This window comes from Escherichia sp. E10V10, assembly GCF_004211985.1.
GTDB lineage: Bacteria > Pseudomonadota > Gammaproteobacteria > Enterobacterales > Enterobacteriaceae > Escherichia.
In genome coordinates this window covers 1-115,343 of sequence record NZ_RHJO01000005.1, presented here as the reverse complement: position 1 = coordinate 115,343, position 115,343 = coordinate 1, and the positions used below count along the sequence as shown (strand labels likewise).

General features: G+C 50.8%; 102 protein-coding genes and 1 riboswitch (1 of these 103 running past the window's edge). Of the genes, 51 read left to right on the top strand and 51 right to left on the bottom strand.

The window, feature by feature from the left end:
- The 3 genes from D9736_RS11490 to D9736_RS11480 all read right to left on the bottom strand — a co-directional run.
- Positions 1 to 1,607, bottom strand: partial view of a YadA-like family protein gene (locus tag D9736_RS11490; RefSeq protein WP_130258361.1) — the beginning only. 3,010 nt of this gene lie to the left of the window's left edge; 1,607 of the gene's 4,617 nt are visible here — the first part of the coding sequence; the start codon lies at positions 1,605 to 1,607; its stop codon lies beyond the left edge, outside the window.
- A gap of 43 nt (positions 1,608 to 1,650) precedes the next feature.
- On the bottom strand, positions 1,651 to 2,334 hold the full coding sequence (locus tag D9736_RS11485; RefSeq protein ID WP_130215202.1) for a DUF3251 domain-containing protein: 684 nt from the start codon (positions 2,332 to 2,334) through the stop codon (positions 1,651 to 1,653).
- 538 nt (positions 2,335 to 2,872) lie between these two features.
- Complete coding sequence (locus D9736_RS11480; protein WP_130258360.1) at positions 2,873 to 3,235, bottom strand: YibL family ribosome-associated protein; 363 nt, start codon at positions 3,233 to 3,235, stop codon at positions 2,873 to 2,875.
- Positions 3,236 to 3,503: 268 nt separating this feature from the next.
- Between D9736_RS11480 and yibT the strand changes: the two genes are divergently transcribed.
- Entirely contained in the window at positions 3,504 to 3,716 is a 213-nt protein-coding gene (gene yibT / locus D9736_RS11475) for a protein YibT (protein WP_130222543.1), read from the top strand.
- Between the two features lie 11 nt (positions 3,717 to 3,727).
- Here yibT and mtlR read toward each other — a convergent pair whose 3' ends face one another.
- The 3 genes from mtlR to mtlA all read right to left on the bottom strand — a co-directional run bounded on the left by mtlR (position 3,728) and on the right by mtlA (position 7,739).
- Positions 3,728 to 4,315 carry a mannitol operon repressor MtlR gene (mtlR, locus tag D9736_RS11470; protein WP_130215204.1) on the bottom strand — a complete coding sequence of 196 codons (588 nt, stop codon included), beginning with the start codon at positions 4,313 to 4,315 and terminating at the stop codon, positions 3,728 to 3,730.
- Complete coding sequence (gene mtlD / locus D9736_RS11465) at positions 4,315 to 5,460, bottom strand: mannitol-1-phosphate 5-dehydrogenase (protein WP_130206670.1); 1,146 nt, start codon at positions 5,458 to 5,460, stop codon at positions 4,315 to 4,317. The genes mtlR and mtlD overlap by 1 nt, the downstream gene beginning before the upstream one ends.
- 365 nt (positions 5,461 to 5,825) lie before the next feature.
- Complete coding sequence (gene mtlA, locus D9736_RS11460) at positions 5,826 to 7,739, bottom strand: PTS mannitol transporter subunit IICBA (protein ID WP_130222400.1); 1,914 nt, start codon at positions 7,737 to 7,739, stop codon at positions 5,826 to 5,828.
- 535 nt (positions 7,740 to 8,274) lie between these two features.
- Between mtlA and D9736_RS11455 the strand changes: the two genes are divergently transcribed.
- From D9736_RS11455 to aldB, 8 genes are all read left to right on the top strand, one after another.
- The gene (locus D9736_RS11455) at positions 8,275 to 8,637 is read left to right on the top strand and encodes a DUF3302 domain-containing protein (protein WP_130215208.1); all 363 of its coding nucleotides are present in this window, start codon (positions 8,275 to 8,277) and stop codon (positions 8,635 to 8,637) included.
- A 2-nt stretch (positions 8,638 to 8,639) separates the two neighbouring features.
- Positions 8,640 to 9,776, top strand: coding sequence for an HlyD family secretion protein (locus D9736_RS11450; RefSeq protein WP_000364939.1), 1,137 nt, complete (start codon positions 8,640 to 8,642; stop codon positions 9,774 to 9,776).
- A 70-nt stretch (positions 9,777 to 9,846) separates the two neighbouring features.
- The gene (locus D9736_RS11445; RefSeq protein ID WP_130258359.1) at positions 9,847 to 10,455 is read left to right on the top strand and encodes a glutathione S-transferase; all 609 of its coding nucleotides are present in this window, start codon (positions 9,847 to 9,849) and stop codon (positions 10,453 to 10,455) included.
- A 97-nt stretch (positions 10,456 to 10,552) separates the two neighbouring features.
- Positions 10,553 to 11,944 carry an L-seryl-tRNA(Sec) selenium transferase gene (gene selA / locus D9736_RS11440; protein ID WP_130206662.1) on the top strand — a complete coding sequence of 464 codons (1,392 nt, stop codon included), beginning with the start codon at positions 10,553 to 10,555 and terminating at the stop codon, positions 11,942 to 11,944.
- Positions 11,941 to 13,785 (top strand): selenocysteine-specific translation elongation factor, encoded by a 1,845-nt coding sequence (selB, locus tag D9736_RS11435; protein WP_130258358.1) that lies wholly within the window; start codon positions 11,941 to 11,943, stop codon positions 13,783 to 13,785. Before selA ends, selB begins: the two co-directional genes overlap by 4 nt.
- Positions 13,786 to 13,974: 189 nt before the next feature.
- The gene (gene yiaY, locus D9736_RS11430; protein WP_130215216.1) at positions 13,975 to 15,126 is read left to right on the top strand and encodes an L-threonine dehydrogenase; all 1,152 of its coding nucleotides are present in this window, start codon (positions 13,975 to 13,977) and stop codon (positions 15,124 to 15,126) included.
- Between the two features lie 119 nt (positions 15,127 to 15,245).
- Entirely contained in the window at positions 15,246 to 16,541 is a 1,296-nt protein-coding gene (locus D9736_RS11425; protein ID WP_130258357.1) for a Fic family protein, read from the top strand.
- Positions 16,542 to 16,648: 107 nt separating this feature from the next.
- Positions 16,649 to 18,187, top strand: a complete 1,539-nt coding sequence (gene aldB, locus D9736_RS11420) for an aldehyde dehydrogenase AldB (RefSeq protein WP_000183976.1) — start codon at positions 16,649 to 16,651, stop codon at positions 18,185 to 18,187.
- Between the two features lie 40 nt (positions 18,188 to 18,227).
- On the opposite strand, the gene D9736_RS11415 is transcribed toward aldB, so the two are convergent.
- Positions 18,228 to 19,307, bottom strand: a complete 1,080-nt coding sequence (locus D9736_RS11415; protein WP_205712923.1) for a type I restriction endonuclease — start codon at positions 19,305 to 19,307, stop codon at positions 18,228 to 18,230.
- 481 nt (positions 19,308 to 19,788) lie between these two features.
- Here D9736_RS11415 and D9736_RS11405 point away from each other — a divergent pair, with 481 nt between their 5' ends.
- Both D9736_RS11405 and D9736_RS11400 read left to right on the top strand, forming a co-directional pair.
- On the top strand, positions 19,789 to 19,974 hold the full coding sequence (locus D9736_RS11405; RefSeq protein WP_130258355.1) for a type II toxin-antitoxin system HicA family toxin: 186 nt from the start codon (positions 19,789 to 19,791) through the stop codon (positions 19,972 to 19,974).
- A 16-nt stretch (positions 19,975 to 19,990) separates the two neighbouring features.
- Positions 19,991 to 20,401 (top strand): type II toxin-antitoxin system HicB family antitoxin, encoded by a 411-nt coding sequence (locus D9736_RS11400; protein WP_130206650.1) that lies wholly within the window; start codon positions 19,991 to 19,993, stop codon positions 20,399 to 20,401.
- Here D9736_RS11400 and D9736_RS11395 read toward each other — a convergent pair.
- Positions 20,398 to 20,724 carry a hypothetical protein gene (locus D9736_RS11395; protein ID WP_130258354.1) on the bottom strand — a complete coding sequence of 109 codons (327 nt, stop codon included), beginning with the start codon at positions 20,722 to 20,724 and terminating at the stop codon, positions 20,398 to 20,400. The two genes, D9736_RS11400 and D9736_RS11395, sit on opposite strands and share 4 nt — an antisense overlap.
- A gap of 170 nt (positions 20,725 to 20,894) precedes the next feature.
- Here D9736_RS11395 and D9736_RS11390 point away from each other — a divergent pair, with 170 nt between their 5' ends.
- On the top strand, positions 20,895 to 21,218 hold the full coding sequence (locus tag D9736_RS11390) for a DUF3302 domain-containing protein (protein ID WP_130258353.1): 324 nt from the start codon (positions 20,895 to 20,897) through the stop codon (positions 21,216 to 21,218).
- Positions 21,219 to 21,223: 5 nt separating this feature from the next.
- Entirely contained in the window at positions 21,224 to 22,360 is a 1,137-nt protein-coding gene (locus D9736_RS11385) for an HlyD family secretion protein (protein ID WP_130258352.1), read from the top strand.
- Here the strand turns inward: D9736_RS11385 and D9736_RS11380 are convergent.
- Positions 22,357 to 23,331, bottom strand: coding sequence for a LysR family transcriptional regulator (locus D9736_RS11380; protein WP_130206642.1), 975 nt, complete (start codon positions 23,329 to 23,331; stop codon positions 22,357 to 22,359). The two genes, D9736_RS11385 and D9736_RS11380, sit on opposite strands and share 4 nt — an antisense overlap.
- A 124-nt stretch (positions 23,332 to 23,455) precedes the next feature.
- Between D9736_RS11380 and D9736_RS11375 the strand changes: the two genes are divergently transcribed.
- On the top strand, positions 23,456 to 24,196 hold the full coding sequence (locus D9736_RS11375; RefSeq protein ID WP_130258351.1) for a MipA/OmpV family protein: 741 nt from the start codon (positions 23,456 to 23,458) through the stop codon (positions 24,194 to 24,196).
- Between the two features lie 94 nt (positions 24,197 to 24,290).
- On the opposite strand, the gene rhaM is transcribed toward D9736_RS11375, so the two are convergent.
- The 5 genes from rhaM to rhaB all read right to left on the bottom strand — a co-directional run bounded on the left by rhaM (position 24,291) and on the right by rhaB (position 29,546).
- Positions 24,291 to 24,605: an L-rhamnose mutarotase gene (rhaM, locus tag D9736_RS11370; RefSeq protein WP_130258350.1), complete on the bottom strand. Its 315-nt coding sequence runs from the start codon at positions 24,603 to 24,605 to the stop codon at positions 24,291 to 24,293.
- Positions 24,602 to 25,750 carry a lactaldehyde reductase gene (gene fucO, locus D9736_RS11365; RefSeq protein ID WP_130215230.1) on the bottom strand — a complete coding sequence of 383 codons (1,149 nt, stop codon included), beginning with the start codon at positions 25,748 to 25,750 and terminating at the stop codon, positions 24,602 to 24,604. Before fucO ends, rhaM begins: the two co-directional genes overlap by 4 nt.
- A 71-nt stretch (positions 25,751 to 25,821) precedes the next feature.
- Positions 25,822 to 26,646, bottom strand: coding sequence for a rhamnulose-1-phosphate aldolase (gene rhaD, locus D9736_RS11360; protein WP_130215232.1), 825 nt, complete (start codon positions 26,644 to 26,646; stop codon positions 25,822 to 25,824).
- A 174-nt stretch (positions 26,647 to 26,820) separates the two neighbouring features.
- Positions 26,821 to 28,080, bottom strand: a complete 1,260-nt coding sequence (gene rhaA, locus D9736_RS11355; protein ID WP_130215234.1) for an L-rhamnose isomerase — start codon at positions 28,078 to 28,080, stop codon at positions 26,821 to 26,823.
- On the bottom strand, positions 28,077 to 29,546 hold the full coding sequence (gene rhaB / locus D9736_RS11350) for a rhamnulokinase (RefSeq protein WP_130215236.1): 1,470 nt from the start codon (positions 29,544 to 29,546) through the stop codon (positions 28,077 to 28,079). The genes rhaA and rhaB overlap by 4 nt, the downstream gene beginning before the upstream one ends.
- A 287-nt stretch (positions 29,547 to 29,833) precedes the next feature.
- On the opposite strand from rhaB, the gene rhaS reads away from it, so the two are divergent.
- Positions 29,834 to 30,670, top strand: coding sequence for an HTH-type transcriptional activator RhaS (rhaS, locus tag D9736_RS11340; RefSeq protein WP_130258349.1), 837 nt, complete (start codon positions 29,834 to 29,836; stop codon positions 30,668 to 30,670).
- Between the two features lie 72 nt (positions 30,671 to 30,742).
- Positions 30,743 to 31,591 carry an HTH-type transcriptional activator RhaR gene (rhaR, locus tag D9736_RS11335; RefSeq protein WP_130258348.1) on the top strand — a complete coding sequence of 283 codons (849 nt, stop codon included), beginning with the start codon at positions 30,743 to 30,745 and terminating at the stop codon, positions 31,589 to 31,591.
- Here rhaR and rhaT read toward each other — a convergent pair.
- Positions 31,588 to 32,622: an L-rhamnose/proton symporter RhaT gene (rhaT, locus tag D9736_RS11330; protein WP_130258347.1), complete on the bottom strand. Its 1,035-nt coding sequence runs from the start codon at positions 32,620 to 32,622 to the stop codon at positions 31,588 to 31,590. The two genes, rhaR and rhaT, sit on opposite strands and share 4 nt — an antisense overlap.
- Positions 32,623 to 32,907: 285 nt before the next feature.
- Here rhaT and sodA point away from each other — a divergent pair, with 285 nt between their 5' ends.
- The gene (gene sodA, locus D9736_RS11325; RefSeq protein ID WP_130215246.1) at positions 32,908 to 33,528 is read left to right on the top strand and encodes a superoxide dismutase [Mn]; all 621 of its coding nucleotides are present in this window, start codon (positions 32,908 to 32,910) and stop codon (positions 33,526 to 33,528) included.
- 259 nt (positions 33,529 to 33,787) lie between these two features.
- Complete coding sequence (kdgT, locus tag D9736_RS11320) at positions 33,788 to 34,771, top strand: 2-keto-3-deoxygluconate transporter (RefSeq protein ID WP_130215248.1); 984 nt, start codon at positions 33,788 to 33,790, stop codon at positions 34,769 to 34,771.
- Between the two features lie 55 nt (positions 34,772 to 34,826).
- Here the strand turns inward: kdgT and D9736_RS11315 are convergent, their stop codons facing one another.
- The gene (locus D9736_RS11315) at positions 34,827 to 35,717 is read right to left on the bottom strand and encodes a dihydrodipicolinate synthase family protein (protein WP_130258346.1); all 891 of its coding nucleotides are present in this window, start codon (positions 35,715 to 35,717) and stop codon (positions 34,827 to 34,829) included.
- A 153-nt stretch (positions 35,718 to 35,870) separates the two neighbouring features.
- Here D9736_RS11315 and yiiM point away from each other — a divergent pair, with 153 nt between their 5' ends.
- Complete coding sequence (yiiM, locus tag D9736_RS11310; RefSeq protein ID WP_130258345.1) at positions 35,871 to 36,545, top strand: 6-hydroxyaminopurine reductase; 675 nt, start codon at positions 35,871 to 35,873, stop codon at positions 36,543 to 36,545.
- Positions 36,546 to 36,759: 214 nt separating this feature from the next.
- Here the strand turns inward: yiiM and cpxA are convergent, their stop codons facing one another.
- Both cpxA and cpxR read right to left on the bottom strand, forming a co-directional pair.
- Positions 36,760 to 38,133: an envelope stress sensor histidine kinase CpxA gene (cpxA, locus tag D9736_RS11305; RefSeq protein ID WP_000580414.1), complete on the bottom strand. Its 1,374-nt coding sequence runs from the start codon at positions 38,131 to 38,133 to the stop codon at positions 36,760 to 36,762.
- Positions 38,130 to 38,828 (bottom strand): envelope stress response regulator transcription factor CpxR, encoded by a 699-nt coding sequence (cpxR, locus tag D9736_RS11300; protein WP_130206632.1) that lies wholly within the window; start codon positions 38,826 to 38,828, stop codon positions 38,130 to 38,132. Before cpxR ends, cpxA begins: the two co-directional genes overlap by 4 nt.
- Before the next feature lie 148 nt (positions 38,829 to 38,976).
- On the opposite strand from cpxR, the gene cpxP reads away from it, so the two are divergent.
- The 5 genes from cpxP to cdh all read left to right on the top strand — a co-directional run bounded on the left by cpxP (position 38,977) and on the right by cdh (position 43,831).
- On the top strand, positions 38,977 to 39,477 hold the full coding sequence (gene cpxP, locus D9736_RS11295) for a cell-envelope stress modulator CpxP (RefSeq protein ID WP_130206850.1): 501 nt from the start codon (positions 38,977 to 38,979) through the stop codon (positions 39,475 to 39,477).
- 148 nt (positions 39,478 to 39,625) lie between these two features.
- A complete protein-coding gene (fieF, locus tag D9736_RS11290) occupies positions 39,626 to 40,528 on the top strand; it encodes a CDF family cation-efflux transporter FieF (RefSeq protein WP_064530279.1) in 903 nt (300 codons plus the stop codon).
- Positions 40,529 to 40,708: 180 nt separating this feature from the next.
- Entirely contained in the window at positions 40,709 to 41,671 is a 963-nt protein-coding gene (pfkA, locus tag D9736_RS11285) for a 6-phosphofructokinase (RefSeq protein WP_032185626.1), read from the top strand.
- A 310-nt stretch (positions 41,672 to 41,981) separates the two neighbouring features.
- Positions 41,982 to 42,971 (top strand): sulfate/thiosulfate ABC transporter substrate-binding protein Sbp, encoded by a 990-nt coding sequence (gene sbp, locus D9736_RS11280; protein ID WP_130215254.1) that lies wholly within the window; start codon positions 41,982 to 41,984, stop codon positions 42,969 to 42,971.
- Between the two features lie 104 nt (positions 42,972 to 43,075).
- Positions 43,076 to 43,831, top strand: coding sequence for a CDP-diacylglycerol diphosphatase (gene cdh / locus D9736_RS11275; protein WP_130215256.1), 756 nt, complete (start codon positions 43,076 to 43,078; stop codon positions 43,829 to 43,831).
- A gap of 58 nt (positions 43,832 to 43,889) precedes the next feature.
- Here cdh and tpiA read toward each other — a convergent pair whose 3' ends face one another.
- Together tpiA and D9736_RS11265 are read right to left on the bottom strand one after the other, a co-directional pair.
- On the bottom strand, positions 43,890 to 44,657 hold the full coding sequence (gene tpiA / locus D9736_RS11270) for a triose-phosphate isomerase (protein ID WP_130206626.1): 768 nt from the start codon (positions 44,655 to 44,657) through the stop codon (positions 43,890 to 43,892).
- Positions 44,658 to 44,764: 107 nt separating this feature from the next.
- Positions 44,765 to 45,364 carry a YiiQ family protein gene (locus D9736_RS11265; protein ID WP_130206624.1) on the bottom strand — a complete coding sequence of 200 codons (600 nt, stop codon included), beginning with the start codon at positions 45,362 to 45,364 and terminating at the stop codon, positions 44,765 to 44,767.
- A 100-nt stretch (positions 45,365 to 45,464) separates the two neighbouring features.
- Here D9736_RS11265 and D9736_RS11260 point away from each other — a divergent pair, with 100 nt between their 5' ends.
- From D9736_RS11260 to uspD, 3 genes are all read left to right on the top strand, one after another.
- Positions 45,465 to 45,905, top strand: coding sequence for a DUF805 domain-containing protein (locus D9736_RS11260; protein WP_064530283.1), 441 nt, complete (start codon positions 45,465 to 45,467; stop codon positions 45,903 to 45,905).
- A 211-nt stretch (positions 45,906 to 46,116) separates the two neighbouring features.
- Positions 46,117 to 46,416, top strand: coding sequence for a DUF406 domain-containing protein (locus tag D9736_RS11255; protein ID WP_032204720.1), 300 nt, complete (start codon positions 46,117 to 46,119; stop codon positions 46,414 to 46,416).
- Between the two features lie 26 nt (positions 46,417 to 46,442).
- Positions 46,443 to 46,871 carry a universal stress protein UspD gene (uspD, locus tag D9736_RS11250; protein ID WP_130222376.1) on the top strand — a complete coding sequence of 143 codons (429 nt, stop codon included), beginning with the start codon at positions 46,443 to 46,445 and terminating at the stop codon, positions 46,869 to 46,871.
- A 4-nt stretch (positions 46,872 to 46,875) separates the two neighbouring features.
- On the opposite strand, the gene fpr is transcribed toward uspD, so the two are convergent.
- From fpr to glpF, 4 genes are all read right to left on the bottom strand, one after another.
- Complete coding sequence (gene fpr / locus D9736_RS11245; protein ID WP_130258344.1) at positions 46,876 to 47,622, bottom strand: ferredoxin--NADP(+) reductase; 747 nt, start codon at positions 47,620 to 47,622, stop codon at positions 46,876 to 46,878.
- A gap of 96 nt (positions 47,623 to 47,718) precedes the next feature.
- Positions 47,719 to 48,729, bottom strand: coding sequence for a class II fructose-bisphosphatase (gene glpX / locus D9736_RS11240; RefSeq protein WP_130206618.1), 1,011 nt, complete (start codon positions 48,727 to 48,729; stop codon positions 47,719 to 47,721).
- A gap of 198 nt (positions 48,730 to 48,927) precedes the next feature.
- The gene (glpK, locus tag D9736_RS11235; RefSeq protein ID WP_130206616.1) at positions 48,928 to 50,436 is read right to left on the bottom strand and encodes a glycerol kinase GlpK; all 1,509 of its coding nucleotides are present in this window, start codon (positions 50,434 to 50,436) and stop codon (positions 48,928 to 48,930) included.
- Between the two features lie 22 nt (positions 50,437 to 50,458).
- A complete protein-coding gene (glpF, locus tag D9736_RS11230) occupies positions 50,459 to 51,304 on the bottom strand; it encodes a glycerol uptake facilitator protein GlpF (RefSeq protein WP_130206614.1) in 846 nt (281 codons plus the stop codon).
- A 424-nt stretch (positions 51,305 to 51,728) separates the two neighbouring features.
- Here glpF and zapB point away from each other — a divergent pair, with 424 nt between their 5' ends.
- On the top strand, positions 51,729 to 51,974 hold the full coding sequence (zapB, locus tag D9736_RS11225; protein ID WP_001296623.1) for a septal ring assembly protein ZapB: 246 nt from the start codon (positions 51,729 to 51,731) through the stop codon (positions 51,972 to 51,974).
- A 250-nt stretch (positions 51,975 to 52,224) separates the two neighbouring features.
- Here zapB and D9736_RS11220 read toward each other — a convergent pair whose 3' ends face one another.
- The 8 genes from D9736_RS11220 to priA form a co-directional block, all read right to left on the bottom strand.
- Positions 52,225 to 52,899, bottom strand: a complete 675-nt coding sequence (locus D9736_RS11220; protein ID WP_130258343.1) for a hypothetical protein — start codon at positions 52,897 to 52,899, stop codon at positions 52,225 to 52,227.
- A 59-nt stretch (positions 52,900 to 52,958) separates the two neighbouring features.
- A complete protein-coding gene (rraA, locus tag D9736_RS11215) occupies positions 52,959 to 53,444 on the bottom strand; it encodes a ribonuclease E activity regulator RraA (RefSeq protein ID WP_000872908.1) in 486 nt (161 codons plus the stop codon).
- 92 nt (positions 53,445 to 53,536) lie between these two features.
- Positions 53,537 to 54,463 (bottom strand): 1,4-dihydroxy-2-naphthoate polyprenyltransferase, encoded by a 927-nt coding sequence (gene menA, locus D9736_RS11210; protein ID WP_130206608.1) that lies wholly within the window; start codon positions 54,461 to 54,463, stop codon positions 53,537 to 53,539.
- Positions 54,464 to 54,529: 66 nt separating this feature from the next.
- Positions 54,530 to 55,861 carry an HslU--HslV peptidase ATPase subunit gene (gene hslU, locus D9736_RS11205; protein WP_001293348.1) on the bottom strand — a complete coding sequence of 444 codons (1,332 nt, stop codon included), beginning with the start codon at positions 55,859 to 55,861 and terminating at the stop codon, positions 54,530 to 54,532.
- Between the two features lie 9 nt (positions 55,862 to 55,870).
- Positions 55,871 to 56,401, bottom strand: a complete 531-nt coding sequence (gene hslV, locus D9736_RS11200; RefSeq protein WP_000208242.1) for an ATP-dependent protease subunit HslV — start codon at positions 56,399 to 56,401, stop codon at positions 55,871 to 55,873.
- 92 nt (positions 56,402 to 56,493) lie between these two features.
- Positions 56,494 to 57,453, bottom strand: coding sequence for a cell division protein FtsN (ftsN, locus tag D9736_RS11195; RefSeq protein WP_130215266.1), 960 nt, complete (start codon positions 57,451 to 57,453; stop codon positions 56,494 to 56,496).
- Positions 57,454 to 57,544: 91 nt separating this feature from the next.
- A complete protein-coding gene (gene cytR / locus D9736_RS11190; protein WP_130215268.1) occupies positions 57,545 to 58,570 on the bottom strand; it encodes a DNA-binding transcriptional regulator CytR in 1,026 nt (341 codons plus the stop codon).
- Between the two features lie 155 nt (positions 58,571 to 58,725).
- Positions 58,726 to 60,924: a primosomal protein N' gene (gene priA / locus D9736_RS11185; RefSeq protein ID WP_130258342.1), complete on the bottom strand. Its 2,199-nt coding sequence runs from the start codon at positions 60,922 to 60,924 to the stop codon at positions 58,726 to 58,728.
- Positions 60,925 to 61,127: 203 nt separating this feature from the next.
- Between priA and rpmE the strand changes: the two genes are divergently transcribed.
- On the top strand, positions 61,128 to 61,340 hold the full coding sequence (gene rpmE / locus D9736_RS11180) for a 50S ribosomal protein L31 (RefSeq protein WP_000710769.1): 213 nt from the start codon (positions 61,128 to 61,130) through the stop codon (positions 61,338 to 61,340).
- An 81-nt stretch (positions 61,341 to 61,421) separates the two neighbouring features.
- Here the strand turns inward: rpmE and D9736_RS11175 are convergent, their stop codons facing one another.
- The 4 genes from D9736_RS11175 to D9736_RS11160 all read right to left on the bottom strand — a co-directional run bounded on the left by D9736_RS11175 (position 61,422) and on the right by D9736_RS11160 (position 66,365).
- The gene (locus D9736_RS11175) at positions 61,422 to 62,684 is read right to left on the bottom strand and encodes a sigma-54 dependent transcriptional regulator (RefSeq protein WP_130258341.1); all 1,263 of its coding nucleotides are present in this window, start codon (positions 62,682 to 62,684) and stop codon (positions 61,422 to 61,424) included.
- A gap of 2 nt (positions 62,685 to 62,686) precedes the next feature.
- Positions 62,687 to 64,654, bottom strand: coding sequence for an ATP-binding protein (locus tag D9736_RS11170; RefSeq protein WP_130258340.1), 1,968 nt, complete (start codon positions 64,652 to 64,654; stop codon positions 62,687 to 62,689).
- Positions 64,651 to 65,883 carry an ABC transporter substrate-binding protein gene (locus D9736_RS11165; RefSeq protein WP_130258339.1) on the bottom strand — a complete coding sequence of 411 codons (1,233 nt, stop codon included), beginning with the start codon at positions 65,881 to 65,883 and terminating at the stop codon, positions 64,651 to 64,653. The genes D9736_RS11170 and D9736_RS11165 overlap by 4 nt, the downstream gene beginning before the upstream one ends.
- Positions 65,884 to 66,023: 140 nt before the next feature.
- Entirely contained in the window at positions 66,024 to 66,365 is a 342-nt protein-coding gene (locus tag D9736_RS11160) for a hypothetical protein (protein ID WP_130258338.1), read from the bottom strand.
- Positions 66,366 to 66,754: 389 nt separating this feature from the next.
- On the opposite strand from D9736_RS11160, the gene D9736_RS11155 reads away from it, so the two are divergent.
- Entirely contained in the window at positions 66,755 to 68,140 is a 1,386-nt protein-coding gene (locus D9736_RS11155; protein ID WP_130206592.1) for an MFS transporter, read from the top strand.
- A gap of 164 nt (positions 68,141 to 68,304) precedes the next feature.
- On the opposite strand, the gene D9736_RS11150 is transcribed toward D9736_RS11155, so the two are convergent.
- Complete coding sequence (locus tag D9736_RS11150; RefSeq protein WP_130258337.1) at positions 68,305 to 68,913, bottom strand: YiiX family permuted papain-like enzyme; 609 nt, start codon at positions 68,911 to 68,913, stop codon at positions 68,305 to 68,307.
- Between the two features lie 185 nt (positions 68,914 to 69,098).
- Positions 69,099 to 69,416: a met regulon transcriptional regulator MetJ gene (gene metJ / locus D9736_RS11145; RefSeq protein ID WP_000852812.1), complete on the bottom strand. Its 318-nt coding sequence runs from the start codon at positions 69,414 to 69,416 to the stop codon at positions 69,099 to 69,101.
- A gap of 276 nt (positions 69,417 to 69,692) precedes the next feature.
- Here metJ and metB point away from each other — a divergent pair, with 276 nt between their 5' ends.
- Both metB and metL read left to right on the top strand, forming a co-directional pair.
- A complete protein-coding gene (gene metB, locus D9736_RS11140; RefSeq protein WP_130258336.1) occupies positions 69,693 to 70,853 on the top strand; it encodes a cystathionine gamma-synthase in 1,161 nt (386 codons plus the stop codon).
- A 2-nt stretch (positions 70,854 to 70,855) separates the two neighbouring features.
- Complete coding sequence (gene metL, locus D9736_RS11135) at positions 70,856 to 73,288, top strand: bifunctional aspartate kinase/homoserine dehydrogenase II (protein ID WP_107183224.1); 2,433 nt, start codon at positions 70,856 to 70,858, stop codon at positions 73,286 to 73,288.
- On the opposite strand, the gene D9736_RS11130 is transcribed toward metL, so the two are convergent.
- On the bottom strand, positions 73,252 to 74,382 hold the full coding sequence (locus D9736_RS11130; RefSeq protein WP_130258335.1) for a cytoplasmic protein: 1,131 nt from the start codon (positions 74,380 to 74,382) through the stop codon (positions 73,252 to 73,254). The two genes, metL and D9736_RS11130, sit on opposite strands and share 37 nt — an antisense overlap.
- A 132-nt stretch (positions 74,383 to 74,514) precedes the next feature.
- On the opposite strand from D9736_RS11130, the gene D9736_RS11125 reads away from it, so the two are divergent.
- Entirely contained in the window at positions 74,515 to 76,068 is a 1,554-nt protein-coding gene (locus D9736_RS11125; protein WP_130258334.1) for a bifunctional UDP-sugar hydrolase/5'-nucleotidase, read from the top strand.
- A gap of 73 nt (positions 76,069 to 76,141) precedes the next feature.
- Here D9736_RS11125 and malI read toward each other — a convergent pair whose 3' ends face one another.
- Together malI and D9736_RS11115 are read right to left on the bottom strand one after the other, a co-directional pair.
- Positions 76,142 to 77,158 carry a Mal regulon transcriptional regulator MalI gene (gene malI, locus D9736_RS11120; protein WP_130258333.1) on the bottom strand — a complete coding sequence of 339 codons (1,017 nt, stop codon included), beginning with the start codon at positions 77,156 to 77,158 and terminating at the stop codon, positions 76,142 to 76,144.
- A gap of 87 nt (positions 77,159 to 77,245) precedes the next feature.
- Positions 77,246 to 78,745 (bottom strand): PTS transporter subunit EIIC, encoded by a 1,500-nt coding sequence (locus D9736_RS11115; RefSeq protein WP_130258332.1) that lies wholly within the window; start codon positions 78,743 to 78,745, stop codon positions 77,246 to 77,248.
- 498 nt (positions 78,746 to 79,243) lie between these two features.
- Here D9736_RS11115 and metF point away from each other — a divergent pair, with 498 nt between their 5' ends.
- From metF to yijE, 3 genes are all read left to right on the top strand, one after another.
- Entirely contained in the window at positions 79,244 to 80,134 is an 891-nt protein-coding gene (gene metF, locus D9736_RS11105; RefSeq protein WP_130258331.1) for a methylenetetrahydrofolate reductase, read from the top strand.
- Between the two features lie 340 nt (positions 80,135 to 80,474).
- Positions 80,475 to 82,655 carry a catalase/peroxidase HPI gene (gene katG, locus D9736_RS11100; RefSeq protein WP_130258330.1) on the top strand — a complete coding sequence of 727 codons (2,181 nt, stop codon included), beginning with the start codon at positions 80,475 to 80,477 and terminating at the stop codon, positions 82,653 to 82,655.
- Between the two features lie 93 nt (positions 82,656 to 82,748).
- The gene (gene yijE, locus D9736_RS11095) at positions 82,749 to 83,654 is read left to right on the top strand and encodes a cystine transporter YijE (RefSeq protein WP_130258329.1); all 906 of its coding nucleotides are present in this window, start codon (positions 82,749 to 82,751) and stop codon (positions 83,652 to 83,654) included.
- A gap of 26 nt (positions 83,655 to 83,680) precedes the next feature.
- Here the strand turns inward: yijE and D9736_RS11090 are convergent, their stop codons facing one another.
- The 4 genes from D9736_RS11090 to ptsP all read right to left on the bottom strand — a co-directional run bounded on the left by D9736_RS11090 (position 83,681) and on the right by ptsP (position 88,863).
- Positions 83,681 to 84,298 carry a DUF1287 domain-containing protein gene (locus tag D9736_RS11090; protein WP_130215297.1) on the bottom strand — a complete coding sequence of 206 codons (618 nt, stop codon included), beginning with the start codon at positions 84,296 to 84,298 and terminating at the stop codon, positions 83,681 to 83,683.
- Positions 84,299 to 84,573: 275 nt separating this feature from the next.
- Entirely contained in the window at positions 84,574 to 85,677 is a 1,104-nt protein-coding gene (gene gldA, locus D9736_RS11085; protein WP_130222336.1) for a bifunctional L-1,2-propanediol dehydrogenase/glycerol dehydrogenase, read from the bottom strand.
- A 10-nt stretch (positions 85,678 to 85,687) separates the two neighbouring features.
- Entirely contained in the window at positions 85,688 to 86,350 is a 663-nt protein-coding gene (gene fsa / locus D9736_RS11080) for a fructose-6-phosphate aldolase (RefSeq protein ID WP_000424838.1), read from the bottom strand.
- An 11-nt stretch (positions 86,351 to 86,361) separates the two neighbouring features.
- Complete coding sequence (gene ptsP, locus D9736_RS11075; protein ID WP_130222334.1) at positions 86,362 to 88,863, bottom strand: phosphoenolpyruvate--protein phosphotransferase; 2,502 nt, start codon at positions 88,861 to 88,863, stop codon at positions 86,362 to 86,364.
- A 309-nt stretch (positions 88,864 to 89,172) separates the two neighbouring features.
- Here ptsP and D9736_RS11070 point away from each other — a divergent pair, with 309 nt between their 5' ends.
- Genes D9736_RS11070 through D9736_RS11050 form a run of 5 tightly spaced genes read left to right on the top strand, consistent with a single transcriptional unit; the run spans position 89,173 to position 94,122 of the window.
- On the top strand, positions 89,173 to 90,252 hold the full coding sequence (locus D9736_RS11070; RefSeq protein WP_130215303.1) for a PTS fructose transporter subunit EIIC: 1,080 nt from the start codon (positions 89,173 to 89,175) through the stop codon (positions 90,250 to 90,252).
- A 14-nt stretch (positions 90,253 to 90,266) separates the two neighbouring features.
- Positions 90,267 to 90,587, top strand: a complete 321-nt coding sequence (locus tag D9736_RS11065; RefSeq protein WP_130258328.1) for a PTS fructose-like transporter subunit IIB — start codon at positions 90,267 to 90,269, stop codon at positions 90,585 to 90,587.
- 50 nt (positions 90,588 to 90,637) lie between these two features.
- Positions 90,638 to 92,935, top strand: a complete 2,298-nt coding sequence (locus D9736_RS11060; RefSeq protein ID WP_130258327.1) for a formate C-acetyltransferase — start codon at positions 90,638 to 90,640, stop codon at positions 92,933 to 92,935.
- On the top strand, positions 92,901 to 93,779 hold the full coding sequence (locus D9736_RS11055; protein WP_000204107.1) for a [formate-C-acetyltransferase]-activating enzyme: 879 nt from the start codon (positions 92,901 to 92,903) through the stop codon (positions 93,777 to 93,779). The genes D9736_RS11060 and D9736_RS11055 overlap by 35 nt, the downstream gene beginning before the upstream one ends.
- Position 93,780: 1 nt before the next feature.
- Positions 93,781 to 94,122, top strand: a complete 342-nt coding sequence (locus tag D9736_RS11050) for a PTS fructose-like transporter subunit IIB (RefSeq protein WP_130206560.1) — start codon at positions 93,781 to 93,783, stop codon at positions 94,120 to 94,122.
- Here D9736_RS11050 and D9736_RS11045 read toward each other — a convergent pair.
- The 4 genes from D9736_RS11045 to argE all read right to left on the bottom strand — a co-directional run bounded on the left by D9736_RS11045 (position 94,109) and on the right by argE (position 101,242).
- On the bottom strand, positions 94,109 to 94,960 hold the full coding sequence (locus tag D9736_RS11045) for an AraC family transcriptional regulator (RefSeq protein ID WP_130258326.1): 852 nt from the start codon (positions 94,958 to 94,960) through the stop codon (positions 94,109 to 94,111). The genes D9736_RS11050 and D9736_RS11045 overlap by 14 nt on opposite strands.
- A gap of 214 nt (positions 94,961 to 95,174) precedes the next feature.
- Complete coding sequence (locus D9736_RS11040; protein ID WP_130222330.1) at positions 95,175 to 96,908, bottom strand: phosphoethanolamine transferase CptA; 1,734 nt, start codon at positions 96,906 to 96,908, stop codon at positions 95,175 to 95,177.
- A 180-nt stretch (positions 96,909 to 97,088) separates the two neighbouring features.
- A complete protein-coding gene (ppc, locus tag D9736_RS11035) occupies positions 97,089 to 99,740 on the bottom strand; it encodes a phosphoenolpyruvate carboxylase (protein WP_130258325.1) in 2,652 nt (883 codons plus the stop codon).
- Positions 99,741 to 100,090: 350 nt separating this feature from the next.
- Positions 100,091 to 101,242 (bottom strand): acetylornithine deacetylase, encoded by a 1,152-nt coding sequence (gene argE / locus D9736_RS11030; protein WP_130258324.1) that lies wholly within the window; start codon positions 101,240 to 101,242, stop codon positions 100,091 to 100,093.
- 153 nt (positions 101,243 to 101,395) lie between these two features.
- Here argE and argC point away from each other — a divergent pair, with 153 nt between their 5' ends.
- From argC to oxyR, 4 genes are all read left to right on the top strand, one after another.
- The gene (gene argC, locus D9736_RS11025) at positions 101,396 to 102,400 is read left to right on the top strand and encodes an N-acetyl-gamma-glutamyl-phosphate reductase (protein ID WP_130258323.1); all 1,005 of its coding nucleotides are present in this window, start codon (positions 101,396 to 101,398) and stop codon (positions 102,398 to 102,400) included.
- Between the two features lie 7 nt (positions 102,401 to 102,407).
- Positions 102,408 to 103,184 carry an acetylglutamate kinase gene (gene argB, locus D9736_RS11020; protein ID WP_130258322.1) on the top strand — a complete coding sequence of 259 codons (777 nt, stop codon included), beginning with the start codon at positions 102,408 to 102,410 and terminating at the stop codon, positions 103,182 to 103,184.
- Positions 103,185 to 103,244: 60 nt separating this feature from the next.
- Positions 103,245 to 104,618, top strand: coding sequence for an argininosuccinate lyase (argH, locus tag D9736_RS11015; RefSeq protein ID WP_047643719.1), 1,374 nt, complete (start codon positions 103,245 to 103,247; stop codon positions 104,616 to 104,618).
- A gap of 266 nt (positions 104,619 to 104,884) precedes the next feature.
- The gene (gene oxyR, locus D9736_RS11010) at positions 104,885 to 105,802 is read left to right on the top strand and encodes a DNA-binding transcriptional regulator OxyR (protein WP_130206544.1); all 918 of its coding nucleotides are present in this window, start codon (positions 104,885 to 104,887) and stop codon (positions 105,800 to 105,802) included.
- Here the strand turns inward: oxyR and sthA are convergent.
- Positions 105,785 to 107,185: a Si-specific NAD(P)(+) transhydrogenase gene (sthA, locus tag D9736_RS11005; protein WP_001120822.1), complete on the bottom strand. Its 1,401-nt coding sequence runs from the start codon at positions 107,183 to 107,185 to the stop codon at positions 105,785 to 105,787. The two genes, oxyR and sthA, sit on opposite strands and share 18 nt — an antisense overlap.
- Before the next feature lie 329 nt (positions 107,186 to 107,514).
- Here sthA and D9736_RS11000 point away from each other — a divergent pair, with 329 nt between their 5' ends.
- From D9736_RS11000 to D9736_RS10985, 4 genes are all read left to right on the top strand, one after another.
- Positions 107,515 to 108,681: a M20 aminoacylase family protein gene (locus D9736_RS11000; RefSeq protein ID WP_130258321.1), complete on the top strand. Its 1,167-nt coding sequence runs from the start codon at positions 107,515 to 107,517 to the stop codon at positions 108,679 to 108,681.
- Positions 108,682 to 108,723: 42 nt separating this feature from the next.
- Complete coding sequence (locus D9736_RS10995) at positions 108,724 to 110,040, top strand: citrate-proton symporter (protein WP_130215327.1); 1,317 nt, start codon at positions 108,724 to 108,726, stop codon at positions 110,038 to 110,040.
- Between the two features lie 103 nt (positions 110,041 to 110,143).
- A complete protein-coding gene (gene fabR / locus D9736_RS10990; protein WP_001309117.1) occupies positions 110,144 to 110,794 on the top strand; it encodes an HTH-type transcriptional repressor FabR in 651 nt (216 codons plus the stop codon).
- Positions 110,794 to 111,153 (top strand): YijD family membrane protein, encoded by a 360-nt coding sequence (locus D9736_RS10985; protein WP_000806411.1) that lies wholly within the window; start codon positions 110,794 to 110,796, stop codon positions 111,151 to 111,153. The genes fabR and D9736_RS10985 overlap by 1 nt, the downstream gene beginning before the upstream one ends.
- Positions 111,154 to 111,192: 39 nt before the next feature.
- Here the strand turns inward: D9736_RS10985 and trmA are convergent, their stop codons facing one another.
- Complete coding sequence (trmA, locus tag D9736_RS10980; RefSeq protein WP_000187026.1) at positions 111,193 to 112,293, bottom strand: tRNA (uridine(54)-C5)-methyltransferase TrmA; 1,101 nt, start codon at positions 112,291 to 112,293, stop codon at positions 111,193 to 111,195.
- A gap of 113 nt (positions 112,294 to 112,406) precedes the next feature.
- Positions 112,407 to 112,597: riboswitch (cobalamin riboswitch) on the top strand.
- Positions 112,598 to 112,661: 64 nt separating this feature from the next.
- Here trmA and btuB point away from each other — a divergent pair.
- Positions 112,662 to 114,506, top strand: a complete 1,845-nt coding sequence (gene btuB, locus D9736_RS10975; RefSeq protein ID WP_130215329.1) for a TonB-dependent vitamin B12 receptor BtuB — start codon at positions 112,662 to 112,664, stop codon at positions 114,504 to 114,506.
- Positions 114,451 to 115,308: a glutamate racemase gene (gene murI / locus D9736_RS10970; RefSeq protein ID WP_130206536.1), complete on the top strand. Its 858-nt coding sequence runs from the start codon at positions 114,451 to 114,453 to the stop codon at positions 115,306 to 115,308. Before btuB ends, murI begins: the two co-directional genes overlap by 56 nt.
- Positions 115,309 to 115,343: the final 35 nt, after the last annotated feature.

Here is a 115,343-nt window from a genome sequence, read left to right as displayed (position 1 = left end):
ATTTTGCTGACCGTACTTGGATCACCATGAGCCGCACTGAATGCGCCAGCATTGGAATCCCAGAGCAGAGAGTCTTGCTTCAGGTCATACAACTGCGAGCCGTTCACGGCCTCAAAGCTGTCTTCACTAATCAGACCATCAGCGACGTCAGTAATGACGCTTTGTGCCAGGGAGTTTTTCTTTGAGCCATCGGTATTAAAGGTGGTATGGCTGGCGCTGTATTTCTTGTTTTTTTCGTCCCAGTGTAACGTGTTATTATCGATGCCCTGGAGAGCCTCTCCCACGTTATTGTACTGGCCGCTTTGTAGATAATATGTGGGGGCTTTAAGCGTCCCGTCAGAGTTTATAACATTATTAGGATCAGCATGAAATCCTCCGAGTCTGTCAGAAACAGACTTACTGATGGCATAAAGTTGTGATCCGTTAATGGCATCGGTGCTGTCTTTATTGATGTCACCTTTACCCATATTGACTATTTTGCGCTCTGAACCGAGGCTACCTACAGATACAGTATTGTCTGCATCAGCTATGGAATTTGCACCAATGGCGACTGCGTTATCACCATTTGCGCTGGCGCCAACACCGAAAGCAAGGCTGCTTTTGCCCCCCGCGTTACTGTCGTTGCCCAGTGCAATGGCGTTCTCACCCGCTGAAGTGCTGCCACTGCCCAGTGCAATTGAACCAACTTTGGTTGCTCTGCTGTTTTGACCTATAGCGATGGAGTTGGTTTCTCCAGCACTGGCATTGTCTCCCAGCGCCAGGCTGGATTTCCCTGTCGCATCCGCGTTAAAGCCAACCGCCGTCGCATTTTCACCAGCTTCGCTGTCTGCACCAATTGCAATAGCGTTCGCTGCACTGGCAAGTGATAGTCTGCCTAATGCCAGGCTGTCTGTGCCTTTAGCTTCACTCTCACGACCTGCGGCAATCGCATCAACGCCTTCTGCACTGGCGTCTGCACCTATGGCGACACTATATTGTGCAGAACTGGAACTTTTGTAACCTAATGCAAGGCTTTTTTCGCCTGTCGCGGTGCTGTTAGTGCCGAATGCCGCCGCATAATGCTTACCGGATTCATTGTTGGCGAGATCGGCGGCCACACCGGCTACGCTGCCATGACCAAATGCCAATGACTCATCTCCGAATGCTTTTGCTGTGACCCCTACTGCCATAGAGTGGCCGCCACTTGCTTTGGCCGACGCCCCTATAGCTGTACTTCTGTCGCCACTGGCATTCGCCTTCACCCCCAACGCTGTTGACGCATCGCCGTCAGCAGAACTTCTGGCACCTATTGACGTACTATATTTACCCAAAGCGCTGGCAAGATTCCCTATAGCAGTCGATGCACCGTCGAGACCTGTGTGCTGGCTTGCTGTTGAGCCTTCCCCGATAGCCACCCATCCATTACCACTATTATGACCTGTTGGTACAACAGGAGTACCAGTTGCATTATCTGCATATGCAAATGGCGACAACAACCCACCCGCAACCACAGCAGAAATTAACAGCTTACTGCGCCCGGATTTCTTGCCACGGCTTTTTGCCGTTTCGCTGGCAACGCTGTAACTGCCCGTTGCCGGATTCCAGATAACTTTAAATATTTTGTTCATTATTGATGCTCTCTATTCCTTGATATAAGCGCAGAAGCTGCATTTATTTTTTGCTTTTTCGCTGCTGAGATGCAGCAGAGTGAAGGTCGTCGAACTGAAGATTTGCCATATTGATGACGAGTTTCAGGTATTTCAGATTATTGGGTGATACGCCTTTCAGCGTCAGGTTAATGTCTTGCCATTGACCTGGTAATAATTTCAGTGAGGAGTTCATTGAGGTGCTGAAAAGCAATTGTTGCCATTTGGCTAAGTTTTTAGTATCAGCAGGTTTTTCATTTCCCCACGTGGCATGAAAACCAATATTAGATACGGGAACGCTTAATAAGTTGACCAGTGAAATACGAATGATGCTGCCATTTTCCACGGCATCAATAGACAATATGCGTCCTGCTAAACCGACTGAGCCGTTATTTAAAATGAAGTATTGTGTTTGTGCTGGGTTAAATTCAGTGAAGATAAACTCATCCTGCTTGTCCTTGACTGATTTCACGACGCTGGCAAGCGTTTGGGTACTGGTTATGATGCTATTTTGTTGTTTTTCAAAAAGTTCAATTTTACTTTTATATTGTTCTTGCTGCTTTTTTAGCGCGTCTATTTGACTTTGTTGCAACGCTTGCTGTTTGGCAAACTGGTCGATTGAGTTTACTTTTTCAATATAGTCACACCCCGTTAATGCGCAGAGTGATGATATTGTTAACATGCTTAATAGTGCTTTTTTTATGCTCATAGGATGAATTCCTTTTCATAATCCTGATGCGTTGATGACTACGATATAATTATTTTTTATATGAATGATTTAATGTTTTACATTCACAATAAAAATATATGAGAGAATTTTTGAGTTAATGGGCATTGAGAATGTGTTATTAAATGTCAAATTGTTTAGGTTTGTCGATGATAATGAGTAAATCGTGCGAATTTTAATGATCGGTGTCAATTAATGTCAAATGGTTAACGGAGTAAAAGTGAGGAGGGTAAGACGTTAATATTTGTATGGTGGATGTTTTGGGAAAATAAATGTGATTCTTGTTGAGAAATATAAATAATTAAGCATTGATACATGAATAATCATATTTAATATTTATATATAGCGCTTTTATTACGCAACATATTTTCAGAATTTGACTTGCGACGCTTATGCAAGCAATCGGGCAACATGGAACATGCAATGGTAAGAATGTTTGGTATTTGAAACAGGCTCCTGCATATGCCAGCAAGAGCCTGTAGAAATGTGGGAACAGTGGTTACATGGCGCTGAAGGGAACTTAAAACGCCGTCTTTGAGAACCCTGTCATCTCTTCCAGGCCCATTTCACGGCCCAGTGCGGTCATTGGGTGCACAACCACCAGTCCGCGAACACTCTTCTTCAGCTTGCCCATATCAGCTTGTTCTTTTTTGGTAATCGCGCGCTGGAACGGCATCCTCATCAGCTTCTGTGCTTCTTTACTGAGTTTCTGGCTATGAACTTCGCGCAGACGCGCAATTTCAGCTTCCAGCGTGGTTTTCTCTTTTTCCAGCTCGGCATATTTGTCTGCGGCTTCAACCAGTGACAGGTCAGCCTGCTGGTGGCGGATGGCGTCCAGGCGATCGCTGAGACGTTTGATTTCGTTTTTTTCGACTTCTTTCATGTGATGGCTTCTGATAAAGATAAATTTATAGCCCCTAGTATGCGCGACGGGGTGCTTTGTTCACAACTGATGGTGTTGTAATAGTTTTGTTGGGCAACAAACTTTGTGTTCAGAAATTAAGTAATCTATTGATTAACAAAAATATATTGAGTTGTTAGGGGAGGGCGTTGTGGATTTCGCACGTTTTCCTTAATGTCATTCAGATCGGGATCTAAACTAAAATTGGCGGCCGCGCATTCCCGGCGCGGGGTAATACGGAGATATTATGATGGGCAAAATAGGCGAAAACGTTCCGCTTTTTATCGATAAAGCCGTAGATTTCATGGCATCAAGCCAGGCGTTTCGGGAGTATCTGAATAAACTTCCCCCGCGTAACGCGATTCCGTCCGATATACCTGAGGAAAGCGTGCCGTTATATCTCCAGCGTCTGGAATATTATCGCCGACTTTATCAGCCGAAGCAGGTAGAGGGGCAGCAGTAAGCGAGCATTGCTTACTTTTGAAAGGCTTTTTTTAAGCTGATTTTGGAAATCAGCTCTGTCAGTGAAAGGACCATTGTTGATCGCACAGCTTGTTGGTAACGCTGAACTTGCATCGCGTACAAACTGGAATCCGTTGGTTCAAATTGTGGCGGCGGAGGGATCGCCGCCACGCAGTGCAGCTCGCCAAATGGCCCAATAATTTCATCATCGGTAAAGGCGTACTCGTTACCGTCGTGATTCAGCTCTTCACGTAGCGCCATCAAGAGTTCCGCATCTTCATATTCGTTGCGGCTAATCACGCCAAGCCCATAAATCAGCTTTAAGCGCACGGAAAGGTCGCCCAGCGGACCATCGCCGTCGAGTAACGGTTCTACAGCATACTTCACCGCGTAATCGTCTTTGCGGAATACCTGAAGCACCAGAAGATTCACCGCCTCGGTCAGGAGATCAACGGCGGTGATCAAAAAGCTTCGCACGGTTTTGCCAGCATTCAGACGCTCAAGCACACGGTTTTCAAAGGCCTGGGTTTGTTCCATTGTTGCCTGCATATCTGACAATCTGTTGTTCAGGCGCAGGGTTTTCTGCGCCTGGTCTACCATTATTTTGCGTTATAAGCCGTGACTGCTTCGGCGACTACCTCGCTGTTAGCATCAAGCCCGGAAATTTGCGCCAGCGCTTCCTGCGGGCCTTTCTCGGTAATCAGCGCCGCCAGTTCCTGCGCCTGCGGATCATCTTCACTACGGAAGTGCATTGCAGCGGCGATACCTTCAATCAGGTTTTTGTGCGGCAAACCGTACTCCAGCGTACCCAACAGCGGTTTTACCAGACGATCGCCAGCGCTCAGTTTGCGCAGTGGCTGACGCCCTACACGCTCCACATCATCCTTCAGATACGGATTTTCAAAACGACCGAGGATTTTCTGGATGTACGCTGCATGTTTGTCAGCATCAAAGCCATAGCGCTTGATCAGCACAGCGCCGCTTTCTTCCATCGCACCTTTTACCACTGCACGGATTTTCTCGTCGAGAATCGCATCACGAATGGTCTGATGGCCCGCCAGTTTTCCGAGGTACGCGGTTATAGCATGACCGGTGTTCAGGGTGAAGAGTTTACGTTCGACAAATGCCATCAGGTTGTCTGTTAATTCCATACCTGGGATGTTCGGCAGTGTGCCTTTGAACTGGGTTTTATCGACAATCCATTCGCTGAAGGTTTCTACCGTGACTTCCAGCGGATCGTTAGTTGCAGAAGCGGAAGGCGGTACGATGCGGTCAACGGCTGAATCGACAAAGCCAACATGCTCTTCTACCCACGCTTTGGCGTCTTCCGGCAGGGCGTTCATCACATGGCCTTTCAGCTGCGTGGTGCCGCGTACCATGTTTTCACAGGCGATGATGTTCAGCGGGGATTCATTACCTTGTTCTTTACGTTTCACCAGCCCTTTAGCGATGGCAGGAGCTATACGTTCCAGCACGACCGGGCCAACGGCGGTAGTGACTAAATCAACCTGAGCAATCAGATCAACGACATCATCACCAATGCTGCTGACGGCATTTACACCGGAAACGGTATCCACCTGCTCGGTTTCGCCGACCACATGAACCTGATAGCTATGACGGGCATTCAGGGCATCAAGCACCACCTGATTTACATCGGCAAACGTCAGTTGGATACCCGCGTCTGCCAGCAGTTTACCGATAAAGCCACGACCGATATTACCTGCGCCAAAATGTAATGCTTTCATAGTATTAACCTTCATCAATGTTTTTACCCGAGAGGGCTGGGGTGAGGCATTTCCCTCACCCAAACCCTCTCCGTGAGGAGAGGGGCAGCGCCGGATGCGGCGTAAACGCCTTATCCGGCCTACAAGAACGTGCAAATTCAACAAACTGCGCTTTGTTTTGTAGGCCTGATAAGCGAAGCGCATCAGCCAATCAGCCCCACCTTCTCCATGCGGAGAGGGGGCAGCGCCGGATGCGGCGTAAACGCCTTATCCGGCCTACAAGAATGTGCAAATTCAACAAACTGCGCTTTGTTTTGTAGGCCTGATAAGCGAAGCGCATCAAGCAATCAGCCCCACCTTCTCCATGCGGAGAGGGTGGGATTGGATTACTTACGACCTGCCAGCAGTTCCAGCACTTCATCCACGCTGGTGGTGTGTGCCAGACGCTCAATGACGGACTCATCATCCAGTGCGTTGGTCAGGCTGGTGATAACCTGAATGTGCTCGTTGTTACGGGCTGCAATACCAATCACCAGACGGGCAATGTCATCTTCTTCTTCACCGAAGCGCACGCCTTCCGGGTACTGGCAGAACACCACGCCCGTTTTCAGCACGCGATCTTTCGCTTCAACCGTACCGTGCGGCACGGCGATAGACTCACCCAGATAAGTCGGGGTCAGTTTTTCACGGTCCAGCATCGCCTGTACGTATTCCGGCTCAACATAACCGCCTTTCACCAGCTGCTCGCCAGCAAAACGAATCGCTTCTTCTTTGGTTGCCGCTTTGCGACCGAGGAAGATGTTCTCTGCACCGAGCTTAAACAGGTTGGCGCTGGAATCGTCAAAGCTGTCTTTCAGGCTGTCTTTTACTTTCTCTTCGTTTTCAGTATGACGCTGGGCAGCAACCAGACGTTCAGTCAGGCTGGTGTACAGGCCGCTATCGAGGAAGTTAGTCAGCGAAATATGCTGTGCCTGCGGAACCTGGCGCATAGCGCGTTCGGTCAGATCACGGTGAGTGATGACCAGGTCCACATCCGGCGGCAGGTTGTTGATCGCGCTGTTGGTAACAGAAATCTGCGACAGACCTGCATCCTGAATTTTCTTACGCAGCACACCTGCGCCCATCGCACTGGAACCCATACCGGCGTCACAGGCAACGATGATTTTACGTACGTGGCTCAGGTCGTTAGTCACATCGCCAGCAGAGAGCGGAGACGCGCCTTTAGACTCAGCTTTCATTTCCTGAACGCGACGTGCTGCAGCTTCAATATCATCTTCTTCTTTTACTTTGCTGGTTTTCAGCAAAATAGCAGAGACAACGAAGGACACTGCCATCGCCGCACACACACCCGCGATGTTAGCGAAGTAAGCACCTTTTGGCGTCATCGCCAGTACCGCGAGGATAGAACCCGGAGATGCCGGAGAAACCAGACCACCGCCCAGAATAGTCAGCGTGAACACGCCAGTCATACCGCCGAGGATAACGGCCAGAATCAGACGCGGATTCATCAACACATACGGGAAGTAAATTTCGTGGATACCACCCAGGAAGTGGATGATTGCCGCACCGCCCGCAGACTGTTTAGCGCTACCACGACCAAAGAACATGTACGCCAGCAGCACGCCCATACCCGGACCCGGGTTAGCTTCAATCAGGAAGAAGATGGATTTGCCCAGTTCATGGGACTGCTGAATACCCAGCGGCGAGAAGATACCGTGGTTAATGGCGTTGTTGAGGAACAGGATTTTCGCTGGCTCAACAAAGATGGACGCCAGCGGCAGCATGTCATGGACAACCATGAAGTTAACGCCCGCAGCCAGCATTTTGGACAGGGCTTCAACCAGCGGACCAATCCCCATGAATGCCAGAATAGCGAGGATCATCCCCATGATACCGGCAGAGAAGTTGTTCACCAGCATCTCAAAACCGGATTTGATTTTACCGTCTACCCAGCGGTCGAAATGCTTAATGCACCAGCCACCCAGCGGACCTGCAATCATAGAACCGAGGAACATCGGCATATCTGCGCCGACGATAACGCCCATGGTGGTGATGGCACCGACTACGCCGCCACGTTCGCCGCCTACCAGCTTACCACCGGTATAACCGATCAGCAGCGGCAGGAGATAGGTGATCATCGGCCCGACCAGCTTCGCCAGCGTTTCGTTCGGTAACCACCCTGTTGGAATAAATAACGCGGTGATGATACCCCACGCGATAAACGCGCCGATATTCGGCATCACCATGTTGCTGAGGAAACGACCAAAGCTTTGCACTTTGATCTTAATATCGGATGACATAAAAACACCCCTTCTTATGTTTGCTGTCGCGCAGGCTGGAAGCCCGAGGTTTTTTGTTAATGTGGCGGCAGAGGTAGCCGGACCTTGTAGATACTGCGAAATCTGGCACTGAATCGGTTAACTGTCCAGTTGGTGGCCTTTTGTGTGATGTTGGTCACATAAATATAGGGGGTAGGGAGGTAATTGACGTGATGTTCATCACAAAACGCTTGTGTAAAAAAGCAACAAGACGGCGATTTTCGCTAAAAATGGCATTTAAATGTGAGTAACGTCACATTTTTGTTTTGACGGTTTGTTGAATCTTTGTGATCTAAATCACAAGATATTTTCTCACGGCGTTCACCTGATGTGATCTACAGCATGTTATGCCTTAGTCATAAAATCGTTATGTAACTAAGCAACTCATCGCTTCTTAAAATTATTCTTCGGTGTGATGGCGAGAATCGCAAACCCGGATTATTGTCAAATAATCAGCCCGACGCGTATCTGGCTGCCAGCCCATAACAACTCTGATAAGCGTGAATTCGAGGCAGCTATGTTTCTAAACTACTTCGCGTTGGGAGTGCTGATCTTCGTCTTTCTGGTGATTTTTTATGGAATCATCGCGATACATGACATCCCTTATCTGATTGCCAAAAAGCGCAACCATCCCCATGCCGATGCTATTCATACGGCGGGCTGGGTGAGCCTGTTTACTCTGCACGTTATCTGGCCGTTCCTGTGGATCTGGGCGACGCTCTACCAGCCAGAGCGCGGCTGGGGCATGCAGTCGCATACTACGCCGCAAGAGAGGGCGCCTGACCCGGACATCGCTGCGCTTTCTGACCGTATCTCCCGGCTGGAACATCAACTCGCCGCCGAGAAAAAACCTGACTACTCCACGTTTCCGGAGATCTAATCATGGATCTGTTGATTGTCTTAACTTACGTGGCGCTGGCGTGGGCGGTCTTTAAAATCTTCCGCATTCCGGTGAATCAGTGGACGCTGGCGACGGCGGCGCTCGGCGGTGTGTTTTTGGTGAGTGGTTTGATTTTATTGATGAATTATAACCATCCCTACACTTTTACGGCGCAAAAGGCGGTGATAGCTATCCCTATCACGCCACAGGTGACGGGGATCGTGACTGAAGTCACCGATAAAAATAATCAGCTTATTCAGAAGGGCGAGGTGCTTTTTAAGCTCGATCCGGTACGTTACCAGGCGCGAGTAGACAGACTTCAGGCTGATCTGATGACGGCGACGCATAACATCAAAACGCTGCGGGCGCAGCTCACTGAGGCGCAGGCTAACACCACTCAGGTTTCAGCGGAGCGCGATCGGCTGTTTAAAAATTATCAACGCTACCTGAAAGGCAGCCAGGCGGCAGTGAATCCGTTCTCGGAACGTGATATCGACGATGCGCGGCAGAATTTTCTCGCGCAGGATGCGTTAGTGAAAGGCTCGGTGGCGGAGCAGGCGCAGATCCAGAGCCAGCTCGACAGTATGGTCAACGGCGAGCAATCGCAGATTGTGAGCTTAAGAGCGCAACTTACTGAAGCAAAATATAACCTTGAGCAGACCGTCATTCGCGCGCCAAGCAATGGCTACGTTACTCAGGTACTGATCCGCCCAGGTACATACGCAGCTGCCTTGCCGTTGCGTCCGGTGATGGTTTTCATCCCCGAGCAAAAACGGCAAATTGTCGCCCAATTTCGGCAAAACTCGCTGTTACGTCTGAAACCCGGCGATGATGCGGAAGTAGTGTTTAACGCGCTACCTGGGCAGGTGTTCCACGGCAAACTGACCAGTATTTTACCTGTCGTGCCAGGCGGTTCGTATCAGGCGCAGGGGGTACTGCAATCATTAACGGTCGTGCCCGGCACGGACGGTGTGCTGGGAACCATTGAACTGGACCCTAACGATGATATCGATGCCTTACCCGACGGCATCTACGCCCAGGTGGCAGTTTACTCCGACCATTTCAGCCATGTTTCGGTGATGCGGAAGGTACTGCTAAGAATGACCAGTTGGATGCATTATCTTTATTTGGATCATTGAGACTTATATCACCTGTGTTTTGCGTGAGCCTGGGCCATACTGATATTTTTCCTCGCACAAAGGACTCGGCATGAAACTCGTCGGTAGCTACACCAGCCCGTTTGTACGCAAACTTTCTATTCTGTTGTTAGAAAAGGGCATAACTTTCGAATTTATTAATGAACTGCCCTATAGCGTGGACAATGGCGTGGCGCAATTTAACCCGTTAGGGAAAGTGCCGGTGCTGGTGACCGAAGAGGGCGAATGTTGGTTTGATTCGCCGATCATCGCTGAATATATTGAATTAATGAATGTCGCTCCGGCGATGTTGCCGCGCGATCCGCTGGAGTCGTTGCGAGTGCGCAAAATTGAGGCGCTGGCCGACGGCATTATGGATGCCGGGCTAGTGTCGGTGCGTGAACAGGCGCGTCCGGCGGCGCAGCAGTCTGAAGATGAATTGTTACGCCAGCGGGAGAAAATCAACCGCAGCCTGGATGTGCTGGAAGGATATCTGGTCGATGGCACGCTCAAAACTGATACAGTCAATCTGGCGACTATCGCCATTGCCTGTGCCGTCGGGTATCTCAATTTCCGCCGCGTTGCGCCGGGCTGGTGTGTGGACCGCCCACACTTAGTCAAACTGGTCGAGAATCTCTTTAGCCGCGAAAGCTTCGCTCGCACCGAACCGCCAAAGGCTTGATGCGCGATATGTCCTCCTGACCCATCTCACGTTACAATCCGTGGTTATGTTAAACGCCCTTCTCCGTGCGAGAGGGCCTTGATGAGCCTGGTTTCCTATGACAACCGAAACGCGTTCCCTCTATAGTCAACTTCCAGCTATCGATCGCTTATTGCGTGATAGCTCTTTCCTTTCTTTGCGTGATACTTATGGTCATACCCGTGTCGTGGAGTTGCTACGTCAAATGCTCGACGAAGCGCGGGAAATGATTCGTGACAGCCAGTCGCTGCCTGCATGGTGTGAAAACTGGGCGCAAGAGGTTGATGCTCGTCTGGCGAAAGAGGCGCAGAGCGCGCTGCGTCCGGTGATCAACCTGACGGGAACCGTGCTGCATACGAACCTTGGGCGGGCATTGCAGGCGGAAGCGGCGGTTGAGGCTGTTACGCAAGTTATGCGTTTGCCGGTGACGCTGGAATATGATCTGGATGACGCCGGACGCGGGCATCGCGATCGTGCGCTGGCGCAGTTGTTATGTCGCATCACCGGCGCAGAAGATGCCTGTATCGTCAATAATAATGCGGCGGCGGTGTTATTGATGTTGGCAGCAACTGCCAGTGGTAAAGAAGTGGTGGTTTCTCGCGGCGAACTGGTGGAGATTGGCGGCGCGTTTCGTATTCCTGACGTCATGCGCCAGGCGGGCTGCACCCTACACGAAGTGGGGACCACCAACCGCACGCACGCGAATGATTATCGTCAGGCAGTGAATGAAAATACCGCGCTGCTGATGAAGGTGCATACCAGTAATTACAGCATTCAAGGCTTCACCAAAGCGATAGACGAAGCGGAACTGGTGGCGCTCGGCAAAGAACTGGATGTTCCCGTGGTGACTGATTTAGGCAGTGGTTCGCTGGTGGATCTCAGTCAGTATGGTTTGCCAAAAGAGCCGATGCCGCAGGAGTTGATTGCGGCGGGCGTCAGTCTGGTGAGCTTCTCCGGCGACAAGCTGTTAGGCGGGCCGCAGGCAGGGATTATCGTTGGTAAAAAAGAGATGATCGCCCGCCTGCAAAGCCATCCACTGAAGCGTGCATTACGTGCAGATAAAATGACTCTCGCGGCGCTGGAAGCCACGTTGCGTCTTTATTTACACCCTGAAGCATTGAGTGAAAAATTACCGACCCTGCGTCTGCTTACTCGCAGCGCAGAGGTCATTCAAATCCAGGCACAACGTTTACAGGCACCCCTTGCCGCTCACTATGGCGCGGAGTTTGCGGTACAGGTTATGCCATGCCTTTCGCAGATTGGCAGTGGTTCGCTGCCGGTGGATCGTCTGCCGAGCGCGGCATTGACGTTTACGCCTCATGACGGACGCGGTAGCCACCTTGAGTCATTAGCTGCTCGCTGGCGTGAATTGCCGATTCCGGTGATTGGGCGCATTTACGACGGGCGTCTGTGGCTGGACCTACGCTGCCTCGAAGATGAGCAACGGTTTTTGGAGATGTTGTTGAAATGATTATTGCGACTGCCGGACACGTTGACCACGGCAAAACGACGTTATTACAGGCGATTACGGGCGTAAATGCCGACCGTCTGCCGGAAGAAAAGAAGCGTGGGATGACCATCGATCTCGGCTATGCCTACTGGCCGCAGCCAGATGGACGCGTGCCTGGTTTTATCGACGTTCCCGGCCATGAAAAGTTTCTTTCTAATATGCTGGCGGGCGTCGGAGGTATCGATCACGCGTTGCTGGTGGTGGCGTGCGATGACGGCGTGATGGCACAGACCCGTGAGCATCTGGCGATTTTGCAGCTTACCGGTAACCCGATGCTGACAGTGGCCCTGACTAAAGCCGATCGCGTGGACGAAGCGCGTGTTGATGAGGTTGAACGCCAGGTAAAGGAGGTGCTGCGGGAATACGGTTTTGCTGAGGCAAAACTGTTTATCACCGCAGCGACCGAAGGACGGGGAATTGATGCCCTGCGCGAACATCTGCTTCAGTTGCCAGAACGCGAACACGCCAGCCAACATAGTTTCCGACTCGCTATCGACCGCGCATTTACCGTAAAAGGTGCCGGGCTAGTAGTCACCGGTACGGCGTTAAGCGGGGAAGTGAAGGTAGGCGATTCACTATGGCTGACGGGTGTAAATAAACCGATGCGCGTGCGTGCGCTGCATGCGCAAAACCAGCCAACTGAAACCGCCCATGCCGGGCAGCGTATCGCGCTTAACATCGCTGGTGATGCGGAAAAAGAACAGATTAACCGTGGCGACTGGCTGCTTGCCGATGTGCCGCCAGAGCCGTTCACACGAGTGATTGTCGAGTTACAAACCCATACGCCGCTGACCCAGTGGCAGCCGCTGCATATTCACCACGCCGCCAGCCACGTTACGGGACGCGTTTCGCTGCTGGAAGATAACCTTGCCGAACTGGTGTTCGACACGCCGCTGTGGCTGGCGGATAACGATCGCCTGGTGCTGCGCGATATCTCTGCCCGCAACACGTTGGCGGGGGCGCGCGTGGTGATGCTTAACCCGCCGCGTCGGGGTAAACGTAAGCCGGAATATCTGCAATGGCTGGCGTCACTGGCACGCACACAAAGCGATGCCGACGCACTGACCGTTCATCTGGAGCGCGGTGCGGTTAACCTTGCCGATTTCGCCTGGGCGCGTCAGCTCAATGGTGAAGGGATGCGCGAATTACTGCAACAGCCGGGCTATATTCAGGCGGGTTACAGTTTGTTGAACGCTCCAGTTGCCGCCCGCTGGCAACGTAAAATTCTCGACACATTAGCAACTTATCATGAGCAACATCGCGATGAACCTGGTCCAGGACGCGAGCGTCTGCGGCGCATGGCGTTGCCGATGGAAGATGAAGCACTGGTGCTGTTGCTGATTGAAAAGATGCGCGAAAGCGGCGACATTCACAGCCATCATGGTTGGCTGCATCTGCCGGACCACAAAGCAGGATTTAGCGAAGAGCAGCAAGCAATCTGGCAAAAAGTGGAACCGCTGTTTGGCAACGAGCCGTGGTGGGTGCGTGATCTGGCAAAAGAGACGGGAACTGACGAACAGGCAATGCGCCTGACACTACGCCAGGCGGCGCAGCAGGGGATAATTACGGCGATCGTTAAAGATCGTTATTACCGTAACGATCGGATTGTCGAGTTTGCCAACATGATCCGCGATCTCGATCAGGAGTGTGGCTCGACCTGTGCGGCAGATTTCCGCGATCGCTTAGGTGTTGGTCGAAAACTGGCAATTCAAATTCTGGAATATTTTGACCGCATTGGTTTTACGCGTCGTCGGGGAAATGATCATTTATTGCGTGACGCATTATTATTTCCGCATAAATAAGATAATGATTAATTCATATTAAATACGAATTACTTTAAAAGTCTTATAAATTTTGAAAAAGCGCATTAGAACATGAGTCTAATGTGCTTTTTTTAATATACGATTCTAAAAAGAATAATATCGATCAACTTTTTAAATATAAATCCTCTGTAAGCTGCCCGCCCTTTTATCCTCGTTCTGGAGTGTGTTATGGCAGCTTCTACATTTTTTATTCCTTCTGTTAATGTCATTGGCGAAGATTCTTTAAAAGATGCGCTGAATATGATGGCGGAATATGGTTTTCGCCGTATATTAATTGTTACTGACAGTATGCTAGCGAAATTAGGTATGGCGGGAGAGGTACAAAAAGCCTTATATGACCGCAATATTTTTAGCATTATTTATGAGGGTACCCAACCTAATCCGACCACGAAGAATGTCGCAGAAGGTTTGAAAATGTTGAAGGAAAATAACTGCGACAGCGTGATCTCCTTAGGCGGCGGTTCTCCGCACGACTGCGCAAAAGGTATTGCACTGGTAGCCGCTAACGGTGGGGATATCCGTGATTATGAAGGCGTAGACCGCTCTGCAAAACCACAGTTGCCGATGATTGCCATTAATACCACGGCGGGTACAGCATCTGAAATGACCCGTTTTTGCATCATCACCGACGAAGTGCGACATATCAAAATGGCGATTGTGGATAAACACGTTACCCCGCTGCTTTCGGTTAATGATTCCTCGCTGATGATCGGTATGCCTAAGTCACTGACCGCAGCTACCGGGATGGATGCTCTCACTCATGCCATCGAAGCGTATGTGTCTATTGTGGCAACGCCAATTACGGATGCCTGCGCGCTGAAAGCAATGACCATGATTGCAGAAAATCTACCGTTAGCCGTCGAAGATGGCAGCAACGCTAAAGCGCGTGAAGCAATGGCTTATGCCCAGTTCCTCGCAGGTATGGCATTCAATAACGCTTCTCTGGGCTATGTTCATGCGATGGCGCATCAGTTAGGTGGCTTTTACGATCTGCCGCATGGCGTTTGTAATGCCATTCTGCTGCCGCACGTGCAGTTATATAACAGCAAAGTTGTTGCATCACGTTTGCGTGACTGCGCCGCGGCGATGGGCGTTAACGTCACAGGTAAAAATGATGCTGAAGGGGCAGAAGCCTGTATTAACGCGATTCGCGACCTGGCGAAGAAAGTGGATATCCCGGCAGGTCTGCGTGACCTGAACGTTAAAGAAGAAGATTTCCCGGAGCTGGCAAGCAATGCCCTGAAAGACGCTTGTGGCTTTACTAACCCGATTCAGGCAACTGAAGAAGAAATTGTGGCGATTTATCGCGCTGCAATGTAATCCCCATTCTCCTGCGGCTGGCGTGTTGTCAGTCGCTATCTCAAAATTTGCGATTTTTGAGATAGTTTCTTTAGTCTGCTATACACTATCTCAATATTGCGCTTTTTTGAGATAAGCAAATGGCTATCAAATCACCTCCCAGACTGATTCCTTTATCACACTTATCGGGTGAGGAACTCCAGGCCCACTTACGCTTTAACCGGGTTACCGATGAAAAAGGACGTTATCTGCCTTTTGATGAGTTGCAGTACCGCATCAAAAAAGGGGAAAACATTGAAGTGGCGTGGACGCTTACCCGACTGGCGCGCAACGCGGCGATCCAGCGAATCAATTATTGCAATGAAGCGGGTGAGCAGGCCGGATTCAACATTACGCCAGTGATTGCAGAAGCGTGCGAGCTTGTCGACAAACATGCCACCGCGCTGGCGCTGAAAGATCAGACTGAACGGTTACGCGGGGCGGGCGCCGAGTTAAGCCAGTTACGCCTGGAAGAGCCGATCACCAGTTCCCAACTGGAAGGTGCGAATACCACGACGCTGGTGGCGAGAAAAATGCTGGAAACAGGGCGGGCGCCGCGCACTGAAGACGAGCATATGATTGCGGGAAATGCCCGGCTGATGGCGGAAATTCCGCAATTACTGACAGAACAGCTTACACCTGCGCTTATACGTCAGTTACATGCTATTGGTATGGGAGGAATAAATGACGCGAAATATCGTCCGGGTGAATTTCGTGAAACAGATGATGTCGTGATCGCCGATTATGACGGCAATATTGTGCATCAACTGCCCGCTGCGGCATTGTTGCCGGAACGACTGGAAAAAGTTTGCCAGTGGTTAAACAGCCATGAAGGGTATATTCACCCGCTGGTCCGCGCCTGCATTCTGCATTTTATGCTGGCCCATGAGCATCCGTTTCGCGATGGCAACGGGCGCACCAGTCGGGCGCTGTTTTACTGGTATATGCTGAAATCGGGCTACGATGTCTTTAAATATATTTCCATCAGCCGTTTGCTTCATGTTGCACCAGTCAAATATGCCGCCAGCTACCAGTACACTGAATCAGATGGTATGGATCTGACTTATTTCCTTGAATATCAGGCGGGTGTCATTAAACGTGCTGTGCAAAACTGGCAGCAGCATATTGATGAAATTATGCAACGAAGCGCAAAACTTGACCGCCTATTGTTCAGTTCTGGTGTGCTTAGGCGACTGAATCCGCGTCAGGTGACGCTTCTGAATGTGATGCTCGCCAATCCGGGGAAAGAGTACACAGTTTCTGAAACCAGCGCGAGTCTGGGCGTCTCTGATAATACAGCGCGAACTGATTTACGGACGATTGTTAAAGAAGGATTTGCGCAAGAGAAGAAAATTAATGACCAGCAAGTAGTGTACGTCGCACATTACCCGCTGTAGTCCTTGCCAGTAAATTCGTGATAGCCGTCGTAAAGCTGTTACCGACTGGCGAAGATTTCGCCAGTCACGTCTACCCTTGTTATACCTCACACCGCAAGGAGACGATCATGACCAACAATCCCCCTTCAGCACAGATTAAGCCCGGCGAGTATGGTTTCCCCCTCAAGTTAAAAGCCCGCTATGACAACTTTATTGGCGGCGAGTGGGTCGCGCCCGCCGATGGCGAGTATTACCAGAACCTGACGCCGGTAACCGGGCAGTTGTTGTGCGAAGTGGCGTCTTCGGGCAAACGAGATATCGATCTGGCGCTGGATGCTGCGCATAAAGTGAAAGATAAATGGGCGCATACCTCGGTGCAGGATCGCGCAGCGATTCTGTTTAAGATTGCCGATCGGATGGAGCAGAACCTCGAGCTGTTAGCGACGGCTGAAACCTGGGATAACGGCAAACCCATTCGCGAAACCAGTGCTGCCGATGTGCCGCTGGCGATTGACCATTTCCGCTATTTCGCCTCGTGTATTCGGGCGCAGGAAGGCGGGATCAGTGAAGTTGATAGCGAAACCGTGGCTTATCACTTCCACGAACCGTTAGGTGTGGTGGGGCAGATTATCCCGTGGAACTTCCCGCTGCTGATGGCGAGCTGGAAAATGGCTCCCGCGCTGGCGGCGGGCAACTGCGTGGTGCTGAAACCCGCACGACTTACCCCGCTTTCTGTACTGCTGCTAATGGAAATCGTCGGTGATTTACTGCCGCCGGGCGTGGTGAACGTGGTCAACGGTGCGGGCGGCGAAATTGGCGAATATCTGGCGACCTCGAAACGCATCGCCAAAGTGGCGTTTACTGGCTCAACGGAAGTGGGTCAGCAGATTATGCAGTACGCCACGCAAAACATTATTCCAGTAACCCTGGAGCTGGGCGGCAAATCGCCAAATATCTTCTTTGCTGACGTGATGGATGAAGAAGATGCCTTTTTCGATAAGGCGCTGGAAGGCTTTGCATTGTTTGCTTTTAACCAGGGCGAAGTCTGTACCTGCCCAAGCCGTGCTTTAGTGCAGGAGTCTATCTACGAACGCTTCATGGAACGCGCCATCCGCCGTGTTGAAAGTATTCGTAGCGGTAACCCGCTCGACAGCGTGACGCAAATGGGCGCGCAGGTATCTCACGGGCAACTGGAAACCATCCTCAATTACATTGATATCGGTAAAAAAGAGGGCGCAGATGTGCTTACCGGCGGGCGGCGCAAGTTGCTGGAAGGCGAGCTGAAAGACGGTTACTACCTTGAACCGACTATCCTGTTTGGTCAGAACAATATGCGTGTTTTCCAGGAAGAAATATTTGGCCCGGTGCTGGCGGTAACCACCTTCAAAACGATGGATGAGGCGCTGGAGCTGGCGAACGACACGCAATATGGCCTGGGCGCAGGCGTCTGGAGTCGCAACGGCAATCTGGCCTATAAGATGGGGCGCGGCATTCAGGCCGGACGCGTGTGGACCAACTGTTATCATGCCTACCCGGCACACGCAGCGTTTGGCGGCTACAAACAGTCGGGCATCGGACGCGAAACCCATAAGATGATGCTGGAGCATTATCAGCAAACCAAGTGTCTGCTGGTGAGCTACTCGGATAAACCGTTGGGGCTGTTCTGATGTTTTAGGCAGGCAACATTAATTGTTGCCTGCCTATGTTTTAGTTGTATAAAGCGGCAGTCGCTTTTAACTCATCGCTGAAAGAATAAATATCATCGAGAGATTCAATAGGATGGCGGGTTTCGTTTTTCTCTAAGTCAAATAGGCCAATATATTTTTGATTTCGATTGAAATGTAATCTACAGAGTGGCTTTCGATTATTGTTATCTACAAGTATACCAAAATAGCTTTTTGTATCTCTGTGGACTATTCGTGGTGCATCAAGCACTACGCGAACTATAGCTTTAACAATATGAAATCCTTCAAGCTCCTCCATAGTAGTAGCAATATCGGTTTCTTCTTTATTAATACATTCTACTTCTTCATTGTGTGAATTCGAATCAATTACAGATAATGAACCACCACCTATTGCCGATTTCAATCTTTCGTTTATTTGAGAGTTAATATATTGATTGGCAGCTTTCTTTGTTAATTTTGCAAACGTATCTTTTACTTTTTGTGTTAACATACCTTCATAAATTCTTGCTGCAAAGAATTTTACAAAATCCTCTTCAGGATTATTCATTTGTGCATGGAGAACTTTTTTAATTAAACTAACATATTTTAATTCACCTGCAGCATTAATTATTGATTCCAAATCAAATGCTGATTTAGTAAGTTTCTTTATCTCGGGAACAACTGTTTCATCTAAGTCAAGTAGATCTATCTCAAGAAATGGTTTTTCATCCATTTTATTAGGCGCTTCTAAATCAGTAAAAAATTTATAAACTTGTCCATTGGTTAGAATAGATATTCTTGCATTTGTTACATGGAAGTATCGAAAAAGCTGTGAAGCGTGATTTATATTTAGAGGATCGCCGATTTTTTTGCATTCAATGAGAATCTGAACCTCACCACTTTTTAAGATCGCATAGTCAATCTTTTCACCTTTCTTCGTTCCAATATCGCATACAAACTCTGGGATAACTTCGGTAGGATCAAAGACATCATAACCTAACACATTGTTAATGAACGGCATTACGAAAGCATTTTTGGTAGCCTCCTCAGTTTCAATGACCCCGGCTTGTTGTTTTATTTTTGCGGATAATGAATTCAGCTTATCTATAAACTCCATAGACATTATAACTCCTTTTATATATTTAATAAAAATGCGTTTTATAAAAATATAGAAAATATTTATATATTAACGCGTTATCATTGGTCATACTTAATGTATAACACACAAAAAATAATGTTTGCACATTGTAAATACAATGGTGAAACAAGCTTGATAATTATCAAGAAAATAAAACAATGTCTGTTATTCTTTTATTGGTTATTTTAAACGTTCTATGAATACGAGTTGGAGCTATAGCAAGACTGGCTTCGATATCGCATGAATAATCTAATACAAGGTTTTTTAACGCCTAATACTATGAGTTATACGTAAATTGCGAGTCTCCTCGCATTTTTTCAACAAGTTACTGCACGTCGTTATTCTTCTTCCGAGCGACATTCCTGAATCAATTTTAGCCACCTGACGGCCTCTATAAATCGCGCTATCGTGATTGTTATCGCTAATTATATGTGTATCATGTGTATAATCATGGAAGGACAGGGATGTGAAAAGTGCAGACGTGATCGCCATCCTGAAACAGCATGGCTGGGAACATATTCGAACCCGTGGCAGTCATCATCAGTTTCGCCATCCTGTTCATCCGGGCCTGGTGACGGTCCCGCATCCTAAAAAAGATATTAAGCCAGGCACGCTGGCACAAATTGAGCGTCAGGCTGGTTTAACATTTTAAAATTTCAGGAGGCAATATGTTTTATCCCGCCTATATCCATAGCGATTCCGACGGTAGCGCCAGCGGTTTTTTCCCTGATGTTCCTGGCTGTTATTTTGCCGGGGATACGCTTGATGACGCTTTCCAGGATGCGCGAAGCGCACTGGTCGCACACTTTGAAACCTTGTGCGAGATGAATGAAGAGTTGCCTCTTCCTGGCTCCGTAGACGAACATCTGGCTCAGCAGGCGCAGGACTTTATTGGCGGGCAATGGTTGCTGGTGGATATCAATATGAATCAGTTCGAAGGTCGGGCTGAACGTATCAATATTACGATGCCGAAAAGGTTACTGAACAAGATTGATACCTACGTGCGCAATAACCCAGACTACGCCAACAGAAGTGCATTTCTGGCGGAAGCTGCCCGGCGTGTTTTGCCAGGAGTTTAATCTCGTGTTTCGATGGTGAGCGGGCGAACCAGGCTGTACAACCACAAACCAAAACAAGCGATAGTGCCAATCACCACGGTGAGGAACACACTGACTGACAGGCCTGCAAGCATTCCTGCGGGCAGGGCCAGCAGGCCGTGGATCACGGTGTCGTTCCATCTCACCTGGTCGTAGCCAAACATGCCTAAAACGCCGCAAACCAGGCCGTAAATCACCATTGGCGTTCCGAGACCAATCAATAATAAACGGTAGATAATTGAAGGTTTAATACGCTTAATCTGTACTGTGGATGTTTTACTGGAGTTATTCATTAGTTTAGACAATAGTTCCATTATTTCAATATGATAAGCCTCGACCTGTTTAAAAGCCAGGCAGCACATTTCAGAAAGTATATAAAAAACAATATGTCGTTATATAAATAAGGAAATTGCACTGCTTCATGGCATTTCATAATATGCGTTAATTGTTCTTTTTTATATTCTCTGAGGAAAATATGTTCCTGGATTATTTTGCACTGGGAGTGCTTATTTTTGTATTTCTGGTGATCTTCTATGGGATCATTATTTTACATGATATTCCCTACCTTATTGCCAAAAAACGTAATCATCCTCATGCCGACGCCATTCATGTTGCTGGTTGGGTGAGTCTTTTTACGCTGCACGTTATCTGGCCCTTTTTGTGGATTTGGGCCACGCTTTACCGCCCGGAGCGGGGATGGGGAATGCAAAGCCATGATTCATCCGTTATGCAATTGCAGCAGCGCATTGCCGGGCTGGAGAAACAGCTCGCCGACATGAAAGCTCCTTCTACCGAGTAATATTTATGGATTTACTGATTATTTTGACCTATGTGGCTTTCGCATGGGCAATGTTTAAGATTTTTAAAATCCCCGTGAATAAATGGACCATCCCTACAGCGGCACTGGGCGGCATATTTATTGTCAGCGGCTTAATTCTATTAATGAACTATAACCATCCATACACCTTTAAAGCGCAAAAAGCGGTTATTTCCATTCCTGTTGTCCCGCAGGTGACAGGCGTGGTGATTGAAGTGACGGATAAGAAAAATACGCTGATTAAAAAAGGCGAAGTGCTATTCCGACTGGACCCGACGCGTTATCAGGCACGGGTAGATCGGCTGATGGCGGATATCGTTACCGCAGAACATAAGCAGCGGGCATTAGGTGCAGAGTTAGATGAGATGGCGGCGAATACCCAGCAGGCAAAGGTCACGCGGGATAAATTCGCTAAAGAGTATCAGCGTTACGCACGCGGCAGTCAGGCAAAAGTAAATCCGTTTTCAGAACGGGATATCGATGTGGCGCGGCAAAATTATCTGGCGCAGGAAGCCTCAGTGAAGTCATCGGCAGCGGAACAAAAGCAGATCCAGAGCCAACTGGATAGCCTGGTGTTGGGGGAACATTCACAAATCGCCAGCCTGAAAGCGCAGCTTGCGGAAGCAAAATATAACCTTGAGCAGACGATAGTGCGTGCGCCGAGCGATGGTTACGTGACCCAGGTATTGATTCGTCCAGGAACGTATGCCGCGTCGCTGCCGCTGCGTCCGGTAATGGTGTTTATACCCGATCAGAAACGACAAATTGTGGCGCAGTTCCGCCAGAACTCCTTGCTGCGCCTGGCCCCCGGCGATGATGCGGAAGTGGTGTTTAATGCCCTGCCAGGTAAGGTATTCAGCGGTAAACTGGCAGCCATCAGTCCAGCTGTTCCCGGCGGGGCTTATCAGTCGACCGGCACCTTACAGTCGTTAAACACAGCGCCGGGTTCAGATGGCGTTATCGCGACTATTGAGCTGGATGAGCATACTGATTTGAGCGCTTTACCAGACGGTATTTACGCCCAGGTGGCGGTCTACTCTGATCATTTCAGCCATGTTTCGGTTATGCGCAAAGTGCTGTTACGCATGACCAGCTGGGTGCATTACCTTTATCTCGACCATTAATCTTTGTTTTCCGCCGCTTGTTCAGGTCGCAGTTGCTGCGACTGAGCAAGCTGGTGGCGAATTTCACGCAGCATTTCATCCAGCACATACTGGACCCGCCAGGGCTGGTATTCCCGTTTACGGAAGATAGCCACCAGATCCAGCCACCATTCATACGGTTGCTGAAAGCAGGGGATCAGCGTGCCGTCTTGCAGGTCGCTCTGCACACTTTTGTCTGGCGCAAACACAATCCCCAGGTGATTTCGCGCCAGCTCCAGCGCCGACTGAGTATTGTCGCAAACGTAATTTCCCTTAACACGATAATCACGTACTTCTTTACTTCCGGCGACGTTGAAGCGCCAGATATTCGCGTCATCGATCATCATCGAGTCGATCAAAATACAGGAGTGATGTTCAAGTTCGTCTGGTCGGCTAATGGGATGTTTCTCAAGATAAGTTTGGCTGGCATAGGCGGTTACTGCATATTGCGTAATAAAACTGGCAACCAGCGATTCATCTTTTGGCGGCGCGTAGCTGATTAAAACATCACAATCATCGGGAAATTCGACACCTTCATAAAAGGCGTTGCGCTCAAGATTGCAGGTTTTTAGCGATAAGGTGATTTCACCGATATCTTTAATTTTGTCGATAACGTGTTTGGATAAATAGGTAATAATGCCAGTTGGTGCGTAGATGGTAACCCGACCACGTTTCTCATGCTTATAATCTGCAATAAAATTATTAAGCTGCTCGTTTCTGTCGAGCATATCATTAATGTACGGTAATAGCGCGGTTCCAAAAGGCGTCAGCATCAATTGCCGTGTGGTTCTGTCAAAGACTTTTAAGCCCACTTTTGATTCAAAATCAGCAAGATATTTACTAACATTGGCCTGCGCGATGCCAAGTACGGTAGCCGCATGGCTGATATTTTCACTGGCAGCGATTACCGAGATAATTTTTAACTCCCGGTACTTGAGTTGTAATTTTGTCATCGCAACAGTCCAATTTATATATAATTTTATATATTACTATATAAATATGAATCTTGCACCGGAGAAATTGTAAGTATTACTATGCCGACTCTTTTTTATCTTAATTTAAAATGGAATGTCGGATATGTTAATTAACCGCAATATTGTGGCGTTATTTTTTATGCCTTTTATGGCAAGTGCAACTGCCACAGAATTATCTGTTGGTGCTGGCGCAGTTTATAATGAATCGCCTTATCGCGGTTATAATGAAAATACCAAAGCAATTCCGCTGATCAGTTATGAGGGCGATTCTTTTTATGTCCGCCAGACCACGTTAGGTTTTATTCTGTCGCAAAGTGAAAAAAATGAACTTAGCCTGACCGCATCCTGGATGCCGCTGGAATTTGATCCTGCCGATAATGACGACCATGCTATGCAACAACTCGATAAGCGTGACAGTACGGCAATGGCGGGAGTTGCCTGGTATCACCATGAGCGTTGGGGGACCGTGAAAGCTTCTGCGGCGGCTGATGTTCTGGATAACAGTAACGGTTGGGTAGGTGAGTTATCGTTATTCCACAAAATGCAGATAGGTCGCCTGTCGCTGACACCTGCTCTTGGCGTTCTCTATTATGACGAGAATTTCAGTGACTATTACTATGGCATTTCAGAGAGCGAGTCTCGTCGCAGCGGTCTGGCGAGTTATACCGCGCAAGATGCCTGGGTGCCATATGTCAGCCTGACGGCAAAATACCCCATCGGAGAACACGTCGTATTAATGGCGAGTGCCGGATACAGCGAGCTGCCGGAAGAGATTACCGACAGCCCGATGATTGATCGTAATGAGAGTTTTACCTTTGTCACCGGCGTGAGCTGGCGTTTTTAATTGACCCGGGAGATGTTGGATAAATTGCGTCAGCGAAATCTATATTAATCAATTGTCATCGCGGTGTCGGAGGGGGATCCGGCACCGCAGTGGATTATGCCATGTAAAAGACGTCTTTCAGCTCGCTACTGACCGGGCTGTTATCCGGATTAGCGGGCATCACGTCCTGCATATGCTTCCACCAACGTTGGCAGACTTCAGTGCTGGCAACCGCATTCCACCGTTCTTCAGATTCAATCTCTACCGTGGCAAACAGCAAATTACGCGTGCTGTCGAGATAGATGGCGTAGTTATGCGCGCCGTGGGATTTCAATATAGCTTCCAGTTCCGGCCAGATCGGGTTATGCCGACGCTGATACTCTTCGTGAGCGTCCGGGTTGACTTGCATAACAAAGGCTTTGCGGATCATAACGCCTCCAGATAAAGCTCACGCACTTCGTCGCGGCTGGCGGTACGTGGGTTACATGGTGCGCATGGGTCGGCCAGGGCTTTATCTAACCAGCCTTCGATATCCTTTTTGCTGATGCCAAGTTGACTAAATCCCGCAGGTATACCCACGCGATGGCTCAAGACTCGAATGGCATTAATTGCTTCCAGACTTGCCGCTTCATCACTCATCCCGCGCGTATCGACCCCCATCGCCTGGGCGATACGGGCAAAGCGTGCGATGGCATTCGGGCGGTTAAAGTTTTCGATTACTGGCAACAAGATGGCATTACACACCCCGTGTGGCAGGTTGTGGGTAGCACCGGGCTGATGCGCCAGTGCGTGAACCAGCCCCAGTCCCGCGCTGTTAAAAGCCATTCCCGCCAGATATTGCCCGAAAGCCATCTGTTCGCGAGCTTCCAGATTATGACCATCTTCTACCGCCTTCGGCAGCCACAGAGAAATCAGGCGGATAGCTTCCAGCGCGTTGGCATCAGTTAGCGGATGGGCGCCAACGGAAACATAGGCTTCTATGGCATGGGTTAGTGCGTCCATACCGGTGGCAGCGGTAACGGAGGCCGGGATCTCCAGCATTACACTGGCATCATCCACGGCGATATCAGGAATAATATTCGGATCGATGATGACTTCTTTCACTTGCCGCGCAGTGTCGATGATCACCGCATTGCTGGTCATCTCAGCAGCGGTTCCGGCAGTAGTATTGATCGCCACCAGCGGCACGCCTGGGTTTCTTACTTTGCCAATGCCAGAGTAAGCAGTAGAAGGGCCTGGATTAGCGGTAAGGATTTTTACGGCTTTTGCGGTATCAATCGGGCTACCGCCACCGAAAGCAATAATGTAATCACATGCGGCGTCCTGAAATGCAGCGTAGCCTTTTTGCACCAGTTCTTCGGTGGGGTTTGGAAAGACCTTATCAAATAGGTGGTAAGACATTTCGTGTTGATCCAGCGCGGTGAACAGACTGTTCAGCAATCCCAACTTAACCAGTTGCCCATCGGTAACGATCAGTGCTTTTCCCCACTGCTTATTCGCAACCAGGTTTACCATATCGCCAATTGCCCCAGCGCCATGCAGGCTGATTTTCGGTAATGCCAACATAAAACTCATGATTATTCTCCTTAAGAGCAAATCCTTCTGTTCGGCGGCATAACCCGCGCCGCCAGATGCGAAACGGGGTGTTAAAGCGCCAGTGCGCTTGCCAACGGAGTGACGCCGAAACGCTTGCCGAGGGCTATCAACTCTTCACGGCTGATGGTCTGTTTCATGCCGCCCATCGAATACACTTTCACCAATACTTCCGCCGATTTTTCTGCGGTATCGATCAGGCCAAACGCTTCGTCCAGCGTCGGACCGCAGCCGAAGACGCCGTGGAATGGCCACAAAACCAGTGAATGTTTTTGCATTTCCTGCGCGGTCGCCTGGCCAATTTCGTCCGTGCCGGGCACCATCCACGGCAAAATGCCAACGCCATCCGGGAATACCACCAGGCACTCGGTGCTGCCTTCCCACAGTTGGCGAGTGAAGACCGCCGTGTCGTTTTCCAGTACATAGGTGAGGGCGATCAGGTTGGTGGCATGGCAGTGCATGATCACCCGATCTTTACCGTTGGTGGCTTTAATGCGTTCGCAATGGGAGAGAAAGTGTGCCGGAAGTTCAGAAGTTGGGACGGCTTCGTGGGTTAGCCCCCAGAGAATATGGTAGCCCGCACCGTCGCTGTCGATTTTTACGACGCCTAAATTGGCGGCTGGATCGAGCTGGACGTTACGAAAGAATTTGCCGGAGCCGGTGACGATAAACGGCGTATTTGCCAGTAAAGGCATTGGTTGGCTTAATGGAATATAGCGCGGTTGTGGATGGAAGTTGTCATGATAAGGCGCGATATCGGCGTCATCCAGGCGCAGCGTCAGGTTGCCGCCGTTGCGCTCGTCCCAGCCTTTCAGCCAGGCGTCGGTGGTGGCTTTGATCATTCCCTGGACAAACCAGGACTGGGTAATGTTTTGCATGTTCTGTGTTCCTGTAAATTCGGTGTTGTCGGATGCACGACCTGTAAGCCGGATAAGGCACTCGTGCCGCATCTGGCAATCAATGCCTGATGCGACGCTGTCGCGTCTTATCAGACCTACAACTGTTGCTGACCCGTAAGCCGGATAAGGCACTTGTGCCGCATCCGGCAGTGTTTACCCGCGCTGGCTTAAAATTGCGTTCTCATAATCACGCACGCTTTCCAGCCATTCGCTACCCGCTGGCGTATCGTGACGCTGACAGTACATTTCCCACACCGCCTGCCACGGCAACGATTTCTGCTCTTCCAGCAACGCCAGTCGTGCGGTGTAATCACCCGCCGCTTCCAGCTTGCGCAGTTCGGCTGTCGGTTCTAATAACGCACGCAGCAGGGCTTTTTTCATATTGCGCGTGCCAATGACCCACGCGGCAATGCGGTTGATGGAGGCATCAAAGAAGTCGAGGCCGATATGCACGCGGTCAAACAGGTCATGACGAACAATCTCACTGGCGATCGCCTGGGTTTCATCATCCAGCAGTACCACGTGATCGCTGTCCCAGCGCACCGGACGGCTGACGTGCAGCAGCAACTGCGGCACATACAGCATGGCGGCGGAAATCTTGTCGGAAATGACTTCTGTCGGGTGGAAGTGTCCGGCATCCAGGCACAGCGCAGTCTGGCGACTGGTGGCATATCCCATGTAAAACTCATTGGAGCCAACCGTGTAGCTCTCCGCGCCAATACCAAACAATTTGCTCTCTACGGCGTCGATATGGTGCGCAGGGTTCAGCTTTTCGCTGATCACTTCATCCAGTGCTGCCAGCAAACGTTGGCGCGGGGCGAGACGGTCAACGGTGATATCTTTCATGCCATCCGGTATCCAGATGTTCATCACCGATGGCGTGCCAAGTTGCTCGCCAAAATAGGCCGAAACGCGACGGCTGGCTTTGCAGTGGTCAATCCAGAACTGGCGAATGCGGTCGTCGGGATGCGAGAGCGTAAAGCCATCGGCACTTAGCGGATGCGAAAAACAGGAGGGGTTAAAATCCAGACCGAGGTGATTGGCTTTCGCCCATTGCACCCAGTTTTTGAAGTGCTCTGGTTTGATTTGGTCGCGCGAGACTGGCGTGTCTGATTCCAGATAGATGGCATGTAAATTAAGCCGTTTTGGGCCAGGAATCAGTCGCATAGCTTGTTCCAGATCGGCACGCAGCTCGCTGGCATTACGCGCTTTCCCCGGATAATTACCTGTGGCCTGAATCCCGCCGGTCAGTGAACCTTCCGGGTTTTCGAAACCGGAAACATCATCGCCCTGCCAGCAGTGCATTGAAACGGGTAAGCGATCAAGTTGGCGCAGCGCCTCCTCGACATCAATCCCTACCGCCGCGAAACGCTGTTTCGCCAGTTCCCAGGCCTGTTCCAGTTGAGTGGTCATGCGCAAAGCTCCTTTGTCTGTCGTGTTGAGTGAATCCGCGCCACATAGTGGGCAATTTCACTGTCAGGATTAGGGGTAAAGGTGGTCAGATTCGCGGTGGCGCTTACTACCTGACGGAAATCATCCACATTGTTGAGTTCATCCAGCGTCATTAACTGGATGCCGATATTGCCGAGCGTCGAGGCTTCAATTGGCCCGGCAATCACTCGAATACCGCAGGCATCGGCGCATAACTGGTTGAGCAGCGCGTTCTGGCTGCCGCCGCCGACAATATGCAGTTGCGAGAAATCTTCACCGCGTAGCTGCGCCAGTTCGTGCAGTACATCGGCATACAGCAGCGCCAGACTGTCGAAAATACAGCGCGCCAGTTCAGCATCACTTTCTGGGATCGGTTGCGCCGTTTCCTGACACGCAGCCTGAATTTCGCTGCACATCGCCTCAGGATTAATAAAGCGATCGTCATTGGGATTGATGATGAAGCGACAGGCCGGAAGTGCCTGTGTCGCGGCGATAAGCGTCGGGAGATCGTTGATTTGCTGCTCCTGAAGCACCCGCTGAAGAAGCCATAAACCCATGATATTTTTCAGCACCCGATAGCGGCCTTCCGCACCGCCTTCATTGGTGATGTTGGCTGCCAGCGCCGCATCATTGGTGAATGGCGTCTGGTTTTCGAAGCCCATCAATGACCAGGTGCCGGAGGAGAGATAAGCGGCGCGGGAACCGTTTAACGGCGAGGCGATAACCGCGCTGGCGGTATCATGGCTGGCAACGGCGACCACCGGAATTTCATTACCCTGTGGGCAAATCCAGTGACCAATGACATTACCCGGATGCGTCGGACGACCAAACCAGGCTTTGTTGGCGCCGCTCCACGCCAGCAGGGACTCATCCCAGTCATCGCTATTGATATTGACCAGTTGCGTGGTCGTGGCGTTGGTGTACTCCCAGTTCATCTTGCCGGTCAGACGATAACTAAAGTAATCCGGCATCAGCAGAGCGTGAGCAATGTGCGGGATAAGTTCAGGTTGTTGCTCCGTCAGCGCACGCAGCTGATAGATCGTATTGAAGGGCAAAAACTGGATGCCGCTACGCTGATAAATATCGCGTTTGCCGAGTTGCTGCTGTGCCAATGTCATCAGTCCGTTAGTACGGCTATCACGATAGGCAATCGGTAAACCGACGCGCTGACCGTGTTGATCCAGCAGCACATAGTCCACGCCCCAGGTATCAATACCGATGCTATCGATATGAATCCCTTCTTCACACACCTTGTTTAACCCAAGGCGAATGGCGTTTTCCAGACTATCGACATCCCAGGTGGCATAGCCGCTCTGGTAATACAGCCCATTGGTAAAACGATGGATTTCACGCAGCGTCAGGCTGCGACATTCACGGTGGTAACGCGCCAGCATTACGCGCCCACTGGATGCGCCAAGATCAACGGCAACGCAGTAGCGAAAGGTCATAATGAGATCCTTCTAAGTTTCATTACGCCCAGTCTAAGAAGCGCCCGACTTCGCTACCTTCTCGTTACTGACAGGAAAATACACCACTGGCAACCAGGGAAAGATGAACGTGATGGCGTTCACAATTTTCAGAATTGTGGTGGTGTGATGTTTGCCGCATTTTCTGAAAAATCACGCTTTATCTTGAAAAATCGACATTTTTTACGTGTTTTGCTGTCGAAAGTTTAAGGTAAGAACCAAACCGCTTGATTACTATTCCGCCATGTTGACGGCATCAGGAGGCTTATATGGACGTATTACATTGCGTGGATTTTTTTCCGTCTGGTAACGTGTCTGTGGCAATAGAACCCCGGCTTCCACAGGTGGATTTTCCTGAACATCACCATGATTTCCATGAGATTGTGATTGTCGAACATGGCACGGGTATCCACATTTTCAATGGGCAGCCTTATACCATCTCCGGTGGAACAATCTGTTTCGTGCGCGATCATGATCGGCATTTATATGAACATACGGACAATCTGTATTTGACCAATGTGCTGTATCGCTCCCCGGATAGATTTCAGTTTCTCGCCGGGCTGCATCAGCTTCTACCGCAAGAGCAAGAGGGGCAATATCCGTCCCATTGGCGCGTGAGCCACAGCATATTGCAGCAGGTACGGCAGCTGGTTTCGCAACTGGAACAGCAGGACAGAACGAATGATTTACCCTCGAAAGCCAGCGGTGAGATTTTGTTTATGCAATTACTGCTCTTGCTGCGTAAAAACAGTTTGCAGGAGAGCATGGAAAGTCGCGAATCGCGCCTGAACTTGTTGTTGGCCTGGCTGGAAGAGCATTTTGCCGACGAGGTGAATTGGGAAATGATGGCGGATCAATTTTCTCTGTCACTACGCACGTTGCATCGTCAGCTAAAACAGCAAACCGGTTTGACGCCCCAGCGTTACCTTAACCGTTTACGGTTGGTGAAGGCGCGTCATCTTTTACGTCATAGCGAGGAAAGCGTGACCGAAATCGCATATCGCTGCGGATTCAGCGACAGTAACCACTTTTCGACGCTGTTTCGCCGCGAGTTTAACTGGTCACCACGAGATATTCGCCAGCGGCGGGATGGTTTTCTGCAATAACGCGAATCTTCTCAACGTATTTCCACGCCAGTTTATGAATAATCAAACGCGTCTTCTGGCTGAGGTGGCACGGTGGTTCATCAGTTTGTCCTTCGTAAAAAAGATTTTTTTGCCAGCGAACAGCAGGCGGTCGCTGTTGCTGATCGTTATCCGCAGGATGTCTTTGCCGAGCATACACATGATTTTTGTGAACTGGTGATCGTCTGGCGCGGTAACGGTTTGCACGTGCTCAACGATCGTCCTCATCGTATTACCCGCGGCGATCTCTTTTATATCCACGCAGACGATAAACACTCCTACGCTTCCGTTAACGATCTGGTTTTGCAGAACATTATTTATTGCCCGGAGCGGCTGACGCTTAATCTCGACTGGCAGGGGGCGATTCCAGGGTTTAACGCCAGCGCAGGACAACCACACTGGCGTTTAGGTAGTGCGGGCATGGCGCAGGTGCGGCAGGTTATCGGGCAGCTTGAGCACGAGAGCAGTCAGTCCGCGCCGTTTGCCAACGAAATGGCGGAGTTACTGTTCGGGCAGTTGGTGATGCTTTTGAAGCGCCATCGCTACACCAGTGATTCGTTACCGCCAACATCCAGCGAAACGTTGCTGGATAAGCTGATTACCCGGCTGGCGGCCAGCCTGAAAAGTCCTTTTGCGCTGGATAAATTCTGTGATGAGGCGGCGTGTAGTGAACGCGTCTTGCGCCAGCAATTTCGCCAGCAGACCGGGATGACCATCAATCAATATCTGCGGCAGGTCAGAGTGTGCCATGCGCAATATCTTCTCCAGCATAGCCGCCTGTTAATCAGTGATATTTCGACAGAATGTGGCTTTGAAGATAGCAACTATTTTTCGGTGGTGTTTACCCGTGAAACCGGGATGACGCCCAGCCAGTGGCGTCATCGCAATTCCCGGAAAGATTAACTCGCCATGCCCATACCGACGATGTTGGCGGCAATAATAATCACCACACAACCGAGGCTCAACACGGTAACCGGACGGCGTCCCGCATTGTTCCACTCTTTCAGCACCAGCCCGACAATACCGCCGCACAATACATAGAAACTCATATGCAGCATCCAACTGATGTAGTCATACTGCGCCGGAATGCGGGCGTGTCCCCAGGCATAGAAAAAGAATTGCAGATACCACATCAAACCGCCCAACGCCGAGAGCAATACGTTGTGGATGATCAACGGTTTCGCCAGCGAGAAGTCGGCTTTTAGCGACAAATTTTTCACTTTTGCCAGACGAATAAAACAGAAACCGAGGTTGATGATCGCACCGCCACCCATGATGACAACATAGCTTGGCAGTGCGACATACAGCGGATCAACGCCCAGCGCGGCAGCCGCTTCATGCATCGGTTTTGCGGCGTTCATCGCAAAAGACATCCCGGCAGAGAAAATGCCGCACATTACTGCCAGCACCAACCCTTTTTTCAGGTTGAACTCTTCGGCTTTAATGCCCATTTTGCGCTCTTTCAACTGCCCGGCGCGAGTCACAATTCCCACGCCAATCAGCGCCACCAGTACGCCGAGTAACGTCATTCGCCCACCGTCGGTGTTAATCAGCACATCGAAATTGCCGTTGATAATTGGCGTCATCAGCGTACCGACGATCAACGTAATGCCAATGGCGATACCAATCCCCATCGACATGCCGAGATAACGCATGGTCAGGCCGTAGTTGATATTACCAATCCCCCACATAGCGCCGAACAGAAAAACAGGCAGCAGGGTAGAGAGGCTGAACGAGCTGTAATATGCCAAGAAATCAGGTAGTAGCATGGCGCTGATGGCCCACGGCAGAATAATCCACGAAACAATCCCACCGACTGACCACATGGTTTCCCATGACCACTTTTTTACTTTTTTGAACGGAGCGTAAAAACAGGCTGCACTGGCCGCGCCGATCAAATGCCAAAATATCCCCATCGTAATCGCGTTACTCATCTTCTTATCCTCATCATTTTTTCGTCGCGTCACATCTCCGACGAGATGAGTGTAAAAATCGTGCTGTCGATTAACCTTTCGCCTGTTGCCGCCGTTGCCGATTTACTGGCAATCACGGCATTAAGTGGGTGATTTGGTTCACATCTCGGACATTTCCCTGCAAAACCATTCCCCTATGAAAAGTACGGCATTGATAATCATTTTCAATATCATTTAATTAACTATAATGAACCAACTGCTTACGCGGCATTAACAATCGGCCGCCCGACAATACTGGAGATGAATATGAGCTATACCCTGCCATCCCTGCCGTATGCTTACGATGCCCTGGAACCGCACTTCGATAAGCAGACCATGGAAATCCACCACACCAAACACCATCAGACCTACGTCAACAACGCCAACGCGGCGCTGGAAAGCCTGCCAGAATTCGCTAACCTGCCGGTTGAAGAGCTGATCACCAAACTGGACCAGCTGCCAGCAGACAAAAAAACCGTTCTGCGCAACAACGCTGGCGGTCACGCTAACCACAGTCTGTTCTGGAAAGGTCTGAAAAAAGGCACCACCCTGCAGGGCGATCTGAAAGCGGCTATCGAACGTGATTTCGGTTCCGTTGAAAACTTCAAAGCAGAATTTGAAAAAGCGGCAGCTTCCCGCTTTGGTTCCGGCTGGGCATGGCTGGTGCTGAAAGGCGATAAACTGGCGGTGGTTTCTACTGCTAACCAGGACTCCCCGCTGATGGGCGAAGCCATTTCTGGCGCTTCCGGCTTCCCGATTGTGGGCCTGGATGTGTGGGAACACGCTTACTACCTGAAATTCCAGAACCGTCGTCCGGACTACATCAAAGAGTTCTGGAACGTGGTGAACTGGGATGAAGCTGCGGCACGTTTCGCGGCGAAAAAATAATCGCATCTTGTCTGCTGTAATGAGGCGTTGACGCCTCGTGTCAGCATAAAAAACAAACCATCGTGCATAACGGTGGTTTTTTTGTGATCAATTTCAAAAGAAAAACAATGATCCTATAAAATTAAAACGATGTTTCAATTGGTGTGGTGTTGATCACTTTTATTGCTATGATGAATGTCTATCTTCGTTTCCATCAACACTGATGCTCCGTTAAGGAACTTCGCATCAGCCTATAAAAATATGCCAACAGGTGATGGAAATGCAGATAAAACGCACGATAGAGAAAATCCCGGGGGGGATGATGCTCATCCCGCTGTTCCTTGGTGCACTGTGTCATACCTTCTCGCCGGGGGCGGGTAAATATTTTGGATCATTCACCAACGGGATGATTACCGGCACGGTGCCTATCCTGGCGGTGTGGTTTTTCTGCATGGGGGCGTCTATCAAATTAAGCGCGACGGGAACAGTGTTGCGTAAATCCGGTACGCTGGTGGTAACCAAAATTGCCGTTGCGTGGGTGGTTGCGGCCATTGCTTCGCGTATTATTCCTGAGCACGGTGTCGAAGTTGGATTTTTTGCCGGGCTTTCAACGCTGGCGCTGGTGGCGGCAATGGACATGACCAACGGCGGTCTGTATGCCTCTATCATGCAACAGTACGGCACCAAAGAAGAGGCCGGGGCATTTGTGTTGATGTCGCTGGAATCTGGTCCGCTAATGACGATGATTATTCTGGGAACCGCCGGGATTGCTTCGTTTGAACCGCATGTTTTCGTTGGCGCAGTATTGCCGTTCCTGGTGGGCTTCGCGCTGGGGAACCTTGATCCTGAATTGCGCGAGTTTTTTAGCAAAGCGGTGCAGACGCTGATTCCGTTCTTTGCCTTCGCGCTGGGCAATACCATTGATTTAACCGTGATTGCCCAGACAGGTTTGTTGGGGATCCTGTTGGGTGTGGCGGTGATTATCGTGACCGGTATTCCGTTGATTATTGCCGATAAATTGATTGGCGGTGGCGATGGCACTGCCGGAATTGCCGCCTCCAGTTCTGCCGGGGCCGCAGTGGCAACGCCGGTACTGATTGCGGAAATGATCCCGGCCTTTAAACCGATGGCGCCTGCGGCAACTTCGTTGGTGGCGACGGCGGTAATTGTGACTTCGATTCTGGTGCCAATTCTTACCTCTGTCTGGTCACGTAAAGCCAAAGCCAGAGCGGCGAAGATCGAAATTCTGGGTACGGTGAAATAATCTCTCTTATTCCATATCATCGCCGGATGAATTGACGTTCATCCGGCGTTTTACCTTAAATAACAAATACCTCATCAATCGTCCGACATTCGCTTTCTGTTAACTCCCCACCGGCATTGCGCGACACACCTGTGCAGTAACCAAACTTACGTGATACCACCGTCTTGATGGTGGTGACAAAATCTTCACCGATGGCGTAGATGGACATATAGGTGCCGATCTGTTGCTGAATATCTTGTAAAGCTGCCAGGTCGCCGCGTTTGAAGGCTTCGCGGGCTCCGACAAACAGCTCTGGCATAACGTTATTTAAGCCAGAGATTATCCCCGCGCCGCCAGCCAGCAAATTAGGAATGTAATACTCGTCATACCCCGAAAGCACCGCAAAATCAGGACGCACAGCCTGAGTTGCCTGAATCATGCTGCGGGTGTGTGACTGGCAATCGACAGTATCTTTAATTCCGGCAAACTCAGGAAACTCACTCGCCAGTGTGGCGACCAGGTCAGGGGTTAAATCACAACCGGTCCGCGCCGGGAAGTTATATGCGAACCATTTGCCCTGTAATTCGCGACCCAGATGGCGGAAATAGCTTAATAATTGCTTCGCCGTCTGGCCGTAGTAATAAGGCGGGAGGATCATCACCGCATCGTACCCAACGCGATACGCTTCTTGCGCCATAACCAGTACATCATGTGTGCATGTGGACGAGACGTTGGCCACCATTTTTAGCGTGCTCATGGCTCGTGCTTCACGAATAAGCATGAGCCTCTCTTCCAGTGTGAAGGAAGCAAACTCACCAATGCTTCCCATTAGCAATATCACATCGATGTTAGCGTCAGTGAGTCGCTGCAGATGCTGCTTCAGTCCGTTAAGGTCTACATTCCCGTCTTTATCCATCGGCGTGATGGAAGGACACCAGACGCCAGAAAACTGTAATTTATCAGCCACGCGGTAAACTCCTCATAATGAAATGGTGTTTCAAAAAACATCTCATTGATAACATGTCTACAGTTTTGTCATGTGAACCGTGCTCTCATTTTGCGCGCCTGACATAAAATAAATATGGTCTAATGGGGAAATTTCTCGGTGGAGAGGGAACAGATGCGATATCCGGTTGATGTATACACAGGCAAAATACAGGCTTATCCCGAAAGCAAACCCAGCGCGATTGCGAAAGTCCAGGTCGATGGTGAGTTGATGCTGACAGAACTGGGGCTGGAAGGCGACGAACAGGCAGAGAAAAAGATTCACGGTGGGCCGGACAGGGCGCTGTGTCATTATCCTCGCGAGCATTATCTCTACTGGGCGCGGGAATTTCCGGAACAGGCAGATTTGTTTGTTGCGCCAGCTTTTGGTGAAAACCTCTCAACCGACGGTCTGACGGAAAGTAATGTTTATATTGGCGATATTTTCCGCTGGGGAGAGGCGTTGATTCAGGTCACCCAGCCGCGCTCTCCGTGCTACAAACTCAATTACCACTTTGATATCAGTGATATAGCGCAGCTGATGCAAAACACGGGTAAAGTCGGCTGGCTGTATAGCGTGATTGCGCCGGGGCAGGTATCTGCTGATGCGCCGCTGGAGTTGGTTTCCCGCGTTAGCGATGTGACCGTGCAAGAGGCTGCCGCCATCGCATGGCATATGCCGTTTGATGATGAGCAGTATCACCGTTTGCTTTCCGCAGCCGGGCTATCGAAAAGCTGGACGCGGACGATGCAGAAACGCCGACTTAGCGGCAAGATTGAAGATAATTCACGGCGGTTGTGGGGGAAATAACCCCCGGAGAGTAGGCCTGATAAGACGTGACTAGCGTCGCATCAGGCATTCTGCTCAAATGCCGGGTGCGGCGTAAGCGCTTTATCCGGCCACAAATGTTGCCCTTTGCGCAGTAAAGAGTAGGCCTGATAAGACGCGACCAGCGTCGCATCAGGCATCATGCTCAAACGCTGGATGCGGTGTAAACGCCTTATCCTGCCTACAAATGCGGAGTTTAACTCCGCTTATACAGCGGCAGCCAAATCACCAGACGTAAACCGCCAAGCGGGCTGTCTTCCGCTTTTACCCAACCACGATGCTGCTGGATGGCGGTTTCGACAATCGCCAGCCCCAAACCTGTACCGCCAGATTCACGATCGCGCGCTTCATCTGTACGATAGAACGGGCGGAAAATCTGTTCGCGATCTTCCGGGCTAACGCCAGGACCATCGTCGTCCACCGTAATGGTGATACCGTCTTTATCTACCGCAAAGCCCACTTCAATCTTCGTATGGGAATAACGCAGAGCATTACGAACAATGTTTTCCAGCGCACTTTCCAGCGCGTTCGGGTTGCCGTACAGCGGCCACGGCCCTGGCGGGAAGTTAACCGTAAACGACTTGCCCATCTGCTCCGCTTCAAACGCCGCGTTATCCAGCACTTCGTTCCACAACTGGTTGGCCTTGATTGTCTCGCTCACCAGCGCGTTTTTCTGCTGATTACGTGACATTACCAACAGGTCGTTGATCATGCTGTCCAGACGCTGGGCTTCGGTTTCAATACGCTCCAGTTCCTTGCTTTCACCACTACGACGGCGCAGTAACGCCGTACCCAGTTGCAGACGCGTCAGCGGGGTGCGCAGCTCGTGAGAGATATCAGAAAGCAGACGCTGCTGAGAGGTCATCATGCGCTCCAGCGCGGTCACCATCTGGTTAAAACTGGCACCTGCGGCAAGAAATTCTTGTGGCCCCGCTTCCAGTTCCGGGTGCTGGCGTAAGTTCCCCTGGGCAACTTCATCGGCAGCGTTTTTCAGCTTACGTGCCGGTTTTGCCAGACTCCAGGCCAACCACAACAGCAGTGGTGTACTGACCAACATAGTGACAATCAGCAGCAATAGCGGGCGGTCAAACAGTAAGTTTATGAAATCGGATTGAGAACTGCTGGCCGGACGAATCAGATAAAGCTGGTAATTATCTTCGCCATCACGCACGGAGAACGGACCGACCAGTTCCACGCGGCCATACTTTTTCTTCTGCGGATGATCGGCGTTATCGGCCTGACCAATAAAGTTGCGAATGATCTGCATTTCGCTGCGTTCAGCACCGATCACGCGGCCTTCAGTGGTCACCAGTAATAAACGCTGGCCTGGTGGCGCCCACTTATCAATGGCCCGGAACAGACGCCGCCACCACATTAAATCGTTGGGCGGATCGTTCGCCAGCTCCGCTTCAACATGCTGCTCAATCATCAGCCCCTGACGCTGTTCGCTATCCAGAAGCTCGGTCATCTGGCGTGAATCGAGCTTGGGTAACATCAAAACCAACATCAACACCAGCGCCAGCGTCAGCCAGAAGATGGCGAAGATGCGCGCGGTTAAGCTGCCTATCATGAAGCAGAAACCATCAGATAGCCGCGACCACGCAAGGTTTTAAACCACGGGTGACCATCTTTACGATCCGGCAGTTTACGACGCAGGTTGGAAATGTGCATATCGATAGCGCGGTCGAAAGGCGTCAGGCGTTTGCCCAGCACTTCCTGGCTTAAATGTTCACGGGAAACCACCTGACCCAGATGCTGTGCCAGCAAATAGAGCAGGGTAAACTCAGTGCCGGTTAACTCCAGCGTTTGCCCGTCGAAGCTGGCTTCCTGACGGCCTGGATTCAGCACTAAGGCGTCAACTTCCAGCGTCGGCGAACCATTATCGCTGTTCTGCTGTTGCTCGCTCCAGTGCGAACGGCGCAGGATAGCGCGAATACGCGCAACCAGTTCACGATCGTTAAACGGTTTCGGGAGATAGTCATCCGCACCCAGCTCAAGGCCGAGGACGCGATCAAGTTCACTGCCGCGAGCCGTCAACATAATGACTGGCGTCTGGTGTGTCTGGCGAAGTGCTTTCAGCGTATCGATACCATTTTTCTTCGGCATCATCACATCAAGCAAAAGTAAATCAATGCTGTCGTCCAGAAGAGCAAGCGCTTGTTCCCCGTCGTGGGCAACAATCACGTTGAAGCCTTCCATCTCGAGCAGCTCCTTTAACAGGGATGTCAGCTCTCGGTCATCATCAACTAACAGGATTTTATTCATTGTTTAAATACCTCCGAGGCAGAAATTACGTCATCAGACGTCGCTAATCCATGACTTTACGTTGTTTTACACCCCCTGACGCATGTTTGCAGCCTGAATCGTAAACTCTCTATCGTTGAATCGCGACAGAAAGATTTGGGAGCAAATGATGCGCATAGTTACCGCTGCCGTCATGGCCTCAACGCTGGCAGTCAGTTCATTAAGCCACGCTGCTGAAGTCGGTTCAGGCGATAACTGGCATCCGGGAGAAGAACTTACGCAGCGCAGTACGCAGAGCCATATGTTCGACGGCATAAGTTTAACCGAACATCAGCGTCAGCAGATGCGAGATCTTATGCAACAGGCCCGGCACGAACAGCCACCTGTTAATGTTAGCGAACTGGAGACAATGCATCGCCTTGTCACCGCAGAAAATTTTGATGAAAACGCTGTGCGCGCACAGGCAGAAAAAATGGCGAACGAGCAAATAGCTCGTCAGGTTGAGATGGCAAAAGTCCGCAACCAAATGTATCGCCTGTTAACGCCGGAGCAGCAAGCGGTTTTAAACAAGAAACATCAACAACGAATGGAACAGTTGCGCGACGTGACGCAATGGCAAAAAAGTTCATCGTTGAAGCTATTGAGTAGTAGCAACTCACGTTCCCAGTAGTAAACCCTGTTTTCCTTGCCATAGACACCATCCCTGTCTTCCCCCACATGATGTGGGGTTTTTTTTTATCCGCAATTTGCCTGTTACTTGATGCATTGCAGATGATTTGCATCCGTTATACTACCGTCAGTTGATAGCGGGAGTATTTATGAATCAATCTTATGGGCAGCTGGTCAGTCGGGCGGCGATTGCTGCAACGGCGATGGCTTCGCTGTTATTACTGATTAAAATTTTTGCATGGTGGTATACCGGATCAGTGAGTATTCTCGCTGCGCTGGTGGATTCGCTGGTGGATATCGGCGCGTCATTAACTAACTTATTGGTCGTGCGTTACTCACTACAACCTGCCGACGATAATCACTCCTTTGGTCACGGTAAAGCTGAATCGCTCGCCGCGCTGGCGCAAAGTATGTTTATCTCCGGTTCCGCGCTGTTCCTGTTTTTGACCGGTATTCAGCATTTGGTTTCTCCGACACCGATGAAAGACCCGGGTGTTGGGGTTATCGTGACTATTGTGGCGCTAATTTGTACGATTATTCTTGTCTCGTTTCAGCGTTGGGTCGTTCGCCGGACGCAAAGCCAGGCAGTGCGGGCAGATATGCTACATTATCAGTCTGATGTTATGATGAACGGCGCGATTTTGCTGGCGCTGGGATTGTCCTGGTACGGCTGGCATCGTGCTGATGCCCTGTTTGCTTTGGGAATCGGCATCTATATTTTATATAGCGCGTTACGCATGGGGTATGAGGCGGTCCAGTCATTATTGGATCGCGCGCTGCCCGATGGCGAACGACAGGAAATTATTGATATCGTGACTTCCTGGCCGGGAGTTAGCGGCGCTCACGATCTTCGCACGCGGCAGTCAGGGCCGACCCGCTTTATTCAGATTCATTTGGAAATGGAAGACTCTCTGCCTTTGGTTCAGGCACATATGGTGGCGGATCAGGTAGAGCAGGCTATTTTACGGCGTTTTCCAGGTTCAGATGTGATTATCCATCAAGATCCTTGTTCCGTCGTACCCAGGGAGAGTAAACGGTCTACGCTTTCATAATCCGTACAAAAGAGAGCCAGACCCGCATTTTGTGTATAAAATACCGCCATTTGGCCTGACCTGAATCAATTCAGCAGGAAGTGATTGTTATACTATTTGTACATTCGTTGGATCACTTCGATGTGCAAGAAGACTTCCGGCAACAGATTTCATTTTGCATTCCAAAGTTCAGAGGTAGTCATGATTAAGAAAATCGGTGTGTTGACAAGCGGCGGTGATGCGCCAGGCATGAACGCCGCAATTCGCGGGGTTGTTCGTTCTGCGCTGACAGAAGGTCTGGAAGTAATGGGTATTTATGACGGCTATCTGGGTCTGTATGAAGACCGTATGGTACAGCTAGACCGTTACAGCGTGTCTGACATGATCAACCGTGGTGGTACATTCCTCGGTTCTGCGCGCTTCCCGGAATTCCGCGACGAGAACATCCGCGCCGTGGCTATCGAAAACCTGAAAAAACGTGGTATCGACGCGCTGGTGGTTATCGGCGGTGACGGTTCCTACATGGGGGCAATGCGTCTGACCGAAATGGGCTTCCCGTGCATCGGCCTGCCGGGCACCATCGACAACGACATCAAAGGTACTGACTACACCATTGGTTTCTTCACGGCATTGAGCACCGTTGTTGAAGCTATCGACCGTCTGCGTGACACATCTTCTTCTCACCAACGTATTTCCGTGGTGGAAGTGATGGGCCGCTACTGTGGCGATCTGACTCTGGCTGCGGCTATTGCTGGTGGCTGTGAATTTGTTGTGGTTCCGGAAGTTGAATTCAGCCGTGACGATCTGGTAAACGAAATCAAAGCCGGTATCGCGAAAGGTAAAAAACACGCGATTGTGGCGATCACTGAACATATGTGTGACGTCGACGAGCTGGCACACTTCATCGAAAAAGAAACTGGCCGTGAAACCCGCGCAACTGTGCTGGGCCACATCCAGCGTGGTGGTTCCCCGGTACCTTACGACCGTATTCTGGCTTCCCGTATGGGCGCTTACGCTATCGATCTGCTGCTGGCAGGTTACGGCGGTCGTTGCGTAGGTATCCAGAACGAACAGCTGGTTCACCACGACATCATCGATGCTATCGAAAACATGAAGCGTCCGTTCAAAGGTGACTGGCTGGACTGCGCGAAAAAACTGTATTAATGATTTCGGAAAAAGGCAGATTTCTTTAGCCTGAAACCGATGACAGAGGCAAAAATGCCTGATGCGCTTTGCTTATCAGGCCTACATGAATTCTGCAATCTATTGAGTTTGCAAGCTTTTGTAGGTCGGATAAGCTGCATCCGGCATGAACAAAGCGCACTTTGTCAGCAATATGAGGCGGATTTCTTCCGCCTTTTTAACTCCCCCATATATACCCGCAAGTTATAGCCAATCTTTTTTTATTCTTTAATGTTTGAATCCCTTTCTGGCACGCTTTGTTCATCACAACACAACATAAGAGAGCCGGGCGATGAACAAGTGGGGCGTAGGGTTAACTTTATTACTGGCAGCGACCAGCGTTATGGCAAAGGATATTCAGCTTCTTAACGTTTCGTATGATCCAACGCGCGAACTGTACGAGCAGTACAACAAAGCCTTCAGCGCCCACTGGAAACAGCAAACCGGCGATAACGTGGTGATTCGCCAGTCGCACGGCGGTTCGGGTAAACAGGCGACGTCGGTAATCAATGGCATAGAAGCTGATGTCGTCACGCTGGCGCTAGCCTATGACGTGGATGCCATTGCTGAACGTGGTCGTATTGATAAAGAGTGGATCAAGCGTCTGCCGGATAACTCCGCACCTTATACTTCTACCATTGTCTTCCTGGTGCGTAAGGGGAATCCGAAGCAGATTCACGACTGGAACGATTTGATTAAGCCAGGTGTTTCGGTGATCACCCCGAACCCGAAAAGTTCTGGTGGTGCACGCTGGAACTACCTGGCAGCCTGGGGATACGCCCTGCATCACAACAACAACGATCAGGCAAAAGCGCAGGAATTCGTGCAGTCGTTGTATAAAAACGTCGAAGTACTGGATTCCGGCGCTCGCGGTTCAACGAATACCTTTGTTGAGCGCGGCATTGGCGACGTACTGATTGCCTGGGAAAACGAAGCTCTGCTGGCGGCGAATGAACTGGGGAAAGATAAATTCGAAATCGTCACGCCGAGCGAGTCTATTCTCGCAGAGCCTACGGTGTCAGTTGTCGATAAAGTGGTAGAGAAAAAAGGCACTAAAGAGGTGGCGGAAGCTTACCTGAACTATCTCTACTCGCCAGAAGGCCAGGAGATTGCGGCTAAAAACTACTATCGTCCGCGCGATCCTCAGGTAGCGAAAAAATATGAAAATGCCTTTCCGAAGCTGAAGTTATTCACCATTGATGAAGAGTTCGGTGGCTGGACGAAAGCGCAAAAAGAGCATTTCTCTAACGGCGGTACGTTTGACCAAATCAGCAAACGTTAATTTTGTTGAAGGCAATCAGACCCGGTGGCATCTCGCGACCGGGTTTTTTATTTGTCACGATTTTGCGTTACCCTTGCATCTCTTTGAGGTACAGGGAAAAAAAGATGAAAAAAGCAGGTCTTCTTTTTTTAGCGATGATGGTTATCGCTGTTGCTGCCGCAGGCATTGGTTACTGGAAATTGACCGGTGAAGAGTCGGACACGTTGCGCCAGATTGCCCTTGAGCAATGTTTACCCAACCAGCAGCAAAACCAAAACCCTTCGCCATGTGCGGAAGTCAAACCCAATGCCGGATATGTGGTTTTAAAAGACCTCAACGGTCCTCTGCAATATTTGTTGATGCCAACGTATCGTATTAACGGCACTGAAAGTCCATTGTTAACCGATCCTTCAACGCCTAATTTCTTCTGGTTAGCCTGGCAGGCGCGTGATTTTATGAGCAAAAAATACGGCCAGCCAGTCCCCGATCGCGCGGTATCTCTGGCGATTAACTCCCGTACCGGACGCACGCAAAACCATTTTCATATCCATATCTCTTGTATTCGTCCTGATGTGCGCGAACAACTGGATAATAATCTGGCGAATATCAGCACCCGTTGGTTACCGCTGCCCGGTGGGCTGCGTGGGCATGAATACCTGGCACGTAGGGTAACTGAAAGCGAGCTGGTAAAACGGAGTCCGTTTATGATGCTGGCAGAAGAAGTACCAGAGGCACGGGAACATATGGGCAGTTACGCGCTGGCAATGGTGCGACAGAGTGATAACTCGTTTGTATTGCTGGCGACGCAGCGCAATCTGCTGACGCTGAATCGTGCTTCAGCCGAGGAACTTCAGGATCATCAGTGTGAGATTTTGCGTTAAAGCGAGGAATTGTTAAGGAAAGCTAAGTGCCGGATGCGATATCCGGCACCTGTCAGACTTAAGCCTGTTTAGCCGCTTCTGCAGCTTTAACGATCACTGCGAAGGCGTCAGCTTTCAGAGAAGCACCGCCAACCAGCGCGCCGTCGATGTCCGGCTGAGCGAACAGTTCTGCGGCGTTAGACGCGTTTACAGAACCGCCGTACTGGATGATCACTTGTTCAGCGATGTTAGCGTCAACTTTAGCGATGTGGTCACGGATAAATTTGTGAACAGCCTGTGCCTGCGCCGGAGTTGCAGATTTGCCAGTACCGATTGCCCATACTGGTTCGTAAGCGATTACCGCACCTTCGAATGCCGCAGCACCCTGAGTTTTCAGTACCGCGTCGATCTGACGTGCGCAAACTTCTTCAGTTTTGCCCGCTTCGTTTTCAGCTTCGGTTTCACCGATGCACAGAACCGGAGTCAGACCCTGCTCTTTCAGCACCGCGAATTTTTTCGCGATCAGTTCGTCAGACTCTTTGTGGTAAGTACGACGTTCAGAGTGACCGATGATGATGTACTGTGCGCCGATGTCTTTCAGCATAGCAGCAGAGGTTTCACCAGTGAATGCGCCGGACAGGTTCAGGTCCACGTTCTGCGCACCCAGCATGATGTGGCTGCCTTCAGCTTCACGCTTCGCCATATCGATGTACATTTCTGGTGGCGCGATTGCAACGCCACAGCCATCAACGCCTGCCAGCTCTTTACGCAGGTTAGAAACCAGCTCGTGAACCATGTGGCGGCTGCCGTTCAGTTTCCAGTTACCCATCACTAAAGGATGTCGCATTTTAATTCTCCACGCTTATAAGCGAATAAAGGAAGATGGCCGCCCCGCGGGGCAGCAGGTCTGTGAAACAGTATAGAGATTCATCACTGGAAAGGCTTTGCTTTTTGTCATTTATTCAACCCTTCAAGCGATTCAGATAGCGCCAGCTTAATCGGTTCAACAGCGAAGGTCAGTCCTTTTTCGCCGTTGTCCGCGACAACATAGCGCAGTGCGCCTTCTGTCTCTGTGTAATAACGTTTGTTTTTCCCCGCAGTAAGGAGCGACTGTAGCTTTTTCTGGCTTTGTGTTTTGGTCATCAGCGGGGTGAGTGTGCGGATCACCGCCGCCATGTATTCATGAGCTTTTGCTTTGGCGGCTTTTTGCTCTGGCCCCTGGATGGGTAGCCAGGTAATTTGAATGCTTTTGATTTTTAAAGTGCCACGCTCCAGCGCCGTAGAGGCATACAAGTTCTCGTTAATTTTACTGGCGGCGCGAGTCAGATTGGCTTTGTCGGGGCTGCTGTCGATGGCGCGAAACTCGTTCAGTGGCAGGTTGGGGTTCTGGCTGTTAAAGTTTTCTCGAAACTGGCTGATGGAGAGATCGAAGGTAGGGGCGCCAGCAAGCAGATAGGGCGCAGTGGTCGCCGTACCTGGTGTTTGTGCATGCACCGTTGTGCTAACGGCTGATGCAGAACATAAGAGAAAAAACAGCGTAAACCCTGGCTTCATCGACAGTACCTTTTGTTATGACTGGCTCCGATTAAAACGATATCTGTCTCCCTTGTCAAAAGGGTAGAATCCTGGAAAAGACAACCATCAAGGAACTTACATGACCATACAGCAATGGTTATTCTCGTTTAAAGGGCGTATTGGGCGCCGTGATTTCTGGATTTGGATTGGCCTCTGGTTCGTTGGCATGCTGGTGCTTTTCTCACTGGCAGGTAAAAACTTACTCGATATCCAGACCGCCGCGTTTTGCCTGGTGTGCTTACTTTGGCCGACCGCGGCAGTAACGGTCAAACGACTGCACGATCGCGGGCGTTCCGGCGCATGGGCATTTTTAATGATTGTAGCGTGGATGCTGCTGGCGGGTAATTGGGCGATTTTACCGGGCGTCTGGCAATGGACGGTGGGGCGTTTTGTCCCGACGTTGATTCTGGTGATGATGCTTATTGATCTTGGCGCATTTGTCGGTACGCAGGGCGAAAATAAATTTGGCAAAGATACTCTGGATGTGAAGTATAAAGCCGACAATAAATCAAGTAATTAACCTTTAATATATCTCTTATTGCTATTTTTTTCCGGGATCGTTATTTCCACGCTGGAAATGACAATGCCCGGAAAATCCTCCTCATTTCCTCACCTTAAGCAATATCAAAAAAAATGGTAATCCATAAGATCATTACTTGTTTGTTCTTCTCTTAACGGCGCATTATTCTTAAGTCGTAATCGACAGAGAGGCGAATATACAGAGGTGCCCTATGAAAGATGTCGTAGATAAATGCAGTACTAAAGGATGTGCGATTGATATCGGTACGGTGATTGATAACGACAACTGTACCAGTAAGTTTTCGCGCTTTTTTGCCACCCGCGAAGAAGCAGAGTCCTTTATGACCAAACTGAAAGAGCTTGCCGCCACTGCATCCTCTGCGGATGAAGGGGCCAGCGTGGCCTATAAGATTAAGGATCTGGAGGGGCAAGTTGAGCTTGATGCGGCCTTCACCTTCTCATGCCAGGCCGAGATGATTATTTTTGAGTTATCCCTGCGTTCGTTAGCTTGATGGAGTCGCTTTAGAAGGAGTTAAACATGGCTTATAAACACATTGGCGTGGCAATTTCCGGAAATGAAGAAGATGCCTTACTGGTGAACAAAGCCCTGGATCTCGCCAGACATAATGACGCTCACCTGACATTGATTCATATTGATGATGGCTTAAGCGAGTTGTATCCGGGCATTTACTTCCCTGCAACAGAAGATATTCTTCAACTGTTGAAAGATAATTCGGATAACAAGCTGTATAAACTGACGAAAAATATTCAGTGGCCGAAAACCAAACTGCGTATTGAGCGCGGAGAAATGCCGGAAACACTGCTTGAAATTATGCAACAAGAGCAGTGCGACCTCCTTGTCTGTGGTCATCACCACTCATTTATCAACCGTTTGATGCCGGCATACCGCGGGATGATCAATAAGTTGAATGCGGACCTGCTCATCGTGCCGTTTATCGATAAGTAACCGCTTACCAGTAATGCTCCGCTGTCATGTGGCCCGGTCGACGACGTAAATGTTTCGTCATCTGCCGGGTTTCTTTTAGCAGCTGTTGCGTATCGCGCACCATTTGCGGATTACCACAGAGCATCACATGACTGGTTTCTTTATCCATTGCCAGGCCAACCGCGTTTTCCAGTTCACCGCTTTCAATTAACGCCGGTATTCGCCCGGTGAGCGAACCCGCAGCCGTTTCCCGACTGACCACCGTCTGAATGCGCAGTTTCCCTTCGTAGCGTTTTTCCAGTTCTTGCATCAGCGGCAGATAGCTTAAGTCGGCGGCATATCGTGCGGCGTGAACCAGCACCAGGTTTTTGAAGCGATCTAAATCTTTGCCCAATTGCAGAATTGATAAATAAGGGCCAATCGCTGTACCGGTTGCCAGCATCCACAGTGTTTCGCAGTCCGGCACTTCATCCAGCACAAAGAAGCCAGCCGCCTCGCTAACCACTTGTACTTCGTCACCCGGTTTTAGCGCCGCCAGTCGCGGGCTTAATTTGCCATCGGGGACGGTGACCAGGTAAAACTCCAGATCGGGATTGTCGGGCGAGTTAACGTAAGAGTAGGCACGCTGAACGCGTTCGCCGTCAATTTCAAGGCCAAGCTTGGTGAATTGCCCGGCAGTAAACGGAAGCACGGGAGCGTGAACGGTGAGACTAAACAGGGCGTCGGTCCAGTTCTGCACTTTAGTGACTTTGCCTGTTACCCAATCAGCCATGTTTTTCTCCTGTTTTGATTGACTTGCCTTATCTTCGTTCTCCGAACAAAAAAATTCCAGTCCCGAAGGACTGGAAGGCTCAATCGATCAAATCACTCAGAGAATGTGCACCTGCATATCCGGGTCTTTACGATCCAGATAGTGAATCGACTGAATGCGACGAATGGTGCGGGATTTGCCGCGGATCAGCAGCGTTTCGGTGGTGGCGATATTACCTTTGCGGCTAATACCTTCCAGTAGATCGCCCTTGGTGATACCGGTGGCGGAAAAGATGACGTTATCGCTGCGCGCCATATCGCCCAGACGCAACACTTTACCCGCTTCGATGCCCATTGCTTTGCAGCGTGCCAGTTCCTGTTCACCAATGCGGCGATTTTCTGCGTTGTCGCCTTTAACGTCATGACGCGCCAGCAGACGGCCATTCATATCGCCATCTAACGCCCGAATCACCGCCGCAGAAACCACGCCTTCCGGCGCGCCGCCAATGCCGTAAAGCACGTCAACTTCGCTGTCTGGCATACAGGTGAGAATTGAGGCCGCAACGTCACCATCCGGAATAGCAAACACGCGCACGCCGAGTTGCTGCATTTCTGCGATAACGGCATCGTGGCGCGGTTTCGCCAGAATCGTTACCGTCAGTTCACTCAATGGTTTGCCGAGCGCAGCGGCAACATTGCGCAGGTTATCCGCCAACGGCAGATTCAGATCAATGGCGCCCTTGGCTCCCGGTCCGACGATCAGCTTTTCCATATACATATCTGGCGCGTTGAGGAAGCAGCCTTTATCGCCTACTGCCAGCACCGCCAGCGCGTTAGCCTGGCCCATCGCCGTCATGCGCGTGCCTTCAATCGGATCAACAGCAATATCCACTGCATCACCGCGACCAGTACCGACTTTTTCACCAATGTAGAGCATCGGTGCTTCGTCGATTTCACCTTCACCAATGACGATGGTGCCGTCAATGTTGACCTGGTTGAGCATTATGCGCATGGCGTTAACCGCTGCGCCGTCAGCGGTATTTTTATCGCCGCGTCCTAACCATTTGTAGCCAGCCAGCGCCGCAGATTCGGTGACGCGGGAAAATTCGATGGCAAGTTCTCGTCTCATAGCAAACTCTAAGCAGTAAGGAATGGCGCGAAGTGTAGCACAGGGGAGGGAGCGGATTATTGATGTGTGCGGGGGTTGCCCCCGCACGATTTCAGAGTCTGCGACATGCCGGATATGTATCCGGCTCGTAGGCCTGATAAGACGCGTAAGCGTCGCATCAGGCGATCAGCATCAGGCAATCGGTTCAGGTGCCTGACATTACTCGTCGTGTTCTTCCCAGGCCATCGCGCGTTTGACCGCTTTTTTCCAGCCAGCGTAACGGTAATTACGCTCGGTAGTTTCGATGCCAGGACGGAACTCGCGTTCAATCACTGCTTTCTCTTGCAGTTCGTCGAGATTTTGCCAGAAGCCAACCGCCAGACCAGCAAGATAGGCCGCACCCAACGCAGTCACTTCGCGAACTTCCGGGCGCTCAACACGGGTACCAAGAATATCGGACTGGAACTGCATCAGGAAGTTATTCGCCACCGCGCCGCCGTCCACGCGCAGTGCGTGCAGACGAATACCGGAGTCGGCCTGCATCGCTTCCAGTACGTCACGCGTCTGATAAGCAATAGACTCCAGCGTCGCACGGATGATGTGGTTGGCGTTCACCCCACGCGTTAAGCCGAAAATGGCCCCGCGCGCATACGGATCCCAGTAGGGCGCACCCAGTCCGGTAAACGCCGGAACGACATACACACCGTTGGTGTTTTGTACTTTAGTGGCAAAGTATTCGGAATCGTAGGCGTCGTTAATCAGCTTCATTTCATCGCGCAGCCACTGAATGGAGGCACCCGCCATAAACACCGCACCTTCCAGCGCGTAGTTTACTTCTCCGCTCGGGCCGCAGGCGATGGTGGTCAGCAGACCGTTTTCTGATTTCACCGCTTTCTCGCCGGTGTTCATCAGCATAAAGCAGCCGGTACCGTAGGTATTCTTCGCCATCCCTTCTTTCACGCACAACTGGCCGAAGAGTGCCGCTTGCTGGTCGCCCGCAATCCCGGCGATCGGAATACGCGTGCCGCCTTTGCCGCCAATGTTGGTCTGACCGTACACTTCGGAAGAACGACGTACTTCTGGCAGCATCTCACGCGGGATATCCAGCGCGTCGAGCATTTTGTCGTCCCAGTCCAGAGTATGGATGTTGAACAACATGGTACGAGACGCATTAGTGTAATCAGTGACGTGAACGCGGCCCTGAGTCATTTTCCAGATAAGCCAGGTATCAACCGTACCAAACAGCAGTTCACCACGGCGAGCACGCTCGCGGGAGCCTTCCACATGGTCGAGGATCCACTTCACTTTGGTGCCAGAGAAGTACGGATCAATCACCAGACCGGTGTTGTTACGAATGTACTCTTCCATGCCGTCACGCTTGAGATGCTCACAGATCTCGGCGGTACGACGGCACTGCCAGACAATAGCGTTATAGATAGGCTTGCCGGTTTCTTTTTCCCAGACGATGGTGGTTTCACGCTGGTTCGTAATACCGATAGCTGCAATTTGATCGGAATTAATATCTGCTTTCGCCAGCACTTCTACCAGTGTGGAGCTTTGGGTGGCCCAGATTTCCATCGGGTCGTGTTCTACCCAGCCTGGTTTTGGGTAAATTTGCTCAAATTCGCGCTGTGACACGCTAATGATATTGGCATCGTGATCCATCACGACCGCGCGGGAGCTGGTGGTGCCCTGGTCGAGCGCAACGATATATTTTTTTTCAGTCATGTTTAATTGTCCCGTAGTCACATTACAGCGAAGCTTTTTGTTCTGAAGGAGTTGTGATCTCCTTTTCTTCCACAACACAGATATCGCAAGGCAAATGGCGGCCAATCAGTTTGCGGTAGGCGAATGCACCTACAATCGCGCCAACGATAGGGCCAAAAAGCGGCACCAGGAAGTAAGGAATGTCTCTGCCGCCGGTAAAGGCGACATTGCCCCAGCCCGCCAGCCAGGCAAAGGCTTTCGGACCGATATCACGTGCTGGGTTCATGGCAAAGCCCGTTAATGGACCCATAGATGCGCCAATGACCGCAATCAGTAGACCAATCAGCAGGGGAGCCAAAGGGCCGCGCGGTACGCCGTTACCATCGTCCGTTAACGCCAGGATCAGCCCCATCAGAATAGCGGTAATCACCATCTCAACTGCGAAGGCCTGCACAAAATTGATATGAGGATTAGGATAAGTAGAGAAAGTACCCGCCAGATCAACACTTTCAACGCTTCCGCGAACAATATGATGGGTCTGCTCGAAGTCGAAGAATAAATTGTAGTAAAGCCCGTAAACTAATGCCGCAGCGCAGAAAGCTCCGGCGACTTGTGAAACGATATAAGGAATAACCTTGCGCTTGTCGAAACAGGCAAACAGCCACAACGCAATGGTGACAGCTGGATTAAGATGTGCGCCGGAAACCCCTGCGGTTAGATAGATGGCCATCGCCACCCCCAGCCCCCAAATAACACTGATTTCCCACTGACCAAAAGACGCGCCAGCGACTTTAAGTGCAGCAACGCAACCGACACCGAAAAAAATCAACAACCCGGTACCGAGGAATTCAGCAATGCACTGGCCTTTCAAGGTTGATGTTTGACTCATAATCGGATCCTGAAGAGTTAATGTTTGTTGTATGCGTGAAAGTCACGGACCTCCACGATGCTTGTAGGCATGCTGTAAACTTATCGTTAACGAGCGAAAACGAGAAATATCGAACTTAAAATGTGTGTGCTTCGTCATAAAATGAGCGTTATCGCGCTATTTATTTCATCTGTTTATACATGATGCATGTTTGTTAGATCATTCGCGCAACAATTTTGTTAACATTTTCGATAGGTGTGGATTATGTCACCAGGAGAAGGATGAAAAGTGTGGCAAACCGTAATCTCCAAGGCGTGCCGCTGGACAGCGATGGCGCGGCTTCATACAATCGGAGCTAACTAAAATGCGCTCGTATTTATTAAGGCGTCACCGGTAATCGGGACGAGGATTTTTATCCATCAACGCCTTGCAATTCAGGAGAGGTATGACGATGTCATTAGAAGTGTTTGAGAAACTGGAAGCAAAAGTACAGCAGGCGATTGATACCATCACTCTGTTGCAGATGGAAATCGAAGAGCTGAAAGAAAAAAACAACTCACTGTCGCAGGAAGTTCAAAATGCCCAGCATCAGCGCGAAGAGCTGGAGCGTGAGAACAACCATCTGAAAGAACAGCAGAACGGCTGGCAGGAACGTCTGCAGGCCCTGCTGGGTCGTATGGAAGAGGTTTAATCTCTTCCACGCAGAGGCGCCGCAAGGCGCCTTATTTTTTACTTCAGTGTTTTTGAGCGAATGCGCATAAAAGACCTGACACAAGCACGGGACGTAATAGTGACCCCAGAAAGACTGAACTGATATATTTTCCAGCCATGCCAGGGACCCCGTACCACAGATTGCTGTGCTGAAGGTGACTAAGAAAAACAACTAATATCTATAGTATTAATAAGATAATGCATCTCGTATCAATAATATATCAATCAGATCATTGACGGGCAGAAAGCATCATTTTCATTACTTCTTCTTGATATTCGTCCAAATAATCTGGGTCGATGGCTGCGACCAGTTGTATCAAATTAGTGTTATCCAGTAGAGTCATGAAAATAGCATGTCTTACTTTGCCATCACTCATTGTTTGCACTCCTTCCTGATAAGCGCAGGCAAATCCCTGAACATCACAAACATGCATTTCTGCAGTTCCGTTTTGAGTCGCGGTAAGTTCCTCGATTGAATGTACACCGAGTTCATTTTGTGAGAAGGCAACAATAGCTAAAATAGCATGGGCATCCCGAGTCACCAGGGTTGGTCCTTGTTTTACTATATTGGCAACCCACTGTTTGCTCGGAACCGTGACGGTGATACCTGGCCCCGAGAAAGTATAATCCCATGTGCTGTGTCGTTCCCACACCGTATAGCTGCTATAGATAAGAAATAATCCCATTAACCAACAAGTACCGCGAATAAAGCTGCGGCTGCTTCTTTTTTTTATCGTTATGCAGATGATTGTGGCGATAATAAATGATAGGGCAAGTGGGTTAAAAAATACGTTAGCAAAATATAAAATCATTTCACCGGTGTTGCCAGATAAAAGGAATTTGTAGCGGAAATGGTTAACGGCTATAAGAAATAAATATAAAATTAAAAGAATAATATTTTGCATGAATACGTCCATGTATAAAAAAGGGGAATTTAATTCCCCTTTTAACGCATGGCAGAGAGTTATTCAATATCCAGCGGATCTTCAGAAAGAATAATCCCGGTATTGTCGGCATAGAGATGGTCGCCGGAGAAGAAGGTGACGCCGCCAAAATTGACGCGGACATCGCTTTCGCCAATGCCTTCGCCAGCGGCACCAACCGGAATTGCCGCCATCGCCTGGATGCCGATGTCCAGTTCTTCCAGATCATCTACCTGACGCACCGCGCCGTAAATGACCAGGCCTTCCCATTCATTTTGTACTGCCAGACGCGCCAGTTCAGCATCGACCAGTGCGCGACGAACAGAACCACCGCCATCGACGACAAGGACACGACCACGGCCATTCTGTTCGAGCAGATCGTACAGCAACCCGTTGTCCTCGAAACATTTTACCGTGATGATTTGTCCGCCAAACGACGCCCGTCCACCAAAGTTGGAGAACAGCGGTTCCACGACGTTGACATCTTCTTGATAGATGTCACAAAGCTCGGAAGTATCGTATTTCATAGGCTTAACATTCAGTTGCTGCGAGAATTTTCAGTATATCGCGCTATGTGGGTTGTTGGCAAAATCATCAATTGTTAATTGATATTTGTCAGTTATGTAGCCCACTGGCTTAAGAATATTCCCAAAACAAACAGCAGGTTAGTTAGTAATGCTCCTTTGACGGTGCGTTCCAGCATCGGACGCATCGCCACCGGGTCCATTTCATGCATCACATAACGGGCTTGCTTCACCAGCAACGGTGCTGCCAGCAGGAACAGCCAACCCCACAGGCTATGCAGTGAAAAGAGATTAAACAGCGCCAGACACACCAGCGAGCCCATCAGCAGGCAAGCATGGTAACGACGGGCGTTCACTTCACCTAAGCGCACTACCAGTGTGTTTTTGCCATTCTCGCGGTCGCTATTGATATCGCGCAGATTGTTAATGTTAAGCACCGCCGTTGCCAGCAGACCACAGGCCGTTGCCGGAAGGATCAGCGCCGGAATCAGCGTATGCGCCTGCAAATACCAGCTGCCCATTACGCTCAACCAGCCAAAGAAAACCAGTACGGAAATATCACCCAGGCCGATATAACCATAAGGGCGATTGCCCACGGTATAGGTGATAGCGGCGATAATTGATAACCCACCAAGAATCAGGAAGCCGACAAAATCAGCCAGGTTATGACACGCCACTGCGACCAGCGCCAGTCCAGAGAGGCAAATGAGCACGACGGTAATAATGAGCGCCCGTTTCATCTCTTGCTGGGTAATGACCCCTTTTTGCATGCCGCGCAGAGGTCCAATGCGGTCAGGTTTGTCGCTACCTTTGACGGCATCACCGTAGTCATTGGCGAGGTTAGAGAGGATCTGTAATAGCCCGGCGGTAATGAGTGCCAGCAGAGCGACCAGCGGATCGAAGTGACCTTGCCACCATGCCAGCGCCGTCCCGACGATAATTGCAGCAAAGGCGAGGGGGAGGGTTTTAGGTCGTAAACTTTCCAGCCACGCCTGAGTTCGGCTAATTTGTTGTTCAGTCATAATACGCGCCAATAAAAATGGGGCCTTTCAGCCCCATCAAACAATGATGAAAATGATTGAACGCGATTATAGGATAAAACGGCTCAGATCTTCATCTGCCACCAACGCATCCAGATGTTTGCTCACATAATCTGCGTCAATAGTGATGGTTTGACCGCTTAAATCGCTGGCGTCGTAGGAAATCTCTTCCATCAAACGCTCCAGAACGGTATGTAAACGACGCGCACCGATGTTTTCGGTAGATTCGTTTACCTGCCATGCCGCTTCTGCAATGCGTTTGATACCGGAGTCGGTGAACTCAATATTCACGCCTTCGGTCGCCATCAGTGCTTTGTACTGCACGGTGATAGAGGCATTCGGCTCGGTCAGAATACGCTCAAAGTCGCTGGTGGTCAGGGCCTGCAGCTCAACGCGGATCGGCAGACGACCTTGCAGTTCTGGGATCAGGTCAGACGGTTTCGCAACCTGGAATGCACCAGAAGCGATGAACAGAATGTGGTCTGTTTTGACCATCCCGTGTTTGGTGGAAACGGTGCAACCTTCTACCAGCGGCAGCAGGTCACGCTGAACACCTTCACGGGAAACGTCCGGGCCGGAGGATTCGCCGCGCTTACAGATTTTGTCGATTTCGTCGATGAACACGATCCCGTGCTGTTCTACGGCGTCGATAGCGTCTTGCTTCAATTCTTCCGGATTTACCAGTTTCGCCGCTTCTTCTTCAATCAGCAGCTTCATGGCGTCTTTGATTTTCAGCTTACGCGCTTTTTGCTTCTGACCGCCCAGGTTCTGGAACATAGACTGCAGTTGGCTGGTCATCTCTTCCATTCCCGGAGGCGCCATAATTTCAACGCCCATCGGTGCTGCGGCAAGATCGATCTCGATTTCTTTGTCATCGAGTTGGCCTTCACGCAGTTTTTTGCGGAATGCCTGACGGGCAGCGGACGGTTCCTGCTGCTGTTCGGTCTGTCCCCAGTTGTTTTTAGCCGGTGGGATCAGCACGTCGAGAATACGTTCTTCTGCCAGTTCTTCAGCGCGATAACGGTTTTTCTCGATAGCTTGTACACGCACCATTTTCACTGCTGCATCGGTCAGGTCGCGGATAATAGAATCGACTTCTTTACCTACATAACCGACTTCAGTGAATTTGGTCGCTTCAACTTTGATGAACGGCGCGTTCGCCAGCTTAGCCAGACGACGGGCGATTTCAGTTTTACCGACGCCGGTCGGGCCGATCATCAGAATGTTTTTCGGGGTCACTTCATGGCGCAACTCTTCGTTGAGCTGCATGCGGCGCCAGCGGTTACGCAGTGCAATCGCCACGGAACGCTTAGCGTTATCCTGGCCGATAATGTGCTTATCAAGTTCGCTGACGATTTCGCGTGGGGTCATTTCAGACATGGGAGATCCTTACGCTTTGTAGCTTAATTCTTCGATGGTATGGAAATGGTTGGTATAGATGCAAATATCGCCTGCAATATCCAACGCCTTTTCAGCAATTTCACGGGCGCTAAGTTCTGTGTTTTCTAACAGAGCGCGTGCCGCAGCCTGGGCGTAAGGGCCGCCGGAGCCGATAGCAATAAGATCGTTTTCTGGCTGCACCACGTCACCGTTACCGGTGATGATCAGCGATGCAGTTTCGTCCGCGACCGCCAACAATGCTTCAAGTTTGCGCAACATGCGATCGGTACGCCAGTCTTTTGCCAGCTCAACTGCCGCTTTAACCAGATGGCCCTGATGCATTTCCAGTTTACGTTCAAACAGTTCGAACAACGTGAAGGCATCCGCCGTGCCGCCGGCAAAGCCTGCGATTACTTTATCGTTATACAGGCGGCGAACTTTTTTAACGTTGCCTTTCATTACGGTGTTACCCAGTGTGGCCTGACCATCACCGGCGATTACTACGTGGCCATTACGGCGTACGCTTACTATAGTTGTCACGAGCAGACCCCTTGGTTAGGAATACAGAATTCAAGCCCCGCACAATTGTGCGGGGCATAATGCAAGTATAGATGGGGGAGATTTTGAGGGTTTCAACCCCCGGTGGCGAGCCGAATGCAGTTTGTATGGCCTGCCATCTTCAAACGATTGAGGGTGTTGTCAGCGTTCTCTTTGCCTTTCACCGGCCCGATGACCACACGATTCCAGCCATTGTTGGTGGTAATTTTCGAGTCAAAGCCTTCGAAAGCCAACTGCGCACGTACAGTCTCAGCCTGTTCAGCACCTTTAAATGAACCGCACTGAACCATCCAGCGACGTTCATCTTTCTTCTCCGCTGTTGGTTTTGGCGCTTCAGCCGCGCGTGCTACTGGTGCGGCCTGCTGTGGCTTCGGCTGCGAGGTTGTATGCGCAGGCGTTTGCAGCAGATCCTGGTACGGTTGCTGGGTAGAAGCCGGTTTAGACTGGCGCGGTTGCGCCTGTACCGGCGCGGCTTGCGACGTACGCGTCTGTTGCTGCCAGCTTTGCTCGGTCGTACGCGACTGCTGAGCCAGACGTTGCTGTTCCGCTAACTGCTGCGCCTGACGCTGGCGTTGCAGCGTTTGCTGGCGCTGTTCCGGCGTCTGCTCATTCCACGGGACTTCGGCAAGCTGCGTTGGTTGCTGACGCATATCAGCCTGCATTTGTTCAAGAAGCTGGCGCTGCTCCGGAGTCAGCTGATCCGGCGTTTTCACTTCGCCGCCAGCAGACGGTTCTGTTGGCGCACGCACGCCCGGCTGGCGACTTTCCAGCTCTTTAATGTAGCGCCAACGTTCTTCCGGTTTCGGAGGTAGTCCGTTTCCGGTCACTTTCTGGCTTTGCAGCGTCTCAGACTCTTCTTTCTTGTGGTGCGTAATGAAGTACAGACCCCCGATAAAGGTCACAAGAACGGCTGCAGCAATAGCGACCATTGCGGGAGAAACCGCAGGCATATTTCGTTGCTTTTTCCGTGAGGTGCTCTTTTTTCGCCGCGAAGGTGCCGGTTGGCTGCGGCGTACATAATCTCGTTGTGCCACTATCGTTTCGCTGTATTTATTCGTTCGTCAGCCCGCCATGTTACTTAAGCGGCGGGCCTTTGACCAGTCACGGAAGCCTTAAAGGTTTACTTTAAGATAACGTGCGCGTCGATCCCCGGATAATAAGCTCGCAGTCCATTAAACGTGAGCCGCTTCCGACCGTTTGCCCCTGCATTTGATCAAGCAGTAACAGCATAGCTTCCCGACCAATTTCGTAGCGCGGCTGTGCAATGGTTGTCAGCGGCGGATCGCAAAATTGTGTCAGGTCGATGTTGTCAAAACCGATTATGGAAAGGTCGTCAGGGACTTTCAGCCCCTGGCGTTTCGCCTGAGAAAGTGCGCCGAGCGCCATTACATCGCTATGACAGAAGACGGCAGTTGGCGGTTGCGGAAGGTCGAGCAGCTGTTGCATGGCTTTACTTCCGGCTTCGAAGGTGAAGTCACCCCGGGCGATATATTGCGGATCAACCATAATACCGCAGCGACGCAGTGCCTGAACGTAGCCTTGTAGACGGTAGTGACACAATGGCATCTCTTCGGGGCCGGCAATACAGCCAATCAGTTTATGCCCTTGTTCATACAGATAATTTACGGCATCAAAGGCAGCGGTCAGGTTGTCGATATGAACCGTAGGCAGTTCCAGCTCTGGTGCGAATTCGTTCGCCATCACCATCGGCGGCAGATTACGTTGTTCCTCTATGCTTGCATCAAACGGCAGCCTTGAACCCAGCAGCAACATGCCATCAATTTGTTTGGTGATGATCAAGTCGATAAAGGTCTTTTCCTGCTGATTTTGGTGTGCGCAGTCGCCAATCAGTACCAGATATCCATGACTTGCCGCCGTGACTTCGATACCGCGAATAATTTCGCTAAAGAAGGGGTCGCAGATATCCGGGACAATCACCAGAATCGTTCGGGATTCATTACGCTTAGCGTTACGCCCCAGTGGCTGCGGAAAATAACCCACTTCCCGGGCCGCTTTTTCAACCCGATTACGGGTGGCCTGGGAGACTTTATCTGGATTCATTAATGCTCGGGAGACGGTCGCTGTAGAGACTTTTGCCTTCAGGGCAACGTCTTTCATGGTTGCGGCAGTTTCCTGCTTCTTCACTTTCACACTCACTCCTCGCCTGGCACGTCAGGCGTACTACATCCGTGTTTACTTCATATCGGCAACATTTTTAGCAGATAGCGCGTGAAAACGGTTACAGAATTTTCATGAAAAGTGTGATGAATATTTAATTTTTCGATCCGCCTCGCATCGTTAGCGGTTTAACCCTCAATAGGATCGACATCCAGCACCCATTTCACTTTTCGTGAATCTGGTATTGTATTAATAAGCGCCAGCGTACCGTTAATGATGTGCTGTAAACGCACGCGGGAAGGGTATTGTAGCAGGATCTGCCAGCGCCAGCGACCGCCACGTTTGGGTGCCAGTGCCGGAACCGGGCCGAGAACCCACAGTTTGTCATCCGCCAGCGGACTGGAGAGGATGAGATTTCGCAACTGTTGCAGGAACAGCGGCGCGTGCTGATTGTTATGATCTTCCGCGCGCACAATCACATGGCTGGTCCACGGCGGCAGTTGCATCATTCGCCGCTCGGCCAACGCCTGTTCCGCAAAAGCGTCATAACCTTTATACAGCAAGGTTTGTAAGAGAGGATGTTCCGGATGGTGCGTTTGCAGCACCACTTCGCCTTGTTTACCTGCGCGTCCGGCACGGCCTGCCACCTGGGTGTATAGCTGGGCAAAACGCTCCGCCGAGCGAAAATCGGCAGAAAACAGCGCGCCGTCCACGTCCAGTAATGCAACCAGCGTTACATCCGGGAAATGGTGACCTTTCGCCAGCATTTGCGTGCCAATCAAAATTCGCGCGCCGCCGCGATGCACTTCTGCCAGTTGCTGCTCCAGCGCGCCTTTACGGCTGGTGGTATCGCGGTCGATACGTGAAATGGCTACACCAGGGAAAAGCGGCGCTAACGTCTGTTCAAGTTGTTCTGTTCCCAGACCCACCGGCACCAGATGGGTAGAGCCGCAGGACGGACACTGGCGCGGTACTGGACGCTGACTGTCGCAATGATGGCAGCGCAAATGCTGCTGCGCCTGATGCAACGTGTAGTAGTGATCGCAACGTGGACATTCGGCAATCCAGCCGCAGTCGTGGCACAGCAGTGCAGGCGCAAAACCACGGCGGTTAAGAAAGAGAATGACCTGGTTATCGGCCTGCAAATGCTGGCGCATACGGGTGATTAACGCCGGAGCCAGCCCCGCCTGCACCTTCTGACCTTTTAAATCCAGTACATGTTGAATTGCCGGACGCGCATTACCCGCCCGACGTGTCAGGCGCAGCAGGCGGTATTTTTTCTGCTGCACGTTGCATAGCGTTTCGAGTGCGGGCGTTGCCGAGCCGAGAATTATCGGGATTTGCTCGCTGTGCGCGCGATATACCGCCAGGTCGCGGGCATGATAGCGCCAGCCTTCCTGCTGCTTGTAGGAACTGTCGTGCTCTTCATCGATAACAATCACACCGAGATTTTTAAACGGTGTAAACAGTGCGGAACGGGTGCCAATCACAATCGCCGCCTCGCCATTTTTCGCTTTCAGCCAGGCCGAAAGGCGCTCACTGTCATTCAGACCGGAATGCAGAACTTCCACTGGCGCATTAAACCGTTCACGAAAACGGGCGATCGTTTGGGGTGTCAGGCCGATTTCCGGCACCATCACCAGCGCCTGCTTGCCCTGAGCGAGCACGTTTTCCAGTACGCTTAGATAAACTTCCGTTTTCCCGGAGCCGGTAACGCCCGCCAGCAGCCAGGCAGAAAAAGTATCCGCTGCGCTATGAATTGCGCCAACGGCGGTGGCTTGTTCGGTATTCAGCCGTAGACGTTCGCCAGTAACAGCATAGTTCGTTCGCCAGTCGCTAAATTCCGGCGTTTCGCTTGCCAGCTCGCAAAGACCTTTTTTGCGCAGCGCCTGTAGTGCGGCATCGTTAAATTCAAGTTCCGCTACCTGGTCACGCCAGATTTTCCCTTGTCGCAACGCCGCCAGCGCCTGTTGTTGCTTAGGCGAACGTTTCAGGCTGTTGATATCCACCGCCTGGCCTTGTTCGGTAGCAAACCAGTACCACATGGGCGCGTTCGCCGCAGGCCGCCCCTGGCGCAGTAAAATCGGCAAGGCATGAAACAATACATCGCCAATTGGATGATGATAGTAATCCGCCGCCCAAAGCAGTAAGCGCCAGACGGAACTGGAAAAAACGGGTTCACTGTCCAGCACTTCTACTACGGTTTTCAGTTCGTTGAGCGGCAACTCGCTGACGTCGCTAACTGACACGACAATCCCGATGCGCTCCTGCTGTTTGCCAAACGGCACGCGCACGCGACACCCGGCTTTAACCGTCATACCTTCTGGCAGGAGATAGTCAAAGGTGCGGGGAAGCGGAACGGGCAAGGCAACGTGGGCAACGGGCATAGCATCATCCTGACTTGAAATTCGGTGGAACAGTATACACATTGCGGTAGAGGAGTGCGGATCAGTTTGCATACGCTGGTTAATTTCTGTATGATTCGGCGCCTTTGATACGAAATGATCGTATTGAAACTATACTTTAAACATCGCGTGGTGTCTGGCGTTAGGGCTGGAAGAGCGACGCGGCCTTAAACCGAGGTTTTCCCATGAAAAAAGATATTCACCCGAAATACGAAGAAATTACTGCTAGCTGCTCTTGCGGTAACGTAATGAAAATCCGCTCCACCGTTGGTCATGACCTGAACCTCGACGTGTGCAGCAAGTGCCACCCGTTCTTCACTGGCAAACAGCGTGATGTTGCTACCGGTGGCCGTGTTGACCGCTTCAACAAGCGTTTCAACATCCCGGGCAGCAAATAAGACCGGATTTCTGAAAAAAGCGCCGAACGGCGCTTTTTTTGTGCCTGAAAACTTTCATTAGCAGGATAACGTATTGGATCTTTATTTTTCCTTTACATCGCGAAAATCCATTTTATCAATACCGTATTTTTTCATGCGCAAATACAGCTTTTTTCTGGGGATCTGAAAGTAATCGGCAACGTCGTTGATACGTCCCTGGAAGAAGTTGAGTGCATCAATAATTATTTGTCTTTCATAGCTTTCTACACGTTCATCAAGTGGTGTTGGATCAGCATCCATCATCTGCAAACTGACTGAATCGTCCAGCATTAAAACACCCACAGCCACCAATTCTGCTGCATTTATTAATTCAATGATATTACCGGGCCAGGTTCGCGCCATCAGTCGTTTATAAAACGTTTTTCCCAGCAGCGGTTGTTGGCGGTTTAATCGTTTACAGGTGAGAGTCAGATAATGGTGAAAAATAGGCTCAATATCCCCCGGGCGTTGACTTAGCGGTGGGCATTCGATGTGGGTAAGTGAAAAAAGAAAATACAATGCGGGAATAATTTTTTGTGTGGCGGCAAGTGCAGCCAGAGGGCTTTGATTAACAACAATCAGACGAAACGACCGATCCTGTGGGCGTTCCTGGAGTTGAATCAAGAGACGCTGATTTTCTTGCGTTAAATATTCAAGTTCTTTTAATAACAGCGTGCCACCTTTTGCTTCTTCCACCCATTCTTCCAGCGGTTGCTGACTATTAGCGCTGAGTGTGCGTTCAATTAACGGCCTTTCCTTGCGAGAACTAAATTGGTGAAGATAATGGGCGGCTAATGTTCTGCCGGTTCCAGGTTCGCCGTAAAAACAGACGGGAAGATCGGTTTCTGCCAGAGTTTCAAGCTGCTGACGCGTCTGACGAACCCAGCCACTGTTACCAATTAAGTGCCGATTAAATTGCGCTCGTCGCCATTTTTTTTGTTCCAGATAATCTTCACGCTCTGCCAGCGCTTTCTCGATAAGCGATAAAAATTGTTCCGGATTAATCGGTTTTTGCAGGAAATCCCACGCTCCTTTTTTTACCGCTTCAACGGCCATTGGGACATCGCCGTGGCCGGTGATCATCAGAATGGGAAGATTAGGATCAATCAGCATTATTTTTTCCAGCAGCATAATGCCTGAAATATCCGGCATGCAAACGTCGCATACCACGATTCCTTCCCAGGTATCTTGCAGCAATTGCAGCGCTTCTGAAGGGTTGCTACAGGTACATACTGCATAGCCCTCTTGCTGTAAGAGAGAACTGTAGGCTTGCAGAACATCATTGTCGTCATCAATGAGCAGTATTGTTGGAGTTGTATCTGTCATGCTTAAAGTTTCCTGAAACATAGAATAACCAACGCATGGCGGTCGAGGGTAGACGCGATATATAGCTCTCCCTGGCACTGACGCATAATAGAATGACTAATCGAAAGACCAATACCTAAACCTACAGCTTTGTCAGTCGTAAACGGTGTTAATAGTCGATCAGCCAGAAGCACTGGCCAGCCTTTTCCATTATCAGCAATATAGAGCGTTAACGTGGTGTCTTCTTCTTCAAAGTTAATGGTTATTGTGGGCGGTTTTTCCTGACTGGCTTCCAGGGCATTCGTAAATAAATTAACTAAAACTTGTTGAATCAAAACATCGTCGCCATAAACGGCAGGAAAATTATCCGGGTAGTGAAGAGATGCTTTCAGTGGTCGATGTTTTAATGCCAGAAGCTCCCAGGATGAATAAATTACCTGCTGTAAATTAATTGCTCCGCCTACGAGTTCACTATCGCGTCGGCGGGCGAAGTTTCGCAGTCGTTTAACGATATTATCCATGCGCTCAACCAGCGATCGCATCGTAACGATATAGTTTTTCGCCAAACCAGCGTCTTGTTGCTCTATAGCGCGATTGGCGCTGAACAGGTACATAGATAATGCATTAAGCGGTTGATTGATTTCATGTGCCAGTGTTGTCATTGTTTGCCCAACTACAGCCAGTTTGGCGGTTTGGATCAATTCACTTTGTGCTGTTCGCAGATTTTTTTCTGTCGCGATTCGATCACAGATTTCCTGCCCCAGTTGACGTTGCTGCTGATTAATTTGCTCTATCGTCTGGCGGAGTAGGTTGGCAATTCTACCAAGCTCATCATTGCCGGAGACTGGAATATCTGCATCGAGTTCACCGTTACTTAATTTGACGACGGCATCATTCAGTAAGCGAAAACGGCGGATCATCCTTGGTCGAATGTAGAAATAATTCACCAGAATAACGAACAGTAAGGCCGTAACCATAGCGGCAAAAATCAGTAGTCCACTGATTTGCATTATTTTTTCTAATCGCAGATTGAAAGTTTGTAGCTGTTGATGGCTATTACCCAGTTGCGTTTCTAATTGGCCGCGTATTTGCGTAAAAACACGCTCTTTATCCCTGATAGTATTCATAAGGGTCTGTTGAGCTTGCTGCCAGGCGGCCAGAGTTCCGGGTAGATAATTTTGCTGTGTACCCAGTTCCCACAGGGAATAAACTGTCTGGTGTAATGTAATAGTGCTGGAATAAGAAGCTAAAGACCGCACATTTTCGTCAATGCTATGCTTCAAAAAATCCAGGTATTGAATATGTTGTCTTAACGACTCGGTATCATTGTTATGCGTGTTAAGCATCTCCTTTAAGGTACTGACGATTTCAGTTTCTATATGTGAGAGTTCGAAAACGAGCTGTAACTCGTTTTGAATAGATTGCAATGCATTTTGCAATCCCTGGTTTTCGTGAAGATCTTTCCGTTGGCTGAGCTGATTGAGCAATGATGATTGTTGCCAACTTAAATCCTGAGTCAGGGAGTTGAGTTCATTATTGAAATCGTCATGCAACCAGTTAACTCTTGACGATATAACGTCGAGTTTTCCGTTTTCCTTATTGTGTTCATTCAATGCCTTATCGAGATTGCCAAGCAATTTGCGACTACTGGCGACCTGTTGGTTAAGCGCACTTTGATGTACTGAATCAAGATGGGGATTAATTGACTGAATTTTTTGTAGCCGTTGTTCAATTTGCTCTCTTACCTGAAGGCGGCTATCTGTGTTGGTTGTCTGTTGTAGCTCATTGAATTCATTTACCAATGCCGTAAGGTTTTCTTCAAAAAGAAATGAAGCCTGAATTCGTGGGAAATAATCGTCAAGTGCGTAGCGAACCTGGGAATTTTGTTCATGCCAGGAATAAAGGCTAACTACACTAACGAATAGTGTAAGAACGGCACTAAAAACAAAGGCGAGACGCAAGCTCGTCCCGATAGTATGTAGTTGTTTCACTTTAATGACTCAAGTTGTGAATTCACTAATTGCTGCTGCTGCAGGAAAAACTGCTGCCATGCCATAATCTGGGCTTCACGAAAACCTGATTGCAGCTCGAATTGCTGTAGATATGTAGGATTAACAGACTGTTGCGGGGTAATGGGAACCGCGGTTAATAGTGCGCGCACCTCTGGCAATGTCCGCTTAAGCCGATGTTCTGCGGCATATAATGCTTTCCAACTTTTCTGAAGCTCGGTAAGGCGAAAAGTAATCGCATAATCAAATAACAATTGCACGAGCTTTTGGCGTTGCATTATCAACGGGTAATCAAGCGAAGGAGATGCAAATAACCGCATTTGTTGATCAGCGAGTGGAGTGCCGGAGGGCAGAGGATATACCGGATACTTCCCTGAATCAGAATCGCTCAGTGCTTGCTGGCCTTCCGGACTCAACAAAAAATCAATAAAACGTCCTGCCTCTTGTGGATGATTACTGCCTTCTGTAATGGCAATAAACATAGGCGCTGCGCGCGAGTTGGGGAAATAGCTGAAACGTAAAGTTGAATTATTAAGCAGTACGTTAGCGTAATTGTCGATTACCGGACCAGCGTCCCCCAATCCTGTGCTGATCTTATTTGCTACGCCGAAGCTACGTGATGAAATGGTGGCGAGATTACCGCCTATTTTCAGTAGTGTACTCCAACCGCTACTCCATCCTTGTTGTTGCAGAAGATCTTCAATCATCAGATGAGTAGTATCCGAACGAGAAGGACTGCTCATTAATAGCGTTCCTTGATAACGCGACTTACTTAATTCCTGCCATGACGTTGGCACAGGCTCTTTTTTGTCTTCCAGATGCGCCACATTGATAAGAATGCCATAGCCCGATATGGCAACAGCAACGGTGGTTGAACGAATGGATTCCGGTACTAACTTTCTACTTGTTTCTATTTGATTATTAAATGGCTGGAGCAGATTTTTACTTTGTAACCGCTGTAGCAACATAGGGGATGAACTCAGTACCAGATCAATATTTTCACCCAATGGATTTTCCAGCAGGCGCTCAATAGATGCACTGGTTCGGTTGAGCGTACGGATTTTGGTTGCCTGTGGTTGCTTTTGCCATTGACTGATAATGTGCTCTGTCGCTTCCGAAGAAAGCGTTGTAGCAATCACTAATTCATGCGCTGAGGCAACGCTGATATATAAAATCCAACAGATTAGCGCTCTTTGTATAATGCGAATCATGTCAAAAATCCCATTAATAAGAGATAAATTCCTGGGCTGTAATCCATGTTGTTATCCATTAGTTAACATAAGCAACGAACTTCAAGCCATGTGTTTTTGTATTTGTAAATTATCATTAATTTGGCAAGCAACCAGCATTACTATATCCGCAAGTGACTGCTACGGAAATGCTCATTAATTAATTTCCACATTTTCGCTCTCAGATTCAGGTTCTGACTGTATAGCAGTAAAAAATGAAATTTGTTATTGGCGGCTTCAGCCCATTTTTTTACCCGTTGAGGATGGTTATAACAAGCACTATCGTGAATAGGGTCATCTGCGGTGGCCTGATGCAGACTTAGCGCCTCAGTAATCATGACGGAGTTCCAGTCTTCAGAAACCATAAAAAAGGCCCTAATTTGAGCGCAAATCAGCGTGTTACGACGGATATCCTGAAGGTGTTCAGACTCTGCTTTTTGTTGTGCGGTGATGAAGGTTTTCATGTTGTGCAGCATGGTTCTCTGGCATAACAAGAACAAGTATCTTCAATGATCCCGATTATAGAAGCAAAATATGTGATTGAACTCAAAAAATGAAAATTTTAATAAAACTAATTTTTTTTAAATTGGGCCTGTTGTAACACGTTAAGGTTTAAATAATAACCATGTTGCATTTTCCAAAATCAAATATGGGAAAGAAATGGAACATTGAATTTGTTTTTTTGAGTCAGTTTTGACTCATTTGCCCTGTATTGTAACTTAAACTCTCTTGCTTCACTATCTTCAAAACTCACTAAGCAAAGGCTTTTTAAATACTCTTCAGAGAGTAGTAATGAGCATTGCTATGAATATTATTATTTGATTAAACAACACTATGAACTGGAAGGTGATATATGCTTTCTTTATTGAAACCTAAAGTGGCAACACATAAGGTTCCTGAAAGTGAAGTGAAAAGTACCTATAATCGTTACCGTATGCAGGCGTTATTCAGCGTATTTATCGGTTATCTTTCGTATTACATTGTCAGGAATAACTTTGTTCTCTCTACACCGTATTTAAAACAAGAGCTTAATCTTTCTGCGACGCAAATAGGGCTGTTAAGCAGTTGTATGCTGATCGCCTACGGTATTAGTAAAGGGATAATGAGCAGTCTGGCGGATAAAGCTAATCCCAAAGTATATATGGCAGTGGGTTTAATACTTTGTGCTCTCGTTAACGTGGCACTTGGTTTTAGTTTCGCATTCTGGATGTTTGCAGGACTTGTCATTCTGAATGGTTTCTTTCAGGGAATGGGTGTTGGCCCGTCGTTTATTACGATCGCCAACTGGTTTCCTCGTAAAGAACGGGGCATCGTCGGTGCGGTCTGGAATATTTCGCACAACGTGGGTGGCGGTATTGTTGCTCCGATTGTCGGCGGCGCATTTGCCGTACTGGGCACTGAACACTGGAAAATAGCAACATATGTTATTCCAGCGATTGTCTCTGTTGTCATTGCTATCGTGGTACTGATGTCAGGTAAAGGTTCACCGGTAAGTGAAGGTTTGCCGCCATTAAACGAAATCGTTCCGGACGACGTCAGCATTAAAGCAAAAGATGATCGTGCGCCGGAAGATATGACGGCCTGGCAAATTTTTTGTACCTATGTGCTTAAAAATAAGAATGCCTGGTTTGTCTCTTTCGTTGATGTTTTTGTCTATATGGTGCGTTTCGGAATTATCAGCTGGTTACCTATTTATCTGTTAAGCGTGAAGCATTTTACGAAGACCGAAATGAGTACGGCATTTTTAATCTTCGAATGGGCGGCTATTCCAACGACATTATTTGCTGGCTGGTTGAGTGATAAATTATTTCATGGTCGCCGTATGCCGCCAGCGATTATCAGTATGGTATTGATTTTCTTCTGCCTGTTGGGCTACTGGAAAAGCGATTCTCTACTCTCTATTACTATTTTCGCTGCTTGCGTGGGCTGCCTTATCTATGTTCCGCAGTTCCTGGCCTCTGTTCAGACCATGGAAATTGTTCCCAGTTTTGCCGTGGGCTCCGCTGTCGGTTTGCGTGGTTTCATGAGCTATATTCTTGGCGCGACGCTTGGTACAAGCCTGTTTGGTATTATGGTCGATGAGGTTGGTTGGGATGGTGGTTTTTATCTTCTGCTTGCTGGTGTTATCTGTTGCATCATTTTCTGTACGTTAACGCACTTTGGTGCGATCGCTATGGAAAAACAACGTCAAAATGATGCTGAGACGTATCAACCAGAGCTTCAGACCCAAAAAAGCTAGGTTTTAGGGCCAGTCACGATGTGATTGGCCTACTCGCTTACTTTCATCACCGATTTCGTACCAGTTTGGTTGCGTAAAGCGCATTTCGAGTTATGGCAAAACGCGATTAACGTTTGCGGCGGGAACGACAATCCCGCTATGCCAGCCGTGTTCACAGTAATCCATTACCACGAAAACAGTGGCCACTCTTTGGCGACGGTAGTGAGTTGTGGCGCATCGAAAAGGGCTTGTGGCGAAACCACCGTTTCCTCAAGCGGGATATTTTTACCGTACCGTTCTTTAAGCTTTCCCTGGACCAGCGGGTTGCTAAGATCGAATTCTTTCAGCTTTTGCTGTTCACCCATGCGCATTCCCAGCGCGTTCTGATAAACCTTCCAAACGACTTCCGAGCAGTACTGACGATCATCGCTCCACGAGAAGCTAAAGTCATACGGTTTGCCGAGATAACGTTTTGCCGTTTGCGCCAGTTTTTGCTGTTGTTCGGTATTCAGTCCGCCTTCAACGCGGCGAACAATGTATTTGCCCTTTTCACCGTGGGCTATCCACTGTTTGAGCGGGGTGTATTTCACCGGGCCGACCGCTTCAAAAACGTAAGGCTTTTTGTTGCGTATCACCAGCATTCCGGTGTGGCTGTAATCGGAATGAGTTGCCAGTTGGATCGCTTTACTTTGCGATGAGCGAGAGATCTGAAAGATGATGTCGCCGGTTTGCGGCTGCCAGGCAAAGGCAGGTACAGAAACCAGCAGGCTGAGGATCAGCAGCCTGTTTTTCATAGTTAAACGTCCATGTATAAAAAAAGCGGTGGGTCGCAGACAACGTGCTCGTTGTTTATGCCGGATGCGGCGTGAACGCCTTATCCGGCCTACAAGTTCGTGCAAATTCAATAAATTGCAATATGACGTAGGCCTGATAAGCGTAGCGCATCAGGCGATTCCACTCCGCGCCGCTCTTTTCCGCATTAGTATTCCCACGTCTCCGGGTTAATCCCCATCTCACGCATGATCTCTTTTGCCGCTTCCGGAATTTCGTCGCTGCGCTCTTTACGCAGGTCGGCATCATCCGGCAGAGGTTGCCCGGTAAAGGCATGCAGAAACGCTTCGCACAGCAGTTCGCTGTTAGTAGCGTGACGCAGGTTGTTCACCTGACGACGCGTGCGTTCATCGGTGAGGATTTTTAACACCTTAAGAGGAATGGAAACCGTAATCTTTTTGACTTGTTCACTCTTCTTGCCGTGCTCAGCGTATGGGCTGATATATTCGCCGCTCCATTCAGCCATGAGATACTTAATCCTCTTCGTCAATAAATTGAAACCAGACCACACAATTAATGTGGGTAATGGCCATAAACCCGCATAGTTTACCGTACAGGCGCTACCGTGACATCGTGTAATGCACCTGTCGGCGTGATAATGCATGTAATTTTAACGGTTATTGGGGAATTGCTCAATCTATACGCAAAGAAGTTTAGATGTCCAGATGTATTGACGTCCATTAACACAATGTTTACTCTGGTGCCTGACATTTCACCGACAAAGCCCAGGAAACTTCATCACATGACGCGTAAACAGGCCACCATCGCAGTGCGTAGCGGGTTAAATGACGACGAACAGTATGGTTGCGTTGTCCCACCGATCCATCTTTCCAGCACCTATAACTTTACCGGATTTAACGAACCGCGCACGCATGATTACTCGCGTCGCGGCAACCCAACGCGCGATGTGGTTCAGCGGGCGCTGGCAGAACTGGAAGGCGGCGCTGGTGCAGTGCTTACAAATACCGGCATGTCCGCGATCCACCTGGTGACTACCGTCTTTTTGAAACCCGGCGATCTGCTGGTTGCGCCACACGACTGCTACGGCGGCAGCTATCGCCTGTTCGACAGCCTGGCGAAACGCGGTTGCTATCGCGTGTTGTTTGTTGATCAAGGCGATGAGCAGGCATTGCGGGCGGCACTGGCAGAAAAACCTAAACTGGTGCTGGTAGAAAGCCCAAGTAATCCATTGTTACGCGTCGTGGATATTGCGAAAATCTGCCATCTGGCAAGGGAAGTCGGGGCGGTGAGCGTGGTGGATAACACCTTCTTAAGCCCGGCATTGCAAAATCCGCTGGCATTGGGTGCCGATCTGGTGTTGCATTCATGTACGAAATATCTGAACGGTCACTCAGACGTGGTGGCCGGCGTGGTGATTGCTAAAGACCCGGACGTTGTCACTGAACTTGCCTGGTGGGCAAACAATATTGGCGTGACGGGCGGCGCGTTTGACAGCTATCTGCTGCTGCGCGGTTTGCGAACGCTGGTGCCGCGTATGGAGCTGGCCCAGCGCAACGCGCAGGTGATTGTGAAATACCTGCAAACCCAGCCATTGGTGAAAAAACTGTATCACCCGTCGCTGCCGGAAAATCAGGGGCATGAAATTGCCGCGCGCCAGCAAAAAGGCTTTGGCGCAATGTTGAGTTTTGAACTGGATGGCGATGAGCAGACGCTGCGTCGTTTCCTGGGCGGGCTGTCGTTGTTTACGCTGGCGGAATCATTAGGGGGAGTGGAAAGTTTAATCTCTCACGCCGCAACCATGACACATGCAGGCATGGTGCCAGAAGCGCGTGCTGCCGCCGGGATCTCCGAGACGCTGCTGCGTATCTCCACCGGTATTGAAGATGGCGAAGATTTAATTGCCGACCTGGAAAATGGCTTCCGGGCTGCAAACAAGGGGTAAAAATGAGTGTGATTGCGCAGGCAGGGGCGAAAGGTCGTCAACTGCATAAATTTGGTGGCAGTAGTCTGGCTGATGTGAAGTGTTATTTGCGTGTAGCGGGCATTATGGCTGAGTACTCCCAGCCCGACGATATGATGGTGGTTTCCGCCGCCGGTAGCACCACTAACCAGTTGATTAACTGGTTGAAACTAAGCCAGACCGATCGTCTCTCTGCGCATCAGGTTCAACAAACGTTGCGTCGTTATCAGTGCGATCTGATTAGCGGCTTGTTACCCGCCGAAGAAGCCGATAGCCTCATTAGCGCCTTTGTCAGCGATCTGGAGCGTCTGGCCGCGCTGCTCGACAGCGGTATTAACGACGCGGTGTATGCAGAAGTGGTGGGCCACGGGGAAGTGTGGTCGGCGCGCCTGATGTCTGCGGTACTTAATCAACAAGGATTGCCAGCAGCCTGGCTTGATGCCCGCGAGTTTTTACGCGCTGAACGCGCTGCGCAACCGCAGGTTGATGAAGGACTTTCTTACCCGCTGCTGCAACAACTGCTGGTGCAACATCCGGGCAAACGTCTGGTGGTGACCGGGTTTATCAGCCGTAACAACGCCGGTGAAACGGTGCTGCTGGGGCGTAACGGTTCCGACTATTCCGCGACACAAATCGGTGCGCTGGCGGGTGTTTCCCGCGTAACCATCTGGAGCGACGTCGCCGGGGTATATAGCGCTGACCCGCGTAAAGTGAAAGATGCCTGCCTGCTGCCGTTGCTGCGTCTGGATGAAGCCAGCGAACTGGCGCGTCTGGCGGCTCCCGTTCTTCACGCCCGTACCTTACAGCCAGTTTCTGGCAGCGAAATCGACCTGCAACTGCGCTGTAGCTACACGCCAGATCAAGGTTCCACGCGTATTGAACGTGTGCTGGCCTCCGGTACTGGTGCGCGTATTGTCACCAGCCACGATGATGTCTGTTTGATTGAGTTTCAGGTGCCTACCAGCCAGGATTTCAAACTGGCGCATAAAGAGATCGACCAAATCCTGAAACGTGCTCAGGTGCGTCCACTGGCAGTTGGCGTGCATAACGATCGCCAGTTGCTGCAATTTTGCTACACCTCAGAAGTCGCTGACAGTGCACTGAAAATCCTCGACGAAGCGGGATTACCTGGTGAACTGCGCCTGCGTCAGGGGCTGGCGCTGGTGGCGATGGTTGGGGCGGGTGTCACCCGCAACCCGCTGCATTGCCACCGCTTCTGGCAGCAACTGAAAGGCCAGCCGGTCGAGTTTACCTGGCAGTCGGATGACGGCATCAGCCTGGTGGCAGTACTGCGCACCGGACCAACCGAAAGCCTGATTCAGGGCCTGCATCAGTCCGTCTTCCGCGCAGAAAAACGCATCGGCCTGGTCTTGTTCGGCAAGGGCAATATCGGTTCCCGCTGGCTGGAACTGTTCGCCCGTGAGCAGAGTACGCTCTCGGCACGCACCGGCTTTGAATTTGTGCTGGCAGGTGTGGTGGACAGCCGCCGCAGCCTGTTGAGCTACGAAGGCCTGGACGCCAGCCGCGCGTTAGCCTTCTTCAACGACGAAGCCGTCGAGCAGGATGAAGAGTCGTTGTTCCTGTGGATGCGCGCCCATCCGTATGATGATTTAGTGGTGCTGGACGTTACCGCCAGCCAGCAGCTTGCTGATCAGTATCTCGATTTCGCCAGCCACGGTTTCCACGTCATCAGTGCCAACAAACTGGCGGGAGCAAGCGACAGCAACAAATATCGCCAGATCCACGACGCCTTCGAAAAAACCGGGCGTCACTGGCTATACAACGCCACCGTTGGTGCGGGCTTGCCGATCAACCATACCGTGCGCGATCTGATCGACAGCGGCGATACCATTTTGTCGATCAGCGGGATCTTCTCCGGCACGCTCTCCTGGCTGTTCCTGCAATTCGACGGTAGCGTGCCGTTTACCGAGCTGGTGGATCAGGCCTGGCAGCAGGGCTTAACCGAACCTGACCCGCGTGACGATCTCTCTGGCAAAGACGTGATGCGCAAGCTGGTGATTCTGGCGCGTGAAGCGGGTTACAACATTGAACCGGACCAGGTACGCGTGGAGTCGCTGGTGCCTGCCCATTGCGAAGGCGGCAGCATCGACCATTTCTTTGAAAATGGCGATGAACTTAACGAGCAGATGGTGCAACGGCTGGAAGCGGCCCGCGAAATGGGGCTGGTGCTGCGCTACGTGGCGCGTTTCGATGCCAATGGCAAAGCGCGTGTGGGCGTGGAAGCGGTGCGGGAAGATCATCCACTGGCTTCTTTGCTGCCGTGCGATAACGTCTTTGCCATCGAAAGCCGCTGGTATCGCGATAATCCGCTGGTGATCCGCGGGCCAGGCGCAGGGCGTGATGTCACCGCCGGGGCGATTCAGTCGGATATCAACCGTCTGGCGCAGTTGTTGTAATCCTGAGCCAGAGAAAGCAGTATTTGCGTAACGCGCCCTGCGGAAAGCGGGGTGCTGTGAGTAAATACTGCTTGTTTATGTAGCCAGTGGATAAATTCTCTGCTGGTTGCCAAAGAGAGCATTTCAGCTTTGCTACTCTTTCCGCCCGTTAATGCACATACCATTTTACGATTTTTTCCCTGCTCCCAGAGTTGCCACTGATTTTTCCACCAGCCGTGATAAGTTGTTCCCTGAAAACGCCAGGGCATATTATTGGTACAGTCAGTTATTTCCTCTTCAATGAACCAAATTTCACCTTGCTGTTGGCGAAACAGATCAGCCCAGACCGTAATAATGGCGCCTCTTAAAAAACACTCGTGTGAAATAACATGAGTTTTAACTGTCGGGAATAAAATATTCAGTACTCTGAAATGCCCGTGTGCAGTGATAACCGGACGCAGAATAGCGCCTTTGGCATTGCGCTTGAGCGCTGCGCTGCCATACTGAATTTCATCAAACTGACTGCGGCGTAGAAATTGTGCTTCGCGCATATCAACGCGGTGTACGATATTGCTATCGTATAGCTCTGATTCTGCTTTTCCTTTAAATCGGTAATGCAGGCTTTCTCCCGCTTGATGCTGCGTGTAATTAGTAGAGAGATGAAGAATATTTCCGTGAATAGCATCGAAACTCATTAAAACATACAGTTTCTGCCCGCCGCTGGCTCCCTGAAATGGCACCAGAAGAGCAACCGTTTCGATTATTTCTGGAGGCGTTATTTCTTTCTGATATTGTTTGGGCGTCCAGACCTTTTTGCAGTTACGGCATTGAATGCGTTGCGAACCCTGTGGATTGTGACCATAACAAATCGTCTCTGTGCCATAACATACCGGGCAGAAATGGCCCTTTTCAGAGGCCCACGTAGATAAGTGAACTGACAACCAGTCACGAAATTGTTGTTCGTCAAACAACGGTGGGTAGCTTCCACATGCCCGGCAGTGCAATGCTGCATAACCCAGTCGATAGTCAGGCCAGCTGTAATCTGTCGATGTTGACCGTCCTAAATTACGGCAACCAAACGACTTGCAGGCATTAATCGTAAACAGAGTCGACATATATCACCAACGATTTCACAAGGTCGTTGATTTTGTCCGGCAACGCTCCCTTGTGGATGTGATTACTCTCACATAAATAACTCTTTCAGAACGTAATGTAGCAATCCTTTAAATCACTGAAAGGGACTATTTATGAAAATTAAAATGCTTGCTGCGGGTATCGCATTAACACTGCCGTTCTGGGCTTGCGCCAAAGATGTCACTATCATTTATACCAACGATCTCCATGCACATGTAGAGCCTTATAAAGTGCCGTGGATCGCTGACGGTAAACGAGATATTGGCGGCTGGGCAAATATCACTACGCTGGTTAAACAAGAAAAAGCAAAAAATAAAGCGACATGGTTTTTTGATGCGGGTGACTATTTTACCGGGCCCTATATCAGCAGCCTGACCAAAGGCAAAGCTATTATCGATATTATGAATACCATGCCATTTGATGTCGCCACAATAGGCAACCATGAATTTGACCACGGCTGGGACAACACATTATTACAGTTGAGTCAGGCAAAATTCCCTATTGTGCAGGGCAATATTTTTTATCAGAACAGCAGTAAATCATTCTGGGATAAGCCCTATACCATCATCGAAAAAGACGGCGTGAAAATTGGCGTTATAGGTTTGCACGGAGTATTTGCCTTTAATGACACGGTATCCGCTGCCACGCGAGTGGGTATTGAGGCGCGTGATGAAATTAAATGGCTACAACGTTATATCGATGAACTCAAAGGCAAGGTTGATTTGACCGTCGCCCTGATCCACGAAGGTGTTCCGGCCCGCCAGTCCAGTATGGGAGGCACGGATGTGCGTCGCGCGTTGGATAAAGATATTCAGACGGCAAGTCAGGTGAAAGGGCTGGATATTTTGATCACCGGACATGCGCATGTGGGTACACCGGAACCGATTAAAGTCGGCAATACGCTCATCCTCTCGACGGACAGCGGCGGGATTGATGTGGGTAAACTGGTTCTCGACTACAAAGAGAAGCCGCATAAATTTACGGTGAAAAGCTTCGAGCTTAAAACCATTTACGCCGACGAGTGGAAGCCCGATCCACAAACGAAACAGGTGATTGACGGCTGGAATAAAAAGCTTGATGAAGTGGTGCAACAAACGGTGGCGCAATCGCCGGTTGAATTAAAACGTGCCTATGGTGAATCGGCATCCCTCGGGAACCTGGCGGCGGACGCTTTACTGGCAGCGGCGGGTAAAAACACCCAATTGGCTTTAACCAACTCTGGCGGTATTCGCAATGAGATCCCCGCAGGGGCGATTACGATGGGCGGCGTCATCAGTACCTTCCCGTTCCCCAACGAACTGGTGACGATGGATCTCACGGGTAAACAATTACGCAGTTTGATGGAACACGGCGCAAGTTTAAGTAATGGCGTTTTACAGGTATCGAAAGGCCTGGAAATGAAGTACGACAGCAGTAAGCCGGTTGGTCAGCGGGTTATCTCACTGACTCTGAATGGCAAACCGATTGAAGATGCGACGGTTTACCCTATTGCTACTCAAAGTTTCCTTGCTGATGGTGGGGATGGTTTTACCGCCTTTACCGAAGGGAAAGCGCGTAACACAACGGGCGGTTATTACGTTTATCACGCCGTGGTTGATTACTTCAAAGCGGGCAATACCATCACGGATGAACAGCTCAACGGTATGCGAGTGAAAGATATCAAGTAAACATACGCATTGAGTTGGTTTACACCTTATTGCCGGATGATGATATCGACGTATATCTCATTCGGCATTTGTATTACGCCGATTCCCGCACCACCAGTTGCCCGGAAAGCGCAATTCTTTGGGTTTGCAAATCCGGGTCTTTTAATTTGCGAATCATCAGGGTCGCTGCCTGGCGTCCGGTTTCTTCACTGGCGGAAGATACATAGGTGAAAACAGGAGAGGTCAGGTTGATATGCAGCATATCTTCAAAACCAATTAGCGCTACCTGCTGGGTCAGAAAGACGTCTTTCCCGACGGTGCGCCCCACCTGATGTATGCCGTTGATGCCGCCAATCATAGCGTCGGGCGAATGGCAGAGCAGGGCGGTAATGGCGTTGTTATTTTCCAGCAGCTGGCGCGTTGCCATGCTGGCAGCCCAGGTGTCACCGTCACAGGCTGGCGTGAACTCGTCACGACCAGCAATGCCAAATTTTGCCAGGGTCTGGCGAAAACCAACCAGTCGCTGCTGACGGATAAGATCACTCTCTCTGCCACCGAGATAGGCAATGTAACGATGGCCGCGCTCAATTAAATAACGTGTGGCAAGACTTGCTGCCTGCTGGTTGTCACGCAACACCAGGTTGCACTCATCTTTGATAGGCGTTTGTGACGCGACAACAAGGGGAAGCGAACACTGGCGGATTAGTGTGGGGAGGGTTTCACGATGCGCATCGGAAGCCAGATAAATCACTCCGGCAACACCTTGTTGCTTGAAGGAAAGTAAACAACGTTCAAGATGTTCATGTTCGTTCTGTGGTTGCCCAAGGAATACCATATAGCCCCTGGCTTCCAGTTCCTGAACAATGCTGGCCATCACTTTGATGGAAAAGCTATCGCTAAAATCACGTAAAATCAGTCCGATAAGATTTGAAGTGTGGGAACGTAAATTGGCGGCGGCAACATTATGCACGTAGCCCAGTTCGTCAATAGCAGCATGAACTTTCCCGATGGTCGCCTCCGAGATTTTCCCTTTCTGGCGCAACACTAGCGACACAGTAGAGACGGAAACTCCGGCTCTTTTGGCAACATCAATTATGCTGACTTTCTTCAAACTCACTCCCTGAACAACGTTGATTTTTTAAATAGCAAGAGGGTTCTGGTCAGGGACCAGAACCTCTGACATCGAGTAATCTTAAGGCTATTTACCGATCATCGTCGACATGGTTTGCGCGATAAATTGCGCTCGCGCGCCAAAAATGACCTGAATGCCGTTATTGCCGACAAAAACCACGCCACGGGCGCCGATATTATTTAGACCATCCTGATCCACCGCTTCTTTATCAGAGACTTCCAGACGTAAACGCGTGATGCAGGAGCCTACCGATTTAATGTTTTGCTGACCGCCAAGTAGCGTGATGATTTCTGTTGCCAGCTCGTCATCGGTTTTATCATTAGCGCTAACCGTAGTTTCAGTACGACCAGGCGTTTTCACATCAAAACGACGAATAACAAAGCGGAAGGTGAAGTAGTAGATCACCGCCATTGGCACGCCGACGATAATGGCGCTCAGGAAGTTGGTTTCGTAGCCGTTAAATGATGGCAGGATGCCAAACGAAATATAATCGATAAGCCCTGCCGAGAAGGATTTTGCAATGTGGGCATGGAGCAGATACATCGCCATATAGGAGAGGCCAGCCATTATCGCGTTGAATACGTACAGTACCGGTGCCACGAAAATAAAGGTAAATTCAACGGGTTCTGTAATACCTGTCAGGAAACAGGTTAATGCGGCAGAGAACAGAATACCGGCGGCAATTTTCTTATTTTTGGTGTGTGCTTCATGGTACATCGCCAGACACGCCGCAGGCAGCGCGAACAGCATGAGCGGGAACTCGCCCTGTAAAAACTTACCTGCGTTATGGTAGCTGTCGCTACTGAACGATTTCACACCTTCTTCCAGCATTTTGAACCAAATTGTTTGGTCACCGTGGATTGTTTGCCCTGCCTGGGTGGTGTAATCACCAAAAGAGTACCAGAACGACGGATACCAGATGTGGTGCAGCCCAAGCGGAATGAGCGCACGTTCTGTCACACCAAAAATAAAGGTCGATGCCGCTTGGTTATCACCATTGACGATAACTGATAGTGCATCGATTCCCGACTGAATATGTTGCCAGACATAGGGCAGTAACAAGCCAAGGATGAAGGAAAGAAAAGCCGTCGCGATAGCGACAAAGCGTTTTCCGGAGAAAAAACCAAGGAATTCTGGCAATTGCATGGTATGAAAACGGTTGTAACACCACGCTGCCAGAATCCCGCATATCAGGCCGCCAAAAACGCCCATTTGCAGTGTGGGGATCCCCACCACCATCGCGTATTTGCCGCCTTGCCCGGCCATTTCTGGCGTGATGCTAAGTACGGTGCTGATGGTGATATTGGTGACAAAAACGGAAACGGCTGCGGATAACGCCGCAATTCCTGATTCAGAAGCCAGCCCTACGGCGGAACCGATAGCAAAAAGCATCGGCAAGTTATCAAAAATAATGCCGCCTGCATTCATCATCAAAGGCAAATGGAATTTATCGCCGAATGCCAGTAACAACCCAGCGGCAGGCAGAAGCGAAATTGGCAGCATTAGGGCGCGACCAATCATCGACAATTTAGAAAGTGACTTCACGAAACTCGACATCAGATTCATGCTGATTTCCCCCGAATAGCGCATAAATCTGCGCGAATTAGTCTTTTTTTGTATAAGTAGAACGTTCTAGTAGAACGTTCTACTTATCGTGGGGGATGCATAATTGCTCTGCAACATAATTTTGGAGAAATTGTTAATAGTTTGAAGTAGTTCAAATAATAAACATGCAGTATTGAATGCAAATTATGGTATCTATTTGTTTTATTTAAATAAGTGTCCAGCTAACACAGACGAGCATATTAATTAACTCTTATTTAAATAAATTTGAAGCCGATGGTTTATCCGTTTATTCATTACTTCGCGCGCGATAATGTGAGAGAACCCATTTACTCCCACATTCAAATGAAGAAAATTCATCTTCCCTGATTTTTCCTCACCATCATGGGGCATTTTTCGGTTGACGCCCCTCGGCTTTTCCTTCATCTTTACATCTGGACGTCTAAATGGATAGATGTTCACAACACAACATATAACTACAAGCGATTGATGAGGTAAGGTATGAGCTTTTTTCACGCCAGCCAGCGGGATGCCCTGAATCAGAGCCTGGCCGAAGTCCAGGGGCAGATTAATGTTTCGTTCGAATTTTTCCCGCCGCGTACCAGTGAAATGGAGCAGACCCTGTGGAACTCCATCGATCGTCTTAGTAGCCTGAAACCGAAATTTGTTTCAGTGACCTATGGCGCAAACTCCGGCGAGCGCGACCGCACGCACAGTATTATTAAAGGCATTAAAGACCGTACTGGTCTGGAAGCTGCGCCGCATCTTACCTGCATTGATGCGACGCCTGCCGAGCTGCGGACCATCGCCCGCGACTACTGGAATAACGGTATTCGCCATATCGTGGCGCTGCGTGGCGACCTGCCGCCGGGAAGCGGTAAGCCGGAAATGTATGCCTCTGACCTGGTGACGCTGTTAAAAGACGTCGCGGATTTCGATATCTCCGTGGCGGCGTATCCGGAGGTTCACCCGGAAGCAAAAAGCGCTCAGGCGGATTTGCTCAACCTGAAACGCAAAGTCGATGCCGGAGCCAATCGCGCGATTACTCAGTTCTTCTTCGATGTCGAAAGCTACCTGCGTTTTCGCGATCGTTGTGTTTCGGCGGGTATTGATGTGGAAATTATTCCTGGCATTTTGCCCGTCTCTAACTTTAAACAGGCGAAGAAATTTGCTGACATGACCAACGTGCGTATTCCGGCGTGGATGGCGCAAATGTTTGATGGTCTGGATGATGACGCCGAAACCCGCAAGCTGGTGGGTGCGAATATTGCGATGGATATGGTGAAGATTTTAAGCCGTGAAGGGGTGAAAGATTTCCACTTCTATACGCTTAACCGCGCTGAAATGAGTTACGCGATTTGCCATACGCTGGGTGTTCGACCTGGTTTATAAGTGCTTTGGTTTCTGTAAAAATCACACGGTGATCACAAAATTAAAACAAAGCACAAAATGCCTCCTCGAAGCGAGGGGGCAGACAAGTAAAACTATTGACTCGCTTTTTCTCCTTCATTCCTTAAAAGAACAGAGAGAAAACAGGGATAAAACCCTTTTTTATAAGGTATTTGTCCGTAATCGGACATAATCAAAAAGGCTTATTTAAGATCAATTTGATCTACATCTCTTTAACTAATGATATGTAAGATCCCAACTATCGCATCCGTGGATTAATTCAATTATAACTTCTCTCTAACGCTGTGTATCGTAAGGGTAACACTGTAGAGGGAGTATATTGATGAGCACGTCAGACGATATCCATAACACAACAGCAGCCGGAAAATGCCCGTTCCATCATGGCGGTCATGACCAGAGCGCCGGTGCGGGAACAACCACTCATGACTGGTGGCCAAAACAACTCCGTGTTGACCTGTTAAACCAACATTCTAACCGTTCTAACCCACTGGGTGAGGACTTCGACTACCGCAAAGAATTTAGCAAGCTAGATTACTACGGCCTGAAAAAAGATCTGAAAGATCTGCTGACAGAGTCTCAACCGTGGTGGCCAGCAGACTGGGGCAGCTACGCTGGTCTGTTTATTCGTATGGCCTGGCATGGCGCGGGGACTTACCGTTCAATCGATGGTCGCGGCGGCGCGGGTCGTGGTCAGCAACGTTTTGCACCGCTCAACTCCTGGCCGGATAACGTCAGCCTGGATAAAGCGCGTCGTCTGTTGTGGCCAATCAAACAAAAATATGGTCAGAAAATCTCCTGGGCCGACCTGTTTATCCTCGCGGGTAACGTGGCGCTGGAAAACTCCGGTTTCCGTACCTTCGGTTTTGGTGCCGGTCGTGAAGACGTCTGGGAACCGGATCTCGACGTAAACTGGGGTGATGAAAAAACCTGGCTTGCCCACCGTAACCCGGAAGAACTGGCAAAACGCCCATTAGCAGCAACCGAAATGGGGCTGATTTACGTTAACCCGGAAGGACCAAATGCCAGCGGCGAACCGCTTTCTGCGGCTGCAGCTATTCGCGCGACATTTGGCAATATGGGGATGAACGACGAAGAAACCGTTGCGCTGATCGCGGGTGGTCATACGTTAGGTAAAACTCACGGCGCAGGCCCGGCAACGCACGTAGGTCCTGATCCTGAAGCGGCCCCGATCGAAAACCAGGGCTTAGGCTGGAAAAGTGATTTTGGTTCCGGTGTCGGTGCCGATGCCATTACGTCAGGTCTGGAAGTGGTCTGGACCCAGACGCCGACCCAGTGGAGCAACTATTTCTTCGAAAACCTGTTCAAGTATGAGTGGGTACAGACTCGTAGCCCGGCAGGCGCCATCCAGTTTGAAGCCGTAGATGCACCGGAAATTATCCCGGATCCGTTCGATCCGTCGAAGAAACGTAAGCCGACGATGCTGGTCACTGACCTGACGCTGCGTTTTGATCCAGAGTTTGAGAAGATTTCACGTCGCTTCCTTGACGATCCGCAAGCGTTCAACGAAGCCTTTGCCCGTGCGTGGTTCAAACTGACGCACAGGGATATGGGGCCGAAATCTCGTTACATCGGACCGGAAGTGCCGAAAGAAGATCTGATCTGGCAAGATCCGCTGCCACATGTGTTCTTCAACCCGAGCGAGGAAGATATCCTTAACCTGAAGACGGCGATTGCTGAGTCTGGTCTCTCTGTGAGCGAGCTGGTTTCTGTTGCCTGGGCTTCTGCCTCCACCTTCCGCGGTGGGGATAAACGTGGCGGTGCCAACGGTGCGCGTCTGGCATTAGCTCCGCAGCGCGACTGGGAGGTTAATGCCGCAGCAGCACGCGCATTGCCGGTGCTGGAGGGGATCTATAAATCCTCACACACGGCTTCACTCGCTGACATTATTGTTCTCGCCGGTGTTGTTGGTGTCGAAAAAGCGGCGAGTGCTGCGGGTATCAGCATCAGTGTTCCGTTCACACCAGGTCGCGTAGATGCACGTCAGGATCAGACGGATATCGAGATGTTCGAGCTGCTCAAACCTGTTGCTGATGGTTTCCGTAACTATCGCGCTGCGTCGGGCGAGGCTACCACTGAATCACTGCTGATCGATAAAGCGCAGCAACTGACGCTGACTGCACCAGAAATGACTGTGCTGGTGGGCGGGATGCGTGTGCTGGGCGCCAACTTCGATGGTAGCAAAAACGGTGTCTTCACTGACCGTGTGGGCGTATTGAGCAATGACTTCTTTGTGAACTTGCTGGATATGCGCTACGAGTGGAAAGCGACCGACGAATCGAAAGAGCTGTTCGAAGGCCGTGATCGTGAAACGGGTGAAGTGAAATACACCGCCAGCCGTGCGGACCTGGTATTTGGTTCTAACTCCGTTCTGCGTGCACTGGCAGAAGTTTACGCCAGCAGCGATGCCCACGAGAAATTTGTTAAAGACTTCGTGGCAGCATGGGTGAAAGTGATGAACCTCGACCGTTTCGACCTGCTGTAACCTGACCTTCTTCAGCGACTGCCTTTCAGGCAGTCGCTGAAGTTTCTTTACCAGCGTATAGTGTCCACAGGAAAACTACACACTGGATCTCTCATGTCTGCCGCAGGAAAGAGCAACCCACTGGCAATCAGTGGCCTGGTTGTGCTCACACTTATCTGGAGTTATAGCTGGATTTTCATGAAGCAAGTCACCAGCTACATCGGTGCCTTCGACTTCACCGCCTTACGCTGCATTTTCGGCGCTCTCGTTTTATTCATCGTTCTTTTGTTACGTGGTCGCGGAATGCGCCCGACGCCGTTTAAATACACCTTAGCCATTGCCCTGTTACAAACCTGCGGGATGGTTGGCCTGGCACAGTGGGCGCTGGTCAGCGGCGGAGCGGGGAAAGTGGCGATCCTGAGCTATACCATGCCGTTCTGGGTGGTGATTTTCGCCGCGTTGTTTCTCGGTGAACGCCTGCGACGTGGGCAATATTTCGCGATTCTGATTGCCGCTTTCGGTTTATTTTTGGTGTTGCAGCCGTGGCAACTCGATTTCTCTTCGATGAAAAGCGCCATGCTGGCGATCCTCTCCGGCGTCAGTTGGGGGGCGAGCGCGATTGTTGCTAAACGTCTGTATGCCCGTCATCCGCGCGTGGATTTATTGTCGTTAACATCCTGGCAGATGCTGTATGCGGCGCTGGTGATGAGTGTGGTCGCTTTACTGGTACCGCAACGTGAAATTGACTGGCAGCCCACCGTGTTCTGGGCGCTGGCCTACAGTGCGATTCTGGCGACGGCGCTGGCGTGGAGCTTATGGTTGTTTGTATTGAAAAACTTGCCTGCCAGTATTGCCGGCTTAAGCACACTGGCCGTTCCCGTTTGTGGTGTACTTTTTTCCTGGTGGCTGCTCGGTGAGAATCCTGGCGCGGTTGAGGGTAGCGGTATTGTGCTGATTTTGCTGGCACTGGCGCTGGTGAGCCGTAAGAAAAAAGAAGCCGTCAGTGTAAAAAGGATCTGAATTTTTTCTTCATGTGGGGCGATCGCTTATTTAACAAAATACCGATAATGCCCCACCATCCGCCAGCTAAACAGTACATCTTCTTCCTGCGCGCCTGCGCCAATGTTATGTATCACCAGCGGCGTACCGTCGCGGGCGAAGCCATCTGACACCACCCCAATATGTGCCAGCCCGTTGTCCAGTCGCCAGGAGACAATATCACCCGCTTGATAGTCCCCGGCGTTTTTGCTGGTGGGGCGTGTTTTATCGTGGCGGGTAAACCAGGTTTCCAGATTAGGCACCCGACGGTGATCGATGTTGCTGTCCGGGCGCTTTAACTGCCATTTTTGCGGATAATCGGCAAAATTCTTCGCCATATCTTCGTGCACCAGTTTCTGCAAATCGACCTTCTGGCTGCGCAATGCACGGATCACCACATCGGAACATACCCCGCGTTCTTGCGGGACATCACCGCCAGGATAAGTAAGCTGCACATACGCCGGATCGTAAAATAGCGTGCTGCCGATTTGCTGTCTGGCACCGTCTGCGATGGCAAGGTTGGTGTTGGCCTGGATTTGTACCACGGTTGGTGGAACGGCGGGAGATTTTAAGGAGTGGCTGGTAAATGCCGTTAGCAGGCTGACCAGCGCCAGTGAAGCTTTCATCTGTTTCATCCGTGAAAATAAGAGTCACAGATTCGACCTTCCGGGCTAACGATTGTTCTGTGGAGAAAATGTCCAGAAGCGGATAAAAAAACTCCCAATCAACGTGGGAGTTTTAGTTTACTGGCACAGAGTGCCGGATGCGGCGTGAACGCCTTATTCGGCCTACAAAAGCACGCAAATTCAATATATTGTAGAGATTGCGTAGGCCTGATAAGCGTAGCGCATCAGGCAATTTTGCGTTCAAACTCCCGGACAAGCCGGGAGTTTGGAGTAGGTTATTCCCACTCTTGCAGGAAACGCTGACCGTACTGGTCGGCTACCAGCAGTGCGGCGTAAACCTGATCTGGCGTCGCGCCGCCAGGCATGTTGTGAATGGTTTCACCTTCTGCACATGCCGCTTCTGCCACAATTCGCATTTTCGCCGGGACATCTTCTTTAATATCCAGTTGAGCGAGAGTTATTGGCAAACCTACCGCATGGCTAAGTGCGGCTACGGTTTCGATTTCCTCCACCGGCGCGTTTTCCAGAACCAGCTGCGTCAGCGTACCAAATGCCACTTTTTCACCGTGATAATAGTGATGCGCATCCGGGATAGCGGTCAGGCCGTTATGCACCGCGTGAGCCGCCGCCAGACCACCGCTTTCAAAACCAACGCCGCTCAAATAGGTGTTCGCTTCAATCACGCGCTCCAGCGCCGGAGTCACTACATGCTGTTCGGCGGCAAGCATCGCTTTTTCGCTTTCTTCCAGCAGGGTGTTGTAGCACAGTTCAGCCAGCGCCAGCGCCGCCTGAGTACACTTACCGCCCGCCATCGTGGTTGCGCCGCTACGAGAGCAGGCACGCGCTTCAAACCAGGTCGCCAGCGCATCACCGATACCCGCTGCTAACAGACGCGCAGGTGCGCCCGCGACGATTTTAGTATCGACAATGACCATATTCGGGTTATTTGGCAGCAGCAGATAGCGGTCAAACTCACCATCATCGGTGTAGATAACAGACAATGCGCTGCACGGTGCGTCGGTAGAGGCGATAGTCGGTGCGATCGCTACCGGAACACCCATGAAATGTGCCAGCGCTTTGGCAGTATCGAGGGTTTTTCCGCCACCGATACCGAGAATTGCGCCACACTGCGCAGTCTCCGCGATGCCACGCAGACGGTCGATCTCATTTTGCGAACATTCACCGCCAAACGGCGCAATTTCTACTACCAGCCCGGCATCTTTAAAGCTTTGCTCGACGGTTGCCTGAGCAAAACCTAATACAAATTTATCGCCAACAACCAACCAACGTTCTGCCAGCGGCTTCAGGTATTCGCCCAGGCGATTAATGACATCAGCGCCCTGGATGTATTTACCCGGTGATTGAATAATGCGGTCCATAATTGCTCCTTTAGAGATGAGTAGTGCCAAATGCGGCATTCCAGTCGTGTTCGAACTTCTCTATAGCTGACTCTACCGCAGGGGTGTTGAGCATTTGTTGCGCTACATCTAAGGGCAGTGTGATGGATTCACATCCTGCCAACAAACAATCCAGCGCCTGACGTGGTGTTTTAAAGCTGGCAGCCAGCACCATGCTTTCTGGCGCGTGCATTTCCAGTAACGCTTGCAGCTCCTGGACGGTACGAATGCCGTCTCCGCCCTGAGCGTCCACGCGATTTACATAGGGAGCAACGTATTTTGCCCCTGCCAGCGCGGCCAGTAACCCTTGTGCAGCACTGTACACTGCGGTGCCAAGTGTAGTAATACCCTCTTTTTTCAGTATTTTAATTGCTGCCAGACCTTCGGAAGTCACCGGGATTTTCACCACAATGCCCGGAATGGCGTCGCGCAGGCGCTTCGCTTCTTCCACCATTCCCTGCGCATCACGACTCATGGTCTGTGCAAACAGAATGCCCTCATCACCAATCGCTTTTTGCAGACGCGGCAGCACTTCCCAGATGGACTCCTTGCTGGCAGCGATAATGCTCGGGTTAGTTGTTACCCCGGCAATGGGGAATATGCGTGCCAGACGTTCGACTTCTGCGACGTTAGCGGTGTCCAGATACAGTTCCATGATGTTTCCTTTTACAGTTCCAGTTCATGTTGCAGCAGGCTGGCGATAGCGTCGGCAGAGGCGGCGTTAACCAGCGCGTTACGGAATTCTTCGTGCATGATGCGACGAGCGAGGCGCGAGAAAATGCGCATATGCTGATCGCCCGCAGCGTGTTTGTTCAGGGTTAACATAATGATGAATTGCGCTTCATCATCGCCCCAGCGCACCGGCGCTTGCAGACGCGCCACGCTGATGGTGGATTGCTCAATGTGTTCTGATTTGCTGTGTGGAATGGCAAAACTAAAGCCCAGACCGGTAGAGAAAACGGCCTCGCGCGCCCACAAGTCGGCTTCTAGTTTACGCGGATAGCGGCAGCGGCCAGCCAGCAGCAGGTTATCGGTCATGCCTTTGAGCACTTCTTCTTTGCTGCGCCAGTCGCTTTCCAGCGTGATGCACTCGGCAGTGACCAGCGGTGCGTCCTGTTGCGTCATACGGAATTGCGCCAGCAGGTGTTCCACTTCCAGCGAAGTCCGGCAGGCCATTGCCTGGTTGAGCAACTGGCGGCATTCGCGGCTATCAAGCTGTGCCATTCGCGCTTTCGCGGCCGGAATCGACGGCGCGCTCATGCTCAGTTCATCCAGCCCTAAACCAATCAGCAACGGCAGCACGGAACCTTTCGCCCCCAGTTCACCGCACAGACCAATCCATTTTCCCTGGCGATGCACCGCCTGCACGGCGTAATCGAGCGCCCGCAAGAATGCCGGATTCAGGCTGTTGTAGTGACGAGTAACCTTAGCGTTATCGCGATCCACCGCCAGCAGATACTGCGTCAGGTCATTACTACCGATACTAAAGAAGTCAATCTCTTCGCAGCATTGATCGATGATGAACATCACCGACGGCACTTCCAGCATAATGCCGAGCTGGATCTTCTCATCAAACGGAATGTGTTCGTTACGCAGTTGCTGTTTGGCTTCTGCCAGTTTTTCTTTCACCCATAAGATCTCTTCCATTGAGGAGATCATCGGGATCATGATTTTCAGGCTGCCGTGAGCGGAGGCACGGAGGATCGAGCGTAGTTGTGTGGTAAATAACGACGCGTACTCTTCATAAATACGCACCGCGCGATAACCGAGGAACGGGTTAGCTTCTGCCGGAATGTTCAGATAATCAACGGGTTTGTCGCCGCCAATATCCATAGTGCGCACAATAATGCTGCGCCCGTTGGCGGACTCCAGCGCCTGACAAAAAATGTTGTACAACTCGCTTTCGCCCGGTGCACTGGTGCGATCCATATAGAGCATTTCAGTACGGAACAAACCAACGCCTTCCGCGCCATTGCCAAATGCGGCCTGCGCTTCCACGGAGTGGGCGATGTTCGCCGCGACTTCGATACGGATACCGTCAGCGGTACGCGCTTGCTGGGTCAGCCAGACACGCTGTTGCTCACGCAGAGCGTCCTGTACGCGGGCTTCTTGCTGATAATAACGGGCTACGGCTTCCCCAGGCTCAACCACAATTGCCCCGGCGTTGCCGTCGATATAAATCGTTTGTTGCTGCCACGGGGTAAGGGCATCGATATCCACACCAACCAGCGTCGGAATGTTGAACGAACGGGCAAGAATTACCGTATGTGACGTAGTGCCGCCGCTTTTCAGTAACAGACCTTTGAGGTGATTTTTATCCAGTTCGAGAAACTGGCTGGGGGTCAGCTCATCCGCCATACAAATAGATGACTGCGTCAGCTTGCCCGGTGCCGGGAAGCGTTGTTCACCGTAGATTTGCTGAAGCAGCTGGAAGCAGACGTCGCGTACGTCCAGCGCACGTTCTTGCAGGTAGCTACTGCTGGAACGGGCGAACTCTTCGCAAAAGTGATTCGCACTGGCGACAATCGCTTCGGCGCAGCTTAATCCGGCACTGACGCCTGCCAGTAAATGTTCGCGCAGGGAAGTATCGCCAGCCAGTGATCGGTGCGCTTCCAGAATCGCGCTGGTGGCACCGTCGCTATCCAGCAGACGAAACTCAATGTTTTTCATCACCAGCGTCAGGCCGTTTTCCAGTGCGGATTGCTCGGCGTCGACGTCTTTGGCAGCGGGAAGATTACCCAGCGCGTTGAGATCTAAAGAAGATATTGGCGTCAGAATGCCGCCTGCGCTACCGCTACATACGGTGCGGGCGCGAATAATGCGCGGATTCAAATTAGTGAGTGAAACCGGCAGCGGCTCCAGCTCGTCAGATTTAACTTCTGCCAGCGGCGCGTCGCAGTGGGGGAATTCATCACGTAACCACTGGCTCAAGCGCTGGTGTGCTGCTTGTTCGTCAGCCCCGGAAATCAGTAACTGGCAGTTATCGCCCACCAGTGTATCGGTGCCAATCAGCGCCAGGGCGCTTTTGGCGTTGCCTTTACGGTCAGTACGCAGGTTATGCCACTCAATTTGAGATGAAAAAGTATTACACAGCGTTTCAACGTGGCTTGCCGGACGCGCATGTACGCCGTTAGGCAGCTCACAAATAAATTCCACAATCAGGGCCATTGCCTCTCTCCCGGTACGGTTTTCTGTTTACAGGATAAGAGCGCATGGCAACGACCTGCCATGTGACAAATCTGCCAAAAGCTGGACAAATGTAATGTAACCGCCAATTTGCGACGCGTCTCACAAGACGCGCCATTCCGGCATGATTCCGAGTTAACGCAAGTTATGAGGCGGATCGCATTTTTGTACTGACATTACAAAAGTCCAGTAAATGGCCTTTTTATCCACTGTTTGACCTGCTTGCGATTGCCTATTGTTTCTCCCATCAAAAAATATGGACATAGGCTTGGGTAAGCCTGGGAGCGACTTATGAATGAGTTGGTACAGATCCTGAAAAACACTCGTCAGCACTTAATGACGGGCGTTTCACACATGATTCCCTTTGTGGTATCGGGCGGTATTTTGCTGGCGGTTTCCGTCATGTTGTATGGCAAAGGCGCAGTGCCTGATGCCGTAGCCGATCCGAATCTGAAAAAACTGTTTGATATCGGTGTTGCAGGTTTAACGCTGATGGTGCCTTTCCTCGCCGCTTACATCGGTTATTCCATTGCAGAACGCTCTGCGCTGGCCCCGTGCGCTATCGGTGCCTGGGTTGGTAACAGCTTTGGTGCGGGCTTCTTTGGTGCGCTGATCGCCGGGATTATCGGCGGCATCGTGGTGCATTACCTGAAGAAAATTCCGGTGCATAAAGTTCTGCGCTCGGTGATGCCCATCTTCATTATTCCCATTGTCGGCACCTTAATTACCGCTGGCGTCATGATGTGGGGGCTGGGGGAACCTGTCGGTGCGTTAACCAACAGCCTGACTCAGTGGCTTCAGGGGATGCAGCAAGGCAGCGTGGTGATGCTGGCGGTGATCATGGGGCTGATGCTGGCGTTCGATATGGGCGGCCCGGTTAACAAAGTGGCCTATGCGTTCATGCTGATTTGCGTTGCTCAGGGTGTTTATACCGTGGTGGCAATTGCTGCCGTGGGGATCTGTGTTCCGCCGCTGGGCATGGGGCTGGCAACGCTGATTGGTCGTAAAAATTTCTCCGCAGAAGAGCGCGAAACCGGTAAAGCGGCGCTGGTAATGGGCTGTGTTGGCGTCACTGAAGGGGCGATTCCTTTCGCTGCCGCCGATCCGTTGCGTGTCATTCCTTCCATTATGGTGGGGACTGTCTGTGGCACGGTGACCGCTGCAATGGTAGGTGCGCAGTGCTATGCAGGCTGGGGTGGTCTGATTGTGCTGCCGGTGGTTGAAGGCAAGCTGGGGTATATCGCGGCAGTGGCTGTTGGGGCTGTAGCAACGGCTATCTGCGTTAACGTGCTGAAAAGTCTGGCGCGTAAAAATGGGTCTTCGACTGATGAGAAGGAAGACGACCTGGATCTGGATTTTGAAATTAATTAATTGAGGAACGAGCCATGACGAAAATTATTGCAGTAACCGCATGTCCTTCAGGTGTTGCCCATACCTATATGGCGGCAGAGGCGCTGGAAAGTGCCGCGAAAGCGAAAGGCTGGGAAGTAAAAGTAGAAACCCAGGGGTCGATTGGTCTGGAAAACGAACTGACTGCGGAAGACGTGGCGAGCGCCGATATGGTGATTCTGACCAAAGATATCGGCATCAAGTTTGAAGAGCGTTTTGCTGGCAAGACCATCGTGCGCGTCAACATCAGCGATGCGGTAAAACGCGCTGACGCCATTATGAGCAAAATGGAAGCTCATCTGACACAAACCGCTTAAGTTCTTATCCCGCCCGTAAGGGCGGGTTCGCTTTCCCACAGGAGTTCCTCATGACGAATCGTATCTCTCGCCTCAAAACTGCACTGTTTGCCAATACCCGTGAAATCTCGCTGGAGCGGGCGCTGCTTTATACCGCCAGCCATCGGCAAACCGAAGGCGAGCCAGTGATATTGCGCCGGGCGAAAGCGACAGCGTATATCCTTGAACATGTTGAAATTTCGATTCGTGATGAAGAACTGATTGCCGGTAACCGCACCGTAAAACCGCGCGCCGGGATTATGTCGCCGGAAATGGACCCTTACTGGTTGCTGAAAGAGCTGGATCAATTCCCGACGCGCCCGCAAGACCGTTTCGCCATTAGCGAAGAAGATAAACGTATCTACCGCGAAGAGTTGTTCCCGTACTGGGAAAAACGTTCGATGAAAGATTTCATCAACGGGCAGATGACGGATGAAGTAAAAGCCGCGACCAGCACGCAGATTTTCAGCATCAACCAGACGGATAAAGGTCAGGGGCACATTATTATTGATTACCCGCGCCTGCTGAATCACGGGCTGGGGGAGCTGGTGGCGCAGATGCAGCAACATTGTCAGCAACAGCCGGAGAATCACTTTTATCAGGCAGCGCTGTTACTGCTCGAAGCCTCGCAGAAACACATTTTGCGTTACGCCGAACTGGCGGAAACGATGGCGGCAAACTGCCCGGATGCTCAGCGTCGCGAAGAGTTACTGACCATTGCGGAGATCTCCCGCCATAACGCCGAACATAAGCCGCAGACGTTCTGGCAGGCGTGCCAGTTATTCTGGTACATGAACATCATTCTGCAATACGAATCCAACGCCAGTTCGCTGTCTTTAGGGCGCTTCGACCAGTATATGTTGCCGTTCTATCAGGCATCATTAACCCAGGGCGAAGATCCGGCGTTCCTGAAAGAACTGCTCGAATCTTTATGGGTGAAATGCAACGACATCGTGCTGTTGCGTTCCACCAGCAGTGCGCGTTATTTCGCAGGTTTCCCGACCGGCTATACCGCACTGCTCGGCGGGTTAACCGAGAATGGACGTAGCGCGGTGAACGTGCTTTCGTTCCTCTGTCTCGACGCCTATCAAAGCGTGCAATTACCGCAACCGAACCTCGGTGTGCGCACTAACGCCTTGATCGACACGCCGTTCCTGATGAAAACCGCAGAAACCATTCGCCTCGGCACGGGTATTCCGCAAATCTTCAACGATGAAGTGGTGGTGCCAGCGTTCCTCAACCGTGGCGTTTCGCTGGAAGATGCGCGCGACTATTCCGTAGTGGGTTGTGTGGAATTATCTATTCCCGGCAGAACCTACGGCTTGCATGACATCGCGATGTTTAACCTGCTGAAAGTGATGGAAATCTGCCTGCATGAAAATGAAGGCAATGCTGCGCTGACTTATGAAGGTTTACTGGAACAGATCCGCGCCAAGATCAGCCACTACATCACCCTGATGGTTGAGGGCAGCAATATTTGCGATATCGGTCACCGTGACTGGGCACCTGTACCGCTGCTCTCATCGTTTATCAGCGATTGTCTGGAAAACGGTCGCGATATTACTGACGGCGGCGCGCGTTATAACTTCTCCGGCGTACAGGGGATCGGTATCGCCAACCTGAGCGATTCTCTCCATGCGTTGAAAGGGATGGTTTTTGAGCAACAGCGTTTAAGTTTTGACGAATTGCTGTCGGTATTAAAAGCCAACTTTGCAACGCCAGAAGGCGAAAAAGTCCGCGCTCGCTTAATTAACCGCTTTGAGAAATACGGTAACGATATCGACGAGGTGGATAACATCAGCGCCGAACTGTTACGCCACTACTGCAAAGAAGTGGAAAAATACCAGAACCCGCGCGGCGGCTACTTCACGCCGGGATCGTATACCGTTTCTGCTCACGTCCCGTTGGGATCGGTGGTTGGTGCGACGCCAGACGGTCGTTTTGCCGGGGAACAACTGGCAGACGGCGGCTTGTCACCCATGCTGGGTCAGGACGCACAAGGGCCAACGGCGGTACTGAAGTCAGTCAGTAAGCTCGATAACACGCTGCTTTCTAATGGTACGTTGCTGAACGTGAAATTCACTCCGGCGACCCTGGAAGGTGAAGCGGGATTACGCAAACTGGCCGACTTCTTACGGGCGTTTACCCAGCTTAAGTTGCAGCATATTCAGTTTAACGTGGTGAACGCCGACACGTTGCGGGAAGCGCAACAACGCCCACAAGATTATGCCGGGCTGGTGGTGCGCGTTGCCGGATACAGCGCCTTCTTTGTCGAACTGTCGAAGGAGATCCAGGATGACATCATCCGCCGGACAGCGCATCAGCTGTAACGTTGTGGAAACGCGCCGCGATGATGTGGCGCGCATTTTCAACATTCAGCGTTATTCACTGAATGACGGCGAGGGCATTCGTACGGTGGTCTTTTTTAAAGGCTGTCCGCATCTTTGCCCGTGGTGTGCTAATCCGGAGTCGATCTCCGGCAAAATCCAGACGGTACGCAGAGAGGCGAAATGTCTGCACTGTGCGAAATGTTTGCGTGATGCGGATGAATGCCCCTCCGGGGCGTTTGAACGGATTGGTCGCGATATCAGCCTTGACGCGCTGGAACGGGAAGTGATGAAAGATGACATTTTCTTTCGCACGTCCGGCGGCGGCGTTACGCTTTCTGGCGGCGAAGTGTTAATGCAGGCGGAGTTTGCTACCCGTTTTTTACAGCGACTGCGGCTGTGGGGTGTGTCATGCGCCATCGAAACTGCCGGAGACGCGCCAGCCAGCAAGTTGTTACCGCTGGCGAAATTGTGCGATGAAGTGTTGTTCGATTTAAAAATTATGGACGCGACTCAGGCGCGGGATGTGGTGAAGATGAACCTGCCACGCGTACTGGAGAACCTGCGTTTGCTGGTGAGTGAGGGTGTCAACGTGATCCCGCGTTTGCCGCTGATCCCCGGTTTCACGCTCAGCCGGGAGAATATGCAGCAGGCGCTGGACGTGCTGATCCCGCTGAATATCAGGCAGATCCATCTGTTACCGTTTCATCAGTACGGCGAACCGAAATACCGTCTGCTGGGGAAAACATGGTCGATGAAAGAGGTGTCTGCGCCGTCGTCAGCCGATGTGGCAACGATGCGCGAAATGGCAGAACGGGCCGGATTTCAGGTTACCGTGGGAGGTTAAAATGGCATACCTGGTGGCAGTAACCGCCTGCGTGAGCGGCGTGGCGCATACTTATATGGCGGCGGAACGGCTGGAAAAATTATGTCAGATAGAGAAGTGGGGCGTCAGCATTGAAACCCAGGGCGCGCTGGGAACGGAGAATCGTTTAGCGGACGAGGATATCCGCCGGGCGGATGTCGCGCTGTTGATTACGGATATTGAGCTTTCCGGTGCCGAGCGATTTGAACATTGTCGCTACGTGCAATGCAGCATCTACGCATTCCTGCGTGAGCCGCAGCGGGTAATGAGCGCGGTGCGCAAAGTGCTTTCTGCGCCGCAGCAAACCCATCTTATTCTGGAGTAGTCGGTTTTTCTGTCAGTTGGCTGTGGTACTGCCGACGATATTCCGACGGCGAGCGTTCGGTGTTTTTACGAAACAGACGGCAGAAGTAGTTGCTGTCGACAAAGCCGCAGGCGTGCGCCACTTCTTTTACCTTCAGGTCATAGCCTTTCAATAACGTCTTAGCGTGCTCCAGTCGCGTGTGATTCAGGTATTCGTTAAAACCAATGGCCCCCGTTTTTTGAAACAGGTGCGAGAGATAGTTTGGTGAAATATAGAATGCCTGGGCGACAGATTCGCGGGTAAGCGCGGAGGCATAGCGTTCGTCGATATAATCACGAATAGCTTCGAATAGAGCCTGGCTGCGTGAGGCGGTCTGTATTTGGCTACCGAGCAAATCGCGGCAGTGGCTAAGCAGACTGGCGACGATAAGCCTTGCCGTTTGCTGCTCCTGTGGCTGCATTTGCATTTCATTGAGCGTTTGTAGCAGAAAAGAACCAATGCGCGGGCCGCGTCGGGCGACGTGTTGCTTCGCCAGATTTTGATATTGTTTGCCATCCCATTGCACGACGCTGAAGCCGAGTTGCTGTTTGCCAAACAGCACGCTAAAGGTGGTCGCGGGTGTTTTCCATTGTGGGAAATTCCAGCCGCCAGCGGGAACGTACAGCACATCGCCGGGAACTAACGTTGCTCCAGCGCCGGTATCAACAAACTCACCTTCCAGCACTATTTCCAGCCGTGGAAAATCGACCTGATACGCAAGATCGGGCACCGGACCGTTGCTGCTGGCAAAGTAAATCTGGCGCAGCGACAGCGGGCCGTTTATCAGGCGGGAGAGCAGATAGCTGACGTCGTGATACATGTTATTCCCTTAGGTATGTAGACGGGAAAACAGTAACTGGCATTATGAAAAAAGGCCACCTGAAAAGTGTGGCCTGAGGGGCGTTCGATGTAAACATTGCGGCAGTTGTATTGCCGGATGCGGCGTAAACGCTTTATCTGGCCTACCGCCGCGATCTGTAGGCCGGATAAGACGCGTCAAGCGTCGCATCCGGCAAATAGCATCTGGCTGATAATTACTGATTACCCACCTGATCGCCATACGGCAGAGTGTCGTAATCGATCAGCGCATTTTTCTTATACGGGTTACCAATCCAGCGGGTAGTTTCTTTGAACTGCGGATTCACCACTGAACGGGTTGGATCGTAACCGTCGTAAGATAAGCCCGCCAAATCTGACCAGGTGTGGATCAGTTCCGCCAGACTGTATTTGCGATCAACATCCTGCGAGAAATCACGCGGATGAGTCGCCTGCCATTTTTCCGACGTCCACAGCAGGAACGGAATGGTGTACATATGGCGCGTCGGGTTGTCTTCGTTACGCCCCTGAGTTTTGTGCGGCGGCGTGTCGTAAACCTCTTCACCGTGGTCAGAGAAGTAAACCAGGAAACCGTTCGGGTCTGCTGCTTTAAAGTCTTTAATCAGGCTGGCAACCACATGATCGTTGTACAGGTTAGCGTTGTCATAATCGTTATATGACTCCAGCTCTTCTGCGCTTAATCCCGGCGGAACATGATCGGTATTGCCATCAAACTTGCCCTGATTTTCCGGGTAACGGTATTTGTATTTGATATGCGTACCCAGCAGATGAACGATGATCAGTTTCTTCGGCGCAGGGTCCTTCAGCACTTCCTGGAACGGCTTCAGCACGTTGGTGTCGTATTCACGCGCACTCTGCGTACGTTGCTGGTTCATGTAGTACTGCTTGTCGGTCTGGCGCGAAAATACCGTCAGCATGGTGTTGCGGGCAGTCATCGTCTGCTGGTTGGTTATCCAGAAGGTTTTATAACCTGCCTGTTTCATCATGTTCATCAGCGACGGCTGCGTCAGATACAGATCCGGGTTCTTTTCGTTGGCAAAGGTTAGCGCCTGTTGCAGGATTTCAATGGTGTACGGACGCGATGTGACCACGTTATTGAACACCGTCAGGTTCGGATCGGTTTTATGCAGCGCATCCAGTTCCGGCGTGGTTTCACGCGGATAGCCGTACAGACTCATGCGTCCACGCTGGGTCGATTCGCCAATCACCAGCACTAAGGTGCGCGGTTCGTTACCCGATTCGTCTTTGAAATTAGCCAGTGGCGGTAATGCGTTATTTTCATTCAGCAGCTTCGTCAGTGAGTTAAGTTGTTGACGATACTGATAATAACCGGTCAGAAATTGCCACGGCGCGGCAGGTTCCATGCGAGATGCCAGATTATCCAACGTTTTCTCAAACGGCTTGTGTTTGATAAATGTGTTCATGGCGATAGGGTGCAGAATCAAGCCATAAAGTAGGGCAAAAGAGACGATATAACGCCACGGCTTTGGAATATAGACCGGGCGCAGGCGCGTCCACAGCAAAACTGCCACCGCCGTATAGGCCAGCGCGATAAGCACAATCTTCAGGCTGAAATACTGGCTTAAATACTCGCTGGCTTCGTTGGTGTTGGTCTCAAACATCACAAACAGAACGCTCTGCGAGAACTCCTGACCGTAGATGACGTAGTAGCACAACGCTGCCAGAGAAGCCGCCCACAGCATTACGCCGATTACCGCTGCGATAATCTTAATCCGCTTCGGAAAGAGGAATACCGGGATCAACCACAGCGAACTGAACAGCAGCGAGTCGCGAATGCCGTTGGTGCCGCTGTAGCCGCTGATGTAAATAATGGCCTGTAACAGGGTAGAGAAAAACCAAAAGTAGAGCAGTGCCCAACCCAGGGCTTTCCAGCTAAAAATGGGTTTAGTCTGGACTTCAGTGGAATGCATAGTAAGAACCCGTTTTGGATAATAGCGCCGAATGTAAGGACAAAACCTTAAGGATATCTGAAGGGATATCCAGAATCTGGGTGAAATGCAGACAGAAATATATTGAAAACGAAGGTGTTAGAACAGAAGTATTTCAGAAAACCCTCGCGCTATTGCACGAGGGTTGATAGAGGAGGGGGGTTAGCCAGTATTACGCATACCAGCTGCAATTCCGGCAATAGTGACCATCAACGCTTGTTCGACACGGGGATCTGGCTCCTGGCCTTCTTTTTCAGCCTGGCGCGAACGATGCAGCAACTCTGCCTGCAGTACGTTCAGCGGGTCAGTGTATATATTTCGTAGCTGAATAGACTCGGCAATCCACGGTAGATCGGCCATCAGATGGGAGTCGTTGGCAATCGCCAGCACCACTTTGATGTCTTCTTCTTGCAGATTGCGTAACTCTTTACCTAACGGCCACAGTGCTTTGTCGACCAGGCGTTGGTCATAGTATTCCGCCAGCCACAGATCTGCTTTGGCGAATACCATTTCCAGCATACCCAGACGCGTTGAGAAGAACGGCCAGTCGCGGCACATGGCTTCCAGTTCGCTCTGTTTGCCATCTTCCACCACTTTTTGCAGCGCCGTACCCGCGCCCAGCCAGGCGGGGAGCATCAGGCGGTTTTGTGTCCAGGCAAAAATCCACGGAATGGCGCGCAGAGACTCGACGCCGCCGGTTGGGCGACGTTTCGCCGGGCGTGAACCTAACGGCAGTTTACCCAGTTCCTGTTCCGGCGTAGCGGAGCGGAAGTAAGGGACAAAGTCTTTGTTTTCACGCACGTAGCCACGGTAGAGATCGCAGGAGATGACTGACAGTTCATCCATAATGCGACGCCAGCTCTCTTTCGGCTCAGGCGGTGGCAGCAGGTTGGCTTCCAGAATCGCCCCGGTGTACAGCGACAAGCTGCTAACGGTGATTTCTGGCAGACCGTATTTGAAGCGGATCATCTCGCCCTGCTCGGTTACTCGCAGGCCGCCTTTCAGGCTTCCCGGCGGTTGCGACAGCAGCGCCGCATGGGCAGGTGCGCCGCCGCGACCAATGGAACCACCGCGACCATGGAACAGCGTCAGCTCAATACCCGCTTTTTCGCAGGTTTTGATTAACGCGTCCTGTGCCTGATATTGCGCCCAGGAAGCCGCCATCACGCCCGCATCTTTTGCTGAGTCGGAATAGCCAATCATCACCATCTGTTTGCCCTGAATCAGACCGCGATACCAGTCAATATTCAGCAGTTGGGTCATGACATCGTTGGCGTTGTTCAGGTCATCGAGAGTTTCAAACAGCGGTGCGACTGGCATTGCAAACCCGATACCCGCTTCTTTCAGCAGCAGGTGGACGGCCAGTACGTCGGACGGCGTTTTCGCCATCGAGATCACGTAGGCGGCAATAGAGCCTTGCGGCGCTTCGGCAATCACCTGACAGGTATCAAGTACTTCGCGCGTTTCAGCGCTTGGTTGCCAGTTGCGCGGCAGAAGCGGACGTTTGGAGTTCAGTTCGCGGATCAGGAATGCCTGCTTGTCGGCCTCTGACCAGCTTTCATAATCGCCGATACCGAGATAGCGGGTCAGCTCGCCCAGCGCTTCGGTATGGCGGGTGCTCTCCTGACGGATATCAATACGAACCAGCGGTACGCCGAAACATTTCACGCGGCGCAGGGTGTCGAGCAGATCGCCGTTGGCGATAATACCCATGCCACACGCCTGAAGTGACTGGTAGCAAGCGTAGAGCGGCTCCCACAGTTCTTCGTTCTGCGTCAGCAGACCTTCCGGCTTCGGCAGTTCTTCGCCTTTCAGACGCGCCTCCAGCCAGGCCTGTGTCGCCATCAGGCGAGAACGCAGGTTTTTCATCAGATAGCGATACGGTTCTGCGGCGCCTTCTTCGCCGACCAGCGCCAGCAGTTCTGGGGTGGCCTCAACCATCGACAGTTCAGAAACCAGAACCTGAATATCTTTCAGGAACAGGTCGGTGGCTTTCCAGCGGCTGAGCAGCAGGACGTGGCGGGTGATATCGGCAGTGACGTTCGGGTTGCCGTCGCGGTCGCCGCCCATCCACGAAGTAAAACGGACCGGAACAAATTCGACGGGCAGTTTGTAGCCGAGGTTCTCTTCCAGTTGTTCGTTCAGTTCGCGCAGGTAATTTGGTACGCCTTGCCACAGGCTGTTTTCCACTACGGCAAAGCCCCATTTCGCTTCATCAACCGGAGTTGGGCGCAGCTTACGGATTTCATCAGTATGCCAGGACTGAGCGATCAACTGGCGCAGGCGGCGCATCAGCTGGTGGTGTTCGTAGTCGGCGATATCTTTGTTATCGAGCTGTTTTAAGCAGGCGTTCACTTCCACCATTTTGTGGATCAGTGTCCGACGGGTAATTTCGGTAGGGTGAGCCGTGAGGACCAGTTCCAGCGACAGCGATTCCACTGCTTTTTTGATGGTGTCTTCGCTCAGTTGCGGCTGGTTTTTCAGTTTACGCAGGGTGCGGGCGATCACTTCCGGATTGCTGGCAGCCTCGCCTTTCGGCGAAATGCTGTGGTATTGCTCGGCGGTGTTGGCCAGGTTCAGGAACTGACTAAACGCACGCGCAACGGGCAGCAGCTCGTCGTTCGACAAATTTTGTAAGGTGGTGAGTAACTCCTGGCGGTTAGCATCATTGCCAGCGCGTGAAGATTTGGACAACTTACGGATAGTTTCTACGCGTTCAAGAATGTGTTCTCCTAACGCATCCTTGATGGTTTCTCCCAGCACTTTGCCGAGCATACTGACATTACTACGCAATGCGGAATATTGTTCGTTCATATTACCCCAGACACCCATCTTATCGTTTGATAGCCCTGTATCCTTCACGTCGCATTGGCGCGAATATGCTCGGGCTTTGCTTTTCGTCGTCTTTTATAAAGCCACGTAAAAGCGGTGACGTCAAATGCTGCGAAATCGCTTCAGCAAACGAATAAATAGCAGGAATTTACGCCATTAAATTCACGACGTTTTAAATAAGCGTAACTTATGGGAATGTTAAAAAATCGCCATGCATAACACCAAAGGTGTAGGTCGGATAAGATGCGAAAGCATCGCATCCGACATTATTGTGGCACCGGAGTTTGGCAACGGTGCCGGATGCGGCGCGAGCGCCTTATCCGGTCTACGTTTTAATGCCAGCAAAAATGGTGAATTACCTGCGTAATCAACTCACGGGTGGGTTTAATAAACCGTGTCTCCAGATATTCATCAGGCTGATGAGCCTGATTAATTGAGCCAGGCCCTAGAACCAGCGTCGGGCATAACGTTTGAATAAACGGCGCTTCGGTACAGTAGTTAACCACTTCGGTCTTTGCACCGAGCAATTTCTCAACCACTTCAACCAGTTGATGATTTGGCGGGCATTCATAGCCTGGGATCGGTGGGTGCAACTCTTCGACCGTCAGACGACCCGGCCAGCGTTCGCTCACCGGAGCCAGCGCGTCGTTGAGCAAACCGTTTAGCTCGTTGAGCGTCATGCCTGGCAGCGGACGAATATCCATATGCAACTCACAGCAAGCGCAAATTCGGTTAGAAGCGTCGCCGCCGTGAATATGCCCGAGGTTGAGCGTGGGGTATGGCACGGTAAACGCTTCGTAGTGATAACGTTCTTTCAGGTTATCGCGTAATTGCAAAATATGGCCGATGGCGTCGTGCATCAGTTCGATAGCGTTAACTCCGCGCGCCGGATCGCTGGAGTGGCCCGACTGACCCAGAATGCGAATGGCATTTGAGATGTGGCCTTTATGCGCGCGTACTGGTTGCAGCGACGTCGGTTCGCCAATGATGGCGCAATCCGGGCGCAGGGCGGTAGTTTCGGCAAAATAACGCGCTCCGGCCATACTGGTTTCTTCATCGGCAGTCGCCAGAATGTAGAGCGGTTTTTTCAGTTTCGTGACGTCGACATCGCGTAGCGCATCAAGGATAAACGCAAAAAAGCCTTTCATGTCGGCGGTGCCTAAGCCGTAAAGCTTGCCGTCATGCTCCGTTAGCGTAAACGGATCGCGCGTCCAGCGACCGTCATCAAACGGCACCGTATCGGTATGCCCCGCCAGCAACAAGCCACCAGCACCCTGTCCGGTACTTGCCAGCATATTAAATTTGTTGCGAGTTCCTGGCACAGGCTGCACTTCCACATTGAAGCCCAAATCTTTAAACCAGTCCGCCAGCAGAGTGATTAAATCTGCATTGCTTTGATCGAGTGCCTCTTCCGTAGCGCTTATTGAAGGTGTGGCAATCAGAGCGCGGTAAATCTCGATAAATGGCGGTAATTTGTTTTTCATTGTTGACACACCTCTGGTCATGATAGTATCAATATTCATGCAGTATTTATGAATAAAAATACACTAACGTTGAGCGTAATAAAACCCACCAGCCGTAAGGTGAATGTTTTACGTTTAACCTGGCAACCAGACATAAGAAGGTGAATAGCCCCGATGTTGAATACGCTGATTGTGGGTGCCAGCGGCTACGCTGGCGCAGAGCTAGTGACCTATGTAAATCGCCATCCGCATATGAACATAACCGCTTTGACTGTCTCAGCGCAAAGCAATGATGCGGGAAAGTTAATCTCCGATTTGCATCCGCAGCTCAAAGGCATCGTTGACCTGCCGTTGCAGCCGATGTCGGATATCAGCGAGTTTAGCCCAGGGGTGGATGTGGTGTTTCTCGCCACCGCCCATGAAGTTAGCCACGATTTAGCGCCGCAGTTTCTTGAAGCTGGCTGTGTGGTGTTCGACCTTTCCGGCGCGTTTCGTGTTAACGACGCCGCCTTCTATGAAAAATATTACGGCTTTACCCATCAATACCCGGAACTGCTGGAACAGGCAGCCTACGGTCTGGCGGAGTGGTGCGGTAATAAATTAAAAGAAGCAAATTTGATTGCGGTGCCAGGCTGTTATCCGACGGCGGCACAGCTGGCGCTGAAACCGTTGATTGATGCCGATCTTCTTGACCTCAGTCAGTGGCCGGTGATTAACGCCACCAGCGGCGTGAGCGGTGCAGGACGTAAGGCAGCGATTTCAAACAGCTTTTGTGAAGTTAGCCTGCAACCGTATGGCGTCTTTACTCATCGCCACCAGCCGGAGATCGCTACGCATCTCGGTGCTGACGTTATCTTCACCCCGCATCTGGGCAATTTCCCGCGCGGCATTCTTGAAACCATTACTTGCCGCCTGAAACCGGGCGTGAGTCAGGCGCAAGTGGCGCAGACATTACAGCAGGCGTATGCGCATAAACCGTTGGTGCGTCTGTATGACAAAGGCGTTCCGGCACTAAAAAATGTCGTCGGGCTGCCGTTTTGCGATATCGGATTTGCCGTTCAGGGTGAGCATCTGATTATTGTGGCGACCGAAGATAACTTACTGAAAGGCGCGGCGGCACAGGCAATCCAGTGTGCCAATATTCGTTTCGGCTATGCGGAAACGCAGTCTCTTATTTAAGGGTGCAATGATGAATCCATTAATTATCAAGCTGGGCGGCGTACTGCTGGATAGCGAAGAGGCGCTGGAACGGCTGTTCAGCGCACTGGTGAAATATCGTGAGTCACATCAGCGTCCGCTAGTGATTGTCCACGGCGGCGGCTGCGTGGTGGATGAGCTGATGAAAGGGCTGAATCTGCCGGTGAAAAAGAAAAACGGCCTGCGGGTGACGCCTGCGGATCAGATAGACATTATCACCGGAGCGCTGGCGGGAACGGCAAATAAAACCCTGCTGGCATGGGCGAAGAAACATCAGATTGCGGCCGTAGGTTTGTTTCTCGGTGACGGCGACAGCGTCAAAGTGACCCAGCTTGATGAAGAGTTAGGCCATGTTGGACTGGCGCAGCCAGGTTCGCCTAAGCTTATCAATACGTTGCTGGAGAACGGCTATCTGCCGGTGGTCAGCTCCATTGGCGTAACGGACGAAGGGCAACTGATGAACGTCAATGCCGACCAGGCGGCGACGGCGCTGGCGGCAACGCTGTGCGCAGATCTGATTTTGCTCTCCGACGTCAGCGGCATTCTCGACGGTAAAGGGCAACGCATTGCCGAAATGACCGCCGCGAAAGCAGAACAACTGATTGAGCAGGGCATTATTACCGACGGCATGATAGTGAAAGTGAATGCGGCGCTGGATGCTGCGCGCACGCTGGGCCGTCCGGTAGATATCGCCTCCTGGCGTCATGCGGAACAGCTTCCGGCACTGTTTAACGGTATGCCGATGGGTACGCGGATTTTAGCTTAAGTTTTGTTAGCCGGAGGCGCAGCTTTCCGGCATTGAATTTCAAAATAAGGAAACAGAGTTATGGCACTTTGGGGCGGGCGTTTTACCCAGGCAGCAGATCAACGGTTCAAACAATTCAACGACTCACTGCGCTTTGATTACCGTCTGGCGGAGCAGGATATTGTTGGCTCTGTGGCCTGGTCCAAAGCCCTGGTAACGGTCGGCGTGTTAACCGCAGAAGAGCAGGCGCAACTGGAAGAGGCGCTGAACGTGCTGCTGGAAGATGTTCGCGCCAGGCCACAACAAATCCTTGAAAGCGATGCCGAAGATATCCATAGCTGGGTGGAAGGCAAACTGATCGACAAAGTGGGCCAGTTAGGCAAAAAGCTGCATACCGGGCGTAGCCGTAATGATCAGGTAGCGACTGACCTGAAACTGTGGTGCAAAGATACCGTTAGCGAGTTACTGACGGCTAACCGGCAGTTACAATCCGCTCTGGTCGAGACCGCACAAAACAATCAGGACGCGGTGATGCCGGGTTACACCCACCTGCAACGCGCCCAACCGGTGACTTTCGCGCACTGGTGCCTGGCCTACGTTGAGATGCTGGCGCGTGATGAAAGCCGTTTGCAGGATGCGCTTAAGCGTCTGGATGTCAGCCCGTTAGGCTGTGGCGCACTGGCGGGAACGGCCTATGAAATCGACCGTGAACAGTTAGCAGGCTGGCTGGGCTTTGCTTCGGCGACCCGTAACAGTCTCGACAGCGTTTCTGACCGTGATCATGTGCTGGAACTGCTTTCTGCTGCCGCTATCGGCATGGTGCATCTGTCACGTTTTGCTGAAGATCTGATTTTCTTTAACACCGGCGAAGCAGGTTTTGTGGAGCTTTCTGACCGCGTGACTTCAGGTTCATCATTAATGCCGCAGAAGAAAAACCCGGATGCGCTGGAGCTGATTCGCGGTAAATGCGGTCGGGTGCAGGGTGCGTTAACTGGCATGATGATGACGCTGAAAGGTTTGCCGCTGGCTTACAACAAAGATATGCAGGAAGACAAAGAAGGTCTGTTCGACGCGCTCGATACCTGGCTGGACTGCCTGCATATGGCGGCGCTGGTGCTGGACGGCATTCAGGTGAAACGTCCGCGTTGCCAGGAAGCGGCGCAGCAAGGTTACGCCAACGCCACTGAACTGGCGGATTACCTGGTGGCGAAAGGCGTACCGTTCCGCGAGGCGCACCATATTGTTGGTGAAGCGGTGGTGGAAGCCATTCGTCAGGGCAAACCGCTGGAAGAGCTGCCGCTCAGTGAGTTGCAGAAATTCAGCCAGGTGATTGGCGAAGATGTCTATCCGATTCTGTCGCTGCAATCGTGCCTCGACAAGCGTGCGGCAAAAGGCGGCGTCTCACCACAGCAGGTGGCGCAGGCGATTGCTTTTGCAAGAGCGCGGTTGGGATAAGAACATTTATATGTACAAATTTGAGCCTGGCTTATCGCCGGGCTTTTTTATGGCAAAAAAAAGCGGATCCTGGAGATCCGCAAAAGTTCACGTTGGCTTTAGTTATTCGAGTTGAGAAACTCTCGAAACGGGCAGTGACTTCAAGGGTTAAAAGAGGTGCCGCTCCGTTTCTGTGCGCAATTATCAGTCACAATGCTTGATAGGGATAATCGTTCGTTGCTATGCTACCTATCGCCATGAACTATCGTGGCGATGGAGGATGGATAATGAATATTCGTGATCTTGAGTACCTGGTGGCATTGGCTGAACACCGCCATTTTCGGCGTGCGGCAGACTCCTGCCACGTTAGCCAGCCGACGCTTAGCGGGCAAATTCGTAAGCTGGAAGATGAGCTGGGCGTGATGTTGCTGGAGCGGACCAGCCGTAAAGTGTTGTTCACCCAGGCGGGAATGCTGCTGGTGGATCAGGCGCGTACCGTGCTGCGCGAGGTGAAAGTCCTTAAAGAGATGGCAAGCCAGCAGGGGGAGACGATGTCCGGACCGCTGCATATTGGTTTGATTCCTACGGTTGGACCGTACCTGCTACCGCATATTATCCCGATGCTGCACCAGACCTTTCCGAAGCTGGAAATGTATCTGCATGAAGCGCAGACCCACCAGTTACTGGCGCAACTGGACAGTGGCAAACTCGACTGCGTGATCCTCGCGCTGGTGAAAGAGAGCGAAGCATTCATTGAAGTACCGTTGTTTGATGAACCCATGTTGTTGGCAGTCTATGAAGATCACCCGTGGTCTAATCGCGAATGCGTGCCGATGGCCGATCTGGCAGGGGAAAAACTGCTGATGCTGGAAGATGGTCACTGTCTGCGCGATCAGGCAATGGGCTTCTGCTTTGAAGCTGGAGCGGATGAAGATACACACTTCCGCGCGACCAGTCTGGAGACGCTGCGCAACATGGTAGCCGCAGGTAGCGGGATCACTTTATTGCCTGCGCTGGCTGTACCGCCAGAACGCAAACGCGATGGCGTGGTTTATCTGCCGTGCATTAAGCCGGAACCACGCCGTACCATTGGCCTGGTTTATCGTCCTGGCTCACCGCTGCGCAGCCGCTATGAGCAGCTGGCAGAGGCCATCCGCGCAAAAATGGATGGCCATTTCGATAAAGCGTTAAAACAGGCGGTTTAAGCCGTTTAATGCCGCTACCCGATAGGCTTCCGCCATGGTCGGGTAGTTAAAGGTGGTGTTGACGAAGTACTCAATGGTGTTGCCGCCACCTTTCTGTTCCATAATCGCCTGACCGATATGAATAATTTCGGCAGCGCGCTCACCAAAGCAATGGATCCCCAGAATCTCTTTTGTTTCCCGATGGAACAAAATTTTCAGCGTACCCACGTTCATGCCAACGATTTGTGCACGCGCCAGATGTTTAAACTGGGCGCGGCCTACTTCATACGGTACTTTCATCGCGGTCAGCTGCTGTTCAGTTTTGCCCACGGAGCTGATTTCCGGGATGGTGTAAATACCGGTAGGGATATCTTCAATCAAGTGCGCGGTGGCTTCACCTTTTACCAGCGCCTGCGCGGCAATGCGCCCCTGGTCATAGGCCGCTGAAGCCAGGCTTGGATAACCAATCACGTCGCCCACCGCGTAAACGTGCGGCTGCGCGGTCTGATACATGCTGTTGACCTTCAGCTGTCCGCGACTGTCAGTTTCCAGCCCAATGTTCTGTAACGCCAGCGAATCTGTATTACCTGTGCGACCGTTGGCATAGAGCAGACAGTCGGCTTTCAGTTTTTTGCCCGACTTCAGATGCATGATCACACCGTCGTCACAGCCTTCGATCTTCTCGTACTCTTCGTTGTGACGAATCACTACGCCACTGTTCCAGAAGTGATAGGAGAGCGAATCTGACATCTCTTGATCGAGAAACGCCAACAGGCGATCGCGGGTATTGATCAGATCTACTTTGACATCCATACCGCGGAAGATCGACGCATATTCACAGCCGATCACTCCAGCACCGTAAATAAGTACATGGCGCGGTTCGTGGTGCATGCTAAGAATTGAGTCGCTGTCGTAAATGCGTGGATGGGTGAAATCGACGTCTGCTGGATGATAAGGGCGTGAGCCGCAGGCTATGACAAATTTTTCTGCGGTTAATGTTTCGACCGTGCCGTCCGGGCAGTCCAGCGCCAACGTATGCTCGTCAACAAAGCGAGCGTTCCCCTGCAATATTTCACAGTGATTACGTTCGTAAAATCCCTGACGCATGCGCGTTTGTTGATTAATCACGTTATCGGCATGGTTAAGGATATCGGCAAAAGAAGAGCGGAGCAGTCGGGAATGGTCGCTGTATAGTGGGTTTTGATTGAATTCTATAATGCGGCTGACAGCGTGACGGAGAGCTTTCGACGGGATGGTGCCCCAGTGGGTGCAACCGCCGCCAACATTTTGATAACGCTCGATAACTGCGACGCGCGCACCTTGCTTAACCAGGCCCATTGCAGCGCCTTCGCCGCCGGGGCCGGAACCTATTACTATGGCATCGTAATCGTAGGAATGTGGCATGGTAGGGCTTACCTGTTCTTATACATAAAAGCAACAGAATGGTAACATTTTATCGCGGGTAAGCCAATTGATCCCCGTCATTTATCTGGCTATATCGTGAGCGGCCTTTGCTTTGTCTTCCTCCTTCTTATTTTATTTATTCACTATTAATTGCTTTTTATTATGGCTGATAGTTTTATCTTGCCGAAGTGTGCTTTTTTGTTATTGTATATGTTAAATATTATTATAAAACAAATATATAAATATTTTATATTGATGACTTATTTATATTTATACCATCAATAAAATCCGTTAATTAACCTGTTTATAAGTGAATAAAGGAATAGTCGATGATCGAACACTATATTCGAGGGTTTGAGGAAGAACTGCGCGAGATCCGCCATCAGATCCACGAAAACCCGGAGCTGGGGCTACAAGAATTTAAAACCAGTGCTCTGGTTGCGGAAAAGCTGCGCCAGTGGGGCTATGAGGTTGAGCAAGGGCTGGCGACAACCGGCGTGGTAGCCACGTTAAAAGTGGGCGATGGAGAGAAAAGTATTGGCCTGCGGGCGGATATGGATGCGTTGCCAATTTATGAAAATAGTGGCAAGCCCTGGGCCAGTAAACATCCCGGTTTAATGCACGCATGCGGGCATGACGGCCATACCACGATATTACTAGGAGCTGCGCGTTATCTTGCCGAAACTCGTCGTTTTAACGGCACGTTACGTCTTATCTTCCAGCCCGCAGAAGAGATGATTAACGGTGGCGAGATTATGGTCAAAGAAGGTCTTTTTGACCACTTCCCCTGCGATGTGATTTTCGGGATGCACAACATGCCGGGCTTGCCGGTTGGCAAGTTTTTCTTCCAGCCAGGGGCGCTAATGGCGTCAATGGATCAGTTCCACATCACAGTTCGTGGCTGTGGAGGGCATGGCGCAATTCCTCACAAAGCCATCGATCCGGTGCTGATCGCGGCATATATCACCACCGCATTACAAAGCATTGTGTCGCGCAATGTCGATCCGCTGGAAGCGGCGGTAATTACCGTTGGCAGCATTGTTGCGGGAGAGGCCGCTAACGTCATTCCTGACAGTGCTGAGATGAAAATCAGCGTCCGCTCTCTTAGCCGCGATACCCGACAACTTCTACTGACCCGTATTCCGGCTCTGGCGCAAGCCCAGGCTGTCAGCTTTGGCGCTACGGCTGAGGTTACGCATGTTAACGGTACGCCGGTATTAGTGAATGACGAGGAGATGGCGCGCTTCGCCTGGCAGGTGGCGTGTAAAACGTTTGGTGAAGATCGGGCCGAGTTTGGCATCAAGCCCCTGATGGGCAGTGAGGATTTCTCTTTCATGCTGGAAGCCCAGCCGAAAGGCGCTTTTTTGCTGTTCGGTAATGGCGATGTCGGGGAAGGTTCCTGCATGGTGCATAACCCGGGCTACGACTTCAACGATGCAAGTCTGGTCCCGGCATGTAGCTACTGGGGCGCACTGGTAGAAGCCTGGCTGCAATAAATAAAACAACACACAACAACACTTTCTGGCAAGGAACATGGAATGACGGCGATCGTAAATGGAAGCGTGATTGTGAAGAAAAAGCCCAGCGGTAAGCGGGTGATTTTTGCTTCGGCGTTTGGCAATGCGCTCGAATTTTTTGATTTTGGCGTTTACAACTTTTTTGTGGTCTATATCAGTACGCTTTTCTTCCCGCCCAGCGCTGATCACAATGTCGCGCTGTTACTGGCATTTGCAACGTTTGGCGTGAGTTTTTTTATGCGCCCGCTTGGTGGAATTATCGTCGGGGCCTGGGCCGATCGTTTCGGACGCAAACCCGCGATGGTGTTCACCATTGCCCTGATGAGCCTCGGTACGCTGATGATCGGCATCGCGCCGACATATGCGACGGCGGGCTATTGGGGAACGGCGACGTTGGTACTGGCGCGTCTGATTCAGGGTATTGCGGCAGGTGGTGAAGTCGGCGCCTCAATGTCTTTACTGGTTGAATCAGCTCCGGCAAATCGTCGCGGTTTTTACAGCAGTTGGTCACTGGCGACCCAGGGGCTGGCAACGACCTTTGGTGGTGTTGTCGCTTTAGGTCTGAGCGCATGGCTACCGTTCGCCACAGGTTCAGAAACCGTAATGGCCGAATGGGGCTGGCGTGTACCATTTTTTATTGGTGTGCTTTTAGCGCCCATCGGTTGCTGGCTGCGTCTGAGCCTGGAAAATGATGTGCCTGAACCTGTACACAATAAAAAAGCTGCTGCCAGCGAAAGCGCGTTCTCTCTGCTCCTGCAACATAAAGCGACTATCATTAACGGCGTTTTACTCGCTATTGGTAGCACGGTAGCAACCTATATTTCCCTCTTTTACTATGGCACCTGGGCGGCGAAGTATCTGGCAATGCCTCAACACTATTCTCATGCAGCGATGTTACTGGCGGGGGTAATTACGTTTGTGGGCGCGCTGTTGGTGGGGATGCTATGTGATTCGGTCGGGCGTAAAAAACTGATTTTAATCTCTCGTGTGATGGTGCTGATCTGTAGCTGGCCTTCGTTCTGGCTGTTGGTGAATTACCCCAGTCCCGGCATGTTGCTGACGGTCGTTTTCGTGATGGTCAGCTTTACCACGCTTGGTGGGGTACCGGTAATGTTGCTGATTTCCGAACTATTGCCGAAACGGATTCGGGCATTAGGCTTCGCGTTGGTTTATAGCATTGGCGTAGCAATCTTCGGCGGTTTTGCGCAATATTTCGCCACGCAATCCATCGTGTTACTAGATAGCCTGACGGCTCCGGCGTGGTATCTGGGCGGGGGAACATTGCTGTCTATGCTGGCGTTGCTGTTTGTAAAAGAACCGGCTAAAGAGTTGCAGTAAATGTGTTTTATTGCGCTACCGTTCATTCACAACACTGGAGCAATCCAGTATGTTCATTCTCTGGTATAGTGCCAGCAGTACTTTTGGCAAGGATTCAGACATCGTGATGGGCGTAAGAGCGCAGCAAAAAGAAAAAACCCGACGTTCGCTGGTAGAAGCCGCATTTAGCCAATTAAGTGCTGAACGCAGCTTCGCCAGCCTGAGTTTACGTGAAGTGGCGCGTGAAGCGGGCATTGCTCCCACCTCTTTTTATCGGCATTTCCGCGACGTAGACGAACTGGGTCTGACCATGGTTGACGAGAGTGGTTTGATGCTGCGTCAGCTTATGCGCCAGGCGCGTCAGCGTATCGCTAAAGGCGGGAGTGTGATCCGTACCTCGGTATCCACATTTATGGAGTTCATCGGTAATAATCCTAACGCCTTCCGGTTATTATTGCGGGAACGCTCCGGCACCTCCGCCGCGTTTCGTGCCGCCGTTGCGCGTGAAATTCAGCACTTCATTGCGGAACTTGCGGACTATCTTGAACTCGAAAACCATATGCCTCGCGCGTTTACTGAAGCGCAAGCCGAAGCCATGGTGACGATTGTCTTCAGCGCGGGTGCCGAGGCGTTGGATGTCGGCGTCGAACAACGTCGGCAATTAGAAGAGCGACTGGTACTGCAACTGCGAATGATTTCGAAAGGGGCTTATTACTGGTATCGCCGTGAACAAGAGAAAACCGCAATTATTCCGGGAAATGTGAAGGACGAGTAATGAAACAAGCAAATCAAGATAGAGGTACGCTGCTGCTGGCGTTAGTTGCTGGCTTATCGATTAATGGTACTTTCGCAGCGCTGTTTAGCTCCATTGTGCCATTTTCTGTATTCCCGATTATTTCCCTGGTGCTGACGGTTTACTGCCTGCATCAACGTTATCTTAATCGCACTATGCCGGTCGGCTTGCCGGGTCTGGCTGCTGCCTGTTTTATTCTCGGCGTTCTGCTTTATAGCACTGTGGTTCGTGCGGAATATCCGGATATCGGTTCTAACTTCTTCCCGGCTGTGCTGTCCGTCATTATGGTGTTCTGGATTGGCGCGAAGATGCGTAACCGTAAGCAGGAAGTTGCTGAGTAATCGGAATCATGCCGGATGCTGGCGCATCCGGCATGGGTATTACTTCGCCGTCAGTAATACGCCGCACTCCATATGGTGCGTGTAGGGGAACTGATCAAATAGAGCCAGACGTTCAACCTTGTGCGTCTGGCTTAATGTTTCCAGATTCTTGCATAATGTTTCCGGATTGCAGGAGATATACAGAATACGCGGATACGCCTGCACCATTTTCTCGGTTTCACTGTCCAGGCCGCTGCGTGGCGGGTCGACAAAAATGGTTTCGCACTGATAACTCTTTAAATCGATCCCTTGCAGGCGGTTAAACTCGCGCACACCATTCATCGCCTGAGTAAATTCTTCTGCAGCCATACGAATAATTTGTACGTTATCAATATGGTTAGCTGCGATGTTGTATTGCGCAGCGGCGACCGACGGCTTGGCGATTTCGGTGGCTAATACCCGATCAAAATTACGCGCCAGCGCTAATGAAAAGTTACCGTTGCCGCAGTACAGCTCCAGTAAATCGCCTTTTGAGCCTTTGGTTACGTCCAGCGCCCATTCCAGCATCTGAATATTCATCGCCGCGTTCGGCTGGGTAAAGCTGTTTTCTACCTGACGGTAGATCATCTCTTTCCCTGCGACCGGCAGACGTTCATCGATGTAATCCTGATCCAGCGCGATTTTGGTTTTCGTTGCCCGACCAATCAGATGCACATTCAGATTCTGCGCGCGCAACGCATCGCGCAGGGCTTCCGCCTGCTGACGCCATTCGTCATCCAGCTTTTTATGGTACAGCAGGGAAACCACCGCCTGATTACTCAGCGTGGTGAGGTAATCAATCTGGAACAACTTGTGGCGCAGAACGGGATTATTACGCACACCCGCAATCATCGCCGTCATCAACTGGTTGATGAGTTCACTGGCGGCGGGGAAGCTATCCACGCGGATACGGCTTTTGGTTTGTTGATCGAAAATGATGTGGTACAGGTCATCGCCATCGTGCCAGATGCGGAACTCCGCACGCATCCGGTAATGACTGACCGGCGAGCGAAACACTTCCGGAACCAGGTCAGAAAACGGTGCCATCATACTTTGCAAACGTACCACTTTTTCGGCTAACTGCGCTTCATACTGTTCTGTTGGAAGGTGTTCGGGGGTCATGATGTATCCTGAAAAATTAAAGTACGCGGCGATTGTAGGGATTGCTCATCAGATGTCCAGATCTTGATGAATTCCTATTTGTGAGCTACGTCTGGACAGTAAGTTGTTACAACCTGTAGCATCCACTTGCCGGTCCTGTGAGTTAATAGGGAATCCAGTGCGAATCTGGAGCTGACGCGCAGCGGTAAGGAAAGGTGCGATGATTGCGTTATGCGGACACTGCCATTCGGTGGGAAGTCATCATCTCTTAGTATCTTAGATACCCCTCCAAGCCCGAAGACCTGCCGGCCAACGTCGCATCTGGTTCTCATCATCGCGTAATATTGATGAAACCTGCGGCATCCTTCTTCTATTGTGGATGCTTTACAATGATTAAAAAAGCTTCGCTGCTGACGGCGTGTTCTGTCACAGCCTTTTCCGCTTGGGCACAGGATACCAGCCCGGATACTCTCGTCGTTACTGCTAACCGTTTTGAACAACCGCGCAGCACTGTGCTTGCGCCAACTACTGTTGTGACGCGTCAGGATATCGACCGCTGGCAGTCGACTTCGGTCAATGATGTGCTGCGCCGTCTCCCTGGCGTGGATATCACCCAAAACGGCGGTTCAGGTCAGCTTTCTTCTATTTTTATTCGTGGCACAAATGCCAGTCATGTGTTGGTGTTAATTGATGGCGTACGCCTGAATCTGGCAGGGGTGAGTGGTTCAGCCGATCTTAGTCAATTCCCCATTGCACTTGTTCAGCGTGTCGAATATATCCGTGGGCCGCGTTCCGCCGTTTATGGTTCTGATGCAATAGGCGGGGTGGTGAATATCATCACGACGCGCGATGAACCTGGAACGGAAATTTCAGCGGGGTGGGGAAGCCATAGTTATCAGAACTATGATGTCTCTACGCAGCAACAACTGGGGGATAAGACACGGGTAACTCTGTTGGGCGATTACGCTTATACCCATGGTTATGATGTTGTCGCTTACGGCAATACAGGAATGCAAGCGCAGCCTGATAACGATGGTTTCTTAAGTAAAACGCTTTATGGTGCGCTGGAACATAATTTTACCGATGCCTGGAGCGGCTTTGTACGTGGCTATGGCTATGATAATCGGACCAATTATGACGCGTATTATTCTCCGGGTTCACCATTGGTCGATACCCGTAAACTCTATAGTCAAAGTTGGGACGCCGGGCTGCGCTATAACGGCGAACTGATTAAATCACAACTCATTACTAGCTATAGCCATAGCAAAGATTACAACTACGATCCGCATTATGGTCGTTATGATTCGTCGGCGACGCTCGATGAGATGAAGCAATACACCGTCCAGTGGGCAAACAATGTCATCGTTGGTCACGGTAGTATTGGCGCGGGTGTCGACTGGCAGAAACAGACTACGACGCCGGGTACAGGTTACGTTGAGGATGGATATGATCAACGTAATACCGGCATCTATCTGACCGGGCTGCAACAAGTTGGCGATTTTACCTTTGAAGGCGCAGCACGCAGCGACGATAACTCACAGTTTGGTCGTCATGGAACCTGGCAAACCAGCGTCGGATGGGAGTTCATCGAAGGTTATCGTTTTATCGCTTCCTATGGGACATCTTATAAGGCACCAAATCTTGGACAACTGTACGGCTTCTACGGTAATCCGGATCTGGACCCTGAGAAAAGCAAACAGTGGGAAGGCGCGTTTGAAGGTTTAACAGCAGGAGTGAACTGGCGTATTTCCGGATATCGTAACGACGTTAGTGACTTAATCGATTATGACGACCATATCCTGAAATATTACAACGAAGGGAAAGCGCGGATTAAAGGTGTCGAGGCGACCGCCAATTTTGATACCGGACCACTGACGCATACTGTGAGTTACGATTATGTTGATGCCCGTAACGCGATTACTGACACGCCGTTGTTACGCCGTGCTAAACAGCAGGTGAAATACCAGCTCGATTGGCAGCTGTATGACTTCGACTGGGGGATTACTTATCAGTATTTAGGCTCTCGCTATGATAAGGATTACTCATCTTATCCTTATCAAACCGTTAAAATGGGCGGTGTGAGCTTGTGGGATCTTGCGGTTGCATATCCGGTCACCTCTCACCTGACAGTTCGTGGTAAAATAGCCAACCTGTTCGACAAAGATTATGAGACAGTCTATGGCTACCAAACTGCAGGACGGGAATACACCTTGTCTGGCAGCTACACCTTCTGAACCACGTCCCACCGTGCTGGTGTTTGACTCCGGCGTCGGTGGGTTGTCGGTCTATGACGAGATCCGGCATCTCTTACCGGATCTCCATTACATTTATGCTTTCGATAACGTCGCTTTCCCGTATGGCGAAAAAAGCGAAGAGTTTATTGTTGAGCGTGTGGTGGAAATTGTCACCGCAGTGCAAGAGCGTTATCCCCTTGCGCTGGCTGTGGTCGCTTGCAACACCGCCAGTACCGTCTCACTTCCTGCATTACGCGAAAAGTTTGCGTTCCCGGTTGTCGGTGTCGTTCCGGCAATTAAGCCAGCGGCACGCCTGACAGCTAATGGCATTGTCGGATTGCTGGCAACTCGTGGTACGGTAAAACGTTCTTATACCCACGAGCTAATCGCGCGTTTCGCTAATGAATGTCAGATAGAGATGCTGGGCTCGGCAGAAATGGTTGAGCTGGCTGAAGCGAAGTTGCATGGCGAAGAAATCTCTCTGGATGCGCTAAAACGTATCCTGCGCCCGTGGTTAAGAATGAAAGAGCCGCCAGATACCGTTGTTCTGGGTTGCACCCATTTTCCTCTACTACAAGAAGAACTGTTAAAGGTGCTGCCAGAGGGAACCCGGTTGGTGGATTCTGGCGCAGCGATTGCCCGCCGAACGGCCTGGCTGCTGGAACATGAAGCTCCTGAGGCAAAATCTGCCGATGCGAACATTGCCTTTTGCATGGCCATGACGCCAGAAGCTGAACAGTTATTACCCGTTTTACAGCGTTACGGCTTCAAAACGCTCGAAAAACTGGCAGTTTCAGGCTGATTTGGTTGAATGTTGCGCATTCGGAAAATTATTTT

Bases quoted from the DNA above. Each gene is read 5' to 3' on its own strand.
- D9736_RS11485 (WP_130215202.1), bottom strand. From the start codon at position 2,334: ATGAGCATAAAAAAAGCACTATTAAGCATGTTAACAATATCATCACTC.
- D9736_RS11480 (WP_130258360.1), bottom strand. From the start codon at position 3,235: ATGAAAGAAGTCGAAAAAAACGAAATCAAACGTCTCAGCGATCGCCTG.
- yibT (WP_130222543.1), top strand. From the start codon at position 3,504: ATGGGCAAAATAGGCGAAAACGTTCCGCTTTTTATCGATAAAGCCGTA.
- mtlR (WP_130215204.1), bottom strand. From the start codon at position 4,315: ATGGTAGACCAGGCGCAGAAAACCCTGCGCCTGAACAACAGATTGTCA.
- mtlD (WP_130206670.1), bottom strand. From the start codon at position 5,460: ATGAAAGCATTACATTTTGGCGCAGGTAATATCGGTCGTGGCTTTATC.
- mtlA (WP_130222400.1), bottom strand. From the start codon at position 7,739: ATGTCATCCGATATTAAGATCAAAGTGCAAAGCTTTGGTCGTTTCCTC.
- D9736_RS11455 (WP_130215208.1), top strand. From the start codon at position 8,275: ATGTTTCTAAACTACTTCGCGTTGGGAGTGCTGATCTTCGTCTTTCTG.
- D9736_RS11450 (WP_000364939.1), top strand. From the start codon at position 8,640: ATGGATCTGTTGATTGTCTTAACTTACGTGGCGCTGGCGTGGGCGGTC.
- D9736_RS11445 (WP_130258359.1), top strand. From the start codon at position 9,847: ATGAAACTCGTCGGTAGCTACACCAGCCCGTTTGTACGCAAACTTTCT.
- selA (WP_130206662.1), top strand. From the start codon at position 10,553: ATGACAACCGAAACGCGTTCCCTCTATAGTCAACTTCCAGCTATCGAT.
- selB (WP_130258358.1), top strand. From the start codon at position 11,941: ATGATTATTGCGACTGCCGGACACGTTGACCACGGCAAAACGACGTTA.
- yiaY (WP_130215216.1), top strand. From the start codon at position 13,975: ATGGCAGCTTCTACATTTTTTATTCCTTCTGTTAATGTCATTGGCGAA.
- D9736_RS11425 (WP_130258357.1), top strand. From the start codon at position 15,246: ATGGCTATCAAATCACCTCCCAGACTGATTCCTTTATCACACTTATCG.
- aldB (WP_000183976.1), top strand. From the start codon at position 16,649: ATGACCAACAATCCCCCTTCAGCACAGATTAAGCCCGGCGAGTATGGT.
- D9736_RS11415 (WP_205712923.1), bottom strand. From the start codon at position 19,307: ATGTCTATGGAGTTTATAGATAAGCTGAATTCATTATCCGCAAAAATA.
- D9736_RS11400 (WP_130206650.1), top strand. From the start codon at position 19,991: ATGTTTTATCCCGCCTATATCCATAGCGATTCCGACGGTAGCGCCAGC.
- D9736_RS11390 (WP_130258353.1), top strand. From the start codon at position 20,895: ATGTTCCTGGATTATTTTGCACTGGGAGTGCTTATTTTTGTATTTCTG.
- D9736_RS11385 (WP_130258352.1), top strand. From the start codon at position 21,224: ATGGATTTACTGATTATTTTGACCTATGTGGCTTTCGCATGGGCAATG.
- D9736_RS11380 (WP_130206642.1), bottom strand. From the start codon at position 23,331: ATGACAAAATTACAACTCAAGTACCGGGAGTTAAAAATTATCTCGGTA.
- D9736_RS11375 (WP_130258351.1), top strand. From the start codon at position 23,456: ATGTTAATTAACCGCAATATTGTGGCGTTATTTTTTATGCCTTTTATG.
- rhaM (WP_130258350.1), bottom strand. From the start codon at position 24,605: ATGATCCGCAAAGCCTTTGTTATGCAAGTCAACCCGGACGCTCACGAA.
- fucO (WP_130215230.1), bottom strand. From the start codon at position 25,750: ATGAGTTTTATGTTGGCATTACCGAAAATCAGCCTGCATGGCGCTGGG.
- rhaD (WP_130215232.1), bottom strand. From the start codon at position 26,646: ATGCAAAACATTACCCAGTCCTGGTTTGTCCAGGGAATGATCAAAGCC.
- rhaA (WP_130215234.1), bottom strand. From the start codon at position 28,080: ATGACCACTCAACTGGAACAGGCCTGGGAACTGGCGAAACAGCGTTTC.
- rhaB (WP_130215236.1), bottom strand. From the start codon at position 29,546: ATGACCTTTCGCTACTGCGTTGCCGTTGATCTTGGCGCATCCAGTGGG.
- rhaS (WP_130258349.1), top strand. From the start codon at position 29,834: ATGGACGTATTACATTGCGTGGATTTTTTTCCGTCTGGTAACGTGTCT.
- rhaT (WP_130258347.1), bottom strand. From the start codon at position 32,622: ATGAGTAACGCGATTACGATGGGGATATTTTGGCATTTGATCGGCGCG.
- sodA (WP_130215246.1), top strand. From the start codon at position 32,908: ATGAGCTATACCCTGCCATCCCTGCCGTATGCTTACGATGCCCTGGAA.
- kdgT (WP_130215248.1), top strand. From the start codon at position 33,788: ATGCAGATAAAACGCACGATAGAGAAAATCCCGGGGGGGATGATGCTC.
- yiiM (WP_130258345.1), top strand. From the start codon at position 35,871: ATGCGATATCCGGTTGATGTATACACAGGCAAAATACAGGCTTATCCC.
- cpxA (WP_000580414.1), bottom strand. From the start codon at position 38,133: ATGATAGGCAGCTTAACCGCGCGCATCTTCGCCATCTTCTGGCTGACG.
- cpxR (WP_130206632.1), bottom strand. From the start codon at position 38,828: ATGAATAAAATCCTGTTAGTTGATGATGACCGAGAGCTGACATCCCTG.
- cpxP (WP_130206850.1), top strand. From the start codon at position 38,977: ATGCGCATAGTTACCGCTGCCGTCATGGCCTCAACGCTGGCAGTCAGT.
- fieF (WP_064530279.1), top strand. From the start codon at position 39,626: ATGAATCAATCTTATGGGCAGCTGGTCAGTCGGGCGGCGATTGCTGCA.
- pfkA (WP_032185626.1), top strand. From the start codon at position 40,709: ATGATTAAGAAAATCGGTGTGTTGACAAGCGGCGGTGATGCGCCAGGC.
- sbp (WP_130215254.1), top strand. From the start codon at position 41,982: ATGAACAAGTGGGGCGTAGGGTTAACTTTATTACTGGCAGCGACCAGC.
- cdh (WP_130215256.1), top strand. From the start codon at position 43,076: ATGAAAAAAGCAGGTCTTCTTTTTTTAGCGATGATGGTTATCGCTGTT.
- tpiA (WP_130206626.1), bottom strand. From the start codon at position 44,657: ATGCGACATCCTTTAGTGATGGGTAACTGGAAACTGAACGGCAGCCGC.
- D9736_RS11265 (WP_130206624.1), bottom strand. From the start codon at position 45,364: ATGAAGCCAGGGTTTACGCTGTTTTTTCTCTTATGTTCTGCATCAGCC.
- D9736_RS11260 (WP_064530283.1), top strand. From the start codon at position 45,465: ATGACCATACAGCAATGGTTATTCTCGTTTAAAGGGCGTATTGGGCGC.
- D9736_RS11255 (WP_032204720.1), top strand. From the start codon at position 46,117: ATGAAAGATGTCGTAGATAAATGCAGTACTAAAGGATGTGCGATTGAT.
- uspD (WP_130222376.1), top strand. From the start codon at position 46,443: ATGGCTTATAAACACATTGGCGTGGCAATTTCCGGAAATGAAGAAGAT.
- fpr (WP_130258344.1), bottom strand. From the start codon at position 47,622: ATGGCTGATTGGGTAACAGGCAAAGTCACTAAAGTGCAGAACTGGACC.
- glpX (WP_130206618.1), bottom strand. From the start codon at position 48,729: ATGAGACGAGAACTTGCCATCGAATTTTCCCGCGTCACCGAATCTGCG.
- glpK (WP_130206616.1), bottom strand. From the start codon at position 50,436: ATGACTGAAAAAAAATATATCGTTGCGCTCGACCAGGGCACCACCAGC.
- glpF (WP_130206614.1), bottom strand. From the start codon at position 51,304: ATGAGTCAAACATCAACCTTGAAAGGCCAGTGCATTGCTGAATTCCTC.
- zapB (WP_001296623.1), top strand. From the start codon at position 51,729: ATGACGATGTCATTAGAAGTGTTTGAGAAACTGGAAGCAAAAGTACAG.
- D9736_RS11220 (WP_130258343.1), bottom strand. From the start codon at position 52,899: ATGCAAAATATTATTCTTTTAATTTTATATTTATTTCTTATAGCCGTT.
- rraA (WP_000872908.1), bottom strand. From the start codon at position 53,444: ATGAAATACGATACTTCCGAGCTTTGTGACATCTATCAAGAAGATGTC.
- menA (WP_130206608.1), bottom strand. From the start codon at position 54,463: ATGACTGAACAACAAATTAGCCGAACTCAGGCGTGGCTGGAAAGTTTA.
- hslU (WP_001293348.1), bottom strand. From the start codon at position 55,861: ATGTCTGAAATGACCCCACGCGAAATCGTCAGCGAACTTGATAAGCAC.
- priA (WP_130258342.1), bottom strand. From the start codon at position 60,924: ATGCCCGTTGCCCACGTTGCCTTGCCCGTTCCGCTTCCCCGCACCTTT.
- rpmE (WP_000710769.1), top strand. From the start codon at position 61,128: ATGAAAAAAGATATTCACCCGAAATACGAAGAAATTACTGCTAGCTGC.
- D9736_RS11175 (WP_130258341.1), bottom strand. From the start codon at position 62,684: ATGACAGATACAACTCCAACAATACTGCTCATTGATGACGACAATGAT.
- D9736_RS11165 (WP_130258339.1), bottom strand. From the start codon at position 65,883: ATGATTCGCATTATACAAAGAGCGCTAATCTGTTGGATTTTATATATC.
- D9736_RS11160 (WP_130258338.1), bottom strand. From the start codon at position 66,365: ATGAAAACCTTCATCACCGCACAACAAAAAGCAGAGTCTGAACACCTT.
- D9736_RS11155 (WP_130206592.1), top strand. From the start codon at position 66,755: ATGCTTTCTTTATTGAAACCTAAAGTGGCAACACATAAGGTTCCTGAA.
- D9736_RS11150 (WP_130258337.1), bottom strand. From the start codon at position 68,913: ATGAAAAACAGGCTGCTGATCCTCAGCCTGCTGGTTTCTGTACCTGCC.
- metJ (WP_000852812.1), bottom strand. From the start codon at position 69,416: ATGGCTGAATGGAGCGGCGAATATATCAGCCCATACGCTGAGCACGGC.
- metB (WP_130258336.1), top strand. From the start codon at position 69,693: ATGACGCGTAAACAGGCCACCATCGCAGTGCGTAGCGGGTTAAATGAC.
- metL (WP_107183224.1), top strand. From the start codon at position 70,856: ATGAGTGTGATTGCGCAGGCAGGGGCGAAAGGTCGTCAACTGCATAAA.
- D9736_RS11130 (WP_130258335.1), bottom strand. From the start codon at position 74,382: ATGTCGACTCTGTTTACGATTAATGCCTGCAAGTCGTTTGGTTGCCGT.
- D9736_RS11125 (WP_130258334.1), top strand. From the start codon at position 74,515: ATGAAAATTAAAATGCTTGCTGCGGGTATCGCATTAACACTGCCGTTC.
- D9736_RS11115 (WP_130258332.1), bottom strand. From the start codon at position 78,745: ATGAATCTGATGTCGAGTTTCGTGAAGTCACTTTCTAAATTGTCGATG.
- metF (WP_130258331.1), top strand. From the start codon at position 79,244: ATGAGCTTTTTTCACGCCAGCCAGCGGGATGCCCTGAATCAGAGCCTG.
- katG (WP_130258330.1), top strand. From the start codon at position 80,475: ATGAGCACGTCAGACGATATCCATAACACAACAGCAGCCGGAAAATGC.
- yijE (WP_130258329.1), top strand. From the start codon at position 82,749: ATGTCTGCCGCAGGAAAGAGCAACCCACTGGCAATCAGTGGCCTGGTT.
- D9736_RS11090 (WP_130215297.1), bottom strand. From the start codon at position 84,298: ATGAAAGCTTCACTGGCGCTGGTCAGCCTGCTAACGGCATTTACCAGC.
- gldA (WP_130222336.1), bottom strand. From the start codon at position 85,677: ATGGACCGCATTATTCAATCACCGGGTAAATACATCCAGGGCGCTGAT.
- fsa (WP_000424838.1), bottom strand. From the start codon at position 86,350: ATGGAACTGTATCTGGACACCGCTAACGTCGCAGAAGTCGAACGTCTG.
- ptsP (WP_130222334.1), bottom strand. From the start codon at position 88,863: ATGGCCCTGATTGTGGAATTTATTTGTGAGCTGCCTAACGGCGTACAT.
- D9736_RS11070 (WP_130215303.1), top strand. From the start codon at position 89,173: ATGAATGAGTTGGTACAGATCCTGAAAAACACTCGTCAGCACTTAATG.
- D9736_RS11065 (WP_130258328.1), top strand. From the start codon at position 90,267: ATGACGAAAATTATTGCAGTAACCGCATGTCCTTCAGGTGTTGCCCAT.
- D9736_RS11060 (WP_130258327.1), top strand. From the start codon at position 90,638: ATGACGAATCGTATCTCTCGCCTCAAAACTGCACTGTTTGCCAATACC.
- D9736_RS11055 (WP_000204107.1), top strand. From the start codon at position 92,901: ATGACATCATCCGCCGGACAGCGCATCAGCTGTAACGTTGTGGAAACG.
- D9736_RS11050 (WP_130206560.1), top strand. From the start codon at position 93,781: ATGGCATACCTGGTGGCAGTAACCGCCTGCGTGAGCGGCGTGGCGCAT.
- D9736_RS11045 (WP_130258326.1), bottom strand. From the start codon at position 94,960: ATGTATCACGACGTCAGCTATCTGCTCTCCCGCCTGATAAACGGCCCG.
- D9736_RS11040 (WP_130222330.1), bottom strand. From the start codon at position 96,908: ATGCATTCCACTGAAGTCCAGACTAAACCCATTTTTAGCTGGAAAGCC.
- ppc (WP_130258325.1), bottom strand. From the start codon at position 99,740: ATGAACGAACAATATTCCGCATTGCGTAGTAATGTCAGTATGCTCGGC.
- argE (WP_130258324.1), bottom strand. From the start codon at position 101,242: ATGAAAAACAAATTACCGCCATTTATCGAGATTTACCGCGCTCTGATT.
- argC (WP_130258323.1), top strand. From the start codon at position 101,396: ATGTTGAATACGCTGATTGTGGGTGCCAGCGGCTACGCTGGCGCAGAG.
- argB (WP_130258322.1), top strand. From the start codon at position 102,408: ATGATGAATCCATTAATTATCAAGCTGGGCGGCGTACTGCTGGATAGC.
- argH (WP_047643719.1), top strand. From the start codon at position 103,245: ATGGCACTTTGGGGCGGGCGTTTTACCCAGGCAGCAGATCAACGGTTC.
- oxyR (WP_130206544.1), top strand. From the start codon at position 104,885: ATGAATATTCGTGATCTTGAGTACCTGGTGGCATTGGCTGAACACCGC.
- sthA (WP_001120822.1), bottom strand. From the start codon at position 107,185: ATGCCACATTCCTACGATTACGATGCCATAGTAATAGGTTCCGGCCCC.
- D9736_RS11000 (WP_130258321.1), top strand. From the start codon at position 107,515: ATGATCGAACACTATATTCGAGGGTTTGAGGAAGAACTGCGCGAGATC.
- D9736_RS10995 (WP_130215327.1), top strand. From the start codon at position 108,724: ATGACGGCGATCGTAAATGGAAGCGTGATTGTGAAGAAAAAGCCCAGC.
- D9736_RS10985 (WP_000806411.1), top strand. From the start codon at position 110,794: ATGAAACAAGCAAATCAAGATAGAGGTACGCTGCTGCTGGCGTTAGTT.
- trmA (WP_000187026.1), bottom strand. From the start codon at position 112,293: ATGACCCCCGAACACCTTCCAACAGAACAGTATGAAGCGCAGTTAGCC.
- btuB (WP_130215329.1), top strand. From the start codon at position 112,662: ATGATTAAAAAAGCTTCGCTGCTGACGGCGTGTTCTGTCACAGCCTTT.
- murI (WP_130206536.1), top strand. From the start codon at position 114,451: ATGGCTACCAAACTGCAGGACGGGAATACACCTTGTCTGGCAGCTACA.